The sequence below is a fragment of the Natrinema altunense genome (assembly GCF_000731985.1).
Lineage (GTDB): Archaea > Halobacteriota > Halobacteria > Halobacteriales > Natrialbaceae > Natrinema > Natrinema altunense.
In genome coordinates, this window is record NZ_JNCS01000001.1 from 436,671 (window position 1) to 551,242 (window position 114,572).

The 114,572-nt window shown below is 58.7% G+C and carries 117 protein-coding genes and 1 pseudogene (2 of these 118 cut by a window edge); 48 read left to right on the plus strand and 70 right to left on the minus strand.

The features are described 5' to 3' along the window. Together ALTAJ2_RS02305 and ALTAJ2_RS02310 are read right to left on the minus strand one after the other, a co-directional pair. A protein-coding gene (locus ALTAJ2_RS02305; RefSeq protein WP_007110453.1) for an LUD domain-containing protein crosses the window boundary here: on the minus strand, window positions 1-103 show its 5' portion. 563 nt of this gene lie to the left of the window's left edge; only the first 103 of its 666 coding nucleotides appear in the window; the start codon lies at window positions 101-103; the stop codon falls past the left edge of the window. A gap of 114 nt (window positions 104-217) precedes the next feature. Next, a complete protein-coding gene (locus ALTAJ2_RS02310; protein WP_007110452.1) occupies window positions 218-514 on the minus strand; it encodes an Hsp20/alpha crystallin family protein in 297 nt (98 codons plus the stop codon). Window positions 515-764: 250 nt separating this feature from the next. On the opposite strand from ALTAJ2_RS02310, the gene ALTAJ2_RS02315 reads away from it, so the two are divergent. Next, window positions 765-1,505: a hypothetical protein gene (locus ALTAJ2_RS02315; RefSeq protein WP_144240178.1), complete on the plus strand. Its 741-nt coding sequence runs from the start codon at window positions 765-767 to the stop codon at window positions 1,503-1,505. Between the two features lie 96 nt (window positions 1,506-1,601). On the opposite strand, the gene ALTAJ2_RS02320 is transcribed toward ALTAJ2_RS02315, so the two are convergent. Further along, window positions 1,602-3,191 (minus strand): sulfatase, encoded by a 1,590-nt coding sequence (locus tag ALTAJ2_RS02320; protein WP_049900839.1) that lies wholly within the window; start codon window positions 3,189-3,191, stop codon window positions 1,602-1,604. 262 nt (window positions 3,192-3,453) lie between these two features. Beyond that, complete coding sequence (locus tag ALTAJ2_RS02325; protein WP_007110449.1) at window positions 3,454-4,362, minus strand: phosphatase PAP2 family protein; 909 nt, start codon at window positions 4,360-4,362, stop codon at window positions 3,454-3,456. Between the two features lie 185 nt (window positions 4,363-4,547). On the opposite strand from ALTAJ2_RS02325, the gene ALTAJ2_RS02330 reads away from it, so the two are divergent. The 4 genes from ALTAJ2_RS02330 to trpB all read left to right on the plus strand — a co-directional run bounded on the left by ALTAJ2_RS02330 (window position 4,548) and on the right by trpB (window position 8,864). Continuing rightward, on the plus strand, window positions 4,548-6,233 hold the full coding sequence (locus ALTAJ2_RS02330; RefSeq protein WP_007110448.1) for an NADH-quinone oxidoreductase subunit D: 1,686 nt from the start codon (window positions 4,548-4,550) through the stop codon (window positions 6,231-6,233). 177 nt (window positions 6,234-6,410) lie between these two features. After that, the gene (locus ALTAJ2_RS19540; RefSeq protein WP_007110447.1) at window positions 6,411-6,548 is read left to right on the plus strand and encodes a hypothetical protein; all 138 of its coding nucleotides are present in this window, start codon (window positions 6,411-6,413) and stop codon (window positions 6,546-6,548) included. A 3-nt stretch (window positions 6,549-6,551) separates the two neighbouring features. After that, window positions 6,552-7,535 carry a YeiH family protein gene (locus tag ALTAJ2_RS02335; protein ID WP_007110446.1) on the plus strand — a complete coding sequence of 328 codons (984 nt, stop codon included), beginning with the start codon at window positions 6,552-6,554 and terminating at the stop codon, window positions 7,533-7,535. A 177-nt stretch (window positions 7,536-7,712) separates the two neighbouring features. Next, window positions 7,713-8,864: a tryptophan synthase subunit beta gene (gene trpB / locus ALTAJ2_RS02340; RefSeq protein WP_007110445.1), complete on the plus strand. Its 1,152-nt coding sequence runs from the start codon at window positions 7,713-7,715 to the stop codon at window positions 8,862-8,864. 51 nt (window positions 8,865-8,915) lie between these two features. On the opposite strand, the gene ALTAJ2_RS02345 is transcribed toward trpB, so the two are convergent. Together ALTAJ2_RS02345 and ALTAJ2_RS02350 are read right to left on the minus strand one after the other, a co-directional pair. After that, a complete protein-coding gene (locus ALTAJ2_RS02345; RefSeq protein WP_007110444.1) occupies window positions 8,916-9,326 on the minus strand; it encodes an HIT family protein in 411 nt (136 codons plus the stop codon). Between the two features lie 176 nt (window positions 9,327-9,502). Further along, window positions 9,503-10,564, minus strand: coding sequence for a glycosyltransferase family 4 protein (locus tag ALTAJ2_RS02350; RefSeq protein ID WP_007110443.1), 1,062 nt, complete (start codon window positions 10,562-10,564; stop codon window positions 9,503-9,505). A 158-nt stretch (window positions 10,565-10,722) separates the two neighbouring features. On the opposite strand from ALTAJ2_RS02350, the gene ALTAJ2_RS02355 reads away from it, so the two are divergent. From ALTAJ2_RS02355 to ALTAJ2_RS02365, 3 genes are all read left to right on the plus strand, one after another. Then, window positions 10,723-12,534 carry a S9 family peptidase gene (locus ALTAJ2_RS02355; RefSeq protein WP_007110442.1) on the plus strand — a complete coding sequence of 604 codons (1,812 nt, stop codon included), beginning with the start codon at window positions 10,723-10,725 and terminating at the stop codon, window positions 12,532-12,534. A 98-nt stretch (window positions 12,535-12,632) separates the two neighbouring features. Beyond that, entirely contained in the window at window positions 12,633-13,604 is a 972-nt protein-coding gene (locus tag ALTAJ2_RS02360) for an ABC transporter ATP-binding protein (protein WP_007110441.1), read from the plus strand. Further along, the gene (locus ALTAJ2_RS02365) at window positions 13,601-14,437 is read left to right on the plus strand and encodes an ABC transporter permease (RefSeq protein WP_007110440.1); all 837 of its coding nucleotides are present in this window, start codon (window positions 13,601-13,603) and stop codon (window positions 14,435-14,437) included. Before ALTAJ2_RS02360 ends, ALTAJ2_RS02365 begins: the two co-directional genes overlap by 4 nt. Before the next feature lie 16 nt (window positions 14,438-14,453). Here the strand turns inward: ALTAJ2_RS02365 and ALTAJ2_RS02370 are convergent, their stop codons facing one another. Further along, window positions 14,454-15,515, minus strand: a complete 1,062-nt coding sequence (locus tag ALTAJ2_RS02370; RefSeq protein ID WP_007110439.1) for an NAD(P)-dependent glycerol-1-phosphate dehydrogenase — start codon at window positions 15,513-15,515, stop codon at window positions 14,454-14,456. Between the two features lie 176 nt (window positions 15,516-15,691). Between ALTAJ2_RS02370 and ALTAJ2_RS02375 the strand changes: the two genes are divergently transcribed. After that, the gene (locus ALTAJ2_RS02375; RefSeq protein ID WP_007110438.1) at window positions 15,692-16,768 is read left to right on the plus strand and encodes a hypothetical protein; all 1,077 of its coding nucleotides are present in this window, start codon (window positions 15,692-15,694) and stop codon (window positions 16,766-16,768) included. Window positions 16,769-16,775: 7 nt separating this feature from the next. Here ALTAJ2_RS02375 and ALTAJ2_RS02380 read toward each other — a convergent pair whose 3' ends face one another. Then, a complete protein-coding gene (locus ALTAJ2_RS02380) occupies window positions 16,776-17,765 on the minus strand; it encodes an NAD-dependent epimerase/dehydratase family protein (protein ID WP_007110437.1) in 990 nt (329 codons plus the stop codon). Window positions 17,766-17,927: 162 nt separating this feature from the next. Between ALTAJ2_RS02380 and ALTAJ2_RS02385 the strand changes: the two genes are divergently transcribed. The 4 genes from ALTAJ2_RS02385 to ALTAJ2_RS02400 all read left to right on the plus strand — a co-directional run bounded on the left by ALTAJ2_RS02385 (window position 17,928) and on the right by ALTAJ2_RS02400 (window position 21,345). After that, window positions 17,928-18,932 carry an RAD55 family ATPase gene (locus ALTAJ2_RS02385; RefSeq protein ID WP_007110436.1) on the plus strand — a complete coding sequence of 335 codons (1,005 nt, stop codon included), beginning with the start codon at window positions 17,928-17,930 and terminating at the stop codon, window positions 18,930-18,932. A 96-nt stretch (window positions 18,933-19,028) separates the two neighbouring features. Continuing rightward, complete coding sequence (locus tag ALTAJ2_RS02390) at window positions 19,029-20,183, plus strand: hypothetical protein (protein WP_007110435.1); 1,155 nt, start codon at window positions 19,029-19,031, stop codon at window positions 20,181-20,183. Between the two features lie 79 nt (window positions 20,184-20,262). After that, window positions 20,263-20,673, plus strand: a complete 411-nt coding sequence (locus tag ALTAJ2_RS02395; protein ID WP_007110434.1) for a GIY-YIG nuclease family protein — start codon at window positions 20,263-20,265, stop codon at window positions 20,671-20,673. Window positions 20,674-20,790: 117 nt separating this feature from the next. Continuing rightward, complete coding sequence (locus tag ALTAJ2_RS02400; RefSeq protein ID WP_081603397.1) at window positions 20,791-21,345, plus strand: peroxidase-related enzyme; 555 nt, start codon at window positions 20,791-20,793, stop codon at window positions 21,343-21,345. A gap of 672 nt (window positions 21,346-22,017) precedes the next feature. Here the strand turns inward: ALTAJ2_RS02400 and gltB are convergent. Together gltB and proS are read right to left on the minus strand one after the other, a co-directional pair. Continuing rightward, window positions 22,018-26,628: a glutamate synthase large subunit gene (gltB, locus tag ALTAJ2_RS02405; RefSeq protein ID WP_081603394.1), complete on the minus strand. Its 4,611-nt coding sequence runs from the start codon at window positions 26,626-26,628 to the stop codon at window positions 22,018-22,020. A 414-nt stretch (window positions 26,629-27,042) separates the two neighbouring features. Further along, on the minus strand, window positions 27,043-28,524 hold the full coding sequence (gene proS, locus ALTAJ2_RS02410; protein WP_007110431.1) for a proline--tRNA ligase: 1,482 nt from the start codon (window positions 28,522-28,524) through the stop codon (window positions 27,043-27,045). A 404-nt stretch (window positions 28,525-28,928) separates the two neighbouring features. Between proS and ALTAJ2_RS19010 the strand changes: the two genes are divergently transcribed. Both ALTAJ2_RS19010 and ALTAJ2_RS02415 read left to right on the plus strand, forming a co-directional pair. After that, window positions 28,929-29,747: a hypothetical protein gene (locus ALTAJ2_RS19010; protein ID WP_144240180.1), complete on the plus strand. Its 819-nt coding sequence runs from the start codon at window positions 28,929-28,931 to the stop codon at window positions 29,745-29,747. Window positions 29,748-29,911: 164 nt separating this feature from the next. Next, the gene (locus ALTAJ2_RS02415) at window positions 29,912-30,886 is read left to right on the plus strand and encodes a quinone oxidoreductase family protein (RefSeq protein ID WP_050031426.1); all 975 of its coding nucleotides are present in this window, start codon (window positions 29,912-29,914) and stop codon (window positions 30,884-30,886) included. 158 nt (window positions 30,887-31,044) lie between these two features. Here the strand turns inward: ALTAJ2_RS02415 and ALTAJ2_RS02420 are convergent, their stop codons facing one another. From ALTAJ2_RS02420 to ALTAJ2_RS02450, 7 genes are all read right to left on the minus strand, one after another. After that, window positions 31,045-31,545: an 8-oxo-dGTP diphosphatase gene (locus ALTAJ2_RS02420; RefSeq protein ID WP_007110429.1), complete on the minus strand. Its 501-nt coding sequence runs from the start codon at window positions 31,543-31,545 to the stop codon at window positions 31,045-31,047. A 125-nt stretch (window positions 31,546-31,670) separates the two neighbouring features. Beyond that, window positions 31,671-32,522, minus strand: a complete 852-nt coding sequence (gene speB / locus ALTAJ2_RS02425; protein WP_007110428.1) for an agmatinase — start codon at window positions 32,520-32,522, stop codon at window positions 31,671-31,673. Beyond that, on the minus strand, window positions 32,522-32,896 hold the full coding sequence (locus tag ALTAJ2_RS02430) for a translation initiation factor IF-5A (protein WP_007110427.1): 375 nt from the start codon (window positions 32,894-32,896) through the stop codon (window positions 32,522-32,524). The genes speB and ALTAJ2_RS02430 overlap by 1 nt, the downstream gene beginning before the upstream one ends. A 164-nt stretch (window positions 32,897-33,060) precedes the next feature. Continuing rightward, window positions 33,061-34,149, minus strand: coding sequence for an enolase-like domain-containing protein (locus ALTAJ2_RS02435; RefSeq protein ID WP_007110426.1), 1,089 nt, complete (start codon window positions 34,147-34,149; stop codon window positions 33,061-33,063). Between the two features lie 124 nt (window positions 34,150-34,273). Continuing rightward, on the minus strand, window positions 34,274-35,947 hold the full coding sequence (locus tag ALTAJ2_RS02440; protein ID WP_007110425.1) for an asparagine synthase-related protein: 1,674 nt from the start codon (window positions 35,945-35,947) through the stop codon (window positions 34,274-34,276). Between the two features lie 87 nt (window positions 35,948-36,034). Beyond that, window positions 36,035-37,681, minus strand: coding sequence for an ABC1 kinase family protein (locus ALTAJ2_RS02445; RefSeq protein WP_007110424.1), 1,647 nt, complete (start codon window positions 37,679-37,681; stop codon window positions 36,035-36,037). A 66-nt stretch (window positions 37,682-37,747) separates the two neighbouring features. After that, window positions 37,748-38,119, minus strand: coding sequence for an Hsp20/alpha crystallin family protein (locus tag ALTAJ2_RS02450; protein ID WP_007110423.1), 372 nt, complete (start codon window positions 38,117-38,119; stop codon window positions 37,748-37,750). 199 nt (window positions 38,120-38,318) lie between these two features. Between ALTAJ2_RS02450 and ALTAJ2_RS02455 the strand changes: the two genes are divergently transcribed. Then, window positions 38,319-39,632, plus strand: coding sequence for a molybdopterin molybdotransferase MoeA (locus ALTAJ2_RS02455; RefSeq protein WP_007110422.1), 1,314 nt, complete (start codon window positions 38,319-38,321; stop codon window positions 39,630-39,632). 20 nt (window positions 39,633-39,652) lie between these two features. Here the strand turns inward: ALTAJ2_RS02455 and ALTAJ2_RS02460 are convergent, their stop codons facing one another. After that, entirely contained in the window at window positions 39,653-40,780 is a 1,128-nt protein-coding gene (locus ALTAJ2_RS02460) for an EstA family serine hydrolase (protein ID WP_007110421.1), read from the minus strand. Between the two features lie 105 nt (window positions 40,781-40,885). Here ALTAJ2_RS02460 and ALTAJ2_RS02465 point away from each other — a divergent pair, with 105 nt between their 5' ends. The 3 genes from ALTAJ2_RS02465 to ALTAJ2_RS02475 all read left to right on the plus strand — a co-directional run bounded on the left by ALTAJ2_RS02465 (window position 40,886) and on the right by ALTAJ2_RS02475 (window position 44,341). Further along, complete coding sequence (locus ALTAJ2_RS02465) at window positions 40,886-42,751, plus strand: molybdopterin biosynthesis protein (RefSeq protein WP_007110420.1); 1,866 nt, start codon at window positions 40,886-40,888, stop codon at window positions 42,749-42,751. 178 nt (window positions 42,752-42,929) lie between these two features. Then, entirely contained in the window at window positions 42,930-43,928 is a 999-nt protein-coding gene (locus ALTAJ2_RS02470) for an ABC transporter substrate-binding protein (RefSeq protein WP_007110419.1), read from the plus strand. Continuing rightward, window positions 43,925-44,341, plus strand: a complete 417-nt coding sequence (locus ALTAJ2_RS02475; RefSeq protein WP_007110418.1) for a desampylase — start codon at window positions 43,925-43,927, stop codon at window positions 44,339-44,341. The genes ALTAJ2_RS02470 and ALTAJ2_RS02475 overlap by 4 nt, the downstream gene beginning before the upstream one ends. Window positions 44,342-44,355: 14 nt before the next feature. On the opposite strand, the gene ALTAJ2_RS02480 is transcribed toward ALTAJ2_RS02475, so the two are convergent. Further along, window positions 44,356-44,796, minus strand: coding sequence for a hypothetical protein (locus tag ALTAJ2_RS02480; RefSeq protein WP_007110417.1), 441 nt, complete (start codon window positions 44,794-44,796; stop codon window positions 44,356-44,358). A gap of 553 nt (window positions 44,797-45,349) precedes the next feature. On the opposite strand from ALTAJ2_RS02480, the gene ALTAJ2_RS02485 reads away from it, so the two are divergent. From ALTAJ2_RS02485 to ALTAJ2_RS19905, 4 genes are all read left to right on the plus strand, one after another. After that, a complete protein-coding gene (locus tag ALTAJ2_RS02485) occupies window positions 45,350-46,438 on the plus strand; it encodes an eCIS core domain-containing protein (RefSeq protein ID WP_449406467.1) in 1,089 nt (362 codons plus the stop codon). Between the two features lie 4 nt (window positions 46,439-46,442). Next, window positions 46,443-47,282 (plus strand): hypothetical protein, encoded by an 840-nt coding sequence (locus tag ALTAJ2_RS02490; RefSeq protein WP_168713796.1) that lies wholly within the window; start codon window positions 46,443-46,445, stop codon window positions 47,280-47,282. A 24-nt stretch (window positions 47,283-47,306) separates the two neighbouring features. Further along, complete coding sequence (locus tag ALTAJ2_RS20405; protein ID WP_049900998.1) at window positions 47,307-47,798, plus strand: hypothetical protein; 492 nt, start codon at window positions 47,307-47,309, stop codon at window positions 47,796-47,798. A 379-nt stretch (window positions 47,799-48,177) separates the two neighbouring features. Further along, window positions 48,178-48,822, plus strand: a complete 645-nt coding sequence (locus ALTAJ2_RS19905) for a hypothetical protein (RefSeq protein WP_007110852.1) — start codon at window positions 48,178-48,180, stop codon at window positions 48,820-48,822. Between the two features lie 21 nt (window positions 48,823-48,843). On the opposite strand, the gene pdxT is transcribed toward ALTAJ2_RS19905, so the two are convergent. Then, window positions 48,844-49,461 (minus strand): pyridoxal 5'-phosphate synthase glutaminase subunit PdxT, encoded by a 618-nt coding sequence (gene pdxT / locus ALTAJ2_RS02505; protein ID WP_007110851.1) that lies wholly within the window; start codon window positions 49,459-49,461, stop codon window positions 48,844-48,846. Window positions 49,462-49,565: 104 nt separating this feature from the next. Here pdxT and ALTAJ2_RS02510 point away from each other — a divergent pair, with 104 nt between their 5' ends. After that, on the plus strand, window positions 49,566-49,952 hold the full coding sequence (locus tag ALTAJ2_RS02510; RefSeq protein ID WP_081603405.1) for a pyridoxamine 5'-phosphate oxidase family protein: 387 nt from the start codon (window positions 49,566-49,568) through the stop codon (window positions 49,950-49,952). Window positions 49,953-49,985: 33 nt separating this feature from the next. Here the strand turns inward: ALTAJ2_RS02510 and ALTAJ2_RS02515 are convergent, their stop codons facing one another. The 7 genes and pseudogenes from ALTAJ2_RS02515 to ALTAJ2_RS02540 form a co-directional block, all read right to left on the minus strand. Continuing rightward, window positions 49,986-50,582, minus strand: coding sequence for an HAD family hydrolase (locus ALTAJ2_RS02515; protein ID WP_007110849.1), 597 nt, complete (start codon window positions 50,580-50,582; stop codon window positions 49,986-49,988). A 351-nt stretch (window positions 50,583-50,933) separates the two neighbouring features. Further along, window positions 50,934-51,372, minus strand: a pseudogene (locus ALTAJ2_RS20360) (deoxyhypusine synthase family protein); the annotation flags it as partial. Between the two features lie 164 nt (window positions 51,373-51,536). Then, window positions 51,537-52,685, minus strand: coding sequence for a hypothetical protein (locus tag ALTAJ2_RS02525; RefSeq protein WP_007110847.1), 1,149 nt, complete (start codon window positions 52,683-52,685; stop codon window positions 51,537-51,539). Window positions 52,686-53,010: 325 nt separating this feature from the next. Next, a complete protein-coding gene (locus ALTAJ2_RS02530) occupies window positions 53,011-53,778 on the minus strand; it encodes a Nif3-like dinuclear metal center hexameric protein (protein ID WP_007110846.1) in 768 nt (255 codons plus the stop codon). A gap of 104 nt (window positions 53,779-53,882) precedes the next feature. Then, a complete protein-coding gene (locus ALTAJ2_RS02535; protein WP_007110845.1) occupies window positions 53,883-56,351 on the minus strand; it encodes a cbb3-type cytochrome c oxidase subunit I in 2,469 nt (822 codons plus the stop codon). Continuing rightward, a complete protein-coding gene (locus tag ALTAJ2_RS20230; RefSeq protein ID WP_275039517.1) occupies window positions 56,344-56,469 on the minus strand; it encodes a hypothetical protein in 126 nt (41 codons plus the stop codon). The genes ALTAJ2_RS02535 and ALTAJ2_RS20230 overlap by 8 nt, the downstream gene beginning before the upstream one ends. A gap of 297 nt (window positions 56,470-56,766) precedes the next feature. Further along, window positions 56,767-57,564, minus strand: a complete 798-nt coding sequence (locus tag ALTAJ2_RS02540; RefSeq protein ID WP_007110844.1) for a glycerophosphodiester phosphodiesterase — start codon at window positions 57,562-57,564, stop codon at window positions 56,767-56,769. Window positions 57,565-57,672: 108 nt separating this feature from the next. Here ALTAJ2_RS02540 and ALTAJ2_RS02545 point away from each other — a divergent pair, with 108 nt between their 5' ends. Then, window positions 57,673-57,930, plus strand: coding sequence for a hypothetical protein (locus tag ALTAJ2_RS02545; RefSeq protein ID WP_007110843.1), 258 nt, complete (start codon window positions 57,673-57,675; stop codon window positions 57,928-57,930). Between the two features lie 166 nt (window positions 57,931-58,096). Further along, entirely contained in the window at window positions 58,097-58,777 is a 681-nt protein-coding gene (npdG, locus tag ALTAJ2_RS02550) for an NADPH-dependent F420 reductase (protein WP_007110842.1), read from the plus strand. 190 nt (window positions 58,778-58,967) lie between these two features. Here the strand turns inward: npdG and ALTAJ2_RS02555 are convergent, their stop codons facing one another. Beyond that, on the minus strand, window positions 58,968-59,237 hold the full coding sequence (locus ALTAJ2_RS02555) for a thioredoxin family protein (RefSeq protein WP_007110841.1): 270 nt from the start codon (window positions 59,235-59,237) through the stop codon (window positions 58,968-58,970). A gap of 118 nt (window positions 59,238-59,355) precedes the next feature. Here ALTAJ2_RS02555 and ALTAJ2_RS02560 point away from each other — a divergent pair, with 118 nt between their 5' ends. From ALTAJ2_RS02560 to ALTAJ2_RS02570, 3 genes are all read left to right on the plus strand, one after another. Then, the gene (locus ALTAJ2_RS02560) at window positions 59,356-59,517 is read left to right on the plus strand and encodes a preprotein translocase subunit Sec61beta (protein ID WP_006185602.1); all 162 of its coding nucleotides are present in this window, start codon (window positions 59,356-59,358) and stop codon (window positions 59,515-59,517) included. A 510-nt stretch (window positions 59,518-60,027) separates the two neighbouring features. Beyond that, window positions 60,028-60,243: a hypothetical protein gene (locus ALTAJ2_RS02565; RefSeq protein ID WP_007110840.1), complete on the plus strand. Its 216-nt coding sequence runs from the start codon at window positions 60,028-60,030 to the stop codon at window positions 60,241-60,243. A gap of 320 nt (window positions 60,244-60,563) precedes the next feature. Continuing rightward, entirely contained in the window at window positions 60,564-61,580 is a 1,017-nt protein-coding gene (locus ALTAJ2_RS02570; RefSeq protein WP_007110839.1) for a restriction endonuclease, read from the plus strand. 16 nt (window positions 61,581-61,596) lie between these two features. Here the strand turns inward: ALTAJ2_RS02570 and ALTAJ2_RS02575 are convergent, their stop codons facing one another. From ALTAJ2_RS02575 to ALTAJ2_RS02635, 12 genes are all read right to left on the minus strand, one after another. Beyond that, window positions 61,597-62,013, minus strand: a complete 417-nt coding sequence (locus tag ALTAJ2_RS02575) for a hypothetical protein (protein ID WP_007110838.1) — start codon at window positions 62,011-62,013, stop codon at window positions 61,597-61,599. A 163-nt stretch (window positions 62,014-62,176) separates the two neighbouring features. Continuing rightward, complete coding sequence (locus ALTAJ2_RS19025) at window positions 62,177-63,286, minus strand: hypothetical protein (protein ID WP_144240183.1); 1,110 nt, start codon at window positions 63,284-63,286, stop codon at window positions 62,177-62,179. A gap of 92 nt (window positions 63,287-63,378) precedes the next feature. Then, a complete protein-coding gene (locus tag ALTAJ2_RS02590; RefSeq protein WP_007110835.1) occupies window positions 63,379-63,651 on the minus strand; it encodes a winged helix-turn-helix domain-containing protein in 273 nt (90 codons plus the stop codon). A 79-nt stretch (window positions 63,652-63,730) separates the two neighbouring features. Then, the gene (locus ALTAJ2_RS02595) at window positions 63,731-64,003 is read right to left on the minus strand and encodes a hypothetical protein (protein WP_144240184.1); all 273 of its coding nucleotides are present in this window, start codon (window positions 64,001-64,003) and stop codon (window positions 63,731-63,733) included. Window positions 64,004-64,029: 26 nt separating this feature from the next. Continuing rightward, window positions 64,030-65,067 (minus strand): hypothetical protein, encoded by a 1,038-nt coding sequence (locus tag ALTAJ2_RS02600; protein WP_007110833.1) that lies wholly within the window; start codon window positions 65,065-65,067, stop codon window positions 64,030-64,032. Between the two features lie 15 nt (window positions 65,068-65,082). Continuing rightward, window positions 65,083-67,089, minus strand: coding sequence for a hypothetical protein (locus tag ALTAJ2_RS02605; RefSeq protein ID WP_144240185.1), 2,007 nt, complete (start codon window positions 67,087-67,089; stop codon window positions 65,083-65,085). Window positions 67,090-67,148: 59 nt separating this feature from the next. Then, window positions 67,149-67,889, minus strand: coding sequence for a hypothetical protein (locus tag ALTAJ2_RS02610; protein WP_007110831.1), 741 nt, complete (start codon window positions 67,887-67,889; stop codon window positions 67,149-67,151). A 50-nt stretch (window positions 67,890-67,939) separates the two neighbouring features. After that, window positions 67,940-71,581, minus strand: a complete 3,642-nt coding sequence (locus ALTAJ2_RS19030; RefSeq protein WP_144240186.1) for a hypothetical protein — start codon at window positions 71,579-71,581, stop codon at window positions 67,940-67,942. Window positions 71,582-71,631: 50 nt separating this feature from the next. Further along, window positions 71,632-73,227, minus strand: a complete 1,596-nt coding sequence (locus ALTAJ2_RS02620; RefSeq protein WP_007110829.1) for a glycosyltransferase family 2 protein — start codon at window positions 73,225-73,227, stop codon at window positions 71,632-71,634. 185 nt (window positions 73,228-73,412) lie between these two features. After that, a complete protein-coding gene (locus ALTAJ2_RS02625; RefSeq protein WP_007110828.1) occupies window positions 73,413-74,285 on the minus strand; it encodes a hypothetical protein in 873 nt (290 codons plus the stop codon). Between the two features lie 51 nt (window positions 74,286-74,336). Then, window positions 74,337-75,566 (minus strand): hypothetical protein, encoded by a 1,230-nt coding sequence (locus ALTAJ2_RS02630; RefSeq protein WP_007110827.1) that lies wholly within the window; start codon window positions 75,564-75,566, stop codon window positions 74,337-74,339. A gap of 115 nt (window positions 75,567-75,681) precedes the next feature. Further along, a complete protein-coding gene (locus tag ALTAJ2_RS02635; protein ID WP_007110826.1) occupies window positions 75,682-76,701 on the minus strand; it encodes a hypothetical protein in 1,020 nt (339 codons plus the stop codon). Window positions 76,702-76,907: 206 nt separating this feature from the next. On the opposite strand from ALTAJ2_RS02635, the gene ALTAJ2_RS02640 reads away from it, so the two are divergent. Together ALTAJ2_RS02640 and ALTAJ2_RS19545 are read left to right on the plus strand one after the other, a co-directional pair. After that, window positions 76,908-77,294, plus strand: coding sequence for a hypothetical protein (locus ALTAJ2_RS02640; protein ID WP_007110825.1), 387 nt, complete (start codon window positions 76,908-76,910; stop codon window positions 77,292-77,294). A gap of 42 nt (window positions 77,295-77,336) precedes the next feature. Then, window positions 77,337-77,489, plus strand: coding sequence for a hypothetical protein (locus tag ALTAJ2_RS19545; RefSeq protein ID WP_007110824.1), 153 nt, complete (start codon window positions 77,337-77,339; stop codon window positions 77,487-77,489). Here the strand turns inward: ALTAJ2_RS19545 and ALTAJ2_RS02645 are convergent. From ALTAJ2_RS02645 to ALTAJ2_RS19380, 6 genes are read right to left on the minus strand one after another with little or no spacing between them, the layout of a single operon-like run. Further along, window positions 77,486-79,915 (minus strand): hypothetical protein, encoded by a 2,430-nt coding sequence (locus ALTAJ2_RS02645; protein WP_007110823.1) that lies wholly within the window; start codon window positions 79,913-79,915, stop codon window positions 77,486-77,488. The two genes, ALTAJ2_RS19545 and ALTAJ2_RS02645, sit on opposite strands and share 4 nt — an antisense overlap. A 3-nt stretch (window positions 79,916-79,918) precedes the next feature. Next, the gene (locus ALTAJ2_RS02650) at window positions 79,919-80,443 is read right to left on the minus strand and encodes a hypothetical protein (RefSeq protein ID WP_007110822.1); all 525 of its coding nucleotides are present in this window, start codon (window positions 80,441-80,443) and stop codon (window positions 79,919-79,921) included. Further along, the gene (locus ALTAJ2_RS02655; protein WP_007110821.1) at window positions 80,436-81,065 is read right to left on the minus strand and encodes a hypothetical protein; all 630 of its coding nucleotides are present in this window, start codon (window positions 81,063-81,065) and stop codon (window positions 80,436-80,438) included. Before ALTAJ2_RS02655 ends, ALTAJ2_RS02650 begins: the two co-directional genes overlap by 8 nt. Window positions 81,066-81,074: 9 nt before the next feature. Continuing rightward, a complete protein-coding gene (locus ALTAJ2_RS02660; protein WP_007110820.1) occupies window positions 81,075-81,602 on the minus strand; it encodes a hypothetical protein in 528 nt (175 codons plus the stop codon). 36 nt (window positions 81,603-81,638) lie between these two features. Beyond that, complete coding sequence (locus ALTAJ2_RS20235) at window positions 81,639-81,773, minus strand: hypothetical protein (protein WP_275039516.1); 135 nt, start codon at window positions 81,771-81,773, stop codon at window positions 81,639-81,641. Window positions 81,774-81,788: 15 nt separating this feature from the next. Beyond that, window positions 81,789-81,926, minus strand: coding sequence for a hypothetical protein (locus ALTAJ2_RS19380; protein ID WP_160163709.1), 138 nt, complete (start codon window positions 81,924-81,926; stop codon window positions 81,789-81,791). Window positions 81,927-82,218: 292 nt separating this feature from the next. Here ALTAJ2_RS19380 and ALTAJ2_RS02665 point away from each other — a divergent pair, with 292 nt between their 5' ends. Next, window positions 82,219-82,665 carry a hypothetical protein gene (locus ALTAJ2_RS02665; protein WP_007110819.1) on the plus strand — a complete coding sequence of 149 codons (447 nt, stop codon included), beginning with the start codon at window positions 82,219-82,221 and terminating at the stop codon, window positions 82,663-82,665. A 12-nt stretch (window positions 82,666-82,677) separates the two neighbouring features. Here the strand turns inward: ALTAJ2_RS02665 and ALTAJ2_RS18445 are convergent, their stop codons facing one another. Together ALTAJ2_RS18445 and ALTAJ2_RS02670 are read right to left on the minus strand one after the other, a co-directional pair. Next, window positions 82,678-83,523, minus strand: coding sequence for a VRR-NUC domain-containing protein (locus ALTAJ2_RS18445; RefSeq protein ID WP_160163708.1), 846 nt, complete (start codon window positions 83,521-83,523; stop codon window positions 82,678-82,680). A gap of 14 nt (window positions 83,524-83,537) precedes the next feature. After that, window positions 83,538-84,293 carry a hypothetical protein gene (locus ALTAJ2_RS02670; protein WP_050031418.1) on the minus strand — a complete coding sequence of 252 codons (756 nt, stop codon included), beginning with the start codon at window positions 84,291-84,293 and terminating at the stop codon, window positions 83,538-83,540. A gap of 620 nt (window positions 84,294-84,913) precedes the next feature. On the opposite strand from ALTAJ2_RS02670, the gene ALTAJ2_RS02675 reads away from it, so the two are divergent. After that, a complete protein-coding gene (locus ALTAJ2_RS02675) occupies window positions 84,914-85,402 on the plus strand; it encodes a hypothetical protein (protein ID WP_007110817.1) in 489 nt (162 codons plus the stop codon). A gap of 18 nt (window positions 85,403-85,420) precedes the next feature. On the opposite strand, the gene ALTAJ2_RS02680 is transcribed toward ALTAJ2_RS02675, so the two are convergent. Continuing rightward, window positions 85,421-86,383 (minus strand): hypothetical protein, encoded by a 963-nt coding sequence (locus ALTAJ2_RS02680; protein ID WP_007110816.1) that lies wholly within the window; start codon window positions 86,381-86,383, stop codon window positions 85,421-85,423. A 107-nt stretch (window positions 86,384-86,490) separates the two neighbouring features. Here ALTAJ2_RS02680 and ALTAJ2_RS02685 point away from each other — a divergent pair, with 107 nt between their 5' ends. Beyond that, window positions 86,491-87,042 (plus strand): hypothetical protein, encoded by a 552-nt coding sequence (locus ALTAJ2_RS02685; RefSeq protein ID WP_007110815.1) that lies wholly within the window; start codon window positions 86,491-86,493, stop codon window positions 87,040-87,042. Continuing rightward, the gene (locus ALTAJ2_RS19550) at window positions 87,039-87,185 is read left to right on the plus strand and encodes a hypothetical protein (protein WP_007110814.1); all 147 of its coding nucleotides are present in this window, start codon (window positions 87,039-87,041) and stop codon (window positions 87,183-87,185) included. Before ALTAJ2_RS02685 ends, ALTAJ2_RS19550 begins: the two co-directional genes overlap by 4 nt. A gap of 146 nt (window positions 87,186-87,331) precedes the next feature. Here ALTAJ2_RS19550 and ALTAJ2_RS02690 read toward each other — a convergent pair whose 3' ends face one another. The 13 genes from ALTAJ2_RS02690 to ALTAJ2_RS02750 form a co-directional block, all read right to left on the minus strand. Further along, on the minus strand, window positions 87,332-87,958 hold the full coding sequence (locus ALTAJ2_RS02690; RefSeq protein WP_007110813.1) for a hypothetical protein: 627 nt from the start codon (window positions 87,956-87,958) through the stop codon (window positions 87,332-87,334). Further along, a complete protein-coding gene (locus ALTAJ2_RS02695; RefSeq protein WP_007110812.1) occupies window positions 87,955-88,587 on the minus strand; it encodes a hypothetical protein in 633 nt (210 codons plus the stop codon). The genes ALTAJ2_RS02690 and ALTAJ2_RS02695 overlap by 4 nt, the downstream gene beginning before the upstream one ends. A 17-nt stretch (window positions 88,588-88,604) precedes the next feature. Further along, window positions 88,605-89,633, minus strand: a complete 1,029-nt coding sequence (locus ALTAJ2_RS02700) for a hypothetical protein (protein WP_007110811.1) — start codon at window positions 89,631-89,633, stop codon at window positions 88,605-88,607. 21 nt (window positions 89,634-89,654) lie between these two features. Next, window positions 89,655-90,437 (minus strand): hypothetical protein, encoded by a 783-nt coding sequence (locus tag ALTAJ2_RS02705; protein WP_007110810.1) that lies wholly within the window; start codon window positions 90,435-90,437, stop codon window positions 89,655-89,657. Then, window positions 90,434-90,685 (minus strand): hypothetical protein, encoded by a 252-nt coding sequence (locus ALTAJ2_RS02710; protein ID WP_007110809.1) that lies wholly within the window; start codon window positions 90,683-90,685, stop codon window positions 90,434-90,436. Before ALTAJ2_RS02710 ends, ALTAJ2_RS02705 begins: the two co-directional genes overlap by 4 nt. Further along, on the minus strand, window positions 90,679-91,026 hold the full coding sequence (locus ALTAJ2_RS02715) for a hypothetical protein (RefSeq protein WP_007110808.1): 348 nt from the start codon (window positions 91,024-91,026) through the stop codon (window positions 90,679-90,681). The genes ALTAJ2_RS02710 and ALTAJ2_RS02715 overlap by 7 nt, the downstream gene beginning before the upstream one ends. Continuing rightward, window positions 91,023-91,274: a hypothetical protein gene (locus ALTAJ2_RS02720; RefSeq protein ID WP_049900983.1), complete on the minus strand. Its 252-nt coding sequence runs from the start codon at window positions 91,272-91,274 to the stop codon at window positions 91,023-91,025. Before ALTAJ2_RS02720 ends, ALTAJ2_RS02715 begins: the two co-directional genes overlap by 4 nt. Before the next feature lie 9 nt (window positions 91,275-91,283). Then, a complete protein-coding gene (locus ALTAJ2_RS19035; protein WP_144240187.1) occupies window positions 91,284-91,634 on the minus strand; it encodes a hypothetical protein in 351 nt (116 codons plus the stop codon). Between the two features lie 145 nt (window positions 91,635-91,779). Then, window positions 91,780-92,016, minus strand: a complete 237-nt coding sequence (locus ALTAJ2_RS02730; RefSeq protein ID WP_007110805.1) for a hypothetical protein — start codon at window positions 92,014-92,016, stop codon at window positions 91,780-91,782. Between the two features lie 255 nt (window positions 92,017-92,271). Then, window positions 92,272-92,943, minus strand: a complete 672-nt coding sequence (locus ALTAJ2_RS19040) for a hypothetical protein (RefSeq protein WP_144240188.1) — start codon at window positions 92,941-92,943, stop codon at window positions 92,272-92,274. Window positions 92,944-92,958: 15 nt separating this feature from the next. Next, a complete protein-coding gene (locus ALTAJ2_RS02740; protein WP_007110803.1) occupies window positions 92,959-93,516 on the minus strand; it encodes a hypothetical protein in 558 nt (185 codons plus the stop codon). 16 nt (window positions 93,517-93,532) lie between these two features. Beyond that, window positions 93,533-94,087: a hypothetical protein gene (locus ALTAJ2_RS02745; RefSeq protein ID WP_049900980.1), complete on the minus strand. Its 555-nt coding sequence runs from the start codon at window positions 94,085-94,087 to the stop codon at window positions 93,533-93,535. A 146-nt stretch (window positions 94,088-94,233) separates the two neighbouring features. Further along, window positions 94,234-95,508, minus strand: coding sequence for a COG1470 family protein (locus tag ALTAJ2_RS02750; protein WP_007110801.1), 1,275 nt, complete (start codon window positions 95,506-95,508; stop codon window positions 94,234-94,236). Window positions 95,509-95,792: 284 nt separating this feature from the next. On the opposite strand from ALTAJ2_RS02750, the gene ALTAJ2_RS02755 reads away from it, so the two are divergent. Further along, a complete protein-coding gene (locus ALTAJ2_RS02755; protein WP_007110800.1) occupies window positions 95,793-96,209 on the plus strand; it encodes a hypothetical protein in 417 nt (138 codons plus the stop codon). Here the strand turns inward: ALTAJ2_RS02755 and ALTAJ2_RS02760 are convergent. Genes ALTAJ2_RS02760 through ALTAJ2_RS02770 form a run of 3 tightly spaced genes read right to left on the minus strand, consistent with a single transcriptional unit; the run spans window position 96,203 to window position 97,174 of the window. Continuing rightward, on the minus strand, window positions 96,203-96,532 hold the full coding sequence (locus tag ALTAJ2_RS02760; RefSeq protein WP_007110799.1) for a hypothetical protein: 330 nt from the start codon (window positions 96,530-96,532) through the stop codon (window positions 96,203-96,205). The genes ALTAJ2_RS02755 and ALTAJ2_RS02760 overlap by 7 nt on opposite strands. Beyond that, window positions 96,529-97,002: a hypothetical protein gene (locus tag ALTAJ2_RS02765; RefSeq protein WP_152421251.1), complete on the minus strand. Its 474-nt coding sequence runs from the start codon at window positions 97,000-97,002 to the stop codon at window positions 96,529-96,531. Before ALTAJ2_RS02765 ends, ALTAJ2_RS02760 begins: the two co-directional genes overlap by 4 nt. Next, the gene (locus ALTAJ2_RS02770; RefSeq protein WP_007110797.1) at window positions 96,935-97,174 is read right to left on the minus strand and encodes a hypothetical protein; all 240 of its coding nucleotides are present in this window, start codon (window positions 97,172-97,174) and stop codon (window positions 96,935-96,937) included. Before ALTAJ2_RS02770 ends, ALTAJ2_RS02765 begins: the two co-directional genes overlap by 68 nt. 187 nt (window positions 97,175-97,361) lie before the next feature. Between ALTAJ2_RS02770 and ALTAJ2_RS02775 the strand changes: the two genes are divergently transcribed. Then, window positions 97,362-97,637: a helix-turn-helix transcriptional regulator gene (locus ALTAJ2_RS02775; RefSeq protein WP_007110796.1), complete on the plus strand. Its 276-nt coding sequence runs from the start codon at window positions 97,362-97,364 to the stop codon at window positions 97,635-97,637. Between the two features lie 145 nt (window positions 97,638-97,782). Here the strand turns inward: ALTAJ2_RS02775 and ALTAJ2_RS20475 are convergent, their stop codons facing one another. Further along, window positions 97,783-97,920, minus strand: coding sequence for a DUF7837 family putative zinc-binding protein (locus tag ALTAJ2_RS20475; RefSeq protein ID WP_449289161.1), 138 nt, complete (start codon window positions 97,918-97,920; stop codon window positions 97,783-97,785). A gap of 158 nt (window positions 97,921-98,078) precedes the next feature. Here ALTAJ2_RS20475 and ALTAJ2_RS18450 point away from each other — a divergent pair, with 158 nt between their 5' ends. Then, complete coding sequence (locus tag ALTAJ2_RS18450) at window positions 98,079-98,306, plus strand: hypothetical protein (RefSeq protein WP_007110795.1); 228 nt, start codon at window positions 98,079-98,081, stop codon at window positions 98,304-98,306. A gap of 11 nt (window positions 98,307-98,317) precedes the next feature. Here the strand turns inward: ALTAJ2_RS18450 and ALTAJ2_RS02780 are convergent, their stop codons facing one another. After that, a complete protein-coding gene (locus tag ALTAJ2_RS02780; RefSeq protein WP_007110794.1) occupies window positions 98,318-98,863 on the minus strand; it encodes a TATA-box-binding protein in 546 nt (181 codons plus the stop codon). 152 nt (window positions 98,864-99,015) lie between these two features. Between ALTAJ2_RS02780 and ALTAJ2_RS02785 the strand changes: the two genes are divergently transcribed. The 6 genes from ALTAJ2_RS02785 to ALTAJ2_RS02805 all read left to right on the plus strand — a co-directional run bounded on the left by ALTAJ2_RS02785 (window position 99,016) and on the right by ALTAJ2_RS02805 (window position 108,434). Continuing rightward, complete coding sequence (locus tag ALTAJ2_RS02785) at window positions 99,016-101,034, plus strand: N-6 DNA methylase (protein ID WP_007110793.1); 2,019 nt, start codon at window positions 99,016-99,018, stop codon at window positions 101,032-101,034. Continuing rightward, window positions 101,031-101,876, plus strand: a complete 846-nt coding sequence (locus ALTAJ2_RS02790) for a hypothetical protein (protein WP_007110792.1) — start codon at window positions 101,031-101,033, stop codon at window positions 101,874-101,876. Before ALTAJ2_RS02785 ends, ALTAJ2_RS02790 begins: the two co-directional genes overlap by 4 nt. Continuing rightward, window positions 101,876-102,532: an HFX_2341 family transcriptional regulator domain-containing protein gene (locus tag ALTAJ2_RS02795; RefSeq protein ID WP_007110791.1), complete on the plus strand. Its 657-nt coding sequence runs from the start codon at window positions 101,876-101,878 to the stop codon at window positions 102,530-102,532. The genes ALTAJ2_RS02790 and ALTAJ2_RS02795 overlap by 1 nt, the downstream gene beginning before the upstream one ends. Window positions 102,533-102,649: 117 nt before the next feature. Beyond that, window positions 102,650-104,224 carry a type I restriction-modification system subunit M gene (locus ALTAJ2_RS02800; RefSeq protein ID WP_007110790.1) on the plus strand — a complete coding sequence of 525 codons (1,575 nt, stop codon included), beginning with the start codon at window positions 102,650-102,652 and terminating at the stop codon, window positions 104,222-104,224. Continuing rightward, the gene (locus ALTAJ2_RS18455) at window positions 104,221-105,426 is read left to right on the plus strand and encodes a restriction endonuclease subunit S (protein ID WP_081603402.1); all 1,206 of its coding nucleotides are present in this window, start codon (window positions 104,221-104,223) and stop codon (window positions 105,424-105,426) included. The genes ALTAJ2_RS02800 and ALTAJ2_RS18455 overlap by 4 nt, the downstream gene beginning before the upstream one ends. A gap of 35 nt (window positions 105,427-105,461) precedes the next feature. Next, window positions 105,462-108,434 carry a type I restriction endonuclease subunit R gene (locus ALTAJ2_RS02805; RefSeq protein ID WP_144240191.1) on the plus strand — a complete coding sequence of 991 codons (2,973 nt, stop codon included), beginning with the start codon at window positions 105,462-105,464 and terminating at the stop codon, window positions 108,432-108,434. 1 nt (window position 108,435) lies between these two features. On the opposite strand, the gene ALTAJ2_RS02810 is transcribed toward ALTAJ2_RS02805, so the two are convergent. Continuing rightward, window positions 108,436-108,978 carry a TATA-box-binding protein gene (locus tag ALTAJ2_RS02810; protein ID WP_007110787.1) on the minus strand — a complete coding sequence of 181 codons (543 nt, stop codon included), beginning with the start codon at window positions 108,976-108,978 and terminating at the stop codon, window positions 108,436-108,438. A gap of 287 nt (window positions 108,979-109,265) precedes the next feature. Here ALTAJ2_RS02810 and ALTAJ2_RS02815 point away from each other — a divergent pair, with 287 nt between their 5' ends. The 4 genes from ALTAJ2_RS02815 (at window position 109,266) to ALTAJ2_RS02830 (ending at window position 114,003) form a co-directional block, all read left to right on the plus strand. Beyond that, a complete protein-coding gene (locus tag ALTAJ2_RS02815; protein ID WP_007110786.1) occupies window positions 109,266-109,928 on the plus strand; it encodes an N-6 DNA methylase in 663 nt (220 codons plus the stop codon). Between the two features lie 67 nt (window positions 109,929-109,995). Further along, window positions 109,996-110,976, plus strand: a complete 981-nt coding sequence (locus ALTAJ2_RS02820; RefSeq protein WP_007110785.1) for a hypothetical protein — start codon at window positions 109,996-109,998, stop codon at window positions 110,974-110,976. Between the two features lie 125 nt (window positions 110,977-111,101). After that, window positions 111,102-112,805, plus strand: coding sequence for a hypothetical protein (locus ALTAJ2_RS02825; protein ID WP_007110784.1), 1,704 nt, complete (start codon window positions 111,102-111,104; stop codon window positions 112,803-112,805). Window positions 112,806-112,809: 4 nt separating this feature from the next. Next, on the plus strand, window positions 112,810-114,003 hold the full coding sequence (locus tag ALTAJ2_RS02830) for a hypothetical protein (protein ID WP_007110783.1): 1,194 nt from the start codon (window positions 112,810-112,812) through the stop codon (window positions 114,001-114,003). 19 nt (window positions 114,004-114,022) lie between these two features. Here the strand turns inward: ALTAJ2_RS02830 and ALTAJ2_RS19385 are convergent, their stop codons facing one another. Beyond that, the gene (locus ALTAJ2_RS19385) at window positions 114,023-114,178 is read right to left on the minus strand and encodes a hypothetical protein (RefSeq protein ID WP_160163707.1); all 156 of its coding nucleotides are present in this window, start codon (window positions 114,176-114,178) and stop codon (window positions 114,023-114,025) included. Further along, window positions 114,175-114,572, minus strand: partial view of a hypothetical protein gene (locus ALTAJ2_RS02835; RefSeq protein ID WP_007110782.1) — the 3' portion only. Its footprint extends 349 nt past the window's final position; 398 of the gene's 747 nt are visible here — the last part of the coding sequence; its start codon lies beyond the right edge, outside the window; its stop codon occupies window positions 114,175-114,177. Before ALTAJ2_RS02835 ends, ALTAJ2_RS19385 begins: the two co-directional genes overlap by 4 nt.

The following is a 114,572-nucleotide window of genomic DNA, read 5'->3' on the forward strand; positions in this document are numbered from 1 at the left end:
CGACCCGCTCGATCGTCTCCGCGTCCGGGTTCCGATCGAAGCGGGCCGCGTCGATCTCGAGGTCGTCCGCGAAGTCGTCTTTCGTGTAGTAGTCGTCGCTCATCGCCGTACCCGCGGTTCGACACGCCGCGGGATCAACCTCGGGCAAGCGAATACCGGCTGACGGGGCCGAACGGTCGGATCGACCCCGCTCGAGGCCGTGCGGTCGGGACCTCGATTACACCGTTCGAGGCCGCGTGACGAGCGATATCGTGAGAATGCCGTTGTTGTAGCTCGCCTCGCGATCCTCGCCGAAGGCGAGGTCCGACGTGAGCGGTGTGACGGTTCGCTCGAGGACGTGGTCCCCCCGGTCGACGGCGAGTCGGAGGCGACGCGAGTCGGCTTCGATCGTCACGTCGTCGATCCCTGCGGGGGCGACGTCGACGACGGCCCGGAACCGGTCGGCCGTGCCCTCGTAGACGAACTGCGTCGGGAAGGGAAACGACGCCGCGTCGGGTGCCGAACTGGCGGACATGAGACGGCGTTCCGACGACGGACGGAAGGGTTTCGGGGTGGACAGGTGTACGTTTGATATCCCCGTCGAGCACGGGACGGTCGGCAGCCGTCCCGCGGTCCGACTGCGAGGTGGGGACGATCGGGACCGACTACCGGTCCCCGAGCCACCGTCGCGATCGACTGAGAGATGCGAACGGCCGTCGTATACTGTTTTATACCCCACATATCTGAACGGCAGTCATATATGCGACCGGTGGGAATCAGTGCCCGTGACTACTAAACTCAATCTCAGTAATGCGCTCAGCTACGGGTTCGATCGGATCACGACCCGTGGCGGAGCGATCCTCCTCGTCGTCTACGTGCTCTTCCAACTCGCCATGCAGGTGAGCGTTCAATCGCTCTTTTCGCAGGTGCTCGCGGACGCGTTCCCCGACGAGGAGTTCTCACACCTCTATCCGCTCGCCGTCGACCTGCCGGCCGCCGTCAGCGCCGGGGTGACCGCCCTCCTCGTGCTCGTCGGGGCCGTTCTCGGAGTCGTGACGATACGGGCGCTATATGCGGGACTCAACGACGTTCCGACGGCGGACCATACCCGTCGACTCGCCCGAACCGCCGGCGTGATGGTCGTCGTCTCCGTCGTCACCTTCGTTGCGATCCTGATCGGGACGGCCCTTCTCTTCTTCCCCGGCGTCTTCCTCGCGGTCAGTCTGGTATTCGCAACCGTCGTCGTTATCATCGAGGACGCCGGCGTCATCGAATCGCTCGAGCGGAGTTGGGAACTCACGTCCGGGAATCGGTTTCGCCTCCTCGTTCTCGGGGTGATTATCGGCGTCGGCGGTGGTCTGGTCGGGTTCGCGTTCGGCATCGTCGGCGTGTTCGCCCCCGTCGTCGGCGAGCTGGCGACGACGGTCACGTCCGGCGTTCTCTCCCTGTTCGGTGCCGCGGTTCTCGTCGGTGCGTACCGACAACTCGCCGGCGATCGGGAGCCTCGCAGTACGTCCGAGTGGTGACAGCCGTCCGCCCGACGCGGTGACGAGTACGATTCGACCGACGCGATTACGACGGGGGAGCGAGCCGCTGTCCCCACGGTCGTCCCGCGGTACCCCTCAGAGATAGCCGAGGTCCGCCAGCCGCTCTTTGGTTCCGTCGCGCATCTCGACCTCGCCCGCGCCGCTCGCCTCGGCGAGCGGGTCGAACCGGTCCTCGAGTCGCCGCCGCAACGTCCGGACCCGTTCGGGTTCCGCGTCGCTGATATCGGTGTGCTCGAGCGGATCGGTTCGCACGTGGTGGAGCCGCTCGGAGCCGTCGTCGCCGCGGACGTACTTGTACTCGCTCGTACGGACCGCCCGCAGCCGGCGGTCGAACTCCCGAACGGATGCCGGCACCTCGCCGAACCGGGCTTCGAGGCGCTCGATCGAGGGCTGGGGAGCGACGTACTCGGCGAAGACGGCGTCGCGGTCCCGGGCGTCGGACTCGGGGTGGAGCGATCGACTCGACCACTGTTCGCGGAGCGCGGGATCGTCGATCCCGGCCGTCTCGAGCAGCGTCGCCGGGAGGTCGAGCAACTGGACGAGGTCGTCCCGCCGTCCGCCGCCGGTGAACGGGCCGCCGTGACAGACCAGCGGAACGGTCAGCAACGTGTCGTAGAGGTTGTACTGGTGGCCGAAGAAGTCGTGTTCGCCGATGTGCTCGCCGTGGTCGCCACAGACGACGAACAGGGTGTCCGGCCACTCGCCCGCGTCCTCGAGGGCGGTTCGGAGCCGCCCGAGTTGGTGGTCGACGTAGGCGAGTTCGGCGCGGTAGAGTCCCCGGAGCAGGGCGAACTCGTGATCGGAGATGTCGTAGTCGTCGCAGTCGTAGGCGCGGGGGTCCTGTCTGATCGCGGTCGCCTCCTCGTAGCTGGCTTCCGCGGGAAGGAACCGTTCGGCGTACTCCCGTGGCGGGTCGTACTCGACGTGGGGTTCGATGAAGTTGCAGAACAGAAAGAACGGACGGTCACCGTCGCGGTCTCCGAGCCAGTCGACGATCCAGTCGACCGCGCGGGCGGAGCCGTCGTCGCCGGCTGGCTGGAACAGTTCGCTGTAGAGGATGTTGGCGGCGTTGACGACGGGGTTGCCGTCGAAGAGACGCGCGCGAGTCGCGAGGAGTTTCTCCCGGACGTCCTCACCGCGGACGACCGCGCCCATGTCGGCGTCGGACTGGATGTACTGCCAGCCCTTGCGGAGGTCCTCGAAGCCGCGATCGAAGCCGAACTCCTCGGTGATCCAGGTGTTATTCGAGACGCCGATCGTCTCGAACCCCGCATCGGTGAAGGCCTCGGGAACGGTTCGGAGCTCGTCGTCGAGATAGGTGTGGCCGCCGTGCGTGCCGTGTTCGGAGGGATAGGTGCCGGTGAAAAGCGACGCGTGAGACGGAAGCGTCCAGGGCGCGGTCGCGAACGCGTTCTCGAACGCGGTTCCCTCCTCGGCGAGCCGCGTCAGGGTCGGCGTCGGGCGCGTGCCAACGGAATCGTCGCTCGAGCCGGGTCGCTCGCCCGGAGCCGAGCGGAACCCGGCGGAATCGGTCGGGGATGCGTTTCGCTCGGCCGGCATCGACTGCGTCCCGACGCTTTTCGCCCGCGCCGTATCGAGGACGACGAGAACGACGTTCCGCACAGTACGATGTGACTCGTCGTCACGTCCGTTGGAGTCCGACATGGATACACTATCCACGGCAGGCAGGGAAGGTCACCAGCCCGGAGTATGCAGGGGGACGATGGCTGTTAGCGGCTGATTTCCCGACGGAGACGCCGAGCACGGGGCGACCCGAGATCCCTCCGGGAACCGCGACGGCCCGACCCCACGGGTCGAGTCGTCACCGTCGACCGCCCCCTTCGTCCGGCCGGGGTCCACGGGCGGACGCTGCTGGACTCGGACGCGGACCCGGCGAAGTTCCGCGGACCGGCACTCGAGAGCGCGTTCAGATACCGCTGCCGCGCTCGGAGCGATAGAGCACGGGGAGGGTGACGAACGCGGCGACGACGAGCCCGAGGACGCCGCTCCCAGCGAGCGACGAGACGGGCCAGTAGTACCCCGAGAGCGCGACCAGGGACACGATCCCGGCGGCGACGGCCGCGGCTCTCGCGGTGAGGGCGCGGCTCCCTCGAATCGGGCCGCGACCCGCGTCGACCTCTCGAGCGAGGGCGGCGAACTGCCAGCCGGCGAACGCGCCGACCGACGCGCCGACGAGGAGGACGGCGTCGGAGGCGGCGTCGGTCGTGACGAACGCGACGGCGGCGAGGGCGACGGCCAGTCCGAACCCGAGCGTGCCCCGCCGGGCCGGGTACCGATCCAGAAGCCGCCACACGAGGAGGAGAAAGACCAGCCCGATGCCGACGCCGGCGACGACGTCGACGAGATAGTGTACCCCGAGGCCGACCCGGGAAAAGCAGACTACCGTCACGATCCCGGCGGCTCCGATGTATCGGTTGCGGCGCGTCCCGACGGAGCCGTACTCGGCCAGACTCAGGTAGACGATCGTCGTCAGCAGGGCGTGGCCGCTCGGAAATCCGTACCCGGTTGCCGTCGCCGTGGCCTCGTACAGCGGGTGGACCGCCTCCGGGAGCGCCTCGGCTGCCACGAGCGTACGCTCCGGCCGCGGCAGCGCGAAGACGTGTTTCAGCGCCGTGATGAGCGACAGGCCGGCCAGCAGTACTCCGAAGACGGCGGCGATCCGGTCCCGGTTGTCGGTCTCCAGCCAGTAGCTGGTTCCGACGAGCACCCCGAGGAACCACACGTCGCCGAGTTGGGTCACCAACCCGAGTATGACGACGGCCCACTCAGGGGCCACCTCGCGGAACGCGTCGAACCAGCCGATCCCTCGAGTCATACTTACGCTACGGACGAGGACGCATATAAGCGATTCCGCTCGGCCGGACGGCCGACTCCGCGAGCGGCCCCCGATCGGTGTCGTTCACTCGCCGCGGACCGTCACGCGAACGCGGGAAAACCCTCATTTTCGTGTCACCTGTAGGTCTTCGAGACGCGCCATCGCTCGGCGTACGAGGGACCCAAATGAGTGAGATATCGGAGCCCCAGCGCGGGCGTATCGACCCGGAGTACGACCACCGGCGCGCGGACGGCGTCGACGAGGCCGCACTCGAGACCCTGCTCTCCGAGTACGCGATCGGTCGGGACGATCACGAGAACGCGCCCGCGTTCGTGATCCGACCGGACGACGTGCAGGCGGTGATTCGCCTACTGCGGGACGACGCGGGGTTCGACCACCTCTCGTGTCTCACGCCCCAACAGTACGAGGATCGCTACGAGTCGATCCTCCACATGACGAAGTACGATCGGCGGACCCACGAAGTGACGCTGATCGTCCCGTTGCCGACGGCCGACCCCGTCTGTGAATCCGCCGAACCTGTCTTTCGGACCGCCGACTGGCACGAGCGGGAGGCCTACGACCTCGTCGGCATCGAGTACGCCGGCCACCCCGACCTCCGTCGAATCCTCCTCCCTGAATCGTGGCAGGGGCACCCGCTCGCACTCGATTACGACCAGGACAAACCGCAGGTCGTCAGCTACACCGAACACGCGAACCCGCTCGCGGCGGACCACCGCGTCACCGAGTCGGACACGATGTTGCTCAATATCGGGCCACACCACCCGGCGACCCACGGCGTGCTCCACCTCGAGACGGTACTGGACGGCGAGTCGGTCGTCGACGTCGACCTCGATATAGGCTATCTCCACCGCTGTGAGGAGCAGATGTGCCAGAACGGGACCTATCGTCACCAGATCATTCCGTACTCGAACCGCTGGGATTACACGGCGAACCTGCCTAACGAGTGGGCGGTCGCCCGCGCCATCGAGGACATCGCCGACATCGAGGTCCCCGCGTACGCGCAGGTCCTGCGGACGATGGCGACCGAGTTCGGGCGCATGCTCGGTCACTTCCTCGCGGTTTCGACGTTTGCGCTCGACGTCTACGGCGACTTCACCGCCATCTTCCAGTACGGCATGCGCGACCGCGAGGTCGTCCAGGACATCTTGGAGGACCTGACCGGCCAGCGGATGATGTTCTACTTCTTCCGGCTGGGTGGCGTCTGCTGGGACCTGCCCGAACCCCGCGCGGCGTTCGTCGAGAAGTGCCGGGACTTTCTCGACGAACTCCCCGCGAAGGTCGACGAGTACCACGACCTGCTGACCGGCAACGAGATCTTCCAGATTCGAAGCATCGATACCGGTGTCCTCGAGCCAGCAGTCGCCAAAGAGTACGGCTGTACGGGTCCCGTCGTTCGCGGCTCTGGGATCGACTACGACATCCGGCGGGACGACCCCTACGGCTACTACGACGCTCTCGAATGGGACGTCGTCACCGAGGACGGCTGTGACAACTACGCGCGTGTCCTGGTCCGCCTCCGCGAGGTCGAGGAGTCGGCGAAGATCATCGAGCAGTGTCTCGACTTGCTCGAGGACTGGCCCGCGGACGAGCGGACGGTCCAGAGCAACGTCCCGCGGACGCTCAAGCCGGACGCCGGAACCGAGACCTACCGCGCCGTCGAGAGCGCGAAGGGCGAACTCGGGATCTACATCCGCGCGGACGGCTCGAACTCGCCGGCACGGTTCAAGATCCGGAGTCCGTGTTTCCACAACCTCTCGGCGCTGCCCGAGATGGCCGAGGGCGAGTACGTCGCGGACCTGATCGCGTCGCTTGGCAGTCTCGACATCGTGCTGGGGAGCGTCGACCGGTGAGCGGTCGGACGCACACGGCTCCCGTCTCGGCCGGCCGACCCCGACCGCTGCGTCCTCGAGCGGCGTCGCACGGTAGACCGGTCACGGCACCCGTCCGCCCCACGTACCAGCAATTTGCTCCGCTATCTCCGACGAGAGGGGGAACTATTAACTGCCGCGGTATCCGGAGTCGAACGTATGTCGACGTCGATCGATCGGTGGAGTAACGGCATCAGGGCTCGCTGGACAGCGCTCGAGCGCGACTGGCAGAGCGTCGTCGTCGGTGCAACGATCGTCGGACTCGTCAGCGTTCTCGGCCTGCCGATCCCCTGGTGACGAATGGGTGTCCGTCGGCTGCTTCCGGGGATCGTCGCGCTCTGTCTCGGTGCCGTCCTGGCCCGGTGGCTCGCCCGCGTCGTCGGCGTCAACCACCTGCTCGTCGCCATCGCGCTGGGCGTCGTCGTCTCGAACGCCGTCGGCCTCCCGGACGACTGCGACCCCGGCGTCGCGACGCACAAACTGTGGCTCGGGTCCGGGATCGTTCTCATGGGTGCGTCGATATCGACCGCGACGGTTCTCGAGGTCGGGGGCCCGGTCTTTCTCGTGGTGCTCGCCGTTACCGGACTCACGCTCGTCGTCGTGGAACTCCTCGCGCGAAACGTCTTCGATCTGACCGAACGGCTGGGGACGCTGCTCGCGGCCGGGGCAAGCATCTGTGGCGTCTCGGCGGTCGTCGCGGTCGCCGGTGCTGTCCGGGCAACGGAAGACCAGGTCGCCTACGCGGCGGCGACGGTCCTGCTGTTCGACGCGATTACGATCGTCGTCTACCCGATCGTCGGCGACCTGCTCGACCTGTCCGGCGCGGTCTTCGGAACGTGGGCCGGCGTCAGCATGTTCTCGACCGGGCCGGTCGTCGCGGTCGGCTTCGCCTACTCCGACGCCGCCGGCCAGTGGGCGACGATGACGAAACTCTCGCGGAACGCCCTGATCGGGGTCGTCGTCCTCGGGTACGCGAGCTACTACGCGCGACGTGGGGGCGACGGCACAGCCTCCGTCCGGACCCTCTGGGCGGAGTTCCCGAAGTTCGTGCTCGGCTTTCTCGCCCTCGCCGCGCTCTCGAGTCTCGGCGTCTTTTCGTCGGCCCAGCAGACCTCGATCGAACACGCGTACAACTGGTTGTTCCTGCTTGCGTTCGTCGGCCTCGGGACCGAAATCCGCCTCGCCGACATCAAGAGCACCGGGCTGCTGCCCGCGGTCGTCGTGTTGCTGGCGTTGCTCGTCGGGAGCCTCCTCTCGTTGACCGTCCTCTCCGTGCTGTTCTGAAGCCGTCGCGAGGGGCACCGACCCGAGCTCGTGGCTCCCGATCCGTTCGGAACCGTGTCATCGGTACCGGTAATACTTTCGGCGCACCGCGGGAACCGCCGCGCCGCCGCTCACTGCGGGGATGACCCCTCGAGCGCACGGAACTTACTTGACGATGAGCGCGCAACCAACCGTCATATGTCCAACGGCACTTTCGAGGGCTACGGCGGACGACACGTGCCCGAACCGCTTCGCGAACCGCTCGAGCGACTCGCGACGGTCTACGACGACATCGCGGACACCGAGGCGTTCCAGTCCGAATTGCGGGCAGTACTCGAGGAGTTCGCCGGGCGGCCGACGCCGCTGTACTACGCCCGTAACCTGAGCGAGCGCTACGGGGCCGACATCTACCTCAAGCGGGAGGACCTGCTCCACGGCGGGGCCCACAAGATCAACAACGCGCTCGGCCAGGCGCTGTTGGCCAAGCGGGCGGGTCGCGACCGCCTCATCGCCGAAACCGGGGCCGGCCAGCACGGCACCGCGACCGCGATGGTCGGTGCCCTGCTGGGCCTCGAGACGGAGATCTACATGGGGAAGAAAGACGTCGAGCGACAGGCGATGAACGTCTTCCGGATGCGACTCATGGGAGCCGAGGTCAACGAGGTCACCCGCGGCGACGAGGGCCTGGCCGACGCCGTCGACGCGGCGCTCGAGGACTTCGCCGAGAACGTCGAGGACACGCACTATCTGGTGGGCAGCGTCGTCGGCCCCGACCCGTTCCCGCGGATGGTCCGGGACTTCCAGAGCGTCATCGGTCGGGAAGCCCGCGAGCAAATACAGGAGCGAACCGGCGACCTGCCCGACGCCGCGGTCGCTTGCGTCGGCGGCGGGTCGAACGCGATCGGGCTCTTCCACGCGTTCCGGGACGATCCCGTCGATTTCTACGGTGCCGAGGGCGGCGGCGACGGTGCGGACTCGAGCAAGCACGCGGCCCCGCTCGCGAAGGGAACCGACGACGTCATTCACGGCATGAAGACCCGCGTCATCGACGACGACGTGGAGGTCCACTCCGTCTCCGCGGGGCTCGACTACCCCGGCGTCGGCCCCGAACACGCCATGTTCCGGGCCGTCGGTCGCTGCGACTACACCGGCGTCACGGACGCCGAAGCGCTCGCGGCGTTCCGGGAACTGAGCGAGACCGAGGGGATCATTCCCGCACTCGAGTCCAGCCACGGGATCGCCCGCGCGATCGAACTGGCGGAGGCCGGCGAACACGAGACCATCCTCGTCAACCTCTCGGGGCGCGGTGACAAGGACATGGAGACGGCGGCGGCGAAGTTCGAGCTCTGAGCGCCGACTCGAGACGCCACGGGCGGGCCACCGCTCGCGGAGCCCAGTCGGTCAGAGGTGCCCGCGGACGCGATTCCGCAGTTGCGTCGCCTCGTCGGCCTCGAGCCGGGCCCGCGGCAGCGATAGGGACACGTCGTCGTCCGCGAAGCGGGGCACGAGGTGGACGTGCGCGTGCTCGATGGTGCCGACGAGCGGCCCACTGGTGTGAAAGACGCTGAACCCGCTCGGCTCGAGCGCCGTCTCCAGCGCGTTCGAGACGGTGCGGACCGTCTCGAAGACGGCCGCCGCGGTCGATTCGTCTATCGTCAGGACGTCCGTCTCGTGGGCCCGCGGAACGACGAGGCTGTGTCCCGTCGTGGCCGGATTCTCGTCCAAAAACGCGACGGTGTGCTCGTGTTCCGACAGGACGTACGCCGGTCGCTCGCCCGCGACGATCCGGCAGAACTCACAGTCGTCGTGCATACCCGAATACGATCGTGAACGAACATATAGGTACCTCCGATCGATGCCGACCGCTTGGACGAACGTGACTGCGAGGAAGACGGGGTTGCCATCCGAAACTGCTCGTGTCACGGCCCGAATCGGCCGAAAGAACACAACAGCGCGGCTGAATACGGGACTCGTCTACTCGACACCTGCTACAGCACGCCGTGCTCGTCGCGGAGCGTCCGGTACCGCTCGAGGTACCGGTCTGCCACCGCCGACCGGTCGTAATCGGCGAACGCCTCGTCGTACGTGCGGTGCTCGAGATCGCCCGCGGCGAGGATGGCCTCCGCGAGTTCTGCCTCGCTGGTCGTTCGGAACCCCCGGTCCCGGCCTTCGACGAGTTCGTGTGCGCTGGAGTTGGCGTGATACTCCACGATGCCGACACAGCCGGCGGCCAGCGCCCACAGCATCTCCGTCGGGAAGACGCAGTGGTCGGCCGTCTGCGCGAAGACGTGAGCCCCGCGGTAGGCCGCGATCCGGTCCTCGAGGTCGAGGTCACCGACGAAGGTCACTCGGTCTTCGATCCGGAGGTCGGCCGTCAGTTGTTCGTACGCCGCTCGCTCGGGTCCGTCGCCGACGACCGTCGCCTGCCACTCGCGATCCCGGAGTTCGGCCAGCCCCAGCAGCAGGCTCTCGAGGTTGGCACCCGCATCGAGTCGCCGGGCGTAGATCACGTCGACTTCCGCGCCCGGCTCGACGTCCCGAATCCGGTCGCAGTCGATCGGGTTCGGGATCGTCTCGATGCAGTCACCGTCGGCCCCGAGTTCCCGGACCCACGTCCCGACGAGTTCCGACGGCGTGACGATCCGGTCGGGCCGTCCCGCCGCGAGCCGCGTCCACCGCGTGTTATCGATGCCGCCGTCGCCGTACCACTCGAGGACGAGCGGCGCACGGGCCATCGTCGCGCCCCACGTAGTGGCGACGACCTGGCTCGGCGGCTGGGGGCCGACGTGGATCACGTCCGGGCGCGCGGCCGCGAGGACGAACGGCAACCGCACGAGAAACGAACTCCGGGCGTCCGTCCCGGTCGCGACCGCGTGGTATGTTATCCCGTCGTGTTCGTACGTGGACTCCTCGCCGGCCCAGAACCCGGCACAGTACCAGTGGACGTCGTGTCCGCGCTCCGCGAGGAGGTCACAGACGGTCCGAAACCGCTGGTTCGTCTCAGTATCGCGGTGGTGACCCGTTTCGAACGAGACGAACGCGATTCGCATCTGCCCACAGCATCCCAGCGAAAGGATAAAAATCACCCTGTTTCCGTCGAAAGCGGACCCGACAGTCACCGAGTCGCCGGTCGGTTGCGTCACGCTCGTCGCGGGCGGAACCCGTCCCGACCGAAACGACTACGCCCTCGAGTCCGTACGGCTCTGGCATGAGCAGCTACGACATCGAGCGCTACCTCAACATTCGGAGCGCCTACGGTGCCTCGTTCGGTCCCGACGGCGAACGGCTCTCCTTCCTGCTGGACACGACCGGCACGCCACAACTCTGGACGCTCGAGGAACCCCGCGGCTGGCCCGAGCAGCGGACCTTCTACGACGAACGGGTGACCTTCGCCTCGTGGTCGCCCGAGCGCCCGGAGCTGATCTTCGGGATGGACGAGGGCGGCAACGAGCGCGCACAACTGTTCCGGCTCGACGCCGAAACCGGCGCGATCGAGAACGTGACGGCGATGCCGGAGGCCAAACACCGCTGGGGCGGCTGGAGCCACGACGGCGACCGGTTCGCGTTCACCTCGAACCGCCGGGACGAGTCCGTCTTCGACGTCTACGTCCAGAACCGCGACGAGGTCGGGAGCGATGCCGAACTCGTCTCCGAGGGCGACGGCTGGCTCTCGCTGTCGGGCTGGAGCCCCGACGACTCCCGGCTGCTGGTCTCACAGGCTTACTCCAACTTCGATCAGGACCTGTCCGTGCTCGACCTGGTGACGGGTGATCTCGAGCATCTCACGCCCCACGATGGCGACGTTCGCTACCAAAGCGCGAACTGGGCACCCGACGGCGAGGGGCTCTATCTCGTCACCGACGAGGGCGAGGCGGATACGCTCTATCTCGCCTATCTCGACCTCGAGACTGGCGACCTCGAGCCCGTCGTCGACGGCGAGTGGAACGTCGACGGCATCGCGCTGGACGACGAGACCGGCCGGTTCGTCTACTCGGAAAACGTCGAGGGGTACACCGAGCTGACCGTCGGGGAGTTCGACGCGACCGATCCGACCGCGTTCGAGACGTTCCCCGAACCCGACCTGCCGGGCGGCGTCTCCGGCGGCGTGACTTTCGGTCCCGACGCCGAGCGGATCGCGCTGTCGACGACCGGCGATGCGGTCCACACGAACGTCTTCGTCGTCGACGTCGAAACCGGCGCGACCGAACGGTGGACCGACGCGCCGACGGCCGGCGTGCCCCCCGAATCGTTCGACGAATCGAAACTGGTCCACGTCGAGAGCTTCGACGGTCTTTCGATCCCCGGCTTCTTTACCCTCCCCGACGATCACGAGCCCGGAACCACGCCCGTGATCGTCGACATCCACGGCGGCCCCGAGAGCCAACGCCGGCCCTCGTTCTCGAGCGTCAAGCAGTACTTCCTCGATCGGGGCTACGCCTACTTCGAGCCGAACGTCCGCGGCTCGTCGGGCTACGGGGCCGAGTACGCGAGCCTCGACGACGTCGAGAAACGGATGGATTCGGTTGCGGACATCCGAGCCTGCGTCGAGTGGCTACGGGACCACCCCGCGATCGATCCGGACCGAATCGTCGCGAAAGGCGGCTCTTACGGCGGGTTCATGGTGCTCGCCGCGCTGACCGAGTATCCGGACCTCTGGGCGGCCGGAATCGACATCGTCGGCATCGCTAACTTCGTCACCTTCCTCGAAAATACGGGCGACTGGCGGCGCGAACTCCGGGAAGCCGAGTACGGGTCGCTCGCCGAGGACCGCGAGTTCCTCGAGGAGGTTTCGCCGATCAACAACATCGAGAACATCGACGCGCCGCTGTTCGTGCTTCACGGCGAGAACGACCCCCGCGTCCCGGTCGGCGAGGCCGAACAGATCGCCGAGCGGGCCGCCGAGCAGGGCGTTCCCGTCCGGAAACTGCTCTTCGAGGACGAGGGCCACGGCTTCTCGAAGCTCGAGAACCGCATCGAGGCCTATTCGGCGATCGCCGATTTCCTCGACGAACACGTCTGAGCGGCCCGAGCTGCCGTCGGTCAGCTTTCAGCTGACAAGTATTTTTATGCTTTAATTTTAGAAGGGCTTATATTTACCGCGGCAGGGCTACCTCACGTATGCCCGCTATCGAAACGACTGCCCTGACCAAACGATACGGCGAGGACGTCATCGCCGTCGACGACCTCGACCTGACCGTCGAAGAAGGAGAGGTGTTCGGGTTCCTCGGTCCCAACGGGGCCGGAAAATCGACGACGATCAACCTGTTGCTCGATTTCGTCCGCCCGACCGAGGGATCTGCGACGGTGCTCGGGTACGACGTCCAGCGAGAGCCGAAAACGATCCGCTCGCACATCGGCGTCCTCCCCGAAGGCGCGACGCTGTACGAACGGCTGACCGGCCGGGAACACCTCGAATGGGTCATCGACAACAAAGGCAGCGACGACGACCCGGACGACCTCCTCGATCGAGTCGGCCTCGAACCCGAAGCCGCGGCGCGATCGGCCGGCGGCTACTCGAAGGGGATGGCCCAGCGGCTCGGGTTCGCGATGGCGCTGGTCGGGGATCCCGACCTCCTGATCCTCGACGAACCGTCCTCCGGGCTCGATCCCACGGGGATGCAGGAACTGCGCGAGATCATCACCGCCGAAGCCGACCGCGGCACGACCGTGTTCTTCTCGAGCCACATCCTCGGCGAGGTCGAGGCGGTCTGCGACCGCGTCGGGATCATGAACGACGGCCGACTCGTCGCGACCGGGACCCTCGATGCGCTGCGGGAGAACCTCGACCTCGCCGCTGCGATCTCGCTGGACGTCGAGCGCGTCCCCGACGCGCTCGTGGCCGACCTCGAGACCCACGAGGGGGTCCACTCGGTGACCGTCGACGGATCGACGATCACGATCTCCTGTGCTACGACGCCCGTAAAGTACGACGTCGTGACCCAGGTCGGGGCGGCGACGACGGTCCGCGACATCGTTTCCGAGGACACCTCCCTCGAACGGCTGTTCAACACCTACACGAACGGCGAGCAGTCGGGCGAGAGTGACGCCGACGCCGGTCTCGCCGACGTCGAGACGGAGGTGTCGGCATGAGCGTCCTCTCCGTGGCGAAGAAGGACTTCCTCGACATCCGGCGGTCGAAGAGCGTCTGGATCGTCAGCGGGCTGTACGCGCTGCTCGTGGTGTTTCTCTTCTACCTCGGACGGAGCGGAACGTCGGAACCGAACGTCGCCTCTCAGTTGTCGGCCCTCGCCAGCGTCGGACTGCCGTTCATTCCGATCATCGCGCTCATGATGGTGTATCTCGCGATCGCCGGCGAACGGGAGTCGGGAAGTATCAGGTACCTGCTCTCGCTTCCGAACACGCGACGGGACATCGTCCTTGGAAAGTACCTCTCCCGCGGGGCCGTCGGTGCCAGTGTGATCCTCGCTGCGTTCGGCGTGGGCGCGGTGACGGCGGTTCTCTGGTACCCGTCGCTCGAGCCGACCGTCTTCGCCGGCGTCGCCGGTCTGACCGTCCTCCTCACGCTGGCGTACGTCTCGGTCGCGATCGGCATCTCCGCGGCGACGGGGTCGCGATCGCGGGCGATGGCCGGCTCGATCGGCTTCTACATCGTCAGTACTCTCATGATGCTCCTTCCTACCTTTTCGATCGTCGCCGCGCTCAAGTACGTGCTGAACGGTCGGCTCGAGCTGGGACTCTCCGATCACCTGTTCGAGTTTCTCCGCATGCTCAGTCCGACGATCGCCTTCAGAAAAGCCTTCCCGCTCGTCGTGCCGAGCGACATCGAGACGTTCATGACGAACGGAGACCCCTCGGCCCCGGCCTACCTCGCGCCCGAAGTCGCCCTCGTCATCCTCGTCGCCTGGCTCGTCGTGCCGGCTGTGTTCGGTCTGTGGCAGTTCAACCGGGCCGATCTGGGCTGACGAATCCGGGTCGCTCTCAGCCGATCACGCCCGTTTTCGTCGCTACGTCTCGAGCGGCCCGTTCGTTCATCCCGTTGCCCAGGATCGTGTATCGATCGCGGATCTCGTGACAGGTCGTTAGCGCCTTGATCACGGTCTCGTCGTCGAGACCCAGTTCCGCCGCGGTCGTCGGCGCGTCGATGCTCGCCAGCGCGTCGCGGATGTCGCGCCAGATGCCCCGGTCGCCGCCGTGGAGATAGGCGGTCATGATCGATCCGACGCCGACCTGGTGGCCGTGTAGGGCCGCACCGGGCGCTACGCGATCGAGTTGGTGCGAGAAGAGGTGTTCGGCACCGCTGGCCGGTCGGGAGGACCCCGCGATGCTCATCGCGACCCCCGAGGACATGAGCGCCTTGGTGACGACCCAGGCCGACTCCTCGAGCCCCGGTCGGATGAGGTCGGCGTTGTCGACCAGGATTTCGGCGGTCATCTCCGAGAGCGCGGCGGCGTACTCGGAGTACTCGACGTCTTTGAGCCGCTGGGCGAGCCGCCAGTCCATCACGGCGGTGTAGTTCGAAATGATGTCGGCACAGCCGGCGGTCGTCAGGTCCCACGGGGCCTCGGCGAGAATCCCCGTGTCGGCGACGACCGCCAGCGGCGGTTCCGCGGCGACGCTGTGTCGGGAGTCCCCGTCCGGTACCGAGCCGCGATTGCTGACGATGCCGTCGTGGCTCGCCGCGGTCGGAACCGAGAGAAAACCCATCTCGAGGTGGTGGCTGGCCAGTTTCGCGATGTCGATGGCTTTCCCACCGCCGATACCGACCAGATAGGAGACCGCTTCGGCCTCGGCGACCTCGATCACCCGTTCGACGGCGTCGAAGGTCGCTTTCTCGATCGTGACGATCGCGGGGTCGATGCCGGCGGCTTCGAAGTCGGCCGCGATGGGATCGGCGGCGACCTCTCGAGGCGTCGGACTCGTGACGAACAGCGGCCGTCCCTGTAAGTGGAGATCGTCGACCACGTCGACGACCTCGCTGCGAACGTCGTGGCCGACGACGACGTTTCGCGGGAGGCGGATCCACGTCGATTTGTCGAACATACCGGACCTGACACACCCCCGGGACATGTGCTTTTCCTCGTGGCCGCGTCGGTCGACGCGACCCCGCCGCGATCGGTCCCGACGTGAGCGATGCGAGCGAGAGCCGACCGCGTCGCCGATCCGTCCGGCACGGCGAATGCGATAGGCTATAAAATTTCCAACTCTATCGGTCGAATATGAGTGTGGCAGTCGCGTTCTGGTTCGGCCTGCTCGTCGTCGGCCACGTCGCGGGCCGGCTGTACGGTTCGTACACGATGCGACGCGGCGGTCACGACGATCGCCGATCGCGCGGGACGTACCGATTGCTGTCCCTCGTCGGCCTCACGGCCGTTGTCGGCCTCACACTGTCCGGTCTCGTCGACGCAACCGAGACGGCTCTCTCGTCGCTGCATCCGGCGCTGGCCGGTGGACTGGCGGCTCCCCTCGCCTGGGTCCCGACGGGGATCGGAACGATCGTCGCGGTCCTCGTCACGTACCTCGGCGTCTTTCCGTACGCCCGCGAGCGGCGCGACCTCGAGATCTCAGCTACGACCGCGGTCGGTCGTCTCGCGAAATACCTCGTCGCGATAGCGGTGCTCTGTCTCGGTCTGATAGCCCCCCTGATCGTCCTCGTCAGGCTGTCGGCTCCGAGCCCGTTCCTGATTCCGATCCTGTTCGCCGTTCTGCTCTTCTGGATCTCCGTCTGGACACAGTACAGCGTGCAACTCTCACAGGAAGTTCTCGAGCCGACGGCCGACCAGCGACGACGGCTCGAGGCCGCCGCCGACCGGGTCGACACGACGATCCCGCTCGCTGGCGTCATTCCCGGCGAGGAGACCGAAACGGCCGGCCTCTACCTCGGGGGCTCGTTCCGGAACCGGCGGTTGTACGCCACCGACTATACGTTCGACGCCCTCGACGACGACGAGCTGGCGGCACTGTATGCACGGGCGACCGCGGCCGACGAACTCCGACTCCTCGAGCGCCGAGCGCTCGTCATGTCCCTCCTGTTCGGACTGGTCCTGACCCTGAGCATCTGGCGATCGATGCTCGTCGCACTCCCCGCGCTCGCCATCGTCTGGCCGCTCCTGTCCTGGTACCTCCAGCGCTGTGCGTTCGCCGCCGACCGTCGCGCCGCTCAGTCGGTCGGTGCCGACGAACTCGCGAGCGCGTACGAGGCCACCGACGATCTGGCCGACGATCGCGGACGACTCCACGAACGGCTCGCATCGAGGCCGTCGACGGCGCGACGGCTCGAGCGACTCCGGCACTGACCACGGTTCAGAGGGTCTCGAGAACCCTCAACACGCGTTCCTCGGCCTCGCGATCCGGGCCGTTCCCGTCCCCGTCCCGGTCGCTTTCGAGGTGGTCGTCGACCGCCCGGGCCATCGCCTCCTCGAGCGGCGTCGACTCCCAGCCCAGCGCGGCGAGTTTCGCCGTCGAGAGGACATGCGGGTACGCTCGGTAGAGCGGGTAGTCCTCGAGATCGATGTCGCCGGCAGCGAGTTCTCGCGGCCCGGCGTGGACGATCTCGACCTCGGTAGCCAGCGTCTCGCCGATCAACGCGACCATCTCCTCGAGCGTGACGAGTCGTCGGTCGCCGACGTTGTAGGCCTCGCCGGCCGTGCCGCGCTCGGCGACGATCCGGAGCGCGCTGGCGACGTCTTCGACGTACACGCGGTGCCAGACGTTCGTCCCGTCGCCGGGGACCACGACCCGGTCGAAGCGGTTCACGCGATCGATCCACCAGTCCAACCGCTCGGTGTAGTCGTGGGGACCGTAGACGATCGGCGGTCGGACGGCCATGGCTCGAACGCCGTCGTCGGCCGCCGCGAAGACCGCCCGATCGCCCTCGGCCTTCCGATTCCCGTAGCTCTCGGCGGAGTCGTCGGTCGCCTGCTCGGTCGTACAGGAGTGCAGGGGCGTCTCGCCTTCCCGCTTGGGGATTTCCTCGTGGCCGTAGGCCGCGCCGCTCGAGACGTAGACGTACGCCTCGCAGTCCGCGAAGAGCCGGGTCGCGGCGCGGACGTCCTTGGGGTGATAGGCCACGCAGTCGAAGACGGCGTCGGGATCGACGGTCGTCGCTGCGGCCTCGAGCGCCGTGTCGTTCGTCCGATCGCCCTCGACGTGGTCGACCCGGTCGTCGTCCGCGAACGGGTTCTCGCGGGTCCCGCGGTTGAAGATCGTGACGTCGTACTCGTGGTCGAGGAGGTCGACCACGAGATGGCGGCCGATGAAGCGAGTGCCGCCGATAACGAGTGCACTGTCCATACGGGACCGACGGGGCTGCCGGAGCAAAACCCTGGCGACAGGCTGTGACGAGTGCTGCCGCCGGCACGGAACGGCCGTGGAACGAACGCGACGCCCGATCCGACTCGGCCCACCCGTTCAGGGGAGGGTTCTTTGATCCCCTCCGTCGTAGGGCGGCCCCGTATGTCAGCACAGCTCTGGACGGATCGCGCTCGGGAGCATCCACTCGAGTGCGACCACTGTCACTACCCGATCCCGGGCGATCCCGAGGAGAGCGACGACGGGCGGTACTGCTCGATCGCCTGCCGCGAGGCCGCCGCCGACGAGTCGACGCTGCCCGATCCCGAGGCGTACAAGCGGTTCGTAACCGGCGTCGAACCGATCGACTCGCTCGTTCCGAACGGCGTTCCAGCCGACTCCTTTCTCCTCCTCTCGGGGGACGAGGGGACCCGCCGCGCCGAACTGGGGACCGAGCTCGTCTGGCGCGCGCTCGAGCGGGGCGAACCCGCCGTCGTCGTCTCGTTTGCCAACCCGCCGACGGCGACGCTCGAGCGGTTCTACGGGAACGGCTGGAACGTCCTCCCGGCGCTGGAAAACGACCGCCTGCGGATTATCGACTGCTTCACCCACCGACTCGACGACCGGGACGAGTTCCGCGAACACCGGACCGACTGGGCGACGTTCGTCGGCGAGGCGGCCGGCGACGCGATCGTGGCGGTTCGCGATCCGAGCGACCGTCGCGAGGTGGCGAACACCCTCCACCGCGCGCTCGACGACCTCGAGATGACCGAGACGGGACTGGTGACGATCGACTCGCTGGACGAACTCGAGTCGTTACTGCAAGAGCAGTTGGTTCACGACTTCATCAAAGACGTTCGGGCGACGGTCTGCAAGGCGCGGTTCGTCCCGATCGTCGCCGCCGCGACGACGGCGGGGCAAAACGGCTATCCCGAGGAAGAGTACGTCTTCGACGGGATCGTCGATCTCCGGCTGACGGACCACCTCGTGGCCGACACACGGCTCAAACAGCTCGCCGTCCGCAAACTGATCGGCGGCGAGGTACTCCCGCAGTGGGTGACCTACGAACACGAACCCGCCCGCGGACTGTTCGCGTTCGGTCCGAACACGGACCCACAGCAGGTCTACGACCTCGGAAACGCCTCGCCACGAGCGAACGGCCCCCGATAATCTCGGCGGCGGTCCTCGAGCGGCGGCCGACTCGACACGCGACGCGGCTCCGGAATCGCGTCCGGTCGCCCGCTCCCAGGACCCGTCTCCCCAATTATGCCCGCCGACGCCCGCTATCGGCGTGCACGCGAACTCACGGTCGGGTTTTATTCACCCGTTCGGGATAGGACCGACCGCAGCACGACGACTACCAGCGGCCAGCGCGTCGACTGCGCCGCATCGGGAATCGACGATCCACACAGCCACACCATGAACGACCGCTACGACAGCGATCGACGGACGGAGGAACGGACCGAGCGATCGAACGAGACCGGGACCCGACCCCGATATCGAGGGCGAGAGCACGGCAGCGAGGCCGAACGGAATCGACAGGGCGGCGACCGCGGCTGGCTTCACGGGTTGTTCAGCCGCGGCGAGAGCGACGATCGCGGGTCACGAGGACCCGAGCAACGCGGTGAGCGCAGTCAACGGCACGAGCAACCCGCCGAGCAGCAGCGCGGACGACGGACACGGACCGGACAACAACGGAGTCGGCGGACCGGACAGCAACGGGGACAACAACAAAGCGAGCAACAGCGCAGCGGGTTCGAAACGAACGCGATGGACCGAGCGAACCTCGCGTACGGCGGCGAAGCCCGACAGGAGGGACGGCGAGGCGAACAGCGCGGCCAGCGGGGCGAGGGACAGGACCAGCGAGGTGACCCGCGCGGCCAGCGCGGCGAGGACCGATCGCAACGCGACCAGCAGCGGACGCGGCGCGGTGTGGACCGCCAGCAGCACGGCCGACAGCCCCGAACACAAGGCCAGCGAGGGACGCGATCGAAGGGAGGCAGCGAGCAACACGGCAGTCAGTATCAGCAGGGACAGCCCGAGACCGGTCGCCACCAGCGGAGCGAAGGCCAGCAGCCCGGCCCCCAACGAGAACGGGGACGCGGACAGCGCGGCCAGCAGCCCGGCCGCGAGTATCAGGATCGCCAGCAGTTCAGCCGGCAGGAGGATCGGCGAGAGACTCGGGGCTCCTCGAGCGGCCGCATGAACCGGTCACAGCAGTCCGGCGGCGGCCTCGAGTACCGCCAGCGGGGTCGCCGCTCCGAACGGGGTGACTGGACCGAACCCCGCGAGTCGGAGCGGGGCTCGAGCGATGACCGAACCCGACAGGGACGAGACGACGACATGACCACCCGCCGCCACGTCCACGAGCGCGATCCGACGGCCGACGAGAGGCGTCGAGACGAGAACCGGTCGCGGTAACGGCCTCGAGCGCCGGTCCGTCCGCGGATCGCACATCGAAACCGCCCCGCTTTTGCCGCGTCTCCCCCGATCGTCGCGTATGAGCGGCACGTACGTCCTCGTGATCGACGTCTCGCGATCGACGACGATCGACGTCGGCGCACTGGGGGATCGCGAGTTCACCGCCGGCGCGTACGCCTACGTCGGCAGCGCGTTCGGCCCCGGCGGCTTCAGTCGCGTCGACCGCCACCGCGAACTCGCCGCCGGCGACCGCGAGACGCGCCACTGGCACGTCGACTACCTGCTCGGACATCCCGCGACGCGCCTCGAGCACGCGATCACGTTCCCGGACGCCGATCGGGAGTGTGAACTGGCGGACTCGCTGCCCGGCGAGTTCGTCTCCGGGTTCGGGGCGTCCGACTGCGACTGTCCGGCACACTTGCTCGCCACGCCGGGCGACGACGCCGTGCTCGAGGCGGCGATCGACGCGGGTGGCGTCGTCGACGCGTAGGGCCGTGCCGTTCACCGCCGACTTATTACCGATGGCCGCGAACCGGGAGTCGTGAGCGATCCCGACTCCGACTCCGTGTCACCATCCGAACCGACCCCGGAACTCAGCGACGACGCGATGGCCCGGTTCCCCGTCCCGGCGTTCGACGATCTTCCGGCGGACCTCCAGGAGCGAATCGTCGAAGAGACCGACCGCGCCGGCTTCACGCCGAACGTGTTCTCCGCGTTCGCGTACAAACCATCGCACTTCCGGGCCTTTTTCCAGTATCACGACGCCCTCGTCGAGGACACCACCCTCGAGCGCGAGGAGATCGAGATGCTCATCGTCGCCGTCTCCGGTGTCAACCACTGTTACTACTGTAACGTGGCCCACGGGGCGCTCGTTCGGATCTACGCCGACGACCCGACGCTGGCCGACCAACTGGTCGCGAACTACCGGACCGCGGATATCGGCGACGCCCACCGAACGATGCTCGACGTCGCGGTGAAACTCACCGAGCGGCCGGCCGAAGTCGAACCCGCCGATCTCGAGGCGCTCCGGGACGCCGGTTTCAGCGAGGAGGCCATCTGGGACATCGGAGCCGTCACCGCGTACTACAACCTGAGCAACCGAATGGCCATGTTCGCCGAGATGCGGCCGAACGACGAATTTCACACGCTTGGGCGGAATTAAGCGACCGCCACAGCGTTCGGTCGCATGACTGATGGCCATAATTAGACAGGGCTAAAGATTAAGTTTGTAGCCACAAAAGCAAGTGGTGGCGGAGGTGATCACACCACGAAAGCGACACAGGAATGTACTGCCGATCACACCTACCGGGGGCGATCGTGCCAAGTGATAGTCGCCCGGTAGACAGCGGACGCCGACTCGCGGTTACGGTCTCCCAGTCTTCACACGTGATCAGTCATCGTAACTCACAGTCGGTGGGTGAACTCCTGCCACCTAGCACCGTCCCGCTGTTTTCGCGATGGAACGTCCCGTCACCGTGACGCCGAGTAGTGATCGACCCGTCTCGAACGATGACAGACGTGTCCGGCGGGCTGTCGCGGCCGATCGAGAGCTAGATTTGATACGTCTAAAATATCGCTCGAGAAGTCATCCATCCCGGTCGCGATCGCATGCTCGGCCCGTCGAACGAGTTCGATGCGGGGCCGAGGTCCGGTCTCCGCTCGAGGAAAGGTCGAGTCCGACAGGATCGAACTGGACGGAGCCTTCGGGGCTGGGCCGGTCGATCTATAGTAACCACTGAAAGTCATTGCACACCTGATCGCACGACAGCGTCGCGATCAGTGTGTAAATCGTTTCAGTGGCTACTATAGTGTCCCGAGACGAAAGATCGAAGGATCAGTCGTCGCCCGCAGCGAACCCGGCGGATTCGGCCTCGGCGGCGGCCTCCGGCGCGCCGGGCAGTTCGTTGCGGACGTCGTCGCTGCCCTGCTCGGTGATCGCCTCGTAGTAGGCCTCGGGCATGACCTTCACGAAGGCCTCGAGCGCGCGCTCCCAGTTTGCGAGCAGGAGTTCGCCCCGCTCGGAGCCGGTGTAGGCGACGTGGTTCTCGACGAGTCGACGGAGCATCCGCTCGTCTTTCTCCTCGAGGGAGTCGTGCAGCGAGACCATCCCGGTGTTGGCCTTCGCTTCGAACTCGTTGTCGGGGTCGTAGACGTAGGCGACGCCGCCGGACATGCCGGCCGCGAAGTTCGTGCCCGTCTCGCCCAGCACGGCGACGACGCCGCCGGTCATGTACTCGCAGCCGTGGTCGCCGACGCCCTCGACGACGGCCGTGGCACCGGAATTGCGCACCGCGAAGCGCTCGCCGGCGACGCCGTTGACGTACAGTTGGCCGTCGGTCGCGCCGTAGAGCGCGACGTTACCGATCGAGACGTTCTCGGTCGGGTCGTAGGCCGCGGTCTCGGGCGTACGGATGGTGAGCTTCCCGCCCGACAGCCCCTTGCCGACGTAGTCGTTGGCGCTGCCGTCGAGATGCATCGAGACGCCGCTGGCGAGGAACGCGCCGAAGCTCTGTCCGGCGGTTCCCTCTGCATCGATAGTGATCGTGTCCTCGGGCAGCCCGGGTTCGCCGTAGCGGCTGGTGATGCGGTTCGAGAGCATCGCACCGACGGTGCGGTCGACGTTCGTCACGTCCGTCTCGAGGCTGACCGGGTCCCCGTCCTCGATGGCGTCCGCCGCGGCCTCGATGAGGTCGCGATCGAGTTGGTCCTCGAGTTCGTGGTCTTGCTCGCGGAGCTTCCGGCGGACGTCGCCGCCGGGGTCCGCGAGGACGTCCGAGAGGTCGACGTTGCGGGCCTTCGGGTGGTCGACGTCGTCGCGCTGCTCCAAGGCGTCGACCCGGCCGATCATCTCGTCGACGGTCTCGAAGCCGAGTGCGGCCATGATCTCGCGCAGTTCCTGCGCGATGAACGTCATGTAGTTGATGACGTGTTCGGGCTCGCCGGGGAACCGTTTGCGCAGGTCCTCGCGCTGGGTGGCGACGCCGACCGGACAGGTGTTCTTGTGACACTGCCGGGCCATCACGCAGCCGCCGGTGACCAGCGAGGCGGTCCCGAAGACGTATTCCTCGGCACCCAGCAGGGCGGCGACGGCGACGTCGCGCCCGGTCTTCATCCCCCCGTCGGCGGAGACGCGGATGCGGTCGCGGAGGCCGGTCCGACAGAGCATCTGGTTGGCCTCCGCGAGGCCGAGTTCCCAGGGGAGGCCGGCGCTCTTGATCGAGGTCCGCGGCGAGGCACCCGTCCCGCCGTCGTGACCAGAGATGTGGACCACGTCGGCGTTTGCCTTCGCGACGCCGGCGGCGACGGTGCCGATGCCGGCCTCGGAGACGAGTTTGACGTTGATGTCCGCCTCCTCGTTTGCGGCTTTGAGATCGAAGATCAGTTGCTTCAGGTCCTCGATCGAGTAGATGTCGTGCAGCGGCGGCGGCGAGATCAGCCCGACGCCCGGCGTGGACTTGCGGACGTGGGCGATCATCTCGTTGACCTTCGAGCCGGGGAGGTGACCGCCTTCACCGGGCTTCGAGCCCTGCGCCATCTTGATCTGGAGTTCGTCGGCGTTCGAAAGGTACGTCGAGGTCACGCCGAAGCGGCCGCTTGCAACCTGCTTGACGTTACACTCGCGTTCGGTGTTGAACCGCTCCGGCGGCTCGCCGCCCTCGCCGGAGTTCGACTTGCCGCCCAAGCGGTTCATCGCGATCGAGTTGTTCTCGTGAGCCTCCGGCGAGAGCGAGCCCAGCGACATCGCGGCGGTCGAGAACCGCTGGACGATGTCCGTGATCGGCTCGACCTCCTCGAGTGGGACCGGATCGCGGTCGGAGTCGAACTCGAGCAGGCCGCGCAGTGTCTGGAGGGTCTGCTGTTGGTCGTTGATCTTGTCGGCGAACTCCTGATAGCGCTCGTAGTCGTTCGAGCGGACGGCCTGTTGGAGCGCGCCGACGGTGTCGGGGTTCCACTGGTGGTGAATCCCGTCCGAGCGGTGCTCGAACTCGCCGTGACGGTCGAGATCGGCGTCATCGCCGTCGCCGCCGAAGGCCGTCGCGTGGCGCTCGCGGAGGTCCGCCTCGATCTCGGCGAGGCCGATTCCCTCGGTTCGGTTCTCGGTGCCGGAGAAGTAGTCCGCGACGAGGTCCGAATCGAGACCGACGGCCTCGAAGATCTGGGCTCCCTGGTAGCTCTCGACCGTCGAGATCCCCATCTTGGCCATGATCTTCAGGAGCCCGTCCTCGACGGCGCCGACGTAGGCGTCGATCGCGACCTCGGTATCGGCCCCGTCGGGGCCGGCCGTGATGTCCTCGATCGTCTGGTAGGCGAGGTACGGGTTGACCGCGCCCGCACCGTAGCCGACGAGCGTCGCGAAGTGGTGGACGGTGCGCGGATCGGCGGACTCGACGACGAGTCCGACGTGGTTGCGCAGGCCGTTGCGCACGAGGTGGTGGTGGACGCCACCGGTCGCCAGCAGGCTCGGAATCGCGATCCGGTCCTCGTCGACGTTGCGGTCCGAGAGGACGATTACGTCGTGGTCGTCGTCCTCGATCGCTGCGACGACGTCTCTGCGGACGCGTTCGATCGCCGCCTCGAGGTCGTCGCCGGGTTCGTCGCTCCGTGGCTCGTAGGTAATATCGATCGTCGCGGCCGTGATGCCGTTGGCCGTACAGTCGCGGATCGACTCGAGTTCGGCGTCGGTCAGGATCGGCGAGTCGAGGACGAGTTGACGGGCGTGTGCGGGCGACTCGTCGAGTAGGTTGCGCTGGAAGCCCAGCCGCGACTCCATCGAAGTGACGAGTTCCTCGCGGATGTAGTCCAGCGGCGGGTTCGTGACCTGTGCGAACAGCTGTTTGAAGTAGGAGAACAGCGGTCGGTTGAACTCGGTGAGGACGGACAGCGGCGTGTCGTCACCCATCGAGCCGACGGGGTCTTTTCCCTTCTGGGTCATCGGCTCGATCAGGTTCTCGAGTTCGTCGTGCGTGTAGCCGAATGCGGCCTGATAGTCGCGCAGCGCCGAGATGTCCGTCTGCGGCGAGCGGTCGTTCGTGGTCCGGATGTCGTCCAGATGCACCTGCTCCTGGGCGACCCACTCGCCGTAGCGGTCGTCCGTGAGGTCGTCGAAGACCTCCTCGTCGGGGATGATCCGTCCTTCGTCGGGATCGGCGAGGAAGAGTTGGCCGGGCTGGAGCCGTCCCCGTTCTTCGATCTCCGCGGGGTCGGTCTCGAGCGCGCCGGCTTCGCTGGCCATGATCAGGCGGTTGTCGGTCGTCACGTCGTACCGGCACGGGCGAAGGCCGTTGCGGTCCAGTACCGCGCCGACGCGTTCGCCGTCGGTCGCCGCGACGAGCGCGGGGCCGTCCCACGGCTCGACCAGTGAGGCGTGGAAGTCGTACCAGTCCTTCCGGTCGTCGTCCATCGCGTCGTCGCCGTCGCAAACTTCGGCAGAAGTTTGCTGCCCGTGGCGCTTCGCGCCACGACCGCGCCAGGCCTCGGGAACGAGCATCCGGAGCGCGTGTTCGAGGTCGCGGCCGTCCTGCATCAACAGTTCGAGCGCGTTGTCGACGCTCGCGGTATCGGACTGGTCGGGGTCGTCGATGATCGGCTTGACCGCCTCGAGATCGGAGAACACGTCGCTCTCGATGTCGGTCTCGCGGGCGCGCATCCAGTTGATGTTGCCCTGAATGGTGTTGAACTCGCCGTTGTGGATGATGTTCCGGTAGGGATGGGCGAGATGCCAGGCTCCGAGCGTGTTCGTCGAGAACCGCTCGTGGACCATCACGAACGTCGACTCGAGTCGCTCGTCGGTGAGATCGGGGTAGTAAGACGGGACCTGAACGCCCTTCAGCAGCCCCTTGTAGACGACCGTCTTCGAGTCCAGCGAGACGACGTAGAAGCGCTCTTTGTTCTCGATATCGGCGTCCTCGACGGCGTTTTCCAGCGCGCGTCGGGCAACGTAGAGCCGACGGTCGAAGTCGTCCTCGGAGAGGTCGGCCTCCGGCGCGACGGCGACTTGCCGGACGTCGGGTTCGGAGTCGACCGCCGTTTGCCCGAGGTCGTCGTTGTTCGTGGGGACGTCCCGCCACTCGAGGACGTCGAGGTCGTAGGTGGCGAACGTCTCCTCGACCAGCGAGACGAGGGCCTCGCGCGCCGCGGTATCCTGCGGAAGAAAGAGCGAGCCGACGGCATAGGTCTCCGGGAGGGTCGCGTCGAGAACGTGATCGAAGAACGAGTCGGGCGTCTGGAGCATGATACCGGCCCCGTCGCCGGTGTTCTTCTCCGCACCGGTCGTCCCGCGGTGTTCGAGGTTCTCGAGCAGTTCGAGGCCGTCGGCGACGACGTCGTGTCCCCCGTCCCCATCGAGGTCCATAACGACGCCGACGCCGCAGTTCGACCGGGCGTCCTCGGGGTCGGCGAGCCCCGCCGAACGCTCGGTGGATGGCGCTATATGTGGCTGTGACATGCACACACGTAGCGGGAACGACTATAAGAGGCTAATCCATTATGACTAAGCGTATTATTAACACATATGGACTAATATAAGGTGTAACCAGATACCTTAATCGCAAGCGCCAGGATATCCTCGTCAGTCGGTCCGCCGTTTGTCTCGGAGAAACGCCGCGTAGTCGCGCGACCGATTAAACTCCCGTCCGGGAAGCGGGTCTTCCCGGTAGCGGGGAATGTCAGAGGCACGTAGTGTTCACCCACCAGAGTGAACACCACATACGATTACTCAGTCTCCCCGGGTAAGGTACCATGGGTTAAAGGATTAGGTATGCATGGAATGGTCTCTCACGATTTGTCGGCGGACGGTCATCGAGATTCGGCTCGCGCCCGAACGAGCGGCGTGGAAAAAGAACCGCCGGTGTCGAACCGGTCAGTACGACTTCGCGAAGTACGCGATTTCGTCCGCGGGGTCGCCACAGACGCCACACTCGTCGTGGTCGGGTTCGGGCACGTCGCCGGCCGTCGAGCCGCCCTCGTCCTCGAGCGGTTGCATGACGATTTCGGCGGCGATCTTCTCCTTGATGACCTCCTCGCAGGCCTCGTCACCACACCACGGCGTCTTCACGTAGCCGCCGTGTTTGCCGATCGTTCCGAGGATCTCTTCGGGACTGTGTGCCTCGCGGACGTTTTCTTCCAAGTTCTCCTCGGCGGACTCGTAGAGTTTGTCGAAGATTTCGTCCAGGTGCTCGTCGACGGCGTCGACGATCCCGTCGCGGTCCGCGACCGATTCCGCGTTGTCCGGCCGGTGGACCAGCGTGACCTCCGCGTCGTCGACCTCGTGGGGGCCGATCTCGAGTCGGAGCGGCACGCCGTTGAGTTCGTGTTCGTTGAACTTGAAGCCGGGATTGCGCTCGTCGCGGTCGTCGAGTTCGACGCGGAAGCCGGCCGTCTCGAGGTCGTCGGCGATCCCCTCGGAGTACTCGAGGACATCGTCTTTGGTATCCTCCTGCCAGATCGGGACGATGACGACCTGCGTGGGCGCGACCGTCGGCGGGAGCACGAGCCCCTGATCGTCGGAGTGGGTCATGATGAGAGCCCCAATTGCACGCCAGGAGAGGCCCCACGAGGTGGTGTAAGCCGTCTGCTCTTTCTCGTCCTCGTCGGCGAAGGTGATGTCGAACGACTCGGCGAAGCTCTGGCCGAGGTTGTGGCTGGTCGCTCCCTGAACCGATTTGCCGTCGGGCATCAATGCCTCGACGGTCGTCGTGGTGTCCGCGCCGGGGAACTTGTCGTGTTCGGGCTTCTTGCCGCGGAGCACCGGAACCGCCAGCACGTCCTCGTAGACGCGTTCGTACTGTTCCAGCCGGGTCCAGACCTCTTCCCACGCGCCCTCGTTGCTCGCGTGGGCGGTGTGACCCTCCTGCCACATGAACTCCTTCGTCCGGAAGAAGGGCTTGGTCTCCGTTGCTTCCCAGCGGACGACCGAACACCACTGGTTGAGCCGCATCGGGAGGTCGCGATGGCTGCGGGTCCAATCGGCCATAAAGGGCGCGATGATCGACTCGCTGGTCGGCCGGACGGCCAGTCGCTCCTCGAGTTCGTCGTGGCCGCCGTGGGTCACCCACGCGACCTCCGGATCGAACCCCTCGACGATGTCCTTCTCCCGCTCGAGGAAGCTCTCGGGGATGAACATCGGGAAGTAGACGTTGTCGACGCCGGTGTCTTTGAACCAGCCGTCGAGTGACTCCTGAATGGCCTCCCAGAGGGCGTAGCCACGCGGTTTCGTGACGATGAACCCGCCCATCGGTGCGTAGTCGGCGAGGTTGGCCTTCTGGACAACTTCGGCGTACCACTCGCCGGGCTTGTGCGATTTCGACTCGGTGATGCCGAGTTCTTGACTCTCGTCGCTCATATCTACAACGATAGCCACAGCGGTCTTAAACGATGCGAAGGTGAACCGCATTCCACGAAACTATTATTTAAATAATCCACACTATATAAATTTTACATTTTATAGAGGGTTTAATGTTATAGGGGTGCGAATTATACTTCAATTTAATTAGTAAATGTGAGCTAGATAATTGCTAAAACAATATCTGGATCAGTGCACCAATCAGAGGTTGGCAGGATCGACTTTAGATTTAATAATTCCTCCACGAATATAGCCCAAAATACATACAGTCTCTTATAGTGTTGTGATTATATGAGGTTGCATTATATTTTCCAATAGCCATATTAATTATTTATAACTAGTATTAATATATTATAACACTGCTAGTAGAAAATCATAAATGGGGCGGGATCAATAATGGATACATGGACGAAAGTCCGAAGAAAGTAGAGAAAGGGAGGAGATCAGCAATCAAAACACTTGGAGCGGGGGCTTTAGCTGGGGTATTTGTCCCAAAATCTGTGAGAGGAAAGTCCAATTCAGATAACTTACTTGAGCGTTCTTTGATCCTTCGAGAAGAAGAAGGATGGCCCGTTGATAAGTGGAGGGAATATCTCATCAAACACGGTGCTGATGTTTACTCAGCTAGCGGGAAACTACAAGTTCCACTAAATAATGCTGATGACAAAGCCCACGTAGAAGAATTAGAGAGATCATGGATTACTATCACCTTAACTTACAGTGAAAATCTTGGTTCCGATGATTATATCGATCTTAGCTGGCAGTGGGAGTATTACACTCCAGATGCACCGATTCCACTTGACTTAGTTAAGATTGGGTGGTCTGATAATGATTATGTGAGATCTGGTGAGCCGTGGTATGGTTCATATGTGAGTGAAATAACTGACAAGGATTCTGAATTTAATACTGGCTTTGTTGCAGAGTACGATAGTTCTGAGCAGGAACAGAGCACACTCCCCTATAACCCAGCACCGGGCGAAGATAAGACTATTTACGGGAGCGGTTGTGGAATGCCGGTTAAAACAAAGGATACCGACCCTTCGAAGCGAAGGATAGAATTCGACTATTATCATACATGGGAGGAGACTACATATGATATTTCGGTCGGGCCAAATGGTCCAGTTGTTAATCCTGGAAGTGAAACAGCTCAATGGGTTGCAGAAGATGGAGCCCTCGAAACGGAAATACGTGATGGGAAAGAATTCAACTGGGATAACGCATAGTAGTTAAAATATTCATAAGTACGATCTCATCGAATTGGCCTCGGCGTACCTCCGACCGAAGGTACGCTGATCCTGATTTTATTCGCTGACACGGTTTCAAAAATCACGAACGGGTTTCTTCCGGTTCTCGCGGACTTATGGGAATCGGTCACGGAGATACGGATATGCGAGCCATCGAGATCAGCGAGTACGGCGACAGCGACGAACTCTCGGTCGTCGACGTCCCGACGCCCGACCCGGACGCGGGCGAAGTTCGAATCGACATCGAGGCGGCGGGAATCAACTTCGCGGACATCATGCAGCGGCGCGGTCACTACCCGGACGGACCCGAAGCGCCGTACGTCCCCGGGATGGAAGCCGCGGGCGTCGTCGACGCTGTCGGTGACGGAGTCGAGGAACTGTCGGAAGGCGACCGCGTCGTCGGCATGCTCGACACCGGCGGCTACGCGGAGTCCGTCACCGCCCCCGCGGATCTGCTCTTTCCCGTCCCCGACGCGATGAGCTTCGAGGAAGCCGCCGGCTTCCCCGTCCAGTTTCTGACCGCCCACGCCTGTCTCTTCGAGTGGGGCGGTCTCGAGGAGGACGAATCCGTGCTCATCCAGGCTGCGGCCGGCGGTGTCGGCACCGCAGCCGTCCAGCTGGCGTCGAACGCCGGGGCGGAAGTCTTCGGCACCGCGAGCACGCAGGAGAAACTCGACCTCGCGGCCGACCTCGGCTGCGATCACCCGATCAACTACACCGAGACGGACTTCCGCGAGGTCGTCGACGAGGAAACCGACGGCGCAGGCGTCGACCTCGTCTTGGAGAGCGTCGGCGACGATGTCTTCGAACGCAGCCTCGACGCGATGACTCACTTCGGTCGGATGGTTACCTTCGGCGTCGCCAGCGGCGTCCCCGCCGAAGTGAGCAACCAGCGCCTGCTCTTCGAGAACAAGACCGTCAAGGGCTTCCACCTCGGACAGGCCGCAACGCACGATCCGAGTCGCGTCATGCAGGCCGTCCCGGAACTGACCGACGGGTTCGCCAGCGGCGATCTCGAGGTCATCCTGGGCGAGTCGTTCGCGCTCGAGGACGCGGCCGAGGCCCACCAGTACATCGAGGACCGGAAGAGCTCCGGAAAGGTCGTTCTGAAGCCCTGAATCGAACGGAATAGACCCGCCGAAGCAACCCCGAGGCCGATGGGACTGCCGGTCTCGCGGATCGTGCCAACGGCGGCGAACCGCCGTGAGCGGACGACACCAACCGGATCGGGGGCGTGGCGATCACCTGCCGCCGCGACAGCGGGTGCTTCCGTCGGTCAGCTCCCGTTCCCGAGCGGGACGTCCCACTCGAGGTCGTGAGCGACGAACTCGGCCTCGTCTAACGGTTCGCCGCCCTCGAAGCGGAACTCGCCGACGACCGTGGCTCCCTCGAGGACGCCCGGAAGCCACAGGTGATCGTCGTCCCACATCCGGTCGTAGGGGACGTCGTCGACGGGTACCCACTCCGGATCGGCCTCCGCGGAGGCGCTCGGCTCGCCGGTTACCGAGCGCGTGCGGTAGACGTGACAGCGGGTATGCTCCTCGCCGTCGAGCAGAAAGGTGAGTTCGCCCGCCTTCTCGAGGTCGCGGACCTCGAGGCCGACCTCCTCTCTCGTCTCGCGGACGGCACACTCCTGTGGGGTCTCGCCGGACTCGAGTTTCCCGCCGGGGCCGTTGTACCAGCCCTCGCCGAGGCCGCGGCGTTTCTCGATCAGCAACACGTCGTCGCCGTCGTCACCGCCGTCTCGGAGGGGAAAGCACAGCGTCGTCTCGATCATATGCGAGGGTTCGCTCGGAGCGTGAAAAGGCTGTACTTCACGCAGCTATGCGACGGCTCGCGTGGTTTCCCGTCGCTTACCCCTACTGTTCACCGTGAGAACCCGACTGGCAAACCGGGTGGCGGTTAGCCATCGGCATGCGAGTAGACGAACTCCCGAACCAGTTTCGCGGCCAAGGCGGCCGCCTGTCCGTCGTCGCGGTCGTTGACCTCGACCACGTCGAACCCGTCGGCGTGGGGTGCAACCGTCCGGACCACGTCGCGGAGTTCGCGGGGCTCGAGGCCGAACGGCTCGGTCGTTCCGGTGCCCGGCGCGTAGCCGGGGTCCGCAGCGTCGATGTCGACGCTCAGGTAGACCTCGCGGTCCGCGAGTCGATCCCCGGGCGTCCACTCGCCCACGTCTTCGGGTGGAACGACGGTCACGTCGTCGGCGGCCGCTCGCTCCCACTCGGCTTCGCTGCCGGTGCGAGCGCCGAGGACGATCACGTCCTCGACGGATGCGACGTCCTCGAGAATCCGGCGGGTGACGGCGGCGTGGGAGAGCGGGTTCCCGTCGTAGGCGTCGTACAGGTCGAGGTGGGCGTCGAGACAGACGAACACCTCGGGTTCGACCGCGCGGACGCCCGCGAGCGAGACGGTGTGTTCGCCCCCCAACAGCAGGGGCACGGTGTCGTTCCAGACGGCCTCGCGGAGCGTACTCGTCAGATACTCGAGATACGCGTCGACGTCGTCCCAGGCCCGAACGTCGCCGTGGTCGACGACGCCCAGTTCCGAAAAGTGTCGGTCCGTCCGGTGGTCGTAGTCGTCGAACGGTTCGGCAAAAGATCGAATGCGGCGGGGCCCAAAGCGGGTCCCCGGCTGAAAGGTCGTCGTGGCGTCCAGGGGCGCACCGACGACCACGAAGTTCGCGCCGCCGTCACGATCGGACTGTGCCGCCGCGTCGGTCCCCTCGCGTTCGTCGGTCGCCCCGGGAAACATCAGACGATCTTTCGCTGGTCTTCCATCTCGAGGTATTCGATGTTCTCGTCGGGGGAGACATCGACGTCGTCGGGAATGCGCATCGTGATCGTCTCGTAGGTTTCCAGGTCCATGACCTGCATGTCGTCTTCGTCGACGGAGACGACCTGTCCGTTCTTGCGCTCGATGATCGGGACCCAGATCTTCGCGTCGACGGGCTGGGAGAGCGACCGTTTCTTACCGTCGAAGACGCCCTCGGCCTCGACGCGAGCCTTGGCGCTGCCGTGTTTGCCCGGCTTTGCCGTCGAGTAGGCGTTGATCTTACACGGCGTGTCCTCGATCATGACGTAGCTGCCTTCCTGGAGGTCGCGAACCTCGGTCTGCTGTTTCGCCATGTCCCGGCGTAATCAATCGACGTGCATAAACCGTTTGGAATGCGCGCTGCGGCGAGTTCTGCCCGACAACGGGTCTCACGGCAGCCCCCGCCATGCTCCGGGAGCGGGTTACGGCCGCCGACCGGTCCCGTCGGCGCTGCCCGTTCAGCACCAATCTGCGACCCCTACGCGGACGGCTCCCACCGGAACCCGGCCGCATCGGCCGGGGCCTCGAGCGGGCTCGTCGGCAATCCGTCCTCGACGGCGGGGTCGTTGTACGCCCGCGGCGCGATGTCGTTCGGGCCGTCGGGATAGAACAATGACGCCAGCAACTGGAGCTGGCCGCGACCGACGCCGAGTTCGAACTGGCCGCCGCCGTACAACCGAATGTCGCGTTCCGCACAATAGGCGAGGGTTTCACACAGCGACTCGAGCGAGCCGAACCGAGAGGGTTTGATATTGAGCCAGTCCGGCTCCCAGGGCAGCGCTTCGACGTCCTCGAGTCCGTGAATCGGGGCGTCCCAGGAGACCCGGTCTCGGACGGCGGGGTCCGCGAACAGCGGTCGCGTCTCGTCGGTCAGCGTGGGGTCCTCGATGATGGCTTCGGGGAACGCCGTGAGAACGCGGTCGTACAGGGCGGGATCGGCCGGCACGTCGACATCGGTGCCCTCGTACTGACCCTTCAGGTCGAGGATACGGACCGCCTCCGTCCCGACCGTCTCGCCGATGGCCGCGACGAGGTCGTCGTCCCACGCCGGGATCGGATCGAGTTTGAACTCGAGGGCAGGGACCCGCTCGCGCAACGACTCGAGTCGGTCGGTCGTCGGCGGGTCGCCGAGCCGGGTGCTGGCGACGAACCGGACGGGGTCGTAGCTGCGCTCCAGTTCGCTCCCGAGATCGGTCTCCGCCTGCCGGAGCGCGAGGTCCAGCGCGGCGCTCTCTATGCCCCAGCGCCGGTAGTTCCGAAAGACGGCCCGATCGGGCACACCGCCGGGAAAGAGATCGAGGTCGGCGAGCCGCGAGGAAAACGAGTCGATCGTCCACTCGCCAGTCAGGTCGGGCAGCCCCGTCTCCGCCAGCCGGTCGTGATCCGCAGTCTCGTAGGTGACGTCCTCGCCGTATCCGGTGACCGCGGCGTCGTCGCTCGATCCCGGCCCGGAAAGGGCGAACTCCGTCGTGACGCGGGTGAAATCGCTCGAGGTCGCACGCTCGCGGCGCTCGGTCGACACCTCGTCGATCGTCACCGGCACGTCGGCGAGCCGATCGTAGTCCATACCGGTCGTTCGGGCCCGGGGATCAAAGGGGCTTGGTGGGTTCGCGGCGTCACTCGAGACAGCGACGAGCGTCCGCTCGGCGTCCACGCCGGCTTCGGAACGGCCGTCTCCGATGCCGGTGCGCTCACACCGGTTCCCCTTCGGAACGGGGCGTCCCGGAGGGCACCGACACGGTTCGGGTGTGGCCGACCGGCTCGAGGTCGTCCGCGCGGAGGACGCGGTCGCGCCAGACGGCGTAGCCCGCCAGGTTCCACGCGAGGCCGGGGGAGCGGTCGACGATCGCGCCCGAGACGTCGGGGGCGAACTCGGGGACTTCGTAGCGGTCGAAGATCGACTCGAGCGGCCCCGATCCGAGAAATCGCTCCGCGGGGAAGTTCCCGTTCCCCTTCGGCTTGCGCCGGTCGTACGCGGGGTACCACTCGCCGAGCAGTCGCTTCGGAACGTGTTTGGGCTCGCCGTCGCGGACGTAGCGCTCGGGCGAGGGGAGCCCGAGCGCGAGTTCGGCAACGGCCTTGCCCGCGAACGGCGTGTACATCTCGCAGCCGCGGGCGAGAGCGGCTTGCCGCCAGACGGTGACGGCGTCCTCGCAGAAGAAGTCGACCCACTGTCCGACGTGGACGTGTCGTGCGTACCGGTTCCCCGACGCCGCGGGCACCCGATCCATCGCGTACTCGTAGCGCTCGCGCTGGCGTCGCTCGTACTGCCGGCGTCCGATCGCCTCGACGACCGCCGGGACGTCCGTGTAGACCGCGAACTGGAGCCCCTGTCCGTCGGGATCGGACGGATGCCGCCGGAGTCCATCGAGCACGTCCCGGTGGTGTCGGAGTTTCTCGACGACCGGCGGGACGTAGCCGAGGTAGCGCGTCCGCCACACGGTGCGAGCGGTCTCGAGCGAGCCGCCGAGGCCGAAGACGGCGTCCGCGACCTGACCGCTGACCAACGTGTCGGCCCCGTCGTACTCGCGGTAGATGCCGTCGAACGTCGGCGTCTGGAGTTGGTGGGGCGGCAGTCCAAGCGCGTCGACGGCCGCCTCGAGCCGCTCGAGGTAGTTCGACTCGGCCATCTCGACGACCTCGCGGTCGGTCCCGACGAGGTCGGTCGCGCGCTCGGCGTACTCGCGTTCGAACGCCAGTTCGGGCGTGTCGAACGACGCGGTCACGCTCTCGGTAGGGGTCGTCAGGTAGGGCTCGAGGACGGTCGAATCGACACCGCCCGAGAGCATGAGCGACGCCTCGTCCGCGACGGGGGCACAGACCGCCGACAGGACCTCGTCGAGTCGCTCGTGTGCGCTCGCGGGCGCGAGTCCCGACTCGGGCGTGAGCGTCTCCGTTAGTTCGGTTCGGGGCGTCGTCTCGCCGGGCGTCCAGGTGAGCGTCTCGCCGTGACCGAGCCGGTGGACCCGCTCGACGTAGGTGTCGATCGGCGTCGTCCGATAGAGCAGGTGCGCGGCCCTCGCGCGATCCGGCACCGTCCGATCGGCCGGTTCGAGCCGCGCGAGGGCGTTTCGAAACAGGTCGGTGACGACCGGTTCGCCGCTCGAGTCGAGACAGTAGAACACTTCGTAGGCCGACGTGATCCCGCGGTGGGCCTGCACCGTCGGTTCGGCCGCCCGCTCAGAGAGCACGACAACTGTTCCCTCGCCGGGCAGCGAGTCGTGGAGCGCTTTGACCGCCGCGAACGGCGCGCCGCGTTCGATCGCCGTGCGGAGTTCGCGCCGGTGCGTGCCGGCGATGATCCACCGGCGCTCGTCTCGGGTAACGACCTCGGCGTTCGGGTTCGCGAGCAACACTGTCGCCATTACCAACCCGAACCGGCAGACGGGACATTGTAATGGGATGGATACTCCGTGCGAACCGACAGTCAGTCGCCGATGAACGCACCGGTGCTACTCCTCGCCGCGGCGCTGGCGCAGGTTCTGTCGGGTGAACTGCGGTCGCGCGCCGATCGATGTCGGCGAGCGGAACGACCGATAGAGTTGGATGACGACGATCACCGAGAACCCCGCCGCGACGACCGACGCCCTGGGTGCCTCGAGGGCGTACAGGACACCCATCGAGAACAGCGACATGGTGAGGAGCATGCCGTAGACCAGTCGCTTGGCGAGTTCCTCGAAGACGTCTTGCTCGTCCTCGACGCCGATACGGACGAAGAGGTCGTCCCGGTCGAGCCGATCGAGCGCGCGCTCGGTCTTGGGCGCGAGTCGCGTCAGTGACTCGCCCGACCGGCGGAGCTGTCGGCCCGTCTCGTCGATGTACTTCCGGATGGACTCCTCGCGGTACCCCTGCTCGGTCAGGTACTCGGTCGCAGTCGAGATGAAGTCGAAGTCCTCGTCTAAGGTGACACACACTCCCTCGACGACGGTTGCGACCCGCAGGATCAGCGCGAGGTTCTTCGGCAGTCGGAGGGGGAACTCGTAGATGGAGTCCTCGATCTGTCCGACGATCTGGTTGACCCGGTACTGTTCGATGTCCTCGCCGCGGGCGTCCTGGATCGCGATCTCCATCACTTCGGCCATGACGCCCCGATCCGCGTCGGGCGAGAGCGTCCCGATCTCGACGAGCGCGTCGAGAATGCCGTCGATGTCCTGATTGGCGACGGCGATGTAGAAGTCGACGATCTTGTCCTGAACGAACGGGTCGACCCGTCCCGACATGCCGAAGTCGTAGAAGACGATCCGCCCGTCGTCGGTCACCGCGAGGTTCCCCGGATGCGGGTCGGCGTGGAAGACCCCGTCGTCGATGATCATCTGCAGGTAGGCACGCTGTAAGTCCGTCGCGACCCGCGTGCGATCGATTCCCCTGCGCTCGAGTTCGTCGACGTCGTTGATCTTCGTCCCCTCGATGTACTCCATGGTGAGCACGCGCGGGCCGGAGTGGCTCTCGATCACGTCGGGGATCACGAGCCCGTCGTCGTCGGCGAAATTCGACTGGATTTCGGTGAGCATCGCCGCCTCGCGCTCGTAGTCCATCTCCTCGCGGATCGTCTTCGAGAACTCCTCGGCGAGGTTCTCCAGCGAGAACGACCGGGCGTCGTCGACGAAGTACAGCAGGATCGGCAGGGACCACTTGATGACTCGCAGATCGGCCCGAACGAGGTCCTCGATGTCCGGTCGGCGGATCTTGACGGCGACGTCGTGGCCGCTCCCACCGTTCGCTTGAGCCCGCGCGCGCTCGCTTTCGGGATCGAGACGCGCCCGATAGACTTGACCCAGACTCGCGCCGCTTATGGGTTCGGTATCGAACGCCGCGAATCGCTCGTCGACGGGACCGAGTTCGTCCTCGAGAACGCGTTTCGCCCCGGGCCAGGGTGCCGGCGGCACGTCGTCTTGCAGCGATGCGAGGACGTCGATGTACGCCGGCGGGAGCACGTCGGGACGCGTCGACAGCAACTGGCCGAGTTTGATGAACGTCGGCCCGAGGGTCAACAGCGACTCGAGTAACACCTCCGCTCGGTGGCGGTGCGTTTCGGGATCGACCCGTCGGGGACGGCCGAACAGGAGGAAACGCCGCCGGTCGCGGGCGTAGGCGAGCAACAGCGGGAGGAACTGCCACGTGACGACCGCAAATCGCTTGTATGCGCGAAGTGAAACCAGCCTCGGTCACCCGGGTTCGGAGCCCTCGTCGACGATGTCGATCGTCGTCTCCTCGCGGGAACCGCGTTTCGGCAGCGTCAACTCGAGGACGCCTCGGTCGACGGCGGCCTCGGCACCCGCATCGGACGCGTCGTCGGGCAGCGGGAGGTCGACGTCGAGAAACAGCGACCGGTTTTCCTCGACGTACCGGTAGTCGCCGGCCGGCTCTTTCTCCCGGCGGGCATCGATTGAGATGCGGCCGTCCTCGATCGCGAGGTCGAGCGACTCGGCGGAGACGCCGGGGACGTCGAGTACGAGCAGATAGGCGTCATCGCTCTCGAGCAGATCGAAGAAGACGTCCTCGGAGAGGTCCCGCAACGCGTCGCGGAGCGCTGACATGGATACCGGTTCGAACCCCGATACGAAAAACCCCGTGGTCGCGGCGAGCTCTCACCCCCCTACGAGCGGCCTGGTGGCGGTTTCGATGACGGCCAGCTACGGCGGGGACGCCGATCGATGACACCTGATTTTCACTCGAGCGACCGAGCAACCGAGGGGTTCCCCCACGCTTTTGCCGTCCGGCGACCCGAATCAGGGTATGGAAGGAGCCGACCGCGAGCGCACGGAGGCCGGGTTCAAGGTCCGGACACCGGTCGACGAGGCGCGCCGGATTCTGCAGGAGACAGTCGCGAGGGATGGGGACGCCGATACGGACGTGCCCTGCGGGACCGAGACCGTCGACGTCGACCGTGCGGACGGCCGCGTCCTCGCCGCACCGATCGCGGCCGCTCGAGACGTGCCCCACTATCGACGGGCGGCGATGGACGGCTACGCCGTCAGGGCCGCGGATACCTTCGGGGCCAGCGATCGCTCGCCGGAAGTACTGCAGCTCGCCGAACCCGCTGCCGACACCGACGGGCACGCGACCGCCGACAGCATCGCCCCCGGGACGGCCGCGCGAGTCCACACCGGCAGCGCGCTCCCCGAGGGTGCCGACGCCGTCGTCATGATCGAACGGGTCACCGAACGCGAGTCGGTCGGCGAACTCGAGGTCGAGGACGCGGTCGCGGAGGGGGAAAACGTCGCGCCGATCGGCGAGGATATCGAGGCGGAACAGCACCTCTACGATGCGGGCCACCGGCTCCGGCCATCGGATCTCGGCCTGCTGCGCTCGGCGGGCTACGGCCGCGTCGCGGTCGCCCAGCAGCCGACCGTCGGTGTCGTCCCGACCGGCGAGGAACTCGTCGCGGGCGACCCCGACCCCGGCGAGGTGATCGAGACCAACGGCCTCACCGTCTCGCGGCTGGCCCAGCGGTGGGGCGCACGAGCGACCTACCGCGACGTGGTCACCGACGATCCCGAGTCGCTGCGCGTGGCGATCCAGCGTGACCTGACGAAAGACGTCGTCGTCACCACCGGCGGTTCCTCGGTCGGCGAGCGCGACTTGCTACCGGAGGTGATCGACGACCTCGGCGAGGTACTCGTCCACGGCGTCGGGCTCAAACCCGGCCATCCCGTCTGTCTGGGGATCGTCGAGGAGACGCCGGTGCTCGCGCTGCCAGGCTATCCCGTCGCCTGCATCGTCAACGCCGTCCAGTTCCTCCGGCCGGTCCTGCGATGGCTCGAGGGGACCGAGCCCGACCCCCACCCGACGACGCGGGCCCGACTCGAGCGCAAGATTCCGAGCGAACCCGGGACGCGGACGTTCGCACGGGTACAACTCACGGCCCGCGACGCAGACGAGTCGAGCCACGACGAACCCCGATACGAGGCGGTCCCGACCCGGGCGAGCGGGTCGGGCGTGCTCTCGAGCGTCGCCCTGGCCGACGGCTGGGTGATCGTCGACGACGACCGCGAGGGGATTCCGGCCGGTGAAACGGTCGCCGTCGAAACCTGGGAAATCAACCCCTAGTACGTCACGGCAGGACGAACTCACCGGAGCGCTTGCCGAACCGCGTCCGCCAGCGCGTTCACGCGGGCGACGTGTTCGTAGGAGCCGTCCCGTACCCCGTTCGTCACGTAGGCAAACCCGATGTTCTCCGCGGGATCGGCCCAGCCGACGCTGCTGCCCAGGCCAGCGTGGCCGAACACGTGCGCGGGCGAGAGCGAGCCGTAGGGCGCGACCGTCGTGCCGCCCTTCCAGAACCCGAGCGCGAACCGCCCTTCGCGGCCGAGCGTGCCGTCGGCGTCCGTCTCGGCCTCGAGTCGCGTCATCCGGTCGACGGTCTCGGGCTCGAGGAGTTGCGTCCCCTCGAGTTCGCCGCCGTTGGCGAGACAGGCGTAAAACCGAGCCATGTCGCCGGCGGTCCCGATGCCGTTGGCGGCGGGGATCACGGCGCGGTGGATCTCCTCGGCGTTGAACGGTGCTGCGACCTCGGTGTGATCGCCCAGCCCTTCGCCGGGGTCGCGACAGCGGTCGAATTCGTCGAAGCCGACCAACGTCGCTACGTCGTCGTCCTCGTCGTCTCGGAGCCCAATCCCGGTATCGTCCAGGCCGAGCGGGTCGAAGACGCGCGCTTCGACGGCCGCCTCGATCGGCGTCCCGGAGACGCGGCGGACGAGTTCGCCGACCAGCCAGCCGAACGTCAGCGCGTGATAGGCCGGCGTCTCGCCCGGCGTGAAGTTCGGCTCCATTTTCTCGAGGTGCTCGACGACGGCGTCCCAGTCGCCCCAGAGATCCGGTCGATCGTCGAGCTCGCCCTGATTGAGCCCCGAGGTGTGGCTGAGCACCTGCCGGACAGTGATCGCCGCCTTTTCCGTCCCCTCGTCGGCGAACGTGGGCCAGTGGTCGACCACTTGGTCGTCGTACTCGAGGTGCCCCTCCTCGACGAGCGAGTGCAGCGTGACCGCGGCGTAGGGTTTCGTACTCGAGAAGAGGATATGTCGCGTCTCGCGGGTCTCCGCTGGACCGCCGGGAGCTTCGACGCCGCCTGCCAGGTCGATCACCGGCTCGCCGTCGACGTAGACGGCGAGTTGCGCCCCGTGGTGGAGCCCGACCTCGAGATGACGGTCGAAGAGATCGGCGATACGTTCGCGGTCCGTGTCGGAAAGCCGTGACATGGGTCGGTACACTTCGGGCTGGCGCTTAATCGTTGCCGTACGAGAACATATCACAGCCACGCCGCGGCGACCGACGTTTTTAGCCTCGGCGGCCGAAGGAGCGCTATGAACCGCAAGGAGTTTCGCGATCTCGCGACCCCCGACGAGGCACGGGCGGCGATCGACTCGCTGTCGCTCGAGGGGGGCATCGAACGCGTCCCGCTCGAGAACGCGCGGGGTCGAGTGCTCGTGGCGCGACTCGACGCCGAACTCGACGTACCGGGCTTCGACCGGGCGAGTCTGGATGGGTACGCGCTCCGGGCCCGGGACACGTTCGGCGCGGACGAGGCCGACCCCGCTCGCCTCGCGGTCGTCGGCGAGGTCCACGCCGGTGCGAAACCGAACGTGACGCTCGAGGCGGGGCAGGCAGCCGAGATTTCGACCGGCGCGGTGATGCCCGACGGTGCCGACGCGATGGTGCCGGTGGAGCGCACCGATACGGACGGTGGTGGTGACGAGGTTCTCGTCCGCACAGCGGTCGCTCCCGGTGACAACGTCATGTTCGCGGGCGCGGACGTGGCCGCTGGCGAACGCGCGCTCGGCCCCGGGACCACGATCACGCCCCGCGATATCGGCCTGCTGTCGGCGCTGGGGATCGACGAGGTGCCGGTCCGAGCCAAGCCGCGGGTCGGCATCGTCTCGACCGGCGACGAACTCGTGCGGCCGGGAGACGACCTCGAGAGCGAGCGCGGCGAAATCTACGACGTCAACAGCTACACCATCGCCGCCGGGGTCGAGGATGCGGGCGGCGAGGCGGTGCTCTACCCCCACGCCGGCGACGATCAGGACGAGATGGAGGGGGTTCTGCGGACCGCGGCCGACGAGTGCGACCTCGTCCTCTCCTCGGGATCGACCAGCGCGAGCGCGGTCGACGTGATCTACCGGGTCATCGAGGAGCAGGGCGAGTTGCTGCTCCACGGCGTGAGTATCAAACCGGGAAAACCGATGCTGATCGGGCGGCTGGACGACTCCGCCTACGTCGGGCTGCCGGGCTACCCCGTCTCCGCGATGATGGTCTTCCGAACCTTCGTCGCGCCGGCGATCCGCGAGGCTGCCGGGAGACCGGAGCCGGCGTCCGCGACCGTCACCGGCCGGTTGGCACGGCAGGAACGGTACGAGGAAGGTCGCCATCGGCTCATGCCCGTCGGGCTGGTCGAGGACGGCGACGGCGAGACGCTCGTCTACCCCGTCGACAAGGGCAGCGGTGCAACGACCAGCCTCGCCGACGCGGACGGCGTCGTCGAAGTCGGTCCCGAGACCGACTACCTCGAGGCGGGCGAGTCCGTCACGGTCACGCTGTTCTCGCCCGACGTCCGGCCGCCGACGCTGTTCGGGGTCGGCGAGGACGACCCGACGTTCTCGCGGGTCCTCGACGGCCTCGAGAGCCCGCGCTACCTCTCGGTCGGCAGCCGACCCGGCCTGCGACGGCTCCGCGAGGGCGTCCCCGACGTGGCGGTGGTCGCGGGTCCGCTCGATAGAAACGTCGAAGCGGACGAAATCGGCCGCTGGGACCGGGAATGGGGCCTGGTCGTCTGGACCGGCAACCCCGACGAGATCGAGGGCCTCGACGATCTGGTCGATCGCGACCTCCGGTTCGTCAATCGGACGACCGACTCCGGGCTGCGCTCGAGTCTCGGCGCTGCGGTCGCCGACGTTGCCGAGAAACGAGGCACGGACCGCCACGAAATCGTCGACGCGATCGACGGCTTCGATCTCGGCCTGCGCGCTCACGAGAGCCCCGTTCGCAAGGTCATCGCGGGCGACGCCGACGCCGGGCTCGGCCTGCGGGAGACCGCCGACCGCCTCGATCTGGGCTTCGTCTCCCTCGGCGAGCAGCCTGTGTGCGCCCTCGCGAACCCCGATCGGACGGAGAAGGAGGGGGTTCGGGAACTCGAGGCGGCGCTCGCGGACGTCTCGTCGGCGCAGCGATAGCGGCAAATCACTCTTCGCAAATTCCGTCTCTCCGTCTTGGGACGCAAGGGGGTGGCCACTCCGTGTCGCCACGATAGCAGGACGCGCAGTTCCTCTTGCCCCATCGCACGCATCCTACCGGTCCGACCGTCGTTCCTCGAGCCCGCCGTTTTTGGTCGCGCACGCCCTACGAGCAGCTATGCGAATCGTCACGACGCTCCCCTCGGCGACCGAGACCGTCGCCGCACTCGGCTGCGAGCCGGTCGGTGTCTCCCACGAGTGCGATTATCCGCCGAGCGCCGCGTCAGCACCCGCAGTCACCAGCTCGCGGATCGACACCTCGGGCTCGAGCGGCGAGATCGATCGACAGGTCCTCGAGACCGCCGACACCGAGGCCGGCGTCTACGATATCGACGTCGAGACCCTCGCCGCTCTCGAGCCGGATGTGATCGTCACACAGGGGATGTGCGATGTCTGTGCGGTCGACGTGGCCGTCATCGAGGACGCCGTCGACCGAATAGCGGCGGCCCCCGAGATCGTCACGACCGACCCCCACAGCGTTGGCGACGTGCTCGGTGACCTCGAACGGATCGGCCGCGCGATCGGTCGCGAGGACCGCGCTCGGGAGGTTCGACGGGACCTCGAGTCGCGGATCGAAGCGGTCCGGAGCCGAACCGCCGATATCGCCGCCGAGGACCGCCCGCGCGTGGCGGTCTTCGACTGGACCGAGCCCGTGATGATCGCGGGCCACTGGACGGCGGAACTGGTCGACTGGGCCAGCGGCGAGTACGGGCTAGCCGACGTCGGCGAGCGGTCATGCCCCCGCGAGTGGGACGAGATCCGGGCCGACGACCCCGAAGTCGTGATCGTCGCGCCCTGTGGGTTCGACCTCGAGCAGATCAGGGAAAACAGAGCGGACCTCACCGAACGAGATGGGTGGAACGACCTCACCGCGGTCCAGGAGGGCCGCGTCTGGGCGATGGACGGCGACCAGTACCTCAATCGACCCGGCCCACGGCTGGTCGACACACTCGAGGCGCTCGCGCCGCTCCTCCAGCCGGGGCTGTTCGACGGCCCGCCTGCCGACGTCGCAGTGCCGTTCGAAGACCTCGAGGCACTCGGGTCGGAGCACGACCCCCTCGAAAACGGTTCTCGATCCGATGCCGAGTCTCGAGCCGAGGTCGACTCGAGCCCGTGATCGTCCTTCCGGCCGACACCCGTGAGACGATCCTCGAGCGTGCCCGCGAGGGCGACCCCGACGAAATCTGTGGGGTTCTTGGTGGTGAGTACGAACCTGACGGAAAGAGCCGCGTCCACTCGCAGTATCCGACGGAAAACGTCGCCGAAACACCGCGGACGCGGTACGAAATCGATCCAGAGGAACAGCTGGCGATCTTCGAGCGGCTCGAGAATCGCGGCGAGGAGATCGTCGGCTTCTATCACTCCCATCCCCGCGGCCCGCCGCGACCGAGTGCGACCGACGAAGCGCAGGCGACCTGGCCCGATCGGTCCTACGTGATCGTCTCGCTCGAGCCCCTCGTGATCGGGTCGTGGCGCTGGCGGACGGAGAGCGACGGACAGTTCGAGCGAGAGCGAGTGGGCGGCGACTGACGCGTGACGGCTGCTCACTCGTCCGTGCGGCGCTCGAGTTCGTCCGCCCGTTCTCGCGCGTCGGCCGCCTGCTCTCGGAACTCCTCGATCCGCTGAGTCAGTTTCTTGCCAGCGGTGTATTTGAACTCGTCGGGCATCATCCCGTACTCGATGTCGAGCGTGATCAGCGTATCACAGCCCTCGATGATCTCCGGGGCCCAGCTTCCCCGTGCCAATTTCGACTCGTCCGTGATCACCGCCTCACCGTCTTCGACGTCGATGAACGCGCTCACGATGTTCCAGATGTTCGGATCGCTCGAACTGACCTCGTCGAACAGTCCCTCGAGCCGCGAGTCCTTGATCTCCTCGTCGCGCAGTTCCGCGAGCAGGTCCTCGAGACTGTCGGCGATCTCGTCGTATCTGGCGGCGTCATCGCGGAGGGCGGCCGGTGATTCGTTCGAATCGGTCCCCGTCATCGTGTGCCCCCCGTCTCGTCGGTAGCTGCGGTCATATACGGGTCGTACCCGCTTCGGCACCGTAAACGTACGCTTCCGTGACTGGCTCGTGTTCGAGTCTGTGGAGCGCGAGGGGGCTCCGCGCGAGCTACTGGGGTTCGGTAACCATCTTCATGCGGCTAGTGCTCGACTATTAGTTAGCTAAAATAAAAACGTCCTCTCAATCAGCTCTCATACCATTTCCGTCTCGAGGTACCACAGCAAATTCACCGTCATGATATAAAATCCGTTCTCCTTTTAAATAGCAAATACTATTACAACGGGTCTGAAATGACGGATATAATATAGCGATGGACGGTCGTACTCCTCACGGGTGGGACGATCCGACGACGATGCTGAGTCGAACTCGTCCTCACACGTACGTCAGGATGTAGAAACGAAATCGCTGGGTCCCGCGGATGCATCAGTTCAGCGACTGAGCGGCGATGAGACAACAGCTTCGGAACCGGTCCGGTTTCCGAGATCGATGGGAGCACTTGGCTCGTCTCCCAAACTCGTTCAACAGGTGGAGGCAGTGTCCGAGTCAACGGACGCGACCAGTACTCCGAAGGCGATCGGCTCACTGGGGTCGTCGGCGGACCTGCTCCAGCGAGTGACCGACCAGGCCGGCCCGTCCGCCCAGTCGAAAAACAGCAGTCCGAATTCCGACGAGCGCTGGGTTGCCGGTCACAGCGGGCCGACATCACTGCAGCGCAGTACTACGGCTGCCCAAGATACGGGTCCAGCCGGTGAGACGCAGGTTCCCGATGCCGTCCGTGACGTGATCTCCTCGTCTGGGCGTTCTCTGGATACGTCCATTCAGCGAGCGGTCGAGGACCGCATGGGCGATTCACTCGGTGACGTACGGATTCATACCGGCCCGAAAGCCGCTCAGGCGTGTGACCAGATCAACGCGCGGGCGTTCACGGTCGGGAATCACGTCGCGTTCAATGCCGGCGAGTACGACCCCTCGAGTCCTGAAGGCCAGCACGTACTGGCTCACGAACTCGCACACGTCCGCCAGCAGACCGGCGGTGCGGTGTCGATGCTTCCCCAAGAGAATCTCGGCCTCGAGATCGACCCTGATCCGCAGTTAGAGCGGAAAGCCGAGGAGACTGCCCAGCGGGTGATGGAAGGGGGTGAACTTGGGATTCAGTGCTTGGGGCAGACGGAAGTCCACGTGCAGCGATCAGAGAAAGGACAGGGATGGTTGTCGTCGGTGAAGGACACGTTATACAGTGATGGCGACGAATCTAAATTATCACTGACAGACCTCAGTGACACGTCCAGTATCGAGGAGCGTCTCTCTGCGCTCGCAGAGAATCAGAAACAACTCCAGGCCAAAGTCAACTCCTTGTCCACGAAACACGAGGCGACCATCTTCGAAAAGGTAGCTGATGCCGGGACCAGCGAAGCGCTCAAGATCGGGATGACCGAAGCCGGTAAAAAGTCTGGACTTCCCTTCGGCGAATTCCTCGGATCGCTGTCCGGTGCTGCACTCCAAGCGATCTACAACAATCGCGAAAAAGTGCTCGAGCTTCTCGGGCTCAAATCCGAATCAACTGTTAGTGAATCACAGGGTACTGGATCGGGTAGCTCGCAGGCCAATGAACTCAGGAGATAAATAGATGAGAGCCAATATCACTGGACAAAACGACGAACGGGTAGGCCTCTACGTATATGATGACAATAAAATAGAACATTGGGTTGAGATAGAATTCGACGGTGAGATCAAGTACCACGAACAAGACGGGTACGCAGATGACCCAGACGAGCGAACGCTCAAGGGGGACGAGATGGTTGATCAGGCGCGAGATTACGCCAAGTGGTACGTCGCTCAGAATACCGAGTACGATACAGTTCCGTGGTACCTGCGAAGCGAGCGGATTGAGCGAGTCAAAGACGTAGTCGAGAATCTCTCCGACGACGACCTGAAGCACCACTTCGAACATTACTATCGGCAACTGGTGGGCGCATACGACGACAGTATCACACAACCAAATCCGGATCCCGTTCCCGTCGGTGCAGCGATGAACGAGTATCGTGAGCACAAACTCGACGTTTACCTTACCGAGGATGGGAGCACTGTCGACGCTACCTCCGGCGTCCACGTAATGTACTACGCCGACATTAACGATGATCGTATCATTCGTAGCGACGACCCCTATCCGGACCGCAAACCCGATACGCGTCTCGAGCACGTTGTCATCGACATTAACAGGGATCAGTTCCGGGAGTTTCTGATCTATCACCTTCGATGCCAGATTCGGGATAGTTACCTCGCTCGCGGTGAGGAACCGCCCGAAGAATATCGCGTTCTCGGTCCGGGAACCGACCACATGATGGTTCGGTGTATGAACCGCGACTTCGTCCCAGATTACCACAACTACAACGCCACGGTCCAGGGCTATCGCGCCGAAGATACGTTCAACGCTGGTGTCTTCGGCCAAATTTTGGGTCTCTTTTAACTCGAACTAGCCACTTTCACACAGATGGTGGTACTGTTACAGAGCAACTCCGGCCTCGAAATCGACCCTGATCCGCAGTTAGAGCGGGAGGCCGAAGAGACCGCCCAGCGGGTGATGCAGGGCGGTGAGTTGGGGGTTCAGCGATTGGGACAGACGGACGTACACGTACAGCGGCGTCCGATCCACGGTCCGATACCGGGTGCCAGTCACGAGGGGACAGTGACGGATGTCGCCGCCCTCGAGGATGATCTCGAGGTCGCCGGAAAAATGTCCAAAGCCGCTGGGAAAACCTTTTTGAAGCGGTTCATCCCAAACGAAATCATCGCCGCCTACGATGCGAAGAAAGAAACCGAAGAACCGTCATTTCAGGACAAACTTCAGGAGGCACGGTTCCCCAGCGAATGGATTAGCGACCTCGGCGACTTTGCCCCGCCATCCGAATGGACGGAGAAATTCCGGCAGGTGGCGGTAAAAGCCGCGAGAGATGTAACTGGATCTGGCGATACGAAATTCTAAGTAGATAGTATGAAATCAGAAATTATCGGAGAGGACAAAAAAGACATTGGGACCAAAGTTACGGATAACAATGATGTCGTGCATCAAATTGAGATGCATAAAAGCAACGGTGAAATATACGCTCACGAACAAGGTGGCTATCCGGACGATCCCGCCGAACGAACAATCGCGGGCAACGAGCACGTCAATCGGGCCCGGCGCTTCGCGAAGTACTGGGTGTACCGCGAGCGGGGGTACGAGACACTCGAGTGGCGGCACAATCCGAACCGGATTACGGCCGCTGCGATGGCGATCGCACCGCTGAGGGCGGACTGCGGCGGAATACCTCGGCGACTTCGCCCAGCAGTTCGACCACATTCACGGTGACGCCGAGCCGACTGTGAGCGTCCCCAACGAAATTCAGCCCGCCGATGCGGTCTATCAGAAGGATGTCTACGTCGGGCTCGAGGAGCAGACATTGGGATCGCTCGTGGGCGACTTGCTCGGGAACGACGACGTGATGGCAGCACTCGGGCGTGCGATCGACCCGACAGCGGCACGCCCGGACGATGCCGCGTTCTCGGCGACGCTGGCCGAGATCACCGGGAAGGACCCGGCGGACGTTCCGAGCCTTTCCGACGGATGTCTGCTCGAGGCCGTCTCCGACTTACACGTCCATTGGGACGACGCAGCGGGCCAGTATCACACTCAATGGGGGGAGCAGCCCGATATCGAACGTGATCCACATGCCCGCATCGAAATCTTCGAGTTCGATCCCGACTCGATAGTCGAACTCAAGTGCCAGATCGCGCGGCACCTCCTTTGTCAGGTCCGGGACTGCTATCTCGGTATGGGCATCGCACCACCCGAACCGTTTCGCCTGCTCAGCGCGGGTCACCACGGCGCTGGGACCGGGTACGAGCACTACGAGTTCTACGACCGGTACCACGATCCGACCGCCGAGATCTCGACGTGGTACGAGGAGTACACGCCCGACGACGCTTACGAGCTGTCCGTCCCTCCGGCGGCCGAAACCGAGCCTTGACGGCGGTGGCCGCCACGATCTTCAATTTCGTCCCTCGAGCCACGGCACCGCCGCGGCCTCGTTGTCGAAGAAGGCCAAGCCGTGAATCCGACTGTCGGCTGTCAGTTCGGGATGGAAGGAGGTCCCGACGACGGGACCGTCCCGAACCGCGACGGGACGGTCGTCCCACGACGCGAGCACGTCGGCGTCGCCGACCACATCAATCACGGGTGCTCGAATGAACACCGCCGGGTAGGGCTTGTCGAGTCCCGCAACCTCGAGTGGCGCTTCGAAGCTGTCTTTCTGGCGGCCGAAGGCGTTGCGTTCGACGCTCACGTCGACCAAGTCGAGTTCGTCGACTCGGTCGTCGCCGGCGTCGCTCGAGGCAACGATCAGGCCGGCACAGGTCGCGAGCAGGGGTTTGCCGGCGGCGACGTGGTCTCGAATTTCGGGGGCGATCCCCTCGCTGTGGAGCAGTCGCGAGATGGTCGTCGATTCGCCGCCGGGCATCGCGAGCAGGTCGCAGTCGGGAACGATCCCCGAGTCGCGGATTTCGCGGACCGTGACCTCGTGGTCGCGGGCCGCGGCGGCGCGTTCGATAGCGGCCGCGTGTTCCTCGACATCGCCCTGCACCGCGACGACGCCCGCAGTCAGTGACATGGCCGCGGGTATGGACGGTGCGATAAAAAAGGTCGCGGCACGGGACTCGCACGCCGGCACCGCCATGGCAGGCCCTTTTGCTCCTTCCGGTCGGCGACACGACCGTGACGACGGTGCCACCGACGGCGGAACGGCTGCTCGAGGGCGAGCCGCTAATGGTTCATCTGGCGACCAGCGTAGAGGGGCGTCCCCACGTCGCGCCGGTCTGGTACCGGTACGCTGACGAAACCGTGGAGGTCGTGACGACGGGCCGGAAGCTGGCGAACATCAGGCGGAATCCGCAGGTCGCCCTCTCGGTACAGCGAGACGAGGCGGGTCAGACCCAGTGGATGGTGACGCTGCTCGGGACGGCCGAGGTCGTCGACGATGCGGACGAGACTGCGGCGGCCCGTCGCCGGATCAACGAGAAATACGGCGCGGACCCCGACGCCCACGCCGACAACACGCTGGTCCGGATCGATATCGGCTCGGCAACCTACCGGACATACTGACGCCGTCCCGAAACGGGGAGCGCCTGGCGGGGATCAATCCCGAAAGAGACCCTCGGGAAGCGCACCGAACCCGCCGCCCTCGTACCGGTCCGCGGACCAGCCGACGTGCTTCGCCCCGTCGACGTCGCTCTCGCTATCTCCGATCAGTCCGTACCGATCCGCCGGCAGTCGCTCCTCGAGCACCCGGTACGGTGCCGCGTCCGGCTTGTGTGCCCCCACCTCGTAGGAGGCGACGATCGCGTCGAAATACCCCTCGAGATCGTATGCTCGAAGCTTCGCCAGTTGCCACTCGCGGACGCCGTTCGTGAGCACCCCGAGTTCGAACTCGTCGGCCAACCGCTCGAGATCGGTGTGGGCGTTTCGGGGCGGGGACAGCGACGCGATTTCCGCCTCGTGGAGTGCATTCGCGTACGATTCTGGGTCGCAACAGCCATCGATCCGACCGAACGCTTGCTGCACCGGGGCGGAATCGAAGTCGGAAAAGTGTTCGGAGAACGCCTCGTCGTACGTCTCGAGCCACTCCGCGGGGGCGTCTCCGCGAACGTCCGCGATCGCGTTCGCCAGTATGTCACGGTACTCTCTGTCGGTGGTGAGTATCGTTCCGTCCAGATCGAAGACGATCGCCGTCATGGATGGGCGTTTCCACTGACGGATGAAAAGTAGGCTTATTGAGATAACGAGGGCACAAGGTGTCGAGGGAAACGATTACGAATTAGCCCATCGGTTCAGTACCATGATCTGGATCGCGAAAACCACGCCGCCGGCCAATTGACCAAGTCGGTACTTGGAGCCAATATTTTCGAACAAGAAAATATTGAAAACGACTTCTAACACGCTGTGATCCGTGAGAGACCGGACGACGAGGAAATACACTGTGACTCCTGGACCGGCAAAAAAGAGACCGACGGCTATCGTTGCGCTGACCAACCTTGCCGCTTCTCGAGCATCCATCCCTGAAATGTAAAAACACGTCTGCTGAACGGGGAGATAGACGTTGTAGATGCGGTCGACGCCCTCGTCGCGCAGCGTCTCGTCGTGTTCTCGTTCGGTCTTGCCTTCGGCGTGGACCGCGCCGTGGTGGTGTTTGCCGCCGATAACCTCGATGGCGTCGTGGGTGAGGTTCGCCCCTGTCGTCACGAGGACGTCGATGTAACCGTCCCGGATCAGGTCGGCGACGATCGCGCGCATCCCCGTCGGAACCATCGCGCCCGCGAGGCCGAAGAAGAGGGTCACGTCGTCGTCGAACCTCGACTCGGTCACGTCGACGGCCTCGTGGAGGTCGGCCGCGCCGACGCCGGCCGCCCCGTACTCGTCAGCGAGTTCACCGACCGTCATCCCGGTCCTGCCTTCCGCGTGGCCGACGGGATCGTGCGAAAAGGTCTCCCGCGGCGTCGTGTCCGTGGTCGTGCTCGTCGCTCATGTCCTCAATGGGCCGGCGAACGGTTTCAACGCCGCAGTTCGGTCCGCTGCCGTGGGCCGACGAGACGTCGTTCGGTACCCGGTCTGCGTCTCGACTGGCCCGAGCCCACACGCGCCGTCACAGGAGCCCGATCCGGCAGTCGCGTGGGCCCTGCAACGGGTCTCTCAGGCGATGACCTCGCCGAAAAACTCTTCCTGACACTGCCTGGAATCGGGGTTCGTCGCCCGTAACTCCCCGAATCCAGCAATGGTAGGTGTTCCCTCGCGGTAGGCTTCCGCCTCGAGGATGATCGAGTCAGTGGGCGCGTCCTCGAGTTCGTCGACGGATACCGTCCGTTCGCCCTCGACCGGCCCGATAAACGGCATCACGTTGCCGATCCCCTCGCCGTTGAACACCACCTCGAACCGAACCTCGGCGAAGTCGCCGACGATACGAACCGTCTGACAGTCGATGAACTCGATGAACTCCTCGTCGTCGGGTTCGTCGAACAGTTTCTCCCCGCATTCGACCAGATTCGGATTCGCGACCCTGATCGCGCCGCCTCCGGGGAAGGTGTTCGACGCATCGCGGAACGCCTCCGCCGCGTCGAGTCTCGAGTTCTCGGGTGTCGACTCGAGTTCCGAGACGTGGATCGTCCGCTCGCCGTCGACCGGGCCGACCGGACCCCGCACGTTTCCGAAGTCGTCGCCGTCGAACGACGCCTCGATCACGACTTCCTCGAAGTCGCCGACGACGCGGACCGTCTGGCAGTCGATGAACTCGATCCGTTCGCCCTTCCGCTTCTTTTTCCGATCGAGTTCCGTCTTCGAATCGACCTTCGTCGTCGCGATCTCCGTCCCGTCGTGGGAGAGCGTGACCGCCGCTTTCGCGTCCTCGAGACCCCTAACCCAGAACGGCGTAGCGTCTTTCGCGGCGACGGATACCGACCCGGATCGCTCGCCGTCGGTTACCGACCACTCGACCGTTACGTCCCGTTTCCCGTGGTTGTGGACGCGGAACGCGGCGTCCAGCGTCGTTCCGGTCTCCGTCTCGGCGGTTCTGTACCCGACCGCCTCGAGTTCGAGTTCGTCCATCGTGTCCGCGCCGTCTTCGTCCGTCTCCTCGTGATCGGCATGGTCGTCCGTCTTCTTCTTCTTCTGATCGGCGTTATCGTCGTGGTCGTCAGTCCCAGTCAGTGGTTCGTCGGTGTCCGTCTCGTCGTCATCGTCGTCCGAACTCGCACTCGACAGGACGATCGCACCGCTGCCAGCGACCGCGCCGGTAGCGCCGAGCGCTAGCAGATAGTCGCGTCGTGACTGTGGTATTCGTGTCATGCGTATCGGTCCCGAACGAGGTTCGGGGCCACTCGCGTCGTCTCCGGCGGGCGCTATTGTTATCAACCAGCTGAAAACCTCTCGAGTGGCCTAGCAGCGACTTCGATCGCTGTAACCGAACTGTACACCCGTCCTGCTTCGACGGCGGCCAAAGCGGCGACGCTACGGACGACTGTACCGCCACGATCGATGGCGGATCGTCACCCTGGCCCGCTACACGAGGGGCCTGCTGTCGATAGACAGCGTAACTGTAAGCCGCGGGTACCCGTTCGGGACGACGAGGTCGGCTGTTCGATGGGACTCCGGAACTGACGAGGCTCGTGACTCACAGCCCGGTCGGTACGTCGAGGAACGCCGTCTCGAGGCCCCATTCCGCGACGCGATCCTGCAGCGAGCGCACGCCGAAGGTCTCCGTCGCGTAGTGACCCGCGAGGAAGACGTGCAGTCCGGCCTCCCGGGCCTCGTGGTAGGCGTTCCCTTTGCCCTCTCCCGTCACCAGCGCGTCCGCACCGGCGTCGACGGCCTCGTCGAGCCAGTCGACCCCGCTGCCGGTGACGACCGCCACGTCCTCGATTTCGTCGGGACCAAAGTCGAGGTGTCGGACCGGCTGGCCGCCGGTCTCGAGGTTCGTTGCGAGCCGGTCGCGCAGGCCGTCGGGCGCGTAGGGGTCGGCCGCCGTTCCCCGCTGGCCGACGTATTCGGGGCCGAGTTCCCCGAAGGGGGCGCGGTCCTCGAGTCCGAGCAGGTCGGCGACGCCGGCGGCGTTGCCCAGTTGCTGATGGCCGTCCAGAGGGAGATGCGAGACGTACAGCGCGAGGTCGTTCTCGATCAGCGGGGCGATCCGATCGTAGGTCCGGCCGGTCACGCGATCGAAGCCACCCCACGAGAGCCCGTGGTGGACGACCAGCAGGCCCGCGTCGGCTTCGACCGCGCGATCGATCGTCTCGCGGACGCCGTCGACGGCGAACGCGACGCGCTCGAGGTCGCGGTCCTCGGGACCGACCTGCAGCCCGTTCGCGCTGGCGTCGAGATCGGCGTAGTCGGCGGTCCGGAGCTCCTCGTCGAGTCGGGCGACGACGCTCGAGAGTTCCATAGCGGACTGTTTGGCTGCGGTCTCCTTGTATCGGCTGGTTCCGGAGTCGAGCAGTTATTCGATCGGCGTCGACCGAACCGATCACCCAAGTCCGGGCGACCGCGCTACATCAGGTAAAACAGCGGGAACAGGATCACCCAGACGATATCGACGAAGTGCCAGTAGAGCCCGAAGTACTCCACCGGCCGGTCGTCCGTGAGATAGGCGTCGACGGAGACGATTCGGTAGATCATGAACCCGGCAATGAGCAGTCCGAGGATGACGTGGAGGGCGTGCAGACCGGTCGTCACGAAGTACATCGAATACTGCAACTCGGTAAACCAGTAGATGTCGTGGGCGAACTCCTGTCCCCACTCATAGCCCTTGACTGCGAGGAACGTGAGGCCGAGCAACACTGTGGCACCCATCGCTCCAAGGAGGCCGCGCTTGTTCTCCCGTTCGGCCATCATCAGCGCGAGGACGACCGTGAAACTCGAGGTGAGCAGGACGTACGTGTTGACCAGGCCGACGACCTCCGACGGTGGCACGGGCTCGATCTCGCCCCAGCCGGTGTGGAGTCGCATGAATACGTATGCCCCGATGACAGCACCGAAGACGACGACGTCCGACGCGAGGAAGAACCAGACGCCGGTCTTCGTCGTCCCGACACCCTCGAAGGGCCAGCGCTCGGCGATGGCCATCTCCGGCGCATTGAATCGCTCGCGGCCGTACTCGAAGAGCGTGGCTCCCAAGATGAGAACGCCGACGACCGAGAGCACTGGATAGAAGATGGTCGGCGAGCCGACGCTTCCCTGAACGTCCGCCCCTCGTGCGGTGGCGAACTCGGCAACGTAGGGCGTTATTCCCGACAGCCCAAGGAACGTGACGAACATGCCGATCCCGATACCGAACGGCCAGATACTCGCGTGATCCTCGTGGTCTCCCTCGAGCGATTCGATGTCGCCGACCCGCTCCTGTGCGGCCGTCCCACCGTCGGCGGCGGTCGCGTCGTCGACGAACTCGAGTGTGCCACTGGCGTAGCTCGGTCGGTCCGGCCAGTTCTCGAGTGGCGGGGGCGAGGTCGTCGCCCACTCGGCAGTCCGCGAGAACTGCCATGGATTGTCCGGCGCGTCCGGGCCCGAGATGGCGCTCTTCGCGAGCGTGATGAACACGAGCAGGACCGACGTTCCGAGGACGAAGGCCCCGACGGTCGCCAGCTGGTGGTAGATCTGTGCGCTCTCACCGTAGTGGAAGACGCGGCGTGGCGTCTCCCAAGCGAGGAACATCGGGAAGTACAGCAGGTTGAAGCCGACGAAGTAGACGGCGAAGCTGAGCTTTCCGAGTCGCTCGGAGTACATTTTCCCGGTGATCTTCGGCCACCAGTAGTAGAGACCGCCGAACAGTGCGGTGACGCCTGCCACCATCACGTAGTGGAAGTGCGCGACGACCCAGTAGGTGCCACGGAACTCGTAGTCGAGGACGACGGCACCGAGGAAGACGCCGGTGATCCCACCGAGAATGAACAGGAGGAGCGCGCCGAGGTTGAACAGGAACGGCGTGGTAAACCGTACGCGGCCCTTGACCATCGTGTAGATCAACGCAAAGACCATCAGATCGAACGGTAGCGAGATCCCGATCGTCGTCGCCATAAAGAGCGTCTTGATCGGGAGGTTGATCGTCGTCAGGAACATGTGGTGCATCCAGACGAGGAACGACTGGACCGCGACGAGGACCATCGCGATGATGACCCACTTCCGGCCGACGAGTCGCCGGCCACAGAAGGTCTGGAACGTCTCGAATATAATTCCCAGCGCTGGGAAGAAGACGATGTACACCTCCGGATGGCCGAAGAACCAGAAGATATGTCCCCAGAGCAGACTCGAGCCTTGGCCCGTCGAGGAGAAGTACTGCGTGAGCAGGAGGCGGTCGGTGAGCATGAGGATCAACGCGGCCAGCAGCGCCGCGAACGCGAAGAGCATCATCCACACGGTCAGCAGCGTCGCCCACGTGAATAGCGGCATGTTCCACAGCCCCATCCCCTCGGCGCGACAGCGGTGGATCGTCGTCAAGAAGTTTACCGAGCCGAGGGTGACCGACATGACGAACAGGGTCAATGCGAGGATGGTCGCGTTCCCACCCATCGTCAGCGTGTAGCCGGGATTGTAGATCGGGACGTTCAGCGGCGCATACATGTACCAGCCGTTCGCCCACGTCGTCCCCTGAAAGAACGAGAGCAACACGAGAATCCCGGAGAACAGGAAGAACCAGTAGCTCAAGGCATTCAACCGCGGGAAGGCGAGATCCTTCGCGCCGATCTGGAGGGGGACGAGGTAGTTCGCGAAGCCGAACCCGAACGGCGAAATGAACCAGAACACCATCAACAGGCCATGAATCGAGACTGCCTGATTGTATTCGGTGTTCTCCAGCAGTCCGGTGCCGCCGGCCTCCCACAGGTGGGCGCGAAACAGCAGTGCGAGGACGCCGCCGGCGACGAGGAAGAACAGCGCCGTCCCCAGATACAGGATTCCGACGTCCTTGTGATTGGTCGTGACCAGCCACCGCTTGATCGTCGTCCGCGGCGGCAACTCACTCATCGACGCGCACCTCCCGCCCTCCCCACATCCCGAGTCGCTCCCGCTGCGGGTCGGAGCCACCCGTCTCGATCGCGAGTCGGCCGCCGAGACGGTTCGTCGGAGCGGCGACGTGATTCATAAGCACCCCATCCTCCGACGATGCTCCGTATCAAGATGTCCGGTGCGCTTGCAGGCGATACTTGTTCGACCGTCGGTCCGCAGTCCCGTACCGGCTATCTCGGCGTTTCTGTGCGTTCTACCGCGGATCCATCACGAGTCCTCGAATAGCCTCGCCCGTCTCGAGCCGACGCTCTCCCACGGTCAGGTCGAGTGTTGCGCCCGGTCGCTCGAGCCACCGCCTATCGTAGCAACTGAACGTCAGTGCACACCTGATCGAACGACAGCGTTGCGATCAGTGTATCAATCGTTTCAGTTGCTACGATAACCCGGGGTAGTCCGCGATGATTCCGTCGACGCCGGCCGCTGCGAGCGCGTCGAATTGGACCCAGTTCCGCGCCGTCCAGGCGTTGACCGTCCGTACCTCGTCGTGGGCCACTTCGACGATGTCCCGCTCGAGGTCGGTATCCCACCCGCCGTCGTCGGCCGTCTCGAGAACGGCGTTTCGCGGCGGGTGAATCGCCTCGCAGTCGTACCGGCGCGCGATCTCGAGGCCGGCCACGAGGTCGTCCCCGAGCAGCGGGGCGGCCGCGTACGGGGCACTCTCGCGCAGCGCTGCGATGGCCCCCTCGCAGAACGACGACAAGAGCAGGTCGCCGCCGAAGGCCGCGCAGTCGGCGACGACGCGGTCGACGAACGGCTGCCAGACTGCGCGGCGCTCGGCGCACTCGGCCGGCGGGAGCGATTCGCCGGGTCGTCGCTCCCGAGTTCCAGGGGCTTTCAGTTCGACGTTGACGCCGACGGTCTCGGGGACGGCCGCGAGCAACTCGGCGAGCGTCGGGACCGTCGCGTCGGTTCCGAGTACTCGCGCCTCCCGGAGCGCCTCGAGCGGCGTCTCCCGGACGAACCCGGTCGCGTCGGTCAGTGGACGGCCGTCGCGGGACCCCGAGAGCCGCTCGTCGTGGACGACGACCGGGGTTCCGCAGGCAGCCGGTTGCACGTCGATCTCGATCATCGCGGTCTCCTCGCGGTCGGCCGCTCGAGTCGCCGCTTCGACGGTGTTCTCGGGTGCAACGCCGGCGAAGCCGCGGTGGGCGATGACGGCGGGACGGGCCATAGCGGTCCGTCGACCGGCGGGGTAATGGAAGCTGCGGCGTCCCGCTCGCGGCGATGACGTGGCGCGTCCCGGCCGGTCTTTGATCCGACTGCCCCGCGAATTGCCACTATGACCGACCCCACGCTCGCGGACGTCGAGCGCGCCCTCGATCGCGCAACCGACCTCGAGACCGAGGCGGCGATCTCCGTGTTACGGACGGCCCGACAGGACGTGCGGGCGCTGTCGACCGAGTCCGATATCGACGAGTCCCGCCGGCAGGAACTCGAGACGCGACTCGAGCAGCGGCTCCGCGAGGTGTCCGAGCGCGACGCCTACGACGGCGGACTGGGGTCGGCGATGAACCCGACCGAAGACGACGCCCCCTGAGTTCGTTCGTGCCTTCCTCATCGCGTCACGGCACGTGCCACCGCCGTTGATACGGACTTCCGTAGTGGATCGCCACCGATCGCTGCTCCGCTCGAGCCGTCCGAGAACGCGGCGAGATCGGCCGCGCCCCGGCCCTTTTATTCGAGTGCCGTCCCGAGAGGTGCGTATGCGAATTGCACTACTCGGCGGCACCGGCGATATCGGCGAAGGACTCGCGCTGCGGTTTGCACGCGATACGAGCCACGAGATCCTCATCGGCTCGCGGGACCCCGAGAAGGCTCGCGACGCGGTCGCGGCGTACGAAGGCGCGCTCGCGGACCGGACCGACGAGATCGATATCAAGGGCTTCGGCAACGAGATGGCAGCCGACCGCGCGGACATCGTGATCCTCAGCGTCCCGCCGTACTACGTCGGCGATACGGTCGACGCGGTCGCCGACAACCTCGATTCGGACTCGGTGCTGGTCACCCCTGCCGTCGGCATGCAGGGCGACGAGGACGGCCTTCACTATCACCCGCCGGAGGCCGGCAGCGTCACCCAACTCGTCGCACAGCGAGCCCCCGACGAGGTACCGGTCGTCGGTGCCTTCCACAACCTCGCGGCCGACGCGCTGTCGAACCTCGAGCACGATCTCGATCTGGATACGCTCGTCGTCGCCGACGACGACGCCGCCGCGGACACCGTCCTGACGGTCGCCAACGAGATCGAGGGACTGCGCGCGCTCGAGGCCGGGCCGCTTGCCAACGCCGCCGAAGTCGAGAGCGTCACGCCGCTGGTCATCAATATCGCGAAGTACAACGAGGAGATGCACGATGTCGGCGTGAAGTGGATCGATGGGAGCAATTGACCCGGTTTACACGCTGCTCGGACAGCCCTCGTGCGACTATGAGTGTCGTGACGGTCAGCGGCCACGAGAGGCGACGCCGACTCGATGCGACCCGCCCGTCGCTCCCCGACTCAAGCCCGAATCGACACGAAACAGTGCTTCGGCTTCCCGATTCGAACGATCGAACGAATGAACGCGCTGGTGGTCGTCCCTACGCGCCGGCCGACTCGAGGGCGTCCTCGATGTCGTCGCGCTGGGTGACACCGACGAAGCGTTCGACAATCCCGTCGTCGTTTTCGATAATCAGCGTCGGCAGCGATCGGACCTGGTATTCGTTGGCGATATCCTGTTGTTCGTCGACGTTTACTTTCTCGACTTCGAATCGGCCCTCCCAGTCGTCCTCGAGTTCCTCGAGGATCGGATCCTGGGTCTTGCAGGGGCCACACCAGTCCGCGTAGAAGTCCTTAAGGGTGACAGTCATGCGGTCAACGCTAGTTGCCCCGCGCCGCGCATAAGGGTTTCCCACGCCCAAGGAGTTGCCGTGATCGGCGACGCGGCACGGTCGAAAGGTTTAGTTTCAGGGCCGCATAGGAACGGGTATGGATAAAGGACAGAACACCGGCGGGCTGATGTCCAGTGCCGGATTGGTCCGGTACTTCGACTCCGAGGACTCGAACGCCATTCGAATCGATCCCAAGACGGTCATCGCATTCGGCGTCCTGCTGGGCGTGCTGGTCCAACTGCTGACGTTCGTCTCGTAACGCGGGTCCGCGACCCCCGCCGCTTGCGTGTTCCGTCAGCTCGAGGAGCGAGCGCACTGTCGTCGTTTTTCTAGATCGGTCAGTTGCTCGTTCGCGATCGGTCGTCGCCCGGTGCAGCCCCGTGAACTGGTAATAGGACCTCACAGCCGCGGCCCCCCTCGGCTTCGTCGAAGCCGAGCAATAGGCAGTTCTCCGCACTCGCGTGTCCGCGCCGACGAACTGCGAGCCACTTGCAGGTCGCGCGGTCCGCCCCGAGGTTCCGGGCGGCGGCGATGCTCGAGTCACGAACCACGTGTGACGGACGCGGCTCCAGTACTCGTGCCCTCTATCCACGCGGGTGTCGTCGTGTTATTTGTTTCCGGACACTAACTCGCAGATATCGTATTCATCATGAACTTTTATGTTCTAGTGGTGCGAAGGGGTGCGTACAGATGTCGGTCGTACACGTAGCAGCCTGAGTCCCCGTTGACGACGAGTACCGATTTTCGACGATACCCCATCCCGACCGACATGAGCACACAACCCCTACAGCCCCCGACCGACGCCGAACCGACACGAACGACCACTCGCACGCGACCGACCCCCTCGAGCGATGTCGCCGATCCGCGGCCGGCCGCCGACCGCGCCCAGCGGATGTTTTCACACGGCAACACGGACCGACTCGAGAACTTGATCGACGAGTGGAACGCGGCCGTCGCGACCGCGGACACGGAACGCGGCTCGTAAGTCTGCAGTCGGCAGCGATCGCTCGAGCGAACCCAAACCGTCTTTGGAACGACGGCAGTAGAGTCGCGTGGCCGATGACGATGCACCCGCTCCGAGTCGGACTCGGCATCCGGCGCTGACGAGCCCTATGAGTGCCGAGGCCACAACCTTGGTGCCAAGCATAGGCGGAATGCAACACGCACGTCCGCTTACTAAGCCTTACGGCACCAAATCTTAAACCATTCACACAGGCGCACCCGCGAGATAGATCCACCGGTACCTGACCCAAGGCACTTTACCAGACCCTTTGGTAACCCACATCAACAAGACGAACACCCTCTATGAAACGCAAATATCTGAAACAGGATGTCGACAAGGAGGACCTAACCGAAGCCCAAGAGGAAATAATCGAAATCGCCATCGAAAAACCTGAGCTCACTCACCAGGAGATAGCTGACCAAACCAAGTGGTCACGAAGTCACGTCTCCGGCGTACATCAAGACTACCTCGAAGAAGAAATCATAGCCGACGAAATAGAAACAGACAATCTCACCGACGACCTCTACGAAATCATAGTCGCGGGTATGGAAGCCACCGAAGAGGTCGACAAAGTCGAAAGACACTACGACCTCGACCTCAGCCGAGGCGACTCAAAAGAAGTCGACGTAGCAGTCTGGATCACCCAAGGAGGCCACCAGTTCCTGGTCATCATCGAATGCAAGCTACACGAGAAAGCGGTTGATCAAGATGTACCCGCTGCGATGGCCTGGTACCGAGATAACTCATCAGCCAACAAAGCGATGATAATCGCCAGGAACGGATTCCAGTCTGGAGCTAAAGCACTCGCCAGAGACGCCGAAATGGAACTCTACAGACTTGACGAACTTACCCGAGATGTCGGCGAAAGCCAAATGATGAAATTCAACATCAATCTCGAAATACGGCCCACTCAAGCTGAAGTAACAGATATCGGCGTCGAACCCCTTCCGAATGAAGACTATGACGGCGATCAAATGCAGGTCAATGTAACCAGCGGCGATGCTCTATTCGACGAAAACAAAAATCCGATAGGAAAGAACCTCCACCAGAGAGTTCAGGAAGCAATCTACGACAAGTCACCCGGCACCTATACCGAAAACATCGACAATAGACTTCTGCTCCTCAACGACCACTTCTTCAGACTAACAGAAATCGAATACAAGGTAGAGAGTCTTGACCCTGCTGAACTCGAATTCGAGATGGACGCCTACGAAGAATACGACCTGTATATGGAAGACGTTCTCGAAGAAGGCGACACGGATCTAGACCTCATATCTATCGAGGAAGCGATCACAGCCTTCGAAGAAGACGTCCGTTGACTAAGTGATACTGCGCTCAAAGCAATTCATCAACTGGCTTGATATCCTCCAGCTTCTCGATCTCTTCTTGAAGTTCCAAGATCTCGTCCCGAACCTGGTCAATCCGATCGGCAAAACGCTGCTTCTTATCCCGCTTCTCCCTCTGCAGTTCCTGGATCCGTTCACGGAACTCCTCAGTATCACCGCCGGCAAATCCCTGAGATCTTCGAAGCCGGTCACGATTCTCCTCAATCGCATCATCCAGATCCTCCAAGATTTCATCCCGACGCTCCTTCACACCCTCAAGCTGGGATCTCTTCCGACTCAGCTTCCGCCTCTTCCTCTCCAATTTCTTTCTCCGAGGCTCTTCCAAGTCCTCAACAGCATCACTCCACGAATACCGGTCACCGTTTTCCGACGGCTCCAGCTCATCATACAAGTCGTCATCAACCACTCAGCAAGACACACCTCTACTTCCTCAGGAAGAACCCCGCACAGGCGGGAGAAACCTCCTTGACTGAAATAGGGAGAAATAGATGTAAAAAGACTGTGGAGAGGTACCCTTCCAAATCCCAGAGAGTTCTACTGATAGAAGTAGATCCCTCAAGAACCTCTTTTCAGATATCACTCGCTTCCAACGACTGAGTATCTAATCCCCAATCAAGCGAGTCATAGATCTTCTTGGCGTCAACATCGTTCGTATAGACATTCGGGATATAGCCTACCTCTCCATGATAGAGTCGGAAGAGAACTCCAGCAATACAGGATACATCATTCTCGATGAAAACGCCCTCATCTCCTGGTTTGATCGCTGGATAGCTACCCGTCCCACCATCGGGAACCACTCCGATCTCTTCAAGATAGTCTTCCCAGGCAGTATCTACATTCTTGATGTGTTGCGACTGTTGAACATCGCTTTTCAGTCCAAATCCGAACGTTTCCCCGATCGTCTTGTCAATAACCTCCCTAACGCAATCCACAGTCTGATCGTCCAGATCAAGGAATACTATGAGAGGACGATTATTGCGGCACTTGCTAGCTTTGGACTTGATCACTCCTGGAATGTCGTCGTCCTCATCAGGTACAATCCTTGAAGCACTCGATGTCCCGAAGTAACCCACATCTTTCGCGTTAGATTGCACCACTTCGACGCGGAGGGCGTTCGTATTGATTGTGAACGGAATATCGCTTTTACTGTACCCATCCAACTTGTTAAGAACCTTCTCGACCTGCTTTTCGTTCTGCTTCCAGGCAGGGTTGCCACTCGCGTAATTGTCGTACTTAGACTTCTTTTCGACAATCGCCTGGCATCCACCTCCAAATTCATCTTCAAGCCAAGCTCTTATTTGATCAACTTCAGTCGATTCGAGGACCCTAGCGACTTCAACATCAAAATCAGTACACTCGAACTCAGGCAGGCCAGAAGTACCCTTTACATCTAATACAGTCGGGTTAGAGCAAAGCCATCTATCAGTCGCCACATATCCAACCATTTCGCTCTCAAACGCACGGAACTTGCTGATATTGAACAGATTATTTTGATATTGAGAAACGATCTTGTCTACTGGCGTCTGACTTGTGAGCTTCGACAAGTAGTCGAAAAACTTCGAGTTGTCTCTTGAGATATTATATTTGATCGGGTGTTCCGGAGGCGCATCATTCCAAAAATTCTGGCCAAACCTCGCCGCTATATCTGGAAACTGCTGTTCGAATTGGTTCTGATCCATACAGACTATTCCATAGCAGCAACACAAAAACCTACTCGGGATACTGTAACCCTATTAGGTGGTTAGAATATACCCCAGTTAACGGCTGAAATCTATCGAGGAAAGTCGGCTTTATTTAGGAACCGGATGTCGTCACTGAGGAAGACACGCTGCCTTCCATCGTCAGCAACCCGCTTCTCCACCAGGTCAACCTCCTCCAGATCAGAGACTTGATCGGAGATATGCCCCTTGCTCTTATCCAAGGAGCTGGCCAGATCCTTCACCCGCATACCGTCACCGTCAGCCATTTCTAACTCTTCCAATATCTCCTGCTTCGTCTCATTCAGTTTGCCGATCACCGAACTCCTCAGTACCACGTATTCCATATCAATCCACCTCAAAAATCTCCTAAGAACTGTATCTCATCACACATTTATAAGAGTTCACTGAGGGCCGAACACAGATCTACAGTGAGAGCAAGAACGGGACCAACCCCAGGACGATCATCGACACCGAGACCTCAGCCAGCAACAACAGCCAGAACCAGGAATCATCAAGCACGTCCAGGAAAGCACCGGTAACCAGCAACGCCGCCGTCGGAAGAAAAGCCAGCAAAGTCAACACGACCGCCAAGGAGCTCTCCAACTGAAACAGCATCAACGCCTGCTCCGCCGACTCCGGACTCGACAACACCCGGATCGCCTCACTATAATTCAACGACCCCGTCTGATTCCCCACTATCTGCGACACATTACTCAACGACATCACCCGGCAGTCAAGAACCAGATTACGGGTTGCAGCATTTGTAGGAAGCCGTCGAGGAAGCCAGAGTCACTTGGCGGCTCCTCAGGAGCAGGTACAACATTCACCACCTGGCCGCCGTCAAGCTCAGCGATCTGCACCGTACTACACCGTGAAGCATCCTCATTCTCTCCATCACTATCACAATCCGTCACCACATTCTCCGTCTCGAACTCCTGCATATCCAGTCCCAGCTGGCCGCCGACATCAACAGAAACCTCACCGGTAAAGTTCGCTACCGGCTCCGCAGCTTCCACCGAAACTGTCCGACCACCGACCGGGACAGACACATTACTCCTCGAAAACTCACTGCAGTAGCCAGAGATACACGCCTCACCGGTCAAGTCAGCCTCCAACGGCTTCCAACCGTTCTCAAACCGTACATCGACTACCACCAGTTCGCCCTCGGTGACATTCTCCGGGGCTTCCGCAGTCATCGACAACTGCTCAAACGGAACCTGGATACTGTACCTGTTCAACGGACCATAGCAGGTATCAACACCGTAGTAAGTACCCCAGTGAACCGCTGTCTCCCGGTACAACGGCTGCGCAAAAACAGCGGTGAGATCTCCGTAATCAGCCTCGTTGTTCTCCGAGCCCTCCTTGTCAACCCACGAAGAGTAGTCAACTATCGGATTCCCGTTCAAACTGTAGTCATCAACTACCTGGCCGTTCCTCTCCACACGCGGCACCGCGAAACACGAATCAGCATCATACTTTCCGTAGGCCGCATTCGACTCCTGAGGATCCAAGACAAAACGGTAGTCACCGATCCGGGCCGTATCACCGTGGACACCAGCATAACTCTGGTCGAAAGTATCCTGCAAATCGTCGTAGCTGTACGCACCGTCCGTGACGTGGTAGAACGTAATCTCCTCCTGCTTCGACGACTCCACGAAAGTACTCTGAGTGAACGTAAAGGCAGCTGCCACCAGGACAACTACGGCTAACAGGGTTGCAGGAATTGCAAACGTCTTCGACTTCGGATCAAGCTCCACCATCAGTGATTCTCACCTTCAAAACGGCGTATAATACTTGAACAGGACGTATCCCAGGATCACCATCAACTGTGCCCATATCGGCACCAAGAGGATCACATAGAACCCGAGCAGGAACGAAACCAATTCAGCGATCAGTCCTATCAGGAATCTTCCTCTCTTAGCGCGGGATACGCTTCGAGATTTTAACGGGTCGAAACCTCCCTTAATCTGGTACTCGCCGTCAACCCAACGACCAGCCCTGTAACCCAGGCTTCCCGTGAAGAACGCTACCGCTGTCCCTGCCACCAAGTGGAACATCTTCGACAGCATTTCCAACGGACCATCCGCACAGAACGGATCCTCAATCTCCAGATCTCCCACGGCAAACACTACACAGTCATCCGTATCTCCTCCGCCACCGGAACCTCCGGATCCGTCACCGCCTCCAGGAAGAGTTCCATCAGATACACAGGTCCAAGAGCTATCTCTGAAGGCTGCTTCCTCACCGTCTCCACAGACATCTACTTCGGTCGTGGTCAAACCATCACTGCTACACTCGAGGATCCTGGAGTGAGTTGAGTTGATCGTCCTGACGAACTCCTCGTTCGGAGTACACTCATTACTCTGAGTAGCCTCAACATCCACTACCGCGGTATCACTATTTGAGGAATCACCGGTATCAGAAACCACGATCTCACAGCTACCAGAGACCGTTTTCTGATCGAAACTATCCGAAGTGAAGCTCACCCGGAAATCGAAGGAAACAGTCTCACCGGGACCCACAGTCTTTGTCTCCTGCAACGAATCATAACCGAAGCTATCGCTACACTTGGAAACCCTGGCAGAGAAACTTCCTTCGTAGCTCGCCGTGTTCTCCACTTCGGCTGTAACAGTGCCAGACTGCTTCTCACCAAACTCATCTCCTTCAACATTCACTATCCTCGGCTCACCTACCGGCTTCTCAACCGAGATATAGTCCGCACCGTCCACGTAGAACGTGAACTCCGGCCAGGCAATATCATAACTCGGATTCAACCGGATCTGCCCATTCTCGTAGGAAGAGTCCTCCACCTGGTAATCAGTAAAGCTGCCAGAGGAAACTCTTTGAGCTGCTTGAGCCGCCTGATCATTCGCAGTCGAGACAACCTCTTCCTGACTCAGAGATCCTTCCTTCCAAGCCTCGATCTGACTGTACAGATTGTTCTCGACATAGCTGTTGTACGACGAGTACCGCTCCGCTGAGATTACTCTCCACTCCGGGGAGAACGTGTTGCTGTGAATTGCGTAGACATTATACGGCTCAGGAACTCCTTCACCGGTCGGATTCAAACCGGTCCAGCAAGCCCTGACATACTCCCCGATGTTGTCGCATCTTCCCTGACCAAGATCTGAGTTACTTAGAGTGGTCGACTGAGGTGTCTCACCATCCGCCTTCACCTCGACCTCTGCCTCAAACTCCTTGTCAGGCGAACTCAACTCCGCGATATTCCCATAGTATCCATTTTCCCGAACACAGTACACCTGAGCATTGTAGTAATCCGCAATCGCACCATCCACCCAGAACCGCTGAGTGTAATCATCACCCTGCTCAATCTCCGAATCACCGTCTATATCGTAGCAGTTCTGCTCCGCCCAAGACTGCTTCCGAGACTCAACCTCCGAAGAAGACGTATCAGTAAACACCTCCGAATTGATCGCCTTGAAAGCGTAAATCCTGCTCAGGCTCGTCGATGTCGTACTATACCGGGCGTAAGTCTCTTGCGAGGTGATGTCGATCGTCAATTCCTTCGTGACTTCTCCGTCAGCAGCACTGGCTAACTCAGATGCCGGGATCTCCGCGTGTATCTTGTCGGTCGTCCTGTCACCGATATAGTTGATGACGAAGACCTCGCCATCGAAGAACTCCGAATTACTGGTATACTCTATCTGATCACCGCTGACAAACGACCCTGTAATATAGTTCTGCGCCAGAAAACCGAGACTGAGGATTAGAAGAGCGACAGCAGGTACTGCTACCCACTTATTCTTCAGGAAATCAGACACCGCCCGCATACAAGAAATATGTCAAATTCCATTTAAGAAACAAGGGGGTTAGACCGCTCTCACTCCTCGTGATTCAACGCCCGGGACAAGTAGTGCAACGCCTGAGATCCAGACCCGCCCGACTCTGACTCCCGTAGACCAGCAAGTAGTTCCAGAGTGGCGTAGAACTGTCTGAGCCCGACAACGCTCACATAGTCATCCGGGAAGAAGAACAGCAGCCAAACCGTATCCAGATCCGGAACCGCATAGACCACTCGACCGGTCTCCAGTGCCTCGTCAACCTCAACCCACTCCAGGACTCGTTCGTAGAACTCGTACTTTCTACGAGCATCCGTATGGAAGCTAGAAACCAACTGCTCCTTCCGAGTTCGGTCAACAGTAAACCCGGCATCAGTCTCCTCCAAGACACCCTTCTCAATCAAATACGACTTCACCTCACTGAATTCCGGCCTGCCAACCTCTTCGACCGGCAACCGCTCCGCCGGCACTACCGGACCCAAAGCCCGAACCGAACCGTACACATCCGCGATGAACTCTCCAGGCTGAAGATTTCCTTTACCAGGCCGGTCACCCTCGTTGTTCTCAACACCCTCTTCGGTCAGGTGGTACAAAACCGAGTCCTCCGGCACAGCCAACGTAAAGTGATGACTGTTCCAGTCCGGAGTCAGTGAGAAACCAGGATCCTCCGTAGTCGGATTGAATCCTAACGTGTCACCGCCGAAATGCACGTTGACACCGTCCTCATCATCCCTCTCCTCGATTCTTATGTCAAACAGCGGCTCATCGTTGAACACACTCACCAGTCATTACTGAACACTTCCTGATTCGATTCTGATGCTTAAAGGTCTTCTCACGGCCACAACGGCACCGAGACCAAGAAGGTGAGCACAATCAATCCGAAATGGGAAGCCTGTACTAAGGCCGACGACTCAATCTCCAACAATCGACGGATTCCCAAGGCGGTAAGGCCGACTACCGCAGCCGACAAGAGTGGAAGCAAGGCGAATGGGTACGGGATCGGGTTCCCGATTCCGAACGGCGACTCCAGCTCCCTCCACTCCGTCAACTTATTCGCGTAACTTACGATGCCGCCGAAAAAGTCCGAAACGGTGACCAGGAAGTCGACCGTCGCAGCACCCTCACTGCCAAGACCTGTACTGGAAGGATCCTCTACCAGGATCCGGAAGGTGTAGCTGGAACCAGCCGACGCATTCGCCGGGATATTACCTGAAACTGTTACCTGCTTCTGATTGAACGAACCAGTATTCAACACTACACGGTCAACCTCGAGATCCACATACCGACAGAAGTCATCCTGGGAGGTACAGGAGATATTCAACGGCACTTCCTCACTACCTGTGTTCTCCAAGAGGATCTGCTTCTCGAAAGTATCGCCTGGAGCTCGGGCAACAGTGAATTTCTGCGTGTCACTGGCGACTGCTGCCGACACCGTCCAATTATACTCACCAGTCACATTCTCCACAGTCTCCTGAGGTTGAGAACTACCACCGCCTACGACTCCACCGCCGGTGCTTCCTCCTCCAGAGGTCCCACCCGGCGACTTCGACTCATAGTAAACCAGTTTCATAGAATGACTTCCTTCGTGCAGCGACGAATTCCCAAAGTCATCCGGCACCTCAACCGTCACATACTCCGTATCGTTGAAATACCGCTGATCAACCGACAGACCGCTATCACGCCCGTCGACATAGACCTCTGTCTCGGTCGGCAGCCTCTCCTCAAAGTTCGACAACCGGCTTCTCTCCACCGCAAAGGTAATCGGCTCCTCCTCAGTCAAGTTCGAGTAAACCTCGAACTCCCCACGGTACGTATACTTGAAATCAGTCGCCGTCTCCGTCTTCTGCACCGGTTTATGGCTTACAACTTCACCAGGACTGCACATCTTCTCAAACTCGAACTCCGCAGTCGTTGAAGCCCTGACCGTTCGAACCGAGTCCACCACGCTACATCCCTGCTCCTCGACCAGCTTACCGGAGAAGTCCACGGTCAAATTGACATCGCTTCTCGTGTTCGCCACCGAGACATTCTGACCGGCACGGTACAATTCGGAAACACCGTCACCGATTACAACACTACCTTCCTGGAACCGAGTGGATTCATTCACCTCGTTCTGAATCCAATCTCCGGAAAACGTGGAATTGGTGCAGGCCGTCGTCACCATACTGCTACCCGGCGGAACCTCCGCTGAAGTCGTCACCGAACACTTCGAAGACAGATCCACCGAGGTAAAGCTCACACTCCGAGAGTTCGAAGCCTCAAGACTGGTCTGATTGTAGAACGACTGCTGATCCAAGTCCGCCGCACCATACTGACCCTTCTCGAAAACCTTGACACTGGCATCGATCCAGTCACCCGTCGAGTTATAGTAGACTGATGATGTTGAGTCTGCGTCAACATCGACCTCACGCTGACCACAGTTCACACAACTACCAGGCATCTCAGGGCTTGAAACATTCACACCGGTCCAACTGTAGCCACCAGTCTCAGTCAAATTCTTCCTGCGACTGACTCCCTGAGTATCGAGACCCTGGCCAAACGCTCTGTCCTCAAACAAGGAACTGTTGGATTCGTCGATGAAATCCACAGTGAAAGTCGGCCTGTTACAATCCATCGCCACCGTCACACCCTGACCAGACGGAACGTCATCTGTTGTGGTCTGACTGCATACCGAGGAGAGGTCTACACCGGAGAACTGGAACGACCGACTGTTATCCACAACAAGCTGAGTCTGATTCACCAATACCTGCTCATCCTCACCGTGGTCAAAACCACTATCCTCGTACTTGCTGTAACTGGATTCCGTCTGACCAGTGATCCAATCATTCTCCCAGACTCCGGTGTGCTGAACACTGCCGGATGCAGGGATAGTACCGTTCCACGACTCGCCCTGGATGACTGATCCGTAGTTCTGAAGCGTCAGGTTGTAATCGATGCTGGAGGTAGCGTCGTTGAAAATCTCAACTGTCCTGTTCACCCTCTGCGTCGACAACGTGTGGCTGAAATCATCTCCCCGGAGACCTGAATCAGTCTCAGAAATATCTATACTGTAGCTCTTACCGGTTGCCCCATAATTGTCTGAAACGCTATAATCAGAGGAGACAGGAGGAGTGATGTCAACATCCATTTGAGAATTAGTCAACAAACTTAAATTACCGCCACCACTCCAGGTATCAATATCTTTCTCTCCCTTATCATCAACCTCGAATAGAAGCTTCGCATTCGAGGTGACACGATTATCAACAAACTTCCCCGAGGTAATATCAGGAGCATCCTGCGTCTCAAAGTTATAAGTTTGAGTCTGTGTACTAGCACTTCCATCGTCCAAAACCGCATACCATTCGTACTTAGTGCCCCACTCAAGGTTCACCCATTCCGTGGATGCATTTCCTTCATCACTTAGCGTGTCCTTACCTATCTCCGAACCAGTATCCGCCTGATAGAAGGTCACATTAATTATATCTCCATCTGGATCTGATACATTAATTGATATATTAGGGCTTGTGGAATTGACCGCAGAATTATTCAAAGGATTATTTATTGCTGCGACTTTCGGCAGTTTGTTACACTGACCTAACGCTTTTAATCCCGGATAATCTCCTTCCCGTGTACACCATGTATTCTCAAAGTCAAATTCTGGCATACTTTGTTCAGGAGATGATCCAGTCATTTCAGGGGTAAGTAGCCCTGTTTCAGAAGAAGAATCATAGTCATATTGTGCGATCTCTTTATCATAATAATTCTCAACTGGATTACTATAGAGGCAGTTACCACAAACATTATATGTATTGGTTTGCCCAGATCCTACTTTCACTGCAGCTGAATATGTATGATAGATAAATCCGTTCCCATTACTATTACCAACAACACCGCCTACGTCTTGATTTCCACTCACATTAGCAATAGAGTAACTTCTATTTAGATTGGCTACTCCTCCAAGTGCATTGTTTAGCGAGCCTACTATGCCACCTACATAATCACCCCCACTACTAACTTCTCCACTAGTATATATATGATAAATCTCTAGATTATTGGATGGAGTCGTACCACCAATTAATGCCCCAGCACTACCTACTGACGAATGAATGTCAACATCAACTAGAGAAACATCTTTAATATATTCTGCATCAGTAACCGTGTCAAATAAACCCGCACCTTCTGTATCTCTATTCACATAGAGATTCTGAATTGTATAGCCGTTCCCATCAAATGTCCCTCGGAAACCATTATCAGTATCTTCTCCAATTGGATCAAATCCAGAGCCACCGTTCCAGTTTACAGTATCCGAACAATTTATATCACCTACAAGTTCATAATCAGCGGACAAATCATTCTCCATATCCTGAAGTTGTTGGCATGTTTCAATCTGGTATGGATCAGTTAATGTTCCGGACCCTCCTGCAAATGATCCGAGTGCACTGGTGAGTAGAGCAAGTGTCGCCACTGAAAACAGGAACAGCTTCCGCAGAGACATATGGAAAATTGGTAAAACAGTATTTAAAAAGAGAAGGGATGGGACAGTGTCTACACCCTGGCCAACTGGATTCCTGACAACCCGGAGAGCCCTGCCAAGCCTGCTGCCGTCACAAAATCTGAATACCCGAATATCGACAAACCTGTACCGACAACACCGAGCAAGAGGAAGGTCAGCGGCATCCAAGCAAGCCGTCGCACCCACCTCGAACCCTTGGACTCACGGTTCCACAGAATCAGGGCTGGTGCCAAGAGGAAGGCAGATCCGACCGCCAGCAACGGTAGATCATACACCAGGCCCACCAGGGAGACGAAGACTCCGGAAACCACGGTAAACGGCATTACCCGTGCCTGGTGAGAGACATGGACTCCGTTCTCCTGCTTCGGCGTAGTATGGAAGAACGCGTCACCCCCTCGCAGGATCTCCACGATCTTCTTGACCGCTGTCGGAGCCAAACTACAGTACACCGCTGTACTGACTGCGAGGAACTTCACCAACTGCCTCGGCTTATCCCTCATATCGACGAGGAAGGAGAGAACCGGACTGGCCAAGGTCGCCACCGTCATCCCGTAAAACCCTGGACTGAAATCCAACTCCAAGCCCAAGCCGAACACAGCCGTCACAGCCAAGATATACGCCAGGAACAGGGTTGACAGCGGCAAGTTCAGGACCGGAAACGCGACATCCAGTTTTTCCGTAACCGTTGCCCTGCTCTTCAGGAACCGGGGTAGCTCCTTGATAATGTACTCGGTGGTTCCAGCACTCCACTTCAGATGCCGCTTCCACATCGCGTAGTAATCCTCAGGAAAGTCTTCTCCGCAGACGACATCCTCCGCAAACACACCTCTGTAACCGTTTTCACGGATCCGCGTAGCGAACGCCAAGTCCTCCGACACAATCTCCGGAAAACCACCAGCCATCTTCCAAGCCTCCTTCCGGATGACCGCACCGTGACCCAGGAACATCACGAAACCATACCTGTTCCTCTGCGGCATATACCGATCCCAGTGAATGTCGATACCCTTCCCAAGCAGCTGGGCAAAACGCGAACTCTGCTCGTTAGTATCGTGATTCGCCTGAACAAAACCGACATCAGGCGAAGAGAAATAGCGAAGAGCCTGCCTCAGAAACCCTGGGGAGATTCGTTCATCACTGTCTACAATAGCGAAGTAATCGGCCTCAATCATCTGAATCGCGTGGTTCAAAGCACCAGCCTTGAACCCCTCCCTACTGTCACGACGAATCACCTCAACCGCGTCGAAACTTTCAGCAAACTCATCCACCAATTCACGGTATTCCTGTTCTGTACTGTCATCCAGAATGTACAGGGTAGCATCGTGAACCTGGTCGACGCAGTCCTCCGCAGTCTCCCAACTGAAATCGTTGAACGTCGGCAACAAGACAGCCGCATCCATCCCTCTGGCTTCCTCCAAACTCAACTTCTCCGGCCTGCTTCGAGGCAGATAACCGAAGACCTGCACCACGATATTGTAGATCCCGTACAGCCAGAAAACAGCGACCGACACCACCAGGAAGCCGACGACCGAACCCGCCAAAAAACCGTTCATCGACCCTGCGATCCCCAATGCCTCAGGGCCGAACAGTAGAAGCGACCCCGTCCAGAGAGACAGGACCCACCCGTACATCGCAGGACTCTTCGCCTCAGTGATCCGGTATCAAGCCCTGTACTCTGCCGAAACAGCTTTACACGGTTTTGAACGAGGTAGATGTATCTGGCAAGACTGGATTCCGTAAGTCATAGTCCTGTGACAGACTTTCTCCTAAGTATTTTTAAGTGTTCGCCGAACACCGAACACCACTCGCCTGATCACTACTCCTTGCTGTCCAGGATGAAGATGAATCCGAGTAGGACGGCACCAGCTAAAGCCACAAGCAAAGCCAAAGCAACAGAGACCTCATTCGCCCAGATACTTGCCGACGACGCCTTCTGAAACAAGTTCCCCGACCCGTGAATCATATAAGCCGGAATAATCGAATGCGTCACCGCCGTCAACGTATTCGTAATGAACCCCAGCAACAAGATCCCCACCTGACTCGTCTCCGAACCACCATACCGGAAATTATGGTAGAACAGGAACGCCAAAGTCGTCGTCACCACCGACACGGTCTTTGACGCAACGATAGCAGCGCTGAGATCCATCCCGCTTCTAACCAGGAAGAAAGTCAAGACCGCTGTCGTCGCCATCAACACTCCGACATTAAAGAACAAGGTCTCGGCTGAAACAGCTGGCTCCACCGCCAAACCCAGGGCCGTCGTGCTCTCCGCCACCGAACCCTGAACCAGGACCGGGACACCAGGAGCAAACTGACCCGACTGACTCACAAGCATACCAAACAGCATACCCACAATCAAGAACACTACCGTCAACCGGATCGGCGACCTCACCCACTCCAGATTCTTCCCAAGGAAAGTCTGCTCCGGCGAATGAATCGTGATGAAATCAAACCCTTTCAGTTCCGGATTTGCCTCGAAGAAACCTCTGTTCTTCAGGTAAACCCGGATAACGCTAAATAGTACAACAGGAAGCCCGATAATAGCATACAGGAAGAACTTGACCAAGTTACTCGTGTTCTCCGCAGCACCAAGACCATACATCAAAGCAACAGGAACTGAAAGCGTCAGGATACCATAGAATAGCCAAATCGAGATAAGTTCTAAAGCCTGCTCAGTCCTCCCCGCCATACAGAAAATATGTCAGAAAGGTGTTTTTAAGATAACAGGGTGGACGAGGATTCAATCCTCCACCACGATAGCTCGTCGAACCGACGGAGCAGGAATAATCGCAACAGGAGCAGCAAACGGATTTCCAGTGACATACACCGCGACAGAAGCCAGCAACAGGCGTACAGCAGTCAGTTGATGCTCCTCCGACAGATTAGAAAACCAGACACGCGCTTTCCCCGTACTCAACATCGACTCCACAATCATCGCCGGAACCTCTACCACCAACTCAGTGGTAAACGCGTCTGCGTCCGGAAGAGTAGAATCCAACATCGCACCCCCAGGCCCAGTTTCCGGAACTACCTCTCCAGTAGCCTCCAACGGCTCAGCCTCCACACTCGTCTTCGACGCCTCATCAACCACCGACCCCTCAAACTGCGAGGATGGATGGGTATGCGTAGTAGCAGCTGCCGCAGCATCCATCGCAGGCTGCATCGACGCCAAGTCCGCAAGAACAGAATCAGGAAAAGCAATATCCTGAACAGCCTCCGACATCATCGCCGCCGTCGACTGCGCCATCAAGCTCTGATGATGGTCAAGAGCAGCAGTCAAAGGAGCCAAACTCTGAGCAAACATCTCCTGGTGCTGAGCGATCGCAGGTTGAAGAGAACTTGCTACCATCTGCTCCGTCGGAAATAGATCAGGATCCACAACACCAGCCAAAGCCGAAACCTGGCTCTGAAACACTTCATCGTGAAACTCCGGCATATTAGCCACCGAAGCAAGTGCCGTAGATGGCATCTCGAAACTCGGAAACATTCCACTCATATCCAGATCCAATCCTACACCCTCAAACCCTGACGGCGGCGACTCCCTCTCCGGCGGCTCACCAACCTCCTCTTCCTGGATATCGTGCTCAAGATAGACGGCACCCACATACTCCCGTAACAAGTCCTCAACCGATTCACTCTCATTCTCTGGATCAAGTCTTGTAACTTCACCCTGAAGAGAGAAGAACGACTGTCCCGGGATAACTGCTCTTGAAGCAACAGCCATCGGAACCTCGTCAAAGATCAGTCTGTAAACAGTAAGCGCCTCCCTCGTCTCCTCCAAAGACAAGCCGACTTCATCAGCAACTGCTTCCACATCCTCCAAGTCACGCCACAGCTCCCCAGCCTCACGAACAGTCTCAACCCACTCAACAGAAACCTGCTCCCGATGCTCCTCACGATCAGCCTTCAACGCCTCCTCCAATCCTTCAAAATCAGGCTCCTCAAACACATCCTCCTCATCCTCACTCATTACCAGGAAGGTAAGCGTAGACGCCTAAAGAAAGCTCAGGTAGGGATATGTGGTGGCACAGTCCGAGTTCCAAGCCCCTGTGCCAGAGGCAAATGCCAGGATATCTCACCCGTATCTATCCTACGACCTGTACAGCGCTGGTACCAGCTCCACTGTCGTCAAAGAGCTGAATGTCAATCGGGTTCTCACCGTCCGAAAGCTGCTCGTCTCCATCGACCGGATTCGTTCCGTCTTCCGTCGCAAACGTTACTACGCGTGCATCGATGGTCAGCGGCTGGTCTGAGGTTGCTACCAGGCTGTCAAGCTCGACTTCTGCCTTATCGTTGGATCCGAGCCTGTCAATCCCGTTGTTAGGATTGAAGACGACTTCGCTGGTAGCAGCTGACTGTCCTGCACCGGAGACCTCGACGTAGATCTTCCTGATTCCTTCGTCGTAGTTACCGTCAGAGTTGCTGTCGGTCGTCGGGTCGTTGGTTCCGGTGTGCATCACCATCTTCCAGACTCTGTACTCGGTGTCTTCTGATGGCTTGATGGTCTGGTCAGCGCTATGTTCCTCGATTGAGGAAGTGTTGCTGCTGATACCGAGATCGAACTGCTCCAGGGTTGGAGCGTACCTGTCAGCCACTTCTACAGTGGTCTGTTCAGGTGCCTGGTTGTACTCGGACAGGCTGATGTCGCCGTAGCTGGATCCGTCAGGGATAGTCACTGAATCGAAGGTCATATACCTGCCGTCAGATTCGACAGCAAGGTAGTAGGTCCCTGGCTCGTACTGAACCGTGGTCGATTCAGAGTCCACAGTGACTACATCCTTCTCCTGTGAAGTACCGAAGTACGGCTCAATCGCTCTCTCATTACCCCATACCTCGTTACCATCGTTGTCGGTAGGCTTCTCAGAGAAGACATGGACTGTGGCACTGGTCACATCCTGACTGGACATATCCTCCAGATTGATGTTCTTCTTCACCGCACGGTTCTCCCACGGACCATCAACAGTCTCCTCGTCATCAGGCTGAGACTGATCCGGCTGCGTAGGCACATCACCCGGGGCACCAGTTCCCTGGACATAGTTCAGCGCAGCAAATCCACCGGCCCCTATCAGAACGAGACCGCCGAAGATAACTGCAATACCAGTCATACCAATTCCTTTTCTATCCAAAGTTGATTCTCACCTCCGAGGCAAAGCATACAGCCCCAAATCTGATCGAACGATTTTCACTCAGAGATACCCATATACCAACTGTTCTTTATAAGGCAATTTGATATAGAGTTCAAAACGGCTGATTGAACTCCATTTCAATACCTATCAAGGATATAAAAACACACATCTGGCACATCTACAATATGGAAATCAAGGGCGATACACCCGCCGAAGTCAAGTTCACCTACAAACTTCTCTTCCACTTCGAACAAAAAGGCCGCATCCGCAAAGCCATCGAAGGTCTCACCGGCAAACAAAATAGATACACCAAATCAGAAATCGCCGACTACCTCGGATCCAACACAGAACACAGCAAGAGATACGCCGACGACTACCTCAAGAAACTCGAGAAGACAGGCGTACTGATCCACGCCGGAAAAAGGAAAAACGCAGATAGCCCTGACGACACCTGGAAAATAGACCGTCAGAAGCTTCTCGACGCCTTCACTGACACAGAATATTATAAAGAGAATAAGAAACTCTTCGCCAAAGCCCTCGACTACAGCCGAGAAGGACTCGACCTCACATAGGGCAGCCAAGACTTACAGACCCTCCTACCGCAACAACAGAGTATGGATCCGATTCCCGGCGGCGAGTTTCCAGAAACAGAAAAAGAAGAGGAAGACGAACAAGACGACATCTGCGACAACTGCGGAACCGAACTCGAATGGACTCTCGACCTCGACGGCGTCCAAAAACAGGTATGCCCCAACTGCGAGAACTAACTTTCTCTGGTCTCCTCATAGTTTCCGCCGCAACTACGGCACACTACCCGATCCCCCTGATTCCAAGCACCGCATCGACAATTCCACTCCTCTCCAGGCGGCTCAACCTCACTTCCTGAATCATCTTCTTCAGGCTCAGAACCCTGAAACTCCATCTCCTCACGGAACTCCTCCTTCTCTACATCGGGCTGGTGACCGTTCGTCATATAGCCCTGCATCTTCAGCCACATCCACGTCTCCTTAGCCGCATCCTCCGCCAATTCCTCAGCAACATCACTCGGTACATCCTCATACCTGTCCTGGATGAACTTCTTCATCTGGTACACCTTCTCGTCCGTCGACGTCGCACCAAACAGGAAACGCACGATAGCATCCTCATCACGACGCATCTCCTCACTGATCTCCTCAGCATCGAAATCATCCGCCTGAGCAGCAAACTCCTCTTCCAGCTCATCACGGAGATCCTTCGTCGGATCCATAATGTTCTTAGGATGCTCCCAGTCCTCAGCACGGCCCTCCTCGTGCATCTCTTCCAAGATCTCTTCCGATAGACTTGTCCAGGAATCAGGGATGCCGCCACGTTGCTCAACCTTTAACCGGAGTTTCTCACGCGCCATCTCCTGAAGCATCTCCTTCCGATTCTTTTCACGCTCCTCCTCTTCCTTCTCTTTCTCACGCTGCTTCCGCTTCGACTCCTCAATATACGGCTCCGCAGACTTCTCCCAGTCCTCCTTGAACAGGGCGTCCATATACTCCTGGAAATTCATCGTCCCCCAGCGATCCAACTCCTCAGTGAACAGGCTCCAGTCCTCGTTGGAGATCTCGTCGACAGGATCCTGAACACACATCCGGGGCGTCGGCAACCGGTGACCGTACCGCGTCCTACCATTCTTCCTCCAGTCAACCACGTTGTCATCGTAGATGAATCCGTACCCGAACTCGGGATAACTGCCGTCCAATTGTCGGTAGTCCCTGGTCGAAAACGCCTCTAAGATATCATCCCGCGTCGACCCAGTGTACCACGAACGAACATCCTCCTTGTTCATCCGAGTCACAATCCGCTTCGACGCCTTCGACAACAAGTTCCCGTGCGTCTCAGACGGCTTCGTATCGAACCAGAAATTGAAGTTGTAGTGCCCAGAGTCGTTCATCGCCTCCCAGATGAAACGGTTGAACGCCCGGTCAGCAGCACTCAACGAATTCGACTTACTCGACTTCTTAATCACCTCCTGAGCCTCAAGAATCGACGCGATAAACTGGCAATCCAGCTTCTGGAGCTCGGTGCCAGACAGGTTCCGAACGATATCGAACATCGTCTCCATAAAATACACCATGACGAACTTCCGCAGCGTCTCATCACTGATGAAACCGGTATACAGGGTCACGATATCCGGTTCATCGGACAGCATCGCCTCCTTCAAACGAGGACGAAGCTTGTACTCGAAATCACTGGAACACACCACTCCCTCAGTAAACCGGCCATCCCAATCACGCTGGAACTTCCCCTTGATATCCTTCTGATGCGCCACCCGAGTATCCTTGAACGACTCACCATCCCCGTACTCCTTGGAAACGAAGTGATCGCTCTCCTTCAAGTCATCAACATTCCGTAGATCCTGGTAGCTCGTATCCCCAACCTTCACCGCTCGACCGTAGAAATCCTTGTACTGATTGAACCGGTCAGGATGGATAATCCGCAAACCCCACTTCAACTGCTCATATCTTTCAAAATCATCCACAGGCACAGCGAAAGGCTCGAAAAAATCCGGCACATCACAGGTCGGCATATTCCGGGAAATCGGAGTGAACACCTGGATCGAGAAGCTCGAGTTTAGACCATTCGAGTAGTTCCGCCTGAATAGGTCTGGAAGATCTGAGTTCGTATAACCCCAGTTGTAGATCTGCTGAAGCCGATCCCTGATCTCCACCTGCTTCTCCCTCGCCTCCTCCAAACGCTGACGTAAACTATCGTTCGACTCCGCCTCAATCAACTCATCCAGTTTCTCGATACGCCTCGGCGGCTTCTCCTCCTCAAACACCTCGATAACATCCTCGATATCAGACACCGTAGTATCTGGATCGCTGTACCGGTCCTGCTTCAGCAACTGCTTCACACCCTTCGGCTCCTCCTCGTGGTCAAGCTCTTTCTTCGCCTTCCGATTCAAGAAAAATCCGTTCGGAAACAGGAACTGGAAGACTTCCGCCAGGTGAGAAATCTTCGAAGCGTGGACCTCGAACAACTTGATGTGCCCTCCTTCGAGCCCGTGTTCTTTCGCCCAACCAGTGACCTGACCCTTTCCCGATCGAGGGATACCAGGAACTACGAGGTTATTGTTCTGGGAGTTCTCTTTCTGCCCCTCGTTGTACGTCGTCAAAATATGATTCAGATCGTAGAGGAACTCGAACGGTTTATCCAACGCTATCAAGCATCACCTCTCGTCAGTCATACTCATCTCCTCTTCTCCGCCTGCACCGTCACGAACCGCCTCCGTACCGGCATAGGCAAACCCGATCAAATGCTGGATCCGTTCGCCTCGTTCCTCCATCAAACGGCGAAGACGCGCCGGCGTCCTATTGATCTTCTTCGCCTCCCTACTCAACTTCTTCAATTCATACGGCGTAATCTCTATCTCATCCGTTTTCAAGGTTTCACGGAACTCTTCCTCCAGCTCCTCCAGTTTCTCTCGACTGCTGTCGTCATTCACTCGGGCGTAGTTCACCGCCGCGTTGACCGTATTGTAAGCCAGCCAGTACAGATACCCGATTACATCAGCATCCTCCTCACGGGCATCCTGCAACGCATCCATCCCTCTACGCGCCTTCCTCAAGGCCAAAGGACGCTGCTTGAACACCTCATCCAGAACATTCTGTTTCTCTCGTTCGTCTTCCTGACTCCACTCCTCGTCGACGTGGAAAACCTGCTTCTCAATTTGATCCGCCACCCAATCAGCCACCCATACTGGAATTTGCCTCAGAGATGTTTTTAAGAGTTGAATTGACCGGTTCCGGTGTCGACGACCAGCCCTGAACCACATCCAACATCGGACTCAACGCCTCACCCGGAGAGCTCAGGACATACGTCATCCCTGCCAATCGTCGAGTTCCTTCTTCCAACACATACTGGTCGATGAACAAGGTCAACGAGACCGCGAAAAACAAGAATATCAGTCCTGTAACCGTGATATACAGCTTCGACAAGTTCTGTCCCTCCACCAGCTTATTCACCTTCACCCAGACGATAGCACCCCATATCAGATTCGCAGCTGAAGACATCATACCACCTAAGATAATCAACGACGCTACCACACCCGCACCCTGCATCTGCTGAAACCCGTGGACAATATTGGACAGGAGGCCGCCAAACTCTACACCGAAGGCCGCCGGAACAGCAAATACAAGCTCCAAACCCTGCGACCTGAGAAACGAGTAAGACCCGATAATACCAGGTAACACGAAGACAGCGAAGATCAACCAGGAGTACAAACCATACTTCTTCAAGCCCTTGAAGAACAGTACAGGCCCCTTCACGAAAGGCAGCTTCAACACTTTCGCCAACACAGAGAGAACGAAACCCATTCCGTGGCATCAACCCCCTGGAACCTCGATATCAGGTCTATCACTTCCGGCCTCTGACTCAGACCGGTTCGACTCATCTCCAAGCCCACCTGGAGAGATCTCTTCCGAGAACAATCCCTGTTCGACAGTCCGGTTCTGAGCACGGCGAACCTGACTCAACGCATTCTGAATCCCGCTCTGTGCTTCCGCCGGTAAACTGGCATTCACCGACTCCAAGACACCAGCAGCCTTCGACAACCCTTGCCTGTGCCTCCGATCCGCCGAATCAACCGTCCTATTCAACTGGCTAGAAGCCTTCTCGAACGCTTCACTATTGTTCCGCTGCTGAGCAACCACCATCTCCGAAGCCCGCTCAAAAGCCACATCACCAGGATCCATCAACGGAGTCACCATCAGTACCTGGTCAACAGCGATATCCAAACCGTAAATCGGAGAACCAGCAGTCATCAAACCAGGCTCCGGCTCAACACCCGCTGAAGCACCCGACACCGACGCCGAAAACAGGACCAGTGCCGCAGCTAAGAAAATAGATCTCATAGAGTGAATTGGCAAAACGATATTTATAAGATTGAGTCACCAGTCAGCTGTTCTCTCCCTCACGTACTCTTTGACCTCTTCCAGCTGCTCCTCCGAAGCCACCTTCTCAATCCAACCGAGAGTGGAGTCCAAGTCGTTCTTCAGAATCCTCACAAACTCTTCATCGTTCACTGTCTACCAAACACCTCAATCCAGTTCGTAGCTGCCTGGGAGCTCGTCGACATCGCCCTTACTCTGGTCAGTACAGATCCTGTACACCAGGTACGGCAGGAATGGAAAGGCGAGTCCTGCGAGGACGATAGCTGATACCGCGACCAGCTCCACAGATAACATTTCAAGTCAGTATTTTTAAGTGTTCGCTGTAGAGCGAACACTACTTCGATACCACTGTCTTGTATCGACTGAAAAATTTAGAGAGGGTGGATTCACCCCCCTGGGAGGGTCGAATGCGAACTGTGTCTGGTGTGTACTCTTATATCTGTGCACGGTAGATTACATATATAACACGTACATAGGGTCAGATTGGTGTCATTACCGACCCATCACAATAGGGGGGTGTTCGCACCCCAACAACCCCACGCCCAAATCCAGGAAAGATCGAGGTGAAAAGCCACGAGTGGATACAGAAGACGCAGTACAGAAGATCATCAACCAGTATAACTTCAGACCCAGCCGCAAATACAAGCTCGAAACTATAACAGAGAAAGAAACCAAGACAGGCGGAGTACTCTGGAATTACCAAACCCACAAGCCCCCAAGAGAAATCAAACTCCCCAGGAACCCTCCCAGCGGATACACCAGCATCTACGACCTCAGAGACAAGGACGACTTCTTCCAGTACTTCGAAAACCGGTTCCCCGACCTCCCTGACGGCAGATACTGCGCTCGCACATCCGCTGGAGGAAACAACGGTATATCAACTCTATTCATCCTCGACTACCGCAACGGACAAGTCACCAACTGGATCAAGCAAAGCAACCCCAAAAACAAATACAAGGGGTACAGGGCCAGATACTACGCCCTACCCAAATACTTCCGACTCAGAGACGAACTCAACGTCTAACCGTGGAGAGTATCACCAAATGTCGAGAATGAGTTCTCCAGTAATCTCCCGTCGCTCTTTTACTGAGCTAAGAGATTTGTACTCACCCACAAACTCTTTAATCCGATTCATCACCTCTCTATCTAAATTTGAGCCTCTGACTTTGATACCAACAGATGTGAGATAATAATATACCTCACTCCCAACTCTATACCTCATAACAGGTGGATGCTTTAGATCAGAATGCTCCATCAATGGTCTCAAGATCTCGTCCAGCTGTTTCGACCCTGAAACACTTTTTAATCCTACAGTTTGTTCTAAGTGAGTTTCTTCCACTAATCGCTTTTCAGATAACACATCGAGAGCGGCTCTAATTTCTTCAGCATATTTGTGAGAAGATACGTCCTCGTAACACAGTTCTATCAGGTCTTCTCTGCCTCGGAGCGATTCATCAATGCGAAACAGGTCCTCATTCCCTATCTGTAAGTCAGAATCTACAGAGCTCTCTACCTCTACAACATAAGCGATAGATTGGTCAAAATCGTATTTTCGCGCCCACTCTATCTGATTTTCACTCAAGCCATCGCCAGCCGTTTTCACCTCGATAAATCTCTTCTCTCCACTTCGATCTATTACTAAGATGTCCGGAACTCCAGTCTCGACCCAATCATATGAGATCCGGGAAAATCCTTCCTGGAACAAAGCAAGTTCAACAGTCTCTGGAGCCAGCTTTGGACTCAAATTCAGGGTAAGAGCAGCTTCCTGAGAGAAGTACCTTCTAACAATCTCCTCGTAACCGTCACACACATTATTTTCATCTTCTACGATAACACGAATTCCCTCTCCACTGTTACTTAAAGTATAGATGAGGTATTTCACTCTTGGAATCCACCTCAACCCAGGAAAGACCGGATATTCCCAGCCACAACATTCATCGACGATTTGAACTCCCGAACATCAATCTGATAGTAAGCCCTCTGACCTCTCATCTCCTGACTGACCAAGAAACCGTGATTACTGGTGTGCAGCGGATTCAACGCGTCTTCCTCATCCTTCCAGCTACCCCTCAGATACTTCATCATCCCACGGAACCGTTGATCATCGTTCTCATCACCGTACTCCAAACCGATCTCAGACATCAGCTCTTGCTTGCCTGTCTCACCATTCTCCAAGAGATACTTCAGAACAGTTCGAGCATTCTGACGGTGCTCATACGTGTTTGAGTGATTCGCATAAGCCAGCCAAACAATCTTATCCAGCGTCCGAGTATTCGGAACCTCTAAGCCGTAAAATCGGTCAACGAACTCCAGCACCTCGTTCCTCAAGCCTCTCCAGGTCGCGTCAAACACCGGAACAGACAGAGAGACATAATGCTCGTTAGCCTCTATCGAAGAGTGTAGAAATCCAACTTGCATCGGACTCCCGCTTCTAGTACCCTTCAACGGTCGAATCCGCTTATTGAACAAGTCAACATCCTCGTCACTACTTTCATCAAGACCTAACTGACTCATCACCTCGCCACGTCTCGACTTCCCGCTACGAGAAAGCGTATCGAGAATGAGCTCTGCCTCTTCTCTAGATTTGCTGCTGCTCGCGTGATTCCCGTAAGTCAACCACAGTATACGGTCTATAGCCTTCAGATCTATCACCAAGTAGTTCGTTCGCAGGTCGCGTTCGCAGACCCTGATTCAGACTGGCCAACCCACGCTTAAGAAAATACCCTGCCCGACCACACCGCCCAGAGAAAACGTTCCCTGACACCTTACAGAACCAGCTGTATACCAGGAACCGTGTTTTCCCAGGTAGATCTCCCGCTTCGACACGGGGAAACTACAGCAAATCCTTCCGACCTCACCACCAACGACTCAGTCCACAACCACCTGCAGAAAGACTCCGTCTCACAGAAACTCAGATTTGCACTCCAGGGGGTGATTCCCCGGTCAAAAATTTAGAACCCGGGTCAACACCCCACCCGTGTCAATATCTGCAGCACCTGGTAGTGTCGGGCTTTACATCAGCTTGAGACTGATACCACAGTAATGAGTGATCCGACGATTCACTCTTCGGACTATCTGAAGAGACACTACGTGCAGCGACAGAGGCCTTCCCATCGCAAGAAGAGCTAAACCAACTGGTAGAAGCTGTTCAGCAAGGCCAAGAGAGATTAGAACAATCCAGAGAGTACGCAGAGGAGTACATCAATCTCGGTCCACCCTGGGACTATGACCCTGACGACTACTCACCAGGAGAAGAAGCAATTCTCACAGCGATGAAGTGGACCTACGAAGGCAGGGAATATCTCGAATCAACCGACGACACTGATCTAAACACCATAGCAGAACGTATCGAAGAAGGCTCCCAATCCTTCGCAGAAGAATCCGATGACCCTGAAATCGAATACCCATACAAAGGACTCCACCTCCTGCTCTCATCACTGGACGGCCTCATCACTTGGCTCTGCGAGAACGATTCAGAGATCGAGCCAAACCACTACAACGACGGAGAGGAGCCCGTATACCTTGGACGGCAAAAGAAACGCGCACTGGAGGAATGGTACGATGAACACGCCATATTCGGAGTAGAAGACGATGAAGGAGAAGCGTTCAAACAGAAGTGGGATGCCTTCTGGAACCACCGCCACCGGATAATGCACGGCTCCCCTGACGCCTACTACGACGAAAACATCGGCGTAGCCACCCTCTTCTTCGTCGGACTAACCGCCCACGTCGTGAAAGAACGCTACGACGAGCTAAACTAAGCGATCAAGGAAACCAGTTTACAGCGTTGCCTCATCCAGATAGGGACAGTCACCCATATAGAGCGGATGTCCCTCGTACTCCACGAGCTTCGCCTTCAACTCCTCAATTCTCTCCGCCATCTCATCCAAGATCTCGGCAGCATCCACAGCGTGCCGATAGACACCCTCCTCCCCCAAGTCATCAATAGCATCGTAGTAGATCTCCAGCACTTCCTCCTCGATCTCGTCCCGATACTCATCAAGATCATCGAGGTCGTCAGACTTGAGCAGGGCCTCGTAAGTGTAGACCCGAGCACTTCCACGAGCATCTGCAGTAAAGGAAACCGTAGCAGGATCTGACCTGGCCGTGGTCTCATCCATACTATCTTCCGCTATAGCTCGCAACCGCTCCTTATCCGTACTCAAGTGCTCACGGTTCAAGATGACCGCCTTTTGAAACACCCACTCATCAAAGAACTGTGTCGGCTCCAAAATATACCCCTCTGTCTCAACCTTACGGCCATCAGAGAACTCGCTTCTAAAGTCACTCTTCGCAGATTCAAAATCCTGGTACAGCCCCTCTATCTCCTCCTTCAACTCCCGCAACTCAGAAGCGTGATTCTCCAGGAGATCCCGCAGATACCGGTCATCCTCGATTGCCTCAGGAACCACACGAAACCCCGTATCCCGGCCAACCACATCAACCAACGGAGCAGCTGGCTCGACAGAAGCACCACGGACCTTCGGAAGATTCGTCTCGTCGCTGAAAAAGCCCGCATCATCACTCACACCCAACTCATCGATATCCCCGTGCCAGGCCCGAATCCGCTTACGAAGAGTCTCTGTATGCCGATGACGGACATCACGGTTGAGCTCCCGCTTCAACAAGTTCTGCTGTTGCCAATAGAGGTAGACCAGGCCACCAGTAAGAAGAACGGAGCCAAGCCCAGCAATCACCTGAGCCCACTCCTGAAGCCAATTAAAAACGAGGTCAACAGCCATATGAAAACGCGGACACGCCAGCAAAATGAATGTTTACCGTTACAGCCGACAGTACGGCTTTCCTCTGAGTCCCATAGTCTCTTAATTCACCGCCTACATCGACGAGTATGGGGAGCAGCGTGGAAGAGACAGAGAAACAGGAAGAGGAGGAATCTGAAGAAGAGGAAACAGATACCTCCACAGAAGCTCGACGCCACGCACTCGAGGATGCCCGACGTGTCCTCGACCACGAACTCCAATCCCTCAACGATGTCACTCAGAAATCCTGGCGAATCGTACAGTTCAACGGTCTAGTCGCAACAGTCTTCGCAGCACTCGTACCGATTCAATCCGGACTAAACCAACTCACCCTAATCCCCGGCCTGGTCCTCGCCGCAGCTGCCCTAGTACTCGGCTACTCCACATACACCGCTTTCCAAACCCAGGAACGAGAAAGAGTCAGGACAGGCCCTGAAACAGATATGTACCGCGCCGTATCCGATCACGACTACGAAGAAGACGAATACCTCTCCCACGCACTACGGATCCACGCAGACGACATCGATGCTATGCAGCCGACAACAGAAGATAAGTCCGAAGACGTCGACAGAGCCCTTCTCACCTCTATCCTCGGCGTCATACTTTTAGTGGCAGGTGCTCTACTCCTCTTTACAGTATGACCGACGAAGGAAACTCCGGTGACGGTGGCTCCTCCGGCGACGGTGAAGCCCCCGACCTGGGACAATTCGGCTCCCACGAGACGTTCAAGGGCGGAGACAGCCCCGACAATACACGGTCTGGCGACTCCTCCGACGACGAGTAAGACCGCTGGAAACTCTTTCCGCCTACAAGTTTTAAATTCGAGTCAGCAGCAGGTATTCAACATGGAACGGTTCGCTGGAGGTGAGCTCTGATTCGCTATATCGACAACTGGATTCAGCTCAGAAAGGCCCTCGACCGAACCTATATCTAAGCTCGGTAATCCGCACCCACCGACACAAAATCCATTTCCATCTTTTCTACCGGATCTCCGTAGGCGAAGAAGCTCAACTCATCACCATTGAAGATACCGCGGATACTCGCCCACCACCAAGAACTGCCAAGATTCCTGGCATCCACACGACTCAAACGCGCAAGGTCTGGATGCGTATGAGCAGTACCGAGAAAATTGTAATCCGAACTCAACAATAGCTGCTTCCACCTACCGCCGACTTCATCCATACAATCGAAGTCGACACTTCCAGCACTCTGCTTTTCAGGATTCTCGGCCAAGTCAACCTCCCGGATCCACACCTGGTCCTCGTCAACATCCCCGAAAAGGCAGAAACCCTTCTCCAAGGACTCGTTGTAACTACGGTCAAAAACACGGTACTCAGATACAGGTACAACTACTTCCTTCCCTACTGGATCCGACCACATCTCCGGATGCATTGGGGCAACCCTCGTAAGGAAGATCCCAGGTAAAACCACCACCCCTACCAAGAGAACCAAGAACAGCCAGCCGAACCAGTTCCAATGCCGAAGCTCCCTCCTCAAATCCTGGTTCCGCCTTCGCTGCTCCACCACTTCATCCAACAACTGCTTCTTCTCCCTCAATCCGATCCTACCACCTCACCATTTTTCAGCAAAACCTGCTGACTGGCATCACCCTCTTCTTCCTCCTGAGATTCATCCACCGGTTCAGCTTCCACAGGCTCATCCCCCACTTGAGACTCTGCCTCACTCTCGGATTCCTCACCCGGCTTGAACAGGTACCGGTCACCATTCTCATCAACATAGGTCTCGACACCGTTCACCTCCTCAGTCCTATACTCCTCCCCGTCAACCTGACCAGGACCAGGATTATCCTCAATCCAATCCCTCACCCAGTCATCACGGATCTTCACCGGACGAGCCTCAGAAGTACCCTCGATATCATCAACCTCCTCCTCGAGATACTTCTGAGTCCGTGGCTCCTGCTTCTCCAGCAAATCCGGATCACTATCCTCAGGATCCACCACAAGCTCACTCAACCGACGACGAATATACGCCGGACCCTTCAACTGTGCCTCAGTATGATCCTTCTCCAACGCCAAGAAAGCGTGAGCCTCCCGGTACGTCGGCCAATACCCGTACTCCTCATGGAACTCTCGAACCGTATTGAACGCCAAATCCTGAAGCTCAGTAATCCGACCAGACTCAATCATCTGCTCGTAAGCATCCCTACTGACATCATCAACACTCACACCAGATCACCTCGGTTCTACGCGGTCCGGCGTTCTACGATGTTCTCCACGGTTTTCCCGTTCTTCCAGTCATCGTTCGGGATCGCAGCGATAACCCAACTGTCGTGATCTTCATCACGGCGATGCCTCTTGGCACCACTCACGCCGTCAAAAACAGCATCCCCGCTCTGACACACAGTACAAATCAGACTCATCCCTTCGATATCATTCTGGTCGATATCATCGAGACGCTGAGCACCATCTGCCTTCTCCGGCTTCTCACCATCCACATAGTACACCGTCGAAGTGCCATCCGACTCCTTCTCGATCCGATCCTGGATATCGGAAACCCGGTTACCGAGCTCGCCGTACTCCTTTGTTCCTGACTCAACCTCGTGGCCATACACATACTCTCCGAGCTCCGAAATACCGTGAACCGGTTGATGCCTCTTGATCAACTCGAAGACCAGTTCGTTCCTATCTTCAACACTCTTCTCACGGATATCACTCAGAGACCTTCCTTCAGCATCCGATGACTCTTCATCCTCAACGGAGCCTTCTTCACCGAGTGAAGACTCTTCGACCTCGTCCTGTTCCCTCCTGCTTGCCTCTTCAACGTCATCAGAGAGATCCTCGCTAGAAGACTGTGACTCCCTATCCTGGTGTACTTCCTCTACTTTCTCTTCCAGTTTATCAATCATCTCCCACATCGCAGAGAGCTTCTCATCGACATCAAGCGAGGCAGAACCATCTTCCTGAATCGTCTCTTCGATGCTATTGAGCTTGGATTCCAGCTCCTCATCGCTGACAAAGTTATCCATCACCGTCTCAAGCTGCGTCTGAACCGAATCAAACTCTCTCCGCAGATCACCGACCTCGTTCTCGAAATGCTCTGCCACATCCTCAAAACTCTGCAGTTCAGAAGACCCGAGTTCAACTCCGTCCAGTTCAGCAGCCAGCTCAACCAAGGAAACAGCCCTCTTCCATTCTTCCTCGGACCCAGGAGCAATCTTCAGATTTAGATTCTCGCCTTTAACGTGTACCGTGAACTCGTTGTCTGAGCTCATAGCAATATACCTCTAAAAACATCATTTAGCGGCAGTCTCTCGCCCTACCTCGCTGTAACTGATTTTAGAAACACGCTCGCGAACTACTTCATTCGACCTCTCACTCTCTGACTCACCCGGAAACTCCACTCTTTCACCGATCTCCTCAGCAAGATCTTCTTGACCGTCTTCCCGGTAGTACTCCTGAACAGTCTCCACATACCCCTTGATAGAGCCGTAGATCCTTGTCGCCCTGGCAGACTCCTTGTACCGCTTCACAACCATCTCCGGATCCGTAGGAGGATACACCCCTCTCTGGACCTGGAACTCGTCACGAACACCGAGAAGCGTCCCACGATCCAACCTCTCGGCGAACTCCCTGTACTTATTCAAATCCAATCCCTCTACCTCAGTCCAGAAGATGTGACACAGTACTTCGTCCGAATTCCTGGCCTCCTCGCGTTTATCCAGGACAGCCTCAACTACATCGTGAAGCGTCTCGTAACCGTGCTCAACACCGTGGAACCTGATACTATACCTGGGGCAATCCTCCGCATCAACATACTCGAAACCGTTCTCCGGCGGCTCCTCCGGATTCGGCTTCCGAACCGCCGTCAACGGCTCAAAACGAACCTCCCCCTTCCTGATATCAGAAATCACCGACTCGCCGATCACCCTCTCGCCGTCGCTAAACAGGATACGCTGCTCCTCACCCGATAACTCCGGCTCCTGCCGTACAGGAACACGGCAGAACCGGCCCTCATACCGACCCTGCAAATGCTTCTTCACCCACTCCTCCCTCATCTGAAACAGCAAATCCTTCACTCGAAACCACCTACCTCGTACAGATCCTCCAGCTCATCGATTTCCTCGATACTTTGATGAAGCCCCTGCATAATCTGCAGGCGCTTCTGCCTCTGATACATCAGGTACTCACCGGGATTAGCAACCACTCCGCGATTCAACTTCTGATAGATCTCCCTCGGCGTATCCAACTGATTGATACTGTGGTCCTCCCTCACCGGACCAGCATCAATATCGAAGTAATCAATCGGCTCATCGTTGTCTACCACGTCTCAATCACCTCGCCACACTCACAGGTAATCTTCACCGGAGCCTCATCTTCTTCAACCACTTCGACGTTGTCTCTGCTACCTGGATCATCCGGGTTGTAGAAGTTCTTCCTCGAACAGTTCACACAGGTCAGGAAGTTCAGGTCCTTCCTGTTCTCCGGAAACTCGGTGTGCTCCTCATCGACATGACTCTGCAACGCTGGCATCACCTCAAAGCCCTCACCACAGATCTCGCACTCAAGCTCCGCCTCCGTCGAGGACTCTGACTCCTCTGATACCCGTCTATCGAAGTGTTCCGAACGCCGACCCGTATCAGGATTCAAATCATCATCCCAACTCACGCCCGATTCTCACCTGTTCTCCACTCCTCAACGATGTTACGCCGAGTATGCTCCATATCGTTCTGCCGGTTGATCTTCTCAGAAGAATCGATGTGGTTCTCAGCCCGGTAAATCCCCTCCTTGAGAAGAGCCTCATCCAAAGATTTGCTTACAAACTCCTCGTCGTCATACGGACAGGACACCTTGTACTGGCCATCATCCATCTCTTCAACGTGATCCAAGTTCAGATATACATCAGGATTAGCCATCTTCAGAAATCACCTCTCCTGGAGCTCACTACGAATCGTCTGTAGCTTTTGACCAGCTGCCTCTACATCACCAGCCTTGAGATCTCGTTCGACTTCATCAAGAACCTCCTCCAATTCTTCATCAGAGAGAGTCTGAGCCTTCCAGTCCTCAACACGGTACTCAACGATCTCGACCAAGTGCTCGACGATCTCCTCGAGCTCCTGCTTCACAGCTTCTCGACTGGTATCGTCAAGAGACCCTGAAGAACGCCATACCTCCAGCTCAACGTTCTCGTACTTTTCTCCGATATTGATTTTGCGAGTGATTGTAGCCCCTGTACTGGGCATTTTGACCTGTTCTACTCTGTCTGATTCTGTCACTTCGTGTTCCACCTTGTCAGTAATTGTCCTACCCTTCTATCCCACAATTTTGTAAGATATTTTATAAGTGTTTGGTGGACACCAAACATCCGGAGAAGAAAGAGGAAAAAGGTCTGCACAGTCCTTGGTTCTCAACAGATTCAGACTACAGGTGAGCAAGCCCAATACCCATCACATAGAGTACCGGGATCATCACCGCCGATACCCCGGTAAAGATCGCTGCGAAAACCGCCTTATTCCGGGTATTACTCAGGTTCAACTGCATCCACAGATTCCCCTGAGTCGTACCGGTCACCCGCATCGTCGCCACCATCGCCGTCAGCAACGATAGGAACATCGAGAACCAGAACTGTCCCGACATCAGATAACCAACTAAGCCCATAGAACGATATTCTCGAACTCTCTTTTTATCAGTTACCCGAGAAAACGGAGAAGTAGATACTGGGGTGGAGAAGAGAGGGAGGAAGCAGGTGTGTCCGTCCACCACTCCCGCTGTTAGTCGGGTAGGTGTCTATGCCCGCCGGGTCTCGGCCAGTAGCAGAGGTACCAAGGAACCTCGGGCAAGCTGATTTCCTACTCTTCTCCGCCCCAGACAAAGTCTCCTTCAATACAGAATCATCCATCCACATTTAAAAAACTACGACGTGGTCCGGTTCCCGACCACTTCCCTACCCTGGTCATGGACCCGGATATCCTCAAAGCTGGAATTACCCCACTCCTGGTACAGACTCCCCAACGAAACACTACATCCCGTCGAACCAGCATACCGGAAAACACCATCAGAAACCCTCTCCCGGTCACTCTCCGACAAACTACACGCCAGGAACTCACTACTCGAAGAGTCGAACCCGATCCTGTACTCTCCAGATCCACGAGACTGGAAAAACACATCCACACTCTCGACGTCCTCGACCGACCAACTCCTGTTCTCCACTACGGGCAACTGGAGGCTGCACCTCGTCGACTCATCATACAGGAAGGTATCCCGAGAGATCTGGAGCTCATCCCTACGGCTCACATCACACGAAACACCCATCGATCCATTACGGCTGTATACCGAAAAACTTCGATTGAACACTCCCTCACTCTCATACACCGCAACAGCATCCTGGAAACCCTGCATATCTGGCGAAGAATCCACAGGCTCCCCAACGAAACCAGTCGGCCCGTACGTAACACCTGCCAGCGTGAAGATTACACCGGCTAAGAATATTCCTCCGGCTACGAGACCACTAGTGAAAACTCCGAAAAACTCGTCTTCACCAGAGCTTTCATCCACTTCTTCCTCTTCGACCAAATCGTCCGTCACTAATCATCCACCTGTTTAGTCCGAATTACTGCTGCTGTTTGACGACTGATTTTCTGAAAACTCGTCCACCATCTCGAAGAACTCACGCGCCTTCTCAGTCATCGCATCATCCAGCTCAGAGTTCTTCGTAGCAAACCGGACCTTCTCCATAACCTCCGGCTCATTCTCAGCGACAACCTCCAACGCCTCAAGCACCGCACGATACTGGTAATGGAACTGGGCAAAGAAACGACCCAAACTGGCCACAGAGTCACCAGGAGCATCACTCTTCACCATCTCCGGAAGCTCTGAATACCCGTCCGGTAGCATCACGTAGATCTTCCTCGGCGAGATCTCACCCTGTCCCCAGGTCAACAAGTTATCAGGGTATACCTCAGTCCGCTGCAATCGATCCGACTCCTCCTTGTCAACAGCATCCGTCGGATACCACTCAACAATAGTCCGAGTCTCCCCGTTCCGAGTCTTCGTCTCCTGATCCACATACTGCCCGATTAGAAAGTTTTGAGCAAACTCCATCTTCTGCGTAAAGTTCAGCACCAAAGGATGCTCCGCCTGATCGTTAAACAGTTCCATAGTATAATTTCACACCTCAAGTCTCCGCGCCACTGCTGTTTGAATCAGATTTCCTGTAAGGAAGAGCTGGGCGCTCCCTCTCCCTCTTCAACTCACCGTTCTCGTACTCCCTTTCCGTAATCGTCTGAACCAACGACTCCGCCAAGTCCTCACGAGCACTCTCCATAGCCTCGTTGAAATTCTCCATCTTGGAAGCACGGATCAATCGAGTGTTGTTCACCTGGCGAACCGTCTCCTTCATCAACTCGTGATCACTCACATCGACCTGCAGATTACTCTGCTCCAAGTCCATCAGGAACCCAACCTTCTCATTCCGGTTCCGGCGTTCAAACACCAACTGGTACAGCCTCACCGGATCACTATCCTCACGCTGACCACCCTCAATTACAGGACCACGATCCACCGTTTCCTCTATCCTCATCAGCATTTCAAAACGTAGATAATACCTGGCGAGGTCGAAGGCTTCAGCCTCACTCAGCTGCTTCTCCGACTTCCGACTGAAATCAATACCATCATCCGACCTGAACTGGACAGCCGCAAACACTACCCCGACAATCACCAAGGTTCCCACAGCTAAACCTACTCCGTACCAGCTGAACAGTACTGACGGCAACTGAATCCACCCTGCCGCCAGCAACACGACAACTACCAGGGCGAACAGTACTCCGACTGCGGCTGCTGCTCGACGTCGATCCACCACTTAGCAAAACACCCTTTCTACATCCGCCGATCTCTCGACGCTTCCATCCAGATTTTGAACATCTTAACTCCTCCAAACGCCATACCAAGCAAAACAAAGAGAATCAGCAAAATTGTATTAAACGTCCTCCGGTTCTCCTGCTCCCGCTGATCCTCCTGAAGCTCTTGCTCAATCTGCCCCGCCAACCGTTCAATCGCCTCAGTATTCCGCTGCGTAGCGTTCGCCACTTGACTCAGGTTCGAACCAATAGCTGTCCGTGTCTCCTCCTGCTCCGTACGAATCGTATTCTGCTGAAGCCGGATCCTCTCCAGGATATCACTGTACTTCTCTGTGGACGCATTCGCATACTGAATCAACGCGTCCCGTTCCGCCTCAGTGAAATTCGCCTGATACACTGGCGTATTATTGATGAATTCAGTCCGGTTCTGATATCGAACCACCTCGCCACCACAAATCGGTAAATCCTGGTTCTCCTCTTGGGCACAGAAAGACTGGATCTCCTGCAGGTACTCCACGATATCCTCCTGCCGCTCCACCTCATCATACTCCCTGAACGGCACAAACACACTCACCGAGAAACTCCGTGTCTCGAAGTTTTCACCGGAAACCTGGACTGTCCTCGTATAGGTGCGGTTAGTAGCGTTCGTCGGATTCTCACTCGGCTTAGGAATACTGACGTTGAACTTCACTAAGCGGCTATCATCCCTGGTCAAATTGAAGTCACTTCCTGGGTCAAAGCGGATATCCTCAGCATCGTACGACACGTTGAAGCCGGTCTCATTCCCATCATTCCGCACCTCAAACACCGAGGACTCAGACTCACCCAGCTCCAAGGTAAAGTTCTGCTTGAACACATCCAACGAGACATTCGTCTCCTCATAGAACGTCGACAACTGGAAACTCAGCTCCGGGTAGAAATTCTTGTCAAAAGTAATCCCCGTGTTGTTCCCCTCCGTCTGATTGTAGTAGTAAGGTACGGAGAAGGAGTCGTTAACTCTGGTCGGCGTCTCCGTGTAAAACTCCGCCTCCACCGTCCTGGACTGAGACGCGTTGATATGGAACCGGTTCTCCGACCAGTTCAAGTACGGCTGGTCCTCCAGGGAGACGTTGTAGATCTTCTTATCCTGATGTTCGTTGACGAACTCGAACTCGAGCTCCTGCACCTGATGAGCAGGCAGAGACTCCGTCACATTACTGGGACTGACCGAGAGCTCTGGGACTTCAGCAGCTGCCACACCTGAAAACAGGACTACAGCGAGAACTAAGACGCTACTCTTCTCCACCACTTTCACCGTTATAGTGTTCGCTCCACTGCTCAAGACGATCCTCTAGGTTTTCGTCGACACAGGTATTCCCCTCCCCAGTATCCAGACCTGCGTCGATCAAAGCGGACAGAACAGTCCTCTGATTGTACTCGCTTCGGGCAACAGCGATGTCGAGCTCTGTCTTTAGATCCTGCTCGATATCGTTGTTCAATCTATCCAAATTGCCAGATAGGTCTCTATCTATCAATCTATCCGCCTATCAAGACATTATCTCACTTAATTTATAAAAGGTATGCTGGGAAAACACAAGTATGGCGGTCGGGGACCGACTAACCAGGATCCAGAAATATCAGATCTTTACTACAGGAGGAATCCTCGTACTCGAACTACTCGCATACACAATCTTCGGACTCCTCCAAGGATTCGAATACCTGAACACCTGGATCCTCAACCACTTCGTCGCCGTCATCTTCTTCGCAGTACTACCCTTCTCCCTGATACCGACCTACTCCGCCATCGACGACCTCTGGACCAAACTCCTCAAACAATTCACCTTCACCGGCCTCCTCATCGTATCAATCTCAGCCATCACCTGGATCTACTACCAATTCCACCCACCAACAACAGGATTCGGAAAAATCGCCTCCTGGTTCGCACGAGCCATCGGCATCTACGGACTCATCAACATCGCGATCATCCCAGGAATCCAAAGAAAAACGAGTCAATAGTCCTCCGGCTCCCAGTACTGCAGATTAACCTCTGAATCCCCGTACTCTTCCTCGAACACTTTGATCCACGTCGGATACTCCACATCCCGGAACGACTCCCAACCCATACCTTCGAACTCAACCCGAGCGTCAAAATCGAAATCCCAGTCCGCACCGTGATCCCGTGCGTGAACCTCAGCAACAGGATACGGATCACCAACCTCCGGCTCCTCCACATCCGCCGCCAGCAAAACACCAAGATCCTCGTAGTCGATATCCCCGAGCTCCCGGTAATGCTCCAAACGCTGAACAGCGTAACTGGCCGTATCCCGTTCCTCAATCAAACTTCGGCATCACCCTCGACCTCGGCTAAGACTTCTTCCGCGTGACTGCGGACATCGTGGTAGTTCTTCTGCAACGTATCCAGCATCTTGTGCTGATCACTGTGATTGTAAGAGCCGATATCATTCTTCTCAACAGCACCGTAAAACACCAGAGCGTCCTCGTTCTCCAGGATCACGAAGACTGCTCTGTAATCGGTACCACCGGCCTGGAAAGCCATCTCCGCGTACCGATTCTTGTAGATTAACTTGTGAAGACGCTGCCGGAGAGACGGAACCGAGTCCTTCCAACGAACCTCCTTCTGCTTGCGCTCAATCCGTGACTGCAACGCATCCAACACCTGATCACCGTGCTCATCCCTCACCTGCTCCTCGTGATCCTCAGTGAAGACAAACTCAAAACCATCACTCACCGGTCCAAGCACCCCCACTACTTCCAGAGTATTCCTCGAGAACCTGCCGAGCCTCCTCATACTCGTCCTCCTCAATCGCATCCATCACATCTACCGCAGCACCCGGACCCACAGCTGTCTTCAGTTCAGAAAAGAACTCATCCTGCAACTCCGCATACTCCAGATTCCTCTCAAGATCCTCCTCAAGATCATACTCTTCCGCAAGCTCCTCCAACTCATCCAGGTAACCCATCACCTCCTCTATCGGTGATTCTCACCCTCTGGAACGACTTCCTGGTTTTCCAAATGCTCAATCAAAGACCGAGACTCACAGCTACCAGTCATAGACTTCACGGATAACAGATTGTCAAACCCTATTTAAATTGTTTAGCGATGTCAGATCAGGGAGACTATACCCCCGGCAGAATCAAGAACCGGATATGTACGACCTCACAGGCTTCCAACGCGATCTTCTCACCGTAACCGCCGGCCTCGAAGACCCCCACGGACTCGCGATCAAAGACGAGCTCGAAAACTACTACGAGAAAGAAATCCACCACGGACGACTGTACCCCAACCTCGACACCCTGGTAGAGAAAGGACTCGTCGAGAAAGGAGAAAAAGACCGCCGCACCAACAACTACAAAGTCACCCAGAGAGGCCGCAGAGAAATCGAAGCCCGGCGTGAATGGGAAAGCCAGTACCTCGATTTATAGCTGGTACTCCGCCGATTCAGAACTGCCGCAGCCTGGACACGACTCCATCTCCTCCTCTAAACTGGTGCCGCATTGCCGACACTCAAACATCCGCTCCTTACTATTCGAAAACCAAGTAACGCGTTTCAAAACACGCAACATAGATCTACTCTGGATCGACAACATCGCGGCAGTCAGGACATTCAGCCCATACACCACCTTCGTACTCAATAAGCGTGTGCCGTGGTAGTATCTCACAGCCGCAATGCGGACAGTCACCGAGACCGGGATTCTGGGCACTCATATTCTCTTACGGAAAGGCGTGAAAGGGGGGTTCGGAAGCGGAGCGTGTGATTGAGGGCCGAAACACCCTCTACCAGAATCAAAGAACGTGTCACCACATATAGCTCAGGTTACCGGAGCGAAAGTAGAATACACTATCGGCGCATCCACACCGGTACAGTGGCCGAGTTCGAGGTAGGAGATAAAGTCCGGATCGATATCCCTGACGAAACAGATCCTGACTACGCAGAATTCCACGGGAAGCACGGAAAGATAGTCTCAACACTGGAAGACAACCTCTCAGGGCTTACCGGGGAACCGGAACACGACAAGATCTACAGAGTCGAACTTGAAGACGGGCGAACAGTAGACCTACGACACCACGACCTACGCCCGCCTATAGAATAAAGAACGAGAAACTACGACTCAAAAAGAGACCTAAACTCTGATCTGAAGCTTCTGAACGCCGATTCAGCCTCTTCTATTGATTTCGCACCCGTAATCACCGTTTTTCCAGAGCCGAACACGAGCAGCACAGATTCGTAATCAGTAGGGCGGTAAACCAGTCCAGGGAATTGCTCAGGTTCGTACTCGGTTTTCTCCAATCCCAACCCGATGGCAAGTGCAGAGAGATTAACTGACTCCTCTAAATCTCCGACACCGACATAATTCTGAATGGAGAACCAACTATCATCAGATTCAGGAAGAACACCGTGGTCGTGAAGAGTCGTAAGAAACCGGTCACGGATCTCCATCGCTTCCTGCTCAGAAGACGAACCTGTGATAATGTACTTGCCCGTCCGATATAGCGTTATCAACGGTTCAGACTCGCCAAATCGAAAATAGGCACCAGGGTATTTTCCCGGGTCATAGTCGACCAGGTCACCAAGCTCCTGAGCAACAGCTTCAAGATCGAGTTCAATATCTAAAGAGCCAGAAGAAACAACATTGACCACATCTACCATCGTATATCTCTTGACTGGTATATTGGTTGTCGGGACTTATACGCTTGTGATATCCACGGCCAAATCAATAAGTATATCCCATCTGTTAATTATAAACTCGGTTTTGATATTCCAAGCAAACTTCTTTGTAGTCATCACCGGAACCAGAAGGTATGCAAGAACAAGAACTCGTTCAGCAGACTTACGACGAGCTCACAGACATCTACGGAGAGGACCGAGTCATACTTGAGCCGTTCATCGAGGGACAACTAAGCCTCCGTCCCGACCTTGCCGTCTTGGATGAAAATCTCAACGAGTTCTTTGTAGTCGTTGAATGCAGCACCGTTATCTCGGAACACAGGGAGCGAGAAGACCTGAAAGAGCTCCACCGCCTGATGAACCACTCTGGAGCACCATACGGCGCACTGGTTTCCGAATCCTTCGAATACATCTTCAAACTCGTTCCCGGTGAAGAAGGCGAACAGGTGGAACGCGAACTCGCCGACTTCCCCAGTGATGACAGTCAGGAACAACGAGCCCTGGAATCTGCAGAAGAGATCCAGATGAAGTTCTGGCGGCTTGCCGAATACTTCAGAGGGAAGATCGGTAGAGAAATCGAGAGCCAACTCTACCACAGCCTGTTCCGAAAACTGGCCGCCGAACGACACAACTACAACCTGGATATCGACAACCTCTCCGAACAAGACCTGACGGAGATAGACGAACTGATCGAGGAAAAATATCCGCCGTTCCAAGCGCAACGCCATCAGCACGATGTCGAGTTCCAGAAACAGGTTTTGAATACATTCTACGGCATCGACTTAGACAAAACCCCACCGAGACTTGCCGAAGCATTCGTCGAACTCGAAGAGCAGTCACAAAGAACTGCGCCAAAAACAACTCCTCTCTGGCTGAGCAAAGCTTTTCTCGACCTATCGGAGACCGGTGAGGGAGATGTTGTCCTCGATCCCGCCGCAGGGTACGGAAACATCCTTCGAGAAGCCAATGCCCGAGGTGCAGACGCACACGGCGTCGAGATCAATATTAACGCCGTAAACAGCGCAATCTTTCTCAACGAGCTGTTCGGCACTAGCGTCTCCTACACGACGGGCGACTACCTGAAACTTTCACAGATAGATCACAGCTTGCCAACAGAGTTTGACCAGGTCTTCATCGATCCACCGTTCAACCTACACTACGAGAAGCCGGACGGAACCCCTGCACGGAACGGCGACGAAAAATTCGTCCTGGACTCACTGGAACGGCTCAAACCTGGCGGCCGCCTAACGGTCATACTCCCGGTCGGGAAACTGTACAAAAGAGGGGCTTCCGACTTCCGAGAGACACTCCGTACAGAGTACACCATAGAATCTCTGATCGAGATCGACACCCCGATCTATGACCATACCGGGATCTCTACAGTAATACTCCAAATAGCAAACGAACCATCCTCACCAAGCGACGAGATCTCCTACGCCATCGTTGACAGTGACGAAGAACCGGAGCGGAGAATTCCAGAAATCGTAGACGATATCCGACTCGGCAAGGCCGATACACTGCAGCTGAGCAGGCTGGATGGCGGCTCCTATCTCCCCAGTGAAATCATCCAGATGGACAAGACAAGCCGCCAACTACAACAGGAGTACGACGAGGTGAGAGAGATCCAGGATGTCGCTGAGGAAATCCGTGGCGGCACCAAGAAACCGGACCAAGTCTTCGAAGAAGATGGTGAAAACCGGCTGCCGTACGTCAATATCCGTGATATCCAGCAGCAACAATACTCCGAGTACCTCGATGTCAACGAGAACATCGTAAGAGCGGACGAGACAGATGTCCTAGTCTCGGCCACCGGAGCAAAGATTCACATCCACCATCCCGAAAGAGAAATCGCTCCAAGCTCGATGTGGGCTGTTGTCCGCTTCCGTACAGAGGAGGAAGCACTGGTATACGCCCACTTCCTGGATACGGAACTGGCCAGAAATCAACTGGAATCGATGCAAGGCGGAGCGACAGTACAACACATCCCAATCAGAAGATTGCGAGAACTGCTGGTACCAAAGTTCTCAGAGAACCAGATCCAGGAGAAAGCCGGAGCCATCCGGAAGCGACTCGAAAAAATCGCCGACCTGGAACAAGAACAGGCACAGCTCCAAGATGACCTCGAAGGTCTCTTCGGAGGTGAATCAATATGAGTCAGTCCTCCGCCCCGCCGACCAACGAGGAGATGATCGAAGAGCAGATCGAGAAGTGCTTCGATCTGCTGGCAGACATCATCGAACCCCGAATTGACGTCGAGAGCGACGACGACGTCTACCAGAAGATAGACGAGTACTTCGGATGGGTAGAACAGTCCACACGAGACTCTTTCCAAGACCGGTTCAACACCGCGCAGCTGTACAATTACCTTCGATACGTCTTCCTGGGTCTCGCCGATGAACAAGGATACCGCGACAAGCTACAGCGAGAAGTCGGCGGAGAAATCCGGAACGAAGACAACGTGGTCAACGCCTACCGCTGGTTCAAAACCTACTCAACGGTGCTCCTCGACGAGGAAATAGAGATTTCATACACGTTCGCCCTGGAGAATCTGAACGAGTATCGCGAAGATGAGATCGCCCACCCAAAGGAACTCCCATCACCTGACCAGCAGGCTGATCCCGTACTCCTGAGTTCACTCCTCCTCATCTGGAACGCACTAGAAGGAGTCATCCGGACCTGGGGACGGATCCTGGACTTGGACGAGGACACATACGAAGAGCGCCGCCGCCTTCTCGACGACGACCACGACTTCCATATCGGATTCGTCGACCACGTAGAAGGACGGGTCGGATACGTCACCTCATTCCAAGAAGGAGAAGCAGGCAAAAGCATCAGAATAGAGCCGCAGTACGTCGAATACTTCCCATCAGAGGGAGACGTGGTCATCCTGAAAGCGGAGCAACAGTACAACCACAACGACGAACCCTTCAGCAGCCTCACACCGGTCATCGAGAACAACAACCGAGTCCGGAAATTCGTTGAAAGTAGCATATAATGAGCCTTCACATCGTCCCTCACGGAGAAACGACAGTCCACATCAAGCGAGGACTACAAGCCTACGGGTCCGCCGACCACGTCCAGCTACTGACCAGCGAAAAATTCCAGTCAGTCGGAAACGAACTCGCAGAAGAACTCACTGAGTTCGGATACAACGTCGAGATAGACCTCATCGACGCATTCGACCTAAGAGACGTAGTCGATACAGTCGTGAGCGTAGCAAGAGAAAACCCCGACCAAGAGATCTACGTGAACATAACAGGCGGTACAAACCTGATGGCCGGGGCAGCCACCGCCTCCGCCTTCTTCATCGGGGCGACCCCATACTACGTCCTGGAACCCCAGACCGGGGAAGAATCAGTTGACGACCTCGTAAAGAAACTACCCTCACCTACCCAACCACTCAACTTCGAAATAGAAGGACTACAACTCGAGGTCCTCGAAACCCTCGGCAAATGGGACGACGAAGGAAGAAAAGGCGTCATCCTACGCGAAATCGGGGAAGAACTCAGTGAATCATCGCAGAAAATCAGCTACCATGTCAGCCAACTAGAAGAGAAGGGTCTAGTCGAAACAGAAATGGAAGGACGAACGAAACACGTCTATGTAACCGACGTGGGGCGTCTATACCTTCAGTGGACCTCACATGAATAAACTAACGCCGCTCAAAACCACCCAGACAATATGATTGGAAACTCCAGCCTCAACGAAAGCTCACAGCCAGAATCGACAACAAACAAGCTTGAAGTGCCGCTCAAGAGGTGTTAAAATATGAGTATTAACGGCGACGATTCTAACGAGTTCGAGAAAAGCCTCTGGCAGTCCGCAGAGGGCCTCCGCGGACCCGTAGAATCAGCTGAATACAAGCACATCGTCCTCGGCCTGCTCTTCCTGAAGTACATGTCGGACGCATTTGAGGACCGTCGGGAAGAGCTACGAGAGCTGACATACGACGAGGATTCTCTGGAGTATTATGTCGGCGACGACGATCAGGAGCGGCAGTTCATCTTAGAGGACATCGACGCCTACCGCGCAGAGAACGTCTTCTACGTCCCCGAGGAGGCCCGGTGGGATAACCTGGTTGGCCGTGCTACCCACCCAGACATCGGCTCCCAGATAGACGATGCGATGAGAGCAGTTGAGGAAAAAAACCCTGACCGGTTGGACGGGATGCTTCCCAAGCGATACTCTCGTATCCCACAAGATACTCTTGAAGGACTCCTAAACGAGTTCTCTGAACTAGATCTTGGAAACGGGAAAGATACGCAGGACGAAGACGTCTTCGGAAGGGTCTACGAGTACTTCATCAAAGAGTTCGCCCGTGAAGAGGGGCACCGTGGCGGAGAGTTCTACACCCCCAAACACGTCGTCGAGCTACTGGTCGAGATCTTAGAGCCATTTGAAGGCCGTATCTTTGACCCGTTCTGCGGTTCTGGCGGGATGTTCGTCCAGAGCCACAAATTCCTGGAACGCAAGGGTGGCGACGAGGACCAGATCTCGATCTATGGCCAAGAGGTCAACGAAGCTACTTGGCGCATCTGTAAGATGAACCTCTTTCTCCGAGGTATTGATGGGAACATCCAGCTCGGAGACAGCATCCGGGACGACAAGTTCGGCAATCTCAGTGCTGACAAGATCATCACGAACCCACCGTTCAATATGAGCGAGTGGGGGAAAAACACCGTTTCAGATGAAGACCCGCGATTTGAGTACGGGATGCCGCCTTCCAACAACGCGAATTTCGCCTTCATCCAGCACATGCTCTATCACTTGGATGAAGATGGAATGGCTGGCACAGTAATGGCAAACGGCTCTATGTCTGTTCAAGGAAGTGAGGGAGACATCCGAGAAGAGATTATTGAACATGATCTTCTGGATGCCATTATCTCCCTGCCTCAGGAGCTATTCTATACGACTCAAATCCCAGTCTGTCTCTGGATCCTAAGTAAGGGCAAAGAATCTGACCAATATCGTGAGCGCAGCGGTGAAACCCTGTTCATCGACGCTCGAGATCTGTACAAGTCTATTGATCGAACAACAAATAAATTGACTAGAGACCATATTAACAAAATTGCGAACACCGTCCGGGCCTATCGAGGTGAGGACGATGTTGGCGAATACGAAGATGAAACGGGGTACTGTAAAGTCGCAAGTATAGATGAGATAGCTGATAATGATTACATGGTCACTCCAGGCAGGTATGTCGGAGTTGACCAAGATGATGGCGATGATATTCCATTCGAGGTGAAAATGGAAGAGCTCACGGCAGAAATCCGTGAGGAGTTCCAGAGATCTGATGATCTTCAAGAAGAAATCGAAGAAAACCTTCGGGAGGTGGGATTTTGAGCGATCAATCCGACTTAAAGGAGTTTGCAGATGTGGATAGTCAAAACAAAGAGCAAGATTCGGTAGACTGGGAAGAGCGTATCTTCTCAGATGTAATAAAAATAAACGATTATCCAAGCTTAGAGAAGGGTGAGGAACAGACACATGTGGGTATGAAACATATTGAGGAGAATGTGCGGAAAATTCAGAAAACTGTGAAGAAGGAATACAAATACTCCAAGCCGAGATTTGAGAACGGAGACACACTCTTCGCACGTATTACGCCTTGTCTGGAAAACGGCAAGACGGCTTTCGTAGATATTCTGGATGAAGGGGAGGCAGCTACGGGATCTACAGAATTCCTAGTCATGTCTGCTACAGAAGATGTTCTGCCGAAATTCGTCTATTACACTGCACGGAGACCAGATGTTCGCCAATTCGCAATCAAACGTATGACTGGTTCATCTGGACGGCAGCGAGTACCTACAGACGTTTTCGATAATATTTCAATAAAAATTCCTCCATTAGAAGAGCAGGAAAAGATAGTAGGATTCCTTGATGCAATAGATACGAAGATCGAAACTAATGATCGAATTATCGAACTATGCGACTCAATCTCGCAAACGATCTTTAGCTATTGGTTCGAGTCATTCAGCCCATATGATGAGTTCAAAGATACAGAAGAGGGCGACATTCCTCAAGAATTTTCTGTCGCGGAAATTGGCGATGTTTGTAGCTTTGAATACGGTGAGAAGTTAACTAAGGACGAACGTGAAGGCGACGAATATCCAGTATATGGATCAAACGGAATTACTGGGTGGCACAAGGAAAGCCTGATTGACGGCCCGGGTATAATTGTCGGTAGGAAGGGAGTGAACTTTGGATCTATAAATCTAGAGATGGGTGATTTCTGGCCAATTGACACGACCTTCTACATCGAGCCGAATAACGAATCTGAATTGTTCTACGTCTATCATTTACTACGTACTGTTCCGTTTGATCATTTGGGTTCGGATTCTGCCGTTCCGGGGCTAAACAGAAACGTAGCAGAGGACCAAGATATTGCTCTCCCCCCGGAGAAAGCCCGGAGGGAGTTCAGTAACTTAGTTCGACCCTTCCATAAAAAATCTCACGAGCTTCGTAGTGAAAATAATACTCTTTCAGGATTACGTGATACGATCCTGCCGAAATTGTTAACCGGAAAAATCCGCTTGAACGTGTAAAGAGACAAGTTCTTATAAATCGTGGATACTCCTAAATGGCTCTTGACGAACTTCAGTTGGCTGAGAAACCAGCTATCGACATCTTACAAGACCTCGGTTATGAATATGCCTCACCATCTGATTTAGCCGAGGAACGAACCTCGAGTTCACAAGTCGTTTTACGAGAACGCTTAGAAGAAAGCCTCCAGAGAATCAACCCAGACATCCCCCGAAGAGGCTTGGAAGAAGCCGTTACACAGCTCACCAGTACACAGTCCCCGAACCTACTGGACGATAACCGATGTCTCCACGAGCAACTGGTAGACGGCGTCCAGGTAGAGTATGAGCAAAACGCAGAGCAAGTCGGCAGGTTCGTCAACCCGATAGACTTCGACAACCCGGAAAATAACGACTGGCTGATCACCACACAGTTCACCGTCCAAATCGGTGACAAGCCACGACGCCGCCCCGACATGGTCGTCTTCATCAACGGACTTCCCATCAGCGTCTTAGAGTTCAAGAACCCGACCGACCCCAAGGCTACACTGGAAAACGCCTACGACCAAGTCAACAACCGGTACTGGAACGATATCCCCAAGCTCCTACGATACAACGAAGTTGTCGGCCTGATGTCGATGAACGAGGCCCTTGTGGGCGGCCTCAAGGCAGGCTGGGAATGGTACAGGCCGTGGCGATACATCGAGGAAGAAGGTGACGACCCGGACTACTCCGAGGAAGAAGTCCTGCTTCGAGGAGTCTTCGGGAAGGAACGCCTCCTGGACCTGATTGAGAACTTTGTCGTCTTCAGCGACAAGGACGGCCAGCTGGCGAAGATCCTTGCAGGGTACCACCAGTTCTACGGAGTCCGTGAAGCAGTGGAAAGCGCGAAAGAGACGATGGGCAGTGAACTCGGTAGGGCAGGAGTCTACTGGCATACACAGGGATCTGGGAAATCCCTGTCAATGGTGTATTTTGTCCGGAAGATACGCCGCAGCGAAGACTTCGGCAACCCGACCTTCGTAATCGTCACTGACCGGAACGACCTGGACGAGCAGATAGTCCACACGTTCAGCGACGCCGGTTACAATGTTGACTGGGCTGACAGCATAGAAGACCTGCGCGACCAGTTAGACCGGAAAGCAGGCGGCCTGGTCTTCACCACTATCCAGAAGTTCCAGACCAAGGACGACGAACGGGACTATCCTGTGGTAAACGAGCGCGAGGATATCATCGTCATGGCTGACGAAGCCCACCGGTCGCAGACAGAGCAGCTTGGATTGAATCTGCGCCAGGCACTTCCGAACGCCTCGTTCCTCGGGTTCACAGCTACACCGATCCACGAAGGCGACAAAGCCACTCGAACCACCTTTGGGAACCACGTCAGCGAATACACTATCGACCGGTCGGAACAGGACGGCTCCACCGTCCCGATCTACTACGAATCACGTTTCGCAAAACTCCAACTCAACAAAGAGGCAATCAGCGAGTCGGTTCGAGAGCTGTTGGATTCTGGTTCAGAGGATCTGGAAGACGAACTCGTGGAAAAGTGGACGAACCTCCGCCGGATAATCGAGAACGCTGACGACCGGTTAGAGAGGCTTTCCGAAGACATCGTAGAGCACTACAACGACCGTGAAATCGAGGGAAAGGCGATGGTTGTTGCCATCAGCAGGAAGGCAGCAGTGAAATACCAGCGGTACATCGAGGAGCAGCCCGAGTCTCCAGAGGTCGAGGTCGTAATCTCGGAGCCTGAAGAGTACATCGACGATCCCCCGCCAGAAGGTGAACTGAAACGCCGGTTCAAAGATCCAGACGACCCGTTGAAAATCGTGGTTGTCTGCGACAAGTGGACGACCGGGTTCGACTGCCCTCCGCTCCACACTCTGTACATCGACCGTCCGATGAAGAATCACAACCTGCTTCAGACCATCGGACGAGTCAACCGCGTCTACAAAGACAAGCCCGGCGGCTTGGTTGTCGACTACATTGGTATCGCAGAGGACCTGCGGAAAGCCTTGGACAAGTACACGGCAGACATCCAAGATACGGCGATGGTGGATATCGAAACTGCCGTGGAAGTGATGGAGCAGAAGCACCATCAGGTTTCCCAGTATCTTTCGAACGTCGACTATGAGGGCTGGCAGGAGCTCAGCGAGGTAGATCTAACCCGGTTGATTCACCGGGCGGAGAGCGAGGTAATCGAAACCGAGGAAAAGCAAGAGAAGTTCATGCAGGCTGTAGCTGAACTAAGACGTGCTTTCGCCCTGGTTACTCCGCACGAAGCTGCTAATAAGATCCGATCAGACTTGCTCTTCTTCGAGTCGGTCCGGGATAGTCTACGGTCACTTGAGGCGGAAAACAGCCGTCAAGACCAGGATATGGACTCTGCGATGAAGAAACTGATCGCGGAAGGCGTTACTGCGGACGACGTCATCTCTGTAGCCGGGTTCGACAAGTGGAAGTCAGAGGAACCGATTGTAAGCGACGAGTTCCTCTCCGATGTCGACCGGGTCGAGGAACCCGAACTCCAGGCAAAGATGCTTGAATCACTGCTGAAGAACGAAATATCGACTCGGAAGCAGCAGAACCTGGCGAAGTACGAATCCTTCGAAGAGGAACTGGAGGACACGTTAAATGAGTACAACAACCAGTTCCTGACGACGGACGAGGTCATCGAGGAGCTGCGGAACTACGCCGATGAACTGCAGCAGGAAGACCGGAGAAAGGAACGCCTCGGGCTGACAGAAGAGGAGCTTGCCTTCTACGACGCGATCAGTTCCAACACTGACTCTGAGATACCAGAAGACAAACTCAGCGAAATCGCAGAGGAGCTATGCGAAATGCTGAAAGAGAATGTCAATATTGACTGGACGAATCGGAAAGCGATGAGGTCGAAACTAAAAATCCGAGTCAAGGGACTCCTCCGTAAAAACGGGTTTTCCCACGACGACTATGACCCACTTATAGATCCGATTGTCCACCAAGCTGAAGCGCTATACGGCGATGTGACCGGCGAAGCGGGCTCATAAATCAGGCTTCTACTGACACCAGTTTCTCTTCCAGATGATCTATAGCTGAGGTCGCCTGGCTACGGTTCTTCGCGCCACCGATAATCACCTTCCCACTTGAGAAAAGTAAGAGGGTGACTTCATAGCCATCTGGGCGAAAAACAAGTCCAGGGAACTGTTCAGGCTCGTACTCGATATTATTCAGTCCAAGCGACACGGCTAAGGTCTCCAAATCAAGCTCCTGGCCAAGATCCTCCATACAGACAATAGTTGAAACCTCAAACTGGAACTCAGGTATTTCTACGCCAATACCATCCAGGAGCTGCGTGAACCGGTCCACAGCTTCCTGCAGTAATTCCTCGCTTTCGGCTCCACGAATCTGAAAAGATCCAGTCCGGTAGACCGTATACGCAGGCCCTCCTTCTTCTAACCGGATAGTCACCATACTCGCGGATTGGAAGTTTGCATCAACCTCCTCAACCCGGTTCTCCAACTCTGAGACGAAAGCCTCCAACTCTACCTCTCGGCCAAGAGAACCAGTTCCCATCGTGCTTACAACCTGCATTTGCGGTTATTGCTTACGCATAGGCCGTCACCGGCTTTAAACTCGTAGTAAGCAACCTGGGCCAGTAATTGAAAGGTTAAAAATTTGACTTTTCCTTGTCCCACTATGGACTATCCTATATCAACGAAAGCCGGCGGCTACATTCGAGACCGAGCTCACAGGGTGGGCGTCTAATCGCATCGGATTCGCACTACAAGGAAGCAGCTGACCCCGTCGTCAATGAACTGGAAGCAGTACAGAGAAGCGGCCATTCGATGCATAGAGTCTATGATGACTGGCTCGATTTGATGCTCTACTCCCTACAAGGAGACGATGAAAACTACATAGATACCATAGACGACTACGGAGAAAAAGACGCTCAACACTTCTCAAAAGCTTTCGCTGAACTCCAATACGCTATGAGTGAGACGGATGGAGACATACTCGGAGTAGTCTATGAAGAACTTGGACAGAGTAGCGACCACTTCGGCCAGCACTTCACACCTCACAGCCTCTCTGATGTTAAGGCAGAAATGGTGATTGGCGAAGAACATGGAGACAACGAGCCATACACAGTAATGGATCCTGCATCAGGAAGCGGCAGGCTACTGATGTCGGCCTCAAAGATCAACCCCAACGGCGAGTTCTATGGAATCGACAAGGACTCCACCTGCGCCAAGATGACTGCTCTCAATCTCACCTTCTTCAACCTGGATGGATACGCTATCCACGGCGACTCGCTGAAGATGGACTACCACCGGATCTGGAGAACAAACCAGACCATCCTCGGTGGCGAGATCCGCGAGCTGGACGCCGACGAATGGCAGAGTCCGTACCGAGAGAACCAGCAACAAGACGCGGATTACGTCGAAGAAGATCCGCTTGCCGATCCCGAAGAAGCCGATATCGATTTCGACAACCTTCGAGAAACAGCGCTTAGCGACTTCAACACAGATAGAGACCCCGAATAAAGAAGCCCCAGTCAATCTGTTCCAAAGAACTACCACCATACAGAGCCTCACGAGTACGTAACAAGGTATGTCGACCAGCTCAATCAGCGAGTTCTCCACCCAAGCCCTGTCTCTTCTGGAAACCGAATTAGCAGATGTTGACGGAACCAGGCTCCAAGTCTCTCCAGAACTCCGACTATCCTACTTCAACCCCTTCCTCTTCGACTCCGGAGAAAAATTCACCAAATACCCGTTTGACGCAATCGTATATCGCCAGGTAAGCTGGGAACCCACCGGATTAGACCAGATCGACGACATCGAGCGATGGTTTCTCGAAGGAACCGACTCCGTCGAGATACCGATCGCAGTCATCGAATTCACTGAAGAACAAGCACTCACATCCAACGCAGCTGTAAACCAGGTCGCTCTCGAAGCCCTCTCAAAATTTGACGCTCTCCTACCCATAAGAGTACGATACGCTCGATTCGGTAGCTCCTCCCCCAGCTTCGAACAAGACAACGGCATAGTCTATTCCAAGGTACACTCAGCGAATGCTTCCGCTATTCACCGCAGCATAGTAGAACCGATACAGGCCCATATAGCCAGATATACCGATCAAGAACTTATCGAAGCATTCGACCTAGAAGAAAAGGTTCGACACTCCGACCCCGAGATATTCTACCACTTCAACGACGTCCTCTGGGCCTACAACCACGACCGAGAAAACATACTCGTCATCCTGCTCTCAGTCTACTTCGAGAACTACGTCAAAGACACCTTAGAAGACTACCTCGAAGAAGCCCAGGACAACCCTGCCGCCTCCAACTTCTACGACGACGACTGGGGATTCGAACGCTGCCTCAACGGATGCAGAAGCTTCGGGCTCATCGAAGACGACGACTACAACACCATCGACAAAATCCGGGACGCCAGGAACGACTACGCCCACGACATCGAATCCTTCAATAACACCTACAGCACCGACGCAGAAGACGAAGGAATCATCGAAGACGGAATACAGCTATACGAAGAACTGATCGGCGTCAAGAAATCCATCCTCGACGATTAACATCGACCGCCACCCACTCTTCAAAAATCCAGCGGGCTTACTACCGCTCTGCTGTTCTATGAGAAAGAAATATCACACCACCTCGACAAGAAATACAGAGACAGCATCAATTTGGGCTATATCTAATGTCGAGGCAACAAGAACTTGGGGGAGAAGAAGGCGACTTCGAAGAAGCACGCATCTTCTACCGACGGGTGAAATCCCAAGACCGCCTCACCAGCCCCACTTCAGAACAAATTGAATCTCCCTCCGAACTCAGCGATGTTGACGAACTACTCGACTACATCCGCAGTAGAAAACTCCGGTACCCGATTGATATCTCGGAAACCGAGATGGATGAGCTCCCCAAGGATCTAGCTATACAAGTCCTTGAGAACGGTCCAAAAGAGGATCCAGTCAAATTTCTCCTCAGTCAGTTCTGCGACAGCCTTCGCAAACGGCAACGCCAAGCCAACAAGTACGCGATGCTGATCCACATCGGCCAGCAATTCCTACTCGCACACGTCCGTGCCGAACGTGGAATGTCGATCAAAGAGGAAGAAGGAGAAATCGAACTAATCCGTCGATTCCTGGATGTCGATAACATCCTATCAGCCGCCCTATTTGAACGAACCGACGACGGCGTCATCAAATTCTCCCACTTCACCGACACCGGCTCAGACTCCTTCAGAGCCTTCCTTGGTGTCACAAAACGCAAATTCCACTACCAGAAAAAGAACGTCCAAATCATCACCTACTACAAGGGCAAGACCGGTCTCGAATGCAAATTCGAGTTCACCAACGAGGAATTCGAAGACAAATGGCTCAACGGAAATGAACTCCGTCTCCAAGGTGAACAGTTCTCATTCAACGACGAACGGCCACACCTCATCAAAGAAATCCGCTGGGGAGGTGAGCAATACGAATCCCCCCGTTCATTCAAGAGCGACTTCAAAGAATACAGCTTCAGCCTGGATGGAGAACGCCGCCGATACCAAGATCTACTCGATCTTGAATCACCCGAAGGATCCTCTATCTCAATATTCGATGACGATGTCGAGAAGGCAGAGGACAAACAGGACCGAGTCGAGATATACTACGAAGACGAAGATACACGCGTCCTCGACAAAGGAAACCTCCCCGATAACCTGTATGTCATCTACTCTAACGGCAAAATAGATCTCAACAGCAGCTTCGCAGACCACATCTTCGCAGACATCATCAACGGAGCAGAAATCTCACTCTTCCACCCCTCACAGTCCGCAGCTGCCAACGAATTCACAGTCAACACAATCACATTCCTCAACATCGACGAGGATCAGATTACCCCTGAACTCAGGCGATTCGCTGAAACCACACACGAACACATCGTCAACCTCAGCGGAGAAACGGCAAGCCGCTGTCTAACCTATCTTCTACTACACGTCCTTTCCCGCGAAATAGACCAACAGTTCAAGAAGGGAATCAACCAGCTCATCAACATCAACCACGGCTCAGCCCGGAATAGAGATGTTGTCTCCAGTAAGGAAAACGAGTACGGAGGACTCATCGAATACAAGAACAAGAAGGATCTCGAGAAAGACGACGCCGCATCCGAAATAGTCTCTAACATCAAAACCAAGCTGAAAGACTCCAGCGAGAAAGTCTTCCTATGGGGAATCCCAGAACAAACACGAGAGCTTGACGGCCTCAACACCCAGTCCTGGAACGACGACAGAGTCACCACCATCGAAGAACGCGTCAACGAACAGCTACAAGAAGACAACTTCGACTACACCGACTACCATATGCAGATCATCCCCCTCGGAGATAACGGCGACCGCTGGATCATCGCTGGTCTGATCTATTGACAATATGAGAAGCGACCCCAAGGTCAAACTCTTCACCAAAGGCAGGCTCCGAAAAGAGCTCGAGTCTCGAAAGGACCAGGCCCAGGAGCACATTATTGACGAAGATGACCAAACCATCCTGACGGCTAACAAGCAACAATACATCGACCAGGTCGTAGAGAGATATTCTGTTGACCCGCCAGTCATCCAGTTCGACGAACGCTACGCAGAACCCGAAGGATCCGGCCCTGACTCCCAGCTCGTCGTCTACTTCCCCTACACCGGAAACCAGGAAATGCTCTACAAGAAACCCAGCAGCTACAAAAGCAACATCGGGATCTACGAGTTCTACGTCGGCAGCGACCACATCTACCACAAGATCGACGCCCACCGCAAGGACAGCGACTCACTCGACACGGAAATCCAGAGAGTCATCCAGTACCTCCGAGACCACGCAAAACCTGTCGCCAAGCAGGTCCGGAAATTCAACGCAGATCTCCAAGACCAAGTCACGCGCTGGTTCGAGGAACATAAGGAAGATACCCGAGAGAAACACGACGAGTTCTCCGACCTCGACATCCCGATCAAAAAGCGAGATGAAGTCCCAGAAACATTCTCTGTACCAGGACCCGACTCCCGGAAACAAGTCTCCCTCAGCGACCGGAACTCCACCGAGTTCAAAGAAAGCGGAGAGCTGGAACCAGAACTTGACACCGAGATCTACCGCGAGATACTCCAAGTCATCTACGATGTCGGGAAAGGATTCGAGCGCTCACCACACCTATTCCAAGACAAAGGAGAAGAAGACCTCAGAGACTACATCCTGTTCTTCCTAGAAGCCCATTTCGAGGGCTCAGTCACCGGAGAAACCTTCAACAAGAACGGGAAGACAGATATCCTCTACCGCTACGACAACAGCAACCTGTTCGTAGCAGAATGCGGCATCTGGGACGGACCCCAGTGGTGCAACGACAAACTCGATCAACTTCTCAACTACCTCACCTGGAGAGACTCCAAAGCCGCTCTCGTCGTCTTCGTCAAAAGGAACAAGATCACGCCAGTACTGGATAAACTCGATACCAGCATCCGAGTACACCCCACCTTCATCGAACACGTCAACGAAGCCGGCGAATCCTGGAACGACTACAAAATCCACCTACCTGAGAATCCCGACAGAGAAGTCCAACTCGGCGTAATCGCAGTACACCTCCCCAACTAAACCAGCTTAAACCTACGATTCAAAGCAGATACACCCTATCCTCACTACCAGAGCTCTCCTCCTCGAAAAACACGTCCCCGGACTCCTCCCCAGCTTCATCTGAAGGCTCCTCCGCCGGATCCTCCTCAACGGTAAACTCGTCGAGAGACCTGTGGCCACGAGAATCCAGACTCACCGAGTATCACCCTGAAGCTCTTTTTTCACCTTCTCTGGCACTTGTCTCTCATCGACGAAATGTGCTTGAGTCCAATCGGGGAACTTCTGATATTTTTCTCCGCCTATCCGTGCTACCAGCTTGGCGATGTGGACATGGCCTACATCATCTACAATAGGAGAGTCCACAGCTGACCCAACGATATCCATTTCGTCAAAATCGCTCCTGGTCTTCTCGTTATCAGGCTTGTTCTCCATACCCTGGAAGAAGATACGGTACTCTCCTCTCTCAGTGACGACGTACTCCCGCAACTTCCCTTCCTCAGACCAGATCCAAGCGGTGTAGAGCTTCGTAAGATGCTTCCCGTCGACCCGGAGAACCCGCCCATCGAATATCGGTTTTACCCACTTCTCAT

Coding starts and splice junctions, on each gene's coding strand:
- ALTAJ2_RS02525 (WP_007110847.1), bottom strand. CDS start 52,685: ATGACACGAATACCACAGTCACGACGCGACTATCTGCTAGCGCTCGGC.
- ALTAJ2_RS02830 (WP_007110783.1), top strand. CDS start 112,810: ATGAGAAGCGACCCCAAGGTCAAACTCTTCACCAAAGGCAGGCTCCGA.
- ALTAJ2_RS02535 (WP_007110845.1), bottom strand. CDS start 56,351: ATGAGTGAGTTGCCGCCGCGGACGACGATCAAGCGGTGGCTGGTCACG.
- ALTAJ2_RS02810 (WP_007110787.1), bottom strand. CDS start 108,978: ATGCAGGTTGTAAGCACGATGGGAACTGGTTCTCTTGGCCGAGAGGTA.
- ALTAJ2_RS02460 (WP_007110421.1), bottom strand. CDS start 40,780: ATGTCACGGCTTTCCGACACGGACCGCGAACGTATCGCCGATCTCTTC.
- ALTAJ2_RS19545 (WP_007110824.1), top strand. CDS start 77,337: ATGGATCCGATTCCCGGCGGCGAGTTTCCAGAAACAGAAAAAGAAGAG.
- gltB (WP_081603394.1), bottom strand. CDS start 26,628: ATGTCACAGCCACATATAGCGCCATCCACCGAGCGTTCGGCGGGGCTC.
- ALTAJ2_RS02395 (WP_007110434.1), top strand. CDS start 20,263: ATGAGCGGCACGTACGTCCTCGTGATCGACGTCTCGCGATCGACGACG.
- ALTAJ2_RS02375 (WP_007110438.1), top strand. CDS start 15,692: ATGAGTGTGGCAGTCGCGTTCTGGTTCGGCCTGCTCGTCGTCGGCCAC.
- ALTAJ2_RS02420 (WP_007110429.1), bottom strand. CDS start 31,545: ATGATCGAGACGACGCTGTGCTTTCCCCTCCGAGACGGCGGTGACGAC.
- ALTAJ2_RS02640 (WP_007110825.1), top strand. CDS start 76,908: ATGGAAATCAAGGGCGATACACCCGCCGAAGTCAAGTTCACCTACAAA.
- ALTAJ2_RS02565 (WP_007110840.1), top strand. CDS start 60,028: ATGAGCACACAACCCCTACAGCCCCCGACCGACGCCGAACCGACACGA.
- ALTAJ2_RS02430 (WP_007110427.1), bottom strand. CDS start 32,896: ATGGCGAAACAGCAGACCGAGGTTCGCGACCTCCAGGAAGGCAGCTAC.
- ALTAJ2_RS02325 (WP_007110449.1), bottom strand. CDS start 4,362: ATGACTCGAGGGATCGGCTGGTTCGACGCGTTCCGCGAGGTGGCCCCT.
- ALTAJ2_RS02470 (WP_007110419.1), top strand. CDS start 42,930: ATGCGAATCGTCACGACGCTCCCCTCGGCGACCGAGACCGTCGCCGCA.
- ALTAJ2_RS19030 (WP_144240186.1), bottom strand. CDS start 71,581: ATGTCTCTGCGGAAGCTGTTCCTGTTTTCAGTGGCGACACTTGCTCTA.
- ALTAJ2_RS02820 (WP_007110785.1), top strand. CDS start 109,996: ATGTCGACCAGCTCAATCAGCGAGTTCTCCACCCAAGCCCTGTCTCTT.
- ALTAJ2_RS02365 (WP_007110440.1), top strand. CDS start 13,601: ATGAGCGTCCTCTCCGTGGCGAAGAAGGACTTCCTCGACATCCGGCGG.
- ALTAJ2_RS20230 (WP_275039517.1), bottom strand. CDS start 56,469: ATGAATCACGTCGCCGCTCCGACGAACCGTCTCGGCGGCCGACTCGCG.
- ALTAJ2_RS02415 (WP_050031426.1), top strand. CDS start 29,912: ATGCGAGCCATCGAGATCAGCGAGTACGGCGACAGCGACGAACTCTCG.
- npdG (WP_007110842.1), top strand. CDS start 58,097: ATGCGAATTGCACTACTCGGCGGCACCGGCGATATCGGCGAAGGACTC.
- ALTAJ2_RS02465 (WP_007110420.1), top strand. CDS start 40,886: ATGAACCGCAAGGAGTTTCGCGATCTCGCGACCCCCGACGAGGCACGG.
- ALTAJ2_RS02355 (WP_007110442.1), top strand. CDS start 10,723: ATGAGCAGCTACGACATCGAGCGCTACCTCAACATTCGGAGCGCCTAC.
- ALTAJ2_RS02785 (WP_007110793.1), top strand. CDS start 99,016: ATGCAAGAACAAGAACTCGTTCAGCAGACTTACGACGAGCTCACAGAC.
- ALTAJ2_RS02545 (WP_007110843.1), top strand. CDS start 57,673: ATGACCGACCCCACGCTCGCGGACGTCGAGCGCGCCCTCGATCGCGCA.
- ALTAJ2_RS02780 (WP_007110794.1), bottom strand. CDS start 98,863: ATGGTAGATGTGGTCAATGTTGTTTCTTCTGGCTCTTTAGATATTGAA.
- ALTAJ2_RS02330 (WP_007110448.1), top strand. CDS start 4,548: ATGAGTGAGATATCGGAGCCCCAGCGCGGGCGTATCGACCCGGAGTAC.
- ALTAJ2_RS19010 (WP_144240180.1), top strand. CDS start 28,929: ATGGACGAAAGTCCGAAGAAAGTAGAGAAAGGGAGGAGATCAGCAATC.
- ALTAJ2_RS02770 (WP_007110797.1), bottom strand. CDS start 97,174: ATGGGTTACCTGGATGAGTTGGAGGAGCTTGCGGAAGAGTATGATCTT.
- ALTAJ2_RS02755 (WP_007110800.1), top strand. CDS start 95,793: ATGGCGGTCGGGGACCGACTAACCAGGATCCAGAAATATCAGATCTTT.
- ALTAJ2_RS02455 (WP_007110422.1), top strand. CDS start 38,319: ATGGAAGGAGCCGACCGCGAGCGCACGGAGGCCGGGTTCAAGGTCCGG.
- ALTAJ2_RS19550 (WP_007110814.1), top strand. CDS start 87,039: ATGACCGACGAAGGAAACTCCGGTGACGGTGGCTCCTCCGGCGACGGT.
- ALTAJ2_RS19540 (WP_007110447.1), top strand. CDS start 6,411: ATGTCGACGTCGATCGATCGGTGGAGTAACGGCATCAGGGCTCGCTGG.
- ALTAJ2_RS02490 (WP_168713796.1), top strand. CDS start 46,443: ATGAGAGCCAATATCACTGGACAAAACGACGAACGGGTAGGCCTCTAC.
- ALTAJ2_RS02345 (WP_007110444.1), bottom strand. CDS start 9,326: ATGCACGACGACTGTGAGTTCTGCCGGATCGTCGCGGGCGAGCGACCG.
- ALTAJ2_RS02540 (WP_007110844.1), bottom strand. CDS start 57,564: ATGGCCCGTCCCGCCGTCATCGCCCACCGCGGCTTCGCCGGCGTTGCA.
- ALTAJ2_RS20475 (WP_449289161.1), bottom strand. CDS start 97,920: ATGAGTGCCCAGAATCCCGGTCTCGGTGACTGTCCGCATTGCGGCTGT.
- ALTAJ2_RS02800 (WP_007110790.1), top strand. CDS start 102,650: ATGAGTATTAACGGCGACGATTCTAACGAGTTCGAGAAAAGCCTCTGG.
- ALTAJ2_RS02600 (WP_007110833.1), bottom strand. CDS start 65,067: ATGGTGGAGCTTGATCCGAAGTCGAAGACGTTTGCAATTCCTGCAACC.
- ALTAJ2_RS02515 (WP_007110849.1), bottom strand. CDS start 50,582: ATGACGGCGATCGTCTTCGATCTGGACGGAACGATACTCACCACCGAC.
- ALTAJ2_RS02385 (WP_007110436.1), top strand. CDS start 17,928: ATGTCAGCACAGCTCTGGACGGATCGCGCTCGGGAGCATCCACTCGAG.
- ALTAJ2_RS02680 (WP_007110816.1), bottom strand. CDS start 86,383: ATGGCTGTTGACCTCGTTTTTAATTGGCTTCAGGAGTGGGCTCAGGTG.
- ALTAJ2_RS02480 (WP_007110417.1), bottom strand. CDS start 44,796: ATGACGGGGACCGATTCGAACGAATCACCGGCCGCCCTCCGCGATGAC.
- ALTAJ2_RS02440 (WP_007110425.1), bottom strand. CDS start 35,947: ATGGCGACAGTGTTGCTCGCGAACCCGAACGCCGAGGTCGTTACCCGA.
- ALTAJ2_RS02655 (WP_007110821.1), bottom strand. CDS start 81,065: ATGGGTTTCGTTCTCTCTGTGTTGGCGAAAGTGTTGAAGCTGCCTTTC.
- ALTAJ2_RS02775 (WP_007110796.1), top strand. CDS start 97,362: ATGTACGACCTCACAGGCTTCCAACGCGATCTTCTCACCGTAACCGCC.
- ALTAJ2_RS02450 (WP_007110423.1), bottom strand. CDS start 38,119: ATGTCAGCGCTCCGCGACGCGTTGCGGGACCTCTCCGAGGACGTCTTC.
- ALTAJ2_RS02630 (WP_007110827.1), bottom strand. CDS start 75,566: ATGAGTGAGGATGAGGAGGATGTGTTTGAGGAGCCTGATTTTGAAGGA.
- ALTAJ2_RS02570 (WP_007110839.1), top strand. CDS start 60,564: ATGAAACGCAAATATCTGAAACAGGATGTCGACAAGGAGGACCTAACC.
- ALTAJ2_RS02310 (WP_007110452.1), bottom strand. CDS start 514: ATGTCCGCCAGTTCGGCACCCGACGCGGCGTCGTTTCCCTTCCCGACG.
- ALTAJ2_RS02790 (WP_007110792.1), top strand. CDS start 101,031: ATGAGTCAGTCCTCCGCCCCGCCGACCAACGAGGAGATGATCGAAGAG.
- ALTAJ2_RS02400 (WP_081603397.1), top strand. CDS start 20,791: ATGGCCCGGTTCCCCGTCCCGGCGTTCGACGATCTTCCGGCGGACCTC.
- ALTAJ2_RS20405 (WP_049900998.1), top strand. CDS start 47,307: ATGGTGGTACTGTTACAGAGCAACTCCGGCCTCGAAATCGACCCTGAT.
- ALTAJ2_RS02320 (WP_049900839.1), bottom strand. CDS start 3,191: ATGTCGGACTCCAACGGACGTGACGACGAGTCACATCGTACTGTGCGG.
- ALTAJ2_RS02590 (WP_007110835.1), bottom strand. CDS start 63,651: ATGGAATACGTGGTACTGAGGAGTTCGGTGATCGGCAAACTGAATGAG.
- ALTAJ2_RS02635 (WP_007110826.1), bottom strand. CDS start 76,701: ATGACTGGTATTGCAGTTATCTTCGGCGGTCTCGTTCTGATAGGGGCC.
- proS (WP_007110431.1), bottom strand. CDS start 28,524: ATGAGCGACGAGAGTCAAGAACTCGGCATCACCGAGTCGAAATCGCAC.
- ALTAJ2_RS02700 (WP_007110811.1), bottom strand. CDS start 89,633: ATGAGCTCAGACAACGAGTTCACGGTACACGTTAAAGGCGAGAATCTA.
- ALTAJ2_RS02360 (WP_007110441.1), top strand. CDS start 12,633: ATGCCCGCTATCGAAACGACTGCCCTGACCAAACGATACGGCGAGGAC.
- ALTAJ2_RS02390 (WP_007110435.1), top strand. CDS start 19,029: ATGCCCGCCGACGCCCGCTATCGGCGTGCACGCGAACTCACGGTCGGG.
- ALTAJ2_RS02675 (WP_007110817.1), top strand. CDS start 84,914: ATGAAGTGGACCTACGAAGGCAGGGAATATCTCGAATCAACCGACGAC.
- speB (WP_007110428.1), bottom strand. CDS start 32,522: ATGTTTCCCGGGGCGACCGACGAACGCGAGGGGACCGACGCGGCGGCA.
- ALTAJ2_RS02660 (WP_007110820.1), bottom strand. CDS start 81,602: ATGAGATCTATTTTCTTAGCTGCGGCACTGGTCCTGTTTTCGGCGTCG.
- ALTAJ2_RS02350 (WP_007110443.1), bottom strand. CDS start 10,564: ATGCGAATCGCGTTCGTCTCGTTCGAAACGGGTCACCACCGCGATACT.
- ALTAJ2_RS02685 (WP_007110815.1), top strand. CDS start 86,491: ATGGGGAGCAGCGTGGAAGAGACAGAGAAACAGGAAGAGGAGGAATCT.
- ALTAJ2_RS02625 (WP_007110828.1), bottom strand. CDS start 74,285: ATGGCGGGGAGGACTGAGCAGGCTTTAGAACTTATCTCGATTTGGCTA.
- ALTAJ2_RS02370 (WP_007110439.1), bottom strand. CDS start 15,515: ATGTTCGACAAATCGACGTGGATCCGCCTCCCGCGAAACGTCGTCGTC.
- pdxT (WP_007110851.1), bottom strand. CDS start 49,461: ATGTCACTGACTGCGGGCGTCGTCGCGGTGCAGGGCGATGTCGAGGAA.
- ALTAJ2_RS02380 (WP_007110437.1), bottom strand. CDS start 17,765: ATGGACAGTGCACTCGTTATCGGCGGCACTCGCTTCATCGGCCGCCAT.
- ALTAJ2_RS02560 (WP_006185602.1), top strand. CDS start 59,356: ATGGATAAAGGACAGAACACCGGCGGGCTGATGTCCAGTGCCGGATTG.
- ALTAJ2_RS02335 (WP_007110446.1), top strand. CDS start 6,552: ATGGGTGTCCGTCGGCTGCTTCCGGGGATCGTCGCGCTCTGTCTCGGT.
- ALTAJ2_RS02765 (WP_152421251.1), bottom strand. CDS start 97,002: ATGAGGAGGCTCGGCAGGTTCTCGAGGAATACTCTGGAAGTAGTGGGG.
- ALTAJ2_RS02720 (WP_049900983.1), bottom strand. CDS start 91,274: ATGGCTAATCCTGATGTATATCTGAACTTGGATCACGTTGAAGAGATG.
- ALTAJ2_RS02530 (WP_007110846.1), bottom strand. CDS start 53,778: ATGGAACTCTCGAGCGTCGTCGCCCGACTCGACGAGGAGCTCCGGACC.
- ALTAJ2_RS02740 (WP_007110803.1), bottom strand. CDS start 93,516: ATGGAACTGTTTAACGATCAGGCGGAGCATCCTTTGGTGCTGAACTTT.
- ALTAJ2_RS02435 (WP_007110426.1), bottom strand. CDS start 34,149: ATGGACTACGATCGGCTCGCCGACGTGCCGGTGACGATCGACGAGGTG.
- ALTAJ2_RS02825 (WP_007110784.1), top strand. CDS start 111,102: ATGTCGAGGCAACAAGAACTTGGGGGAGAAGAAGGCGACTTCGAAGAA.
- ALTAJ2_RS02795 (WP_007110791.1), top strand. CDS start 101,876: ATGAGCCTTCACATCGTCCCTCACGGAGAAACGACAGTCCACATCAAG.
- ALTAJ2_RS02730 (WP_007110805.1), bottom strand. CDS start 92,016: ATGGGCTTAGTTGGTTATCTGATGTCGGGACAGTTCTGGTTCTCGATG.
- ALTAJ2_RS02815 (WP_007110786.1), top strand. CDS start 109,266: ATGCTCTACTCCCTACAAGGAGACGATGAAAACTACATAGATACCATA.
- ALTAJ2_RS19025 (WP_144240183.1), bottom strand. CDS start 63,286: ATGGATCAGAACCAATTCGAACAGCAGTTTCCAGATATAGCGGCGAGG.
- ALTAJ2_RS02555 (WP_007110841.1), bottom strand. CDS start 59,237: ATGACTGTCACCCTTAAGGACTTCTACGCGGACTGGTGTGGCCCCTGC.
- ALTAJ2_RS02805 (WP_144240191.1), top strand. CDS start 105,462: ATGGCTCTTGACGAACTTCAGTTGGCTGAGAAACCAGCTATCGACATC.
- ALTAJ2_RS02620 (WP_007110829.1), bottom strand. CDS start 73,227: ATGTACGGGTGGGTCCTGTCTCTCTGGACGGGGTCGCTTCTACTGTTC.
- trpB (WP_007110445.1), top strand. CDS start 7,713: ATGTCCAACGGCACTTTCGAGGGCTACGGCGGACGACACGTGCCCGAA.